Origin of the sequence: Sphingomonas sp. DC4900, from assembly GCF_049896485.1 — a bacterium.
GTDB classification, from domain to species: Bacteria; Pseudomonadota; Alphaproteobacteria; order Sphingomonadales; family Sphingomonadaceae; genus Sphingomonas; species Sphingomonas aquatilis.
Map to the genome: position 1 here is coordinate 280,973 of NZ_JAFCUK010000001.1, position 111,716 is coordinate 392,688.

General features: G+C 68.2%; 111 protein-coding genes and 1 riboswitch (2 of these 112 running past the window's edge). Of the genes, 55 read left to right on the forward strand and 56 right to left on the reverse strand.

Annotated elements, in window-relative coordinates; genetic code table 11:
* Positions 1-1,007, forward strand: the final stretch of a protein-coding gene (locus ACP690_RS01355) for a TonB-dependent receptor domain-containing protein (RefSeq protein ID WP_426259902.1). It extends 2,368 nt beyond the left edge of the window; 1,007 of the gene's 3,375 nt are visible here — the last part of the coding sequence; its start codon lies off the left edge, out of view; the stop codon is at positions 1,005-1,007.
* 56 nt (positions 1,008-1,063) lie between these two features.
* On the opposite strand, the gene clpB is transcribed toward ACP690_RS01355, so the two are convergent.
* Positions 1,064-3,643, reverse strand: coding sequence for an ATP-dependent chaperone ClpB (gene clpB, locus ACP690_RS01360; RefSeq protein ID WP_426259903.1), 2,580 nt, complete (start codon positions 3,641-3,643; stop codon positions 1,064-1,066).
* A gap of 155 nt (positions 3,644-3,798) precedes the next feature.
* Here clpB and ACP690_RS01365 point away from each other — a divergent pair, with 155 nt between their 5' ends.
* Entirely contained in the window at positions 3,799-6,633 is a 2,835-nt protein-coding gene (locus ACP690_RS01365) for a M16 family metallopeptidase (RefSeq protein WP_426259904.1), read from the forward strand.
* A 12-nt stretch (positions 6,634-6,645) separates the two neighbouring features.
* Positions 6,646-6,945, forward strand: a complete 300-nt coding sequence (locus ACP690_RS01370) for a hypothetical protein (protein WP_017980344.1) — start codon at positions 6,646-6,648, stop codon at positions 6,943-6,945.
* A gap of 82 nt (positions 6,946-7,027) precedes the next feature.
* On the opposite strand, the gene ACP690_RS01375 is transcribed toward ACP690_RS01370, so the two are convergent.
* The 6 genes from ACP690_RS01375 to ACP690_RS01400 form a co-directional block, all read right to left on the reverse strand.
* The gene (locus tag ACP690_RS01375) at positions 7,028-7,441 is read right to left on the reverse strand and encodes a GNAT family N-acetyltransferase (protein ID WP_295564064.1); all 414 of its coding nucleotides are present in this window, start codon (positions 7,439-7,441) and stop codon (positions 7,028-7,030) included.
* A gap of 95 nt (positions 7,442-7,536) precedes the next feature.
* Entirely contained in the window at positions 7,537-8,592 is a 1,056-nt protein-coding gene (locus tag ACP690_RS01380; protein WP_426259905.1) for a 5-(carboxyamino)imidazole ribonucleotide synthase, read from the reverse strand.
* Entirely contained in the window at positions 8,592-9,074 is a 483-nt protein-coding gene (purE, locus tag ACP690_RS01385; protein WP_294284890.1) for a 5-(carboxyamino)imidazole ribonucleotide mutase, read from the reverse strand. Before purE ends, ACP690_RS01380 begins: the two co-directional genes overlap by 1 nt.
* 502 nt (positions 9,075-9,576) lie before the next feature.
* Complete coding sequence (gene gpmA / locus ACP690_RS01390; RefSeq protein WP_043060944.1) at positions 9,577-10,263, reverse strand: 2,3-diphosphoglycerate-dependent phosphoglycerate mutase; 687 nt, start codon at positions 10,261-10,263, stop codon at positions 9,577-9,579.
* A 311-nt stretch (positions 10,264-10,574) separates the two neighbouring features.
* The gene (locus ACP690_RS01395; RefSeq protein WP_426259906.1) at positions 10,575-11,684 is read right to left on the reverse strand and encodes a M14 family metallopeptidase; all 1,110 of its coding nucleotides are present in this window, start codon (positions 11,682-11,684) and stop codon (positions 10,575-10,577) included.
* Between the two features lie 140 nt (positions 11,685-11,824).
* Entirely contained in the window at positions 11,825-12,430 is a 606-nt protein-coding gene (locus tag ACP690_RS01400; RefSeq protein ID WP_294282273.1) for a DUF4136 domain-containing protein, read from the reverse strand.
* Between the two features lie 138 nt (positions 12,431-12,568).
* Here ACP690_RS01400 and ykgO point away from each other — a divergent pair, with 138 nt between their 5' ends.
* Together ykgO and ACP690_RS01410 are read left to right on the forward strand one after the other, a co-directional pair.
* Positions 12,569-12,694: a type B 50S ribosomal protein L36 gene (gene ykgO / locus ACP690_RS01405; RefSeq protein ID WP_003046794.1), complete on the forward strand. Its 126-nt coding sequence runs from the start codon at positions 12,569-12,571 to the stop codon at positions 12,692-12,694.
* Positions 12,695-12,699: 5 nt separating this feature from the next.
* Complete coding sequence (locus ACP690_RS01410; protein ID WP_426259907.1) at positions 12,700-13,341, forward strand: HAD family hydrolase; 642 nt, start codon at positions 12,700-12,702, stop codon at positions 13,339-13,341.
* 271 nt (positions 13,342-13,612) lie between these two features.
* Here the strand turns inward: ACP690_RS01410 and ACP690_RS01415 are convergent, their stop codons facing one another.
* On the reverse strand, positions 13,613-15,715 hold the full coding sequence (locus ACP690_RS01415; RefSeq protein ID WP_426259908.1) for a RelA/SpoT family protein: 2,103 nt from the start codon (positions 15,713-15,715) through the stop codon (positions 13,613-13,615).
* A 122-nt stretch (positions 15,716-15,837) separates the two neighbouring features.
* A complete protein-coding gene (locus tag ACP690_RS01420) occupies positions 15,838-16,161 on the reverse strand; it encodes a CC_3452 family protein (RefSeq protein ID WP_426259909.1) in 324 nt (107 codons plus the stop codon).
* A gap of 145 nt (positions 16,162-16,306) precedes the next feature.
* Here ACP690_RS01420 and ACP690_RS01425 point away from each other — a divergent pair, with 145 nt between their 5' ends.
* Together ACP690_RS01425 and ACP690_RS01430 are read left to right on the forward strand one after the other, a co-directional pair.
* A complete protein-coding gene (locus tag ACP690_RS01425; protein ID WP_017980334.1) occupies positions 16,307-16,816 on the forward strand; it encodes a winged helix-turn-helix transcriptional regulator in 510 nt (169 codons plus the stop codon).
* 97 nt (positions 16,817-16,913) lie between these two features.
* The gene (locus ACP690_RS01430; RefSeq protein ID WP_426259910.1) at positions 16,914-17,843 is read left to right on the forward strand and encodes a GGDEF domain-containing protein; all 930 of its coding nucleotides are present in this window, start codon (positions 16,914-16,916) and stop codon (positions 17,841-17,843) included.
* 19 nt (positions 17,844-17,862) lie between these two features.
* Here ACP690_RS01430 and ACP690_RS01435 read toward each other — a convergent pair whose 3' ends face one another.
* The 4 genes from ACP690_RS01435 to ACP690_RS01450 all read right to left on the reverse strand — a co-directional run bounded on the left by ACP690_RS01435 (position 17,863) and on the right by ACP690_RS01450 (position 22,375).
* Positions 17,863-18,639 carry a sulfite exporter TauE/SafE family protein gene (locus tag ACP690_RS01435; protein ID WP_426259911.1) on the reverse strand — a complete coding sequence of 259 codons (777 nt, stop codon included), beginning with the start codon at positions 18,637-18,639 and terminating at the stop codon, positions 17,863-17,865.
* 16 nt (positions 18,640-18,655) lie between these two features.
* On the reverse strand, positions 18,656-19,879 hold the full coding sequence (locus tag ACP690_RS01440; protein WP_017980331.1) for an LL-diaminopimelate aminotransferase: 1,224 nt from the start codon (positions 19,877-19,879) through the stop codon (positions 18,656-18,658).
* Positions 19,880-19,946: 67 nt separating this feature from the next.
* Positions 19,947-21,131 (reverse strand): GGDEF domain-containing protein, encoded by a 1,185-nt coding sequence (locus ACP690_RS01445; RefSeq protein WP_426259912.1) that lies wholly within the window; start codon positions 21,129-21,131, stop codon positions 19,947-19,949.
* Positions 21,131-22,375: an HD-GYP domain-containing protein gene (locus ACP690_RS01450; protein WP_294282265.1), complete on the reverse strand. Its 1,245-nt coding sequence runs from the start codon at positions 22,373-22,375 to the stop codon at positions 21,131-21,133. Before ACP690_RS01450 ends, ACP690_RS01445 begins: the two co-directional genes overlap by 1 nt.
* 219 nt (positions 22,376-22,594) lie before the next feature.
* On the opposite strand from ACP690_RS01450, the gene ACP690_RS01455 reads away from it, so the two are divergent.
* The 3 genes from ACP690_RS01455 (at position 22,595) to clpS (ending at position 25,775) form a co-directional block, all read left to right on the forward strand.
* Positions 22,595-24,367: a PHA/PHB synthase family protein gene (locus ACP690_RS01455; RefSeq protein ID WP_426259913.1), complete on the forward strand. Its 1,773-nt coding sequence runs from the start codon at positions 22,595-22,597 to the stop codon at positions 24,365-24,367.
* 94 nt (positions 24,368-24,461) lie between these two features.
* Positions 24,462-25,274: a TIGR01841 family phasin gene (gene phaP / locus ACP690_RS01460; RefSeq protein WP_426259914.1), complete on the forward strand. Its 813-nt coding sequence runs from the start codon at positions 24,462-24,464 to the stop codon at positions 25,272-25,274.
* A gap of 159 nt (positions 25,275-25,433) precedes the next feature.
* A complete protein-coding gene (gene clpS / locus ACP690_RS01465) occupies positions 25,434-25,775 on the forward strand; it encodes an ATP-dependent Clp protease adapter ClpS (RefSeq protein ID WP_017980326.1) in 342 nt (113 codons plus the stop codon).
* 111 nt (positions 25,776-25,886) lie between these two features.
* Here clpS and ACP690_RS01470 read toward each other — a convergent pair whose 3' ends face one another.
* On the reverse strand, positions 25,887-26,618 hold the full coding sequence (locus tag ACP690_RS01470; RefSeq protein ID WP_426259915.1) for a Crp/Fnr family transcriptional regulator: 732 nt from the start codon (positions 26,616-26,618) through the stop codon (positions 25,887-25,889).
* Positions 26,619-26,751: 133 nt separating this feature from the next.
* Here ACP690_RS01470 and murA point away from each other — a divergent pair, with 133 nt between their 5' ends.
* Positions 26,752-28,035, forward strand: coding sequence for a UDP-N-acetylglucosamine 1-carboxyvinyltransferase (murA, locus tag ACP690_RS01475; RefSeq protein WP_017980324.1), 1,284 nt, complete (start codon positions 26,752-26,754; stop codon positions 28,033-28,035).
* Between the two features lie 401 nt (positions 28,036-28,436).
* Here the strand turns inward: murA and ACP690_RS01480 are convergent, their stop codons facing one another.
* The 3 genes from ACP690_RS01480 to ACP690_RS01490 form a co-directional block, all read right to left on the reverse strand.
* On the reverse strand, positions 28,437-29,369 hold the full coding sequence (locus tag ACP690_RS01480) for an AEC family transporter (protein ID WP_426259916.1): 933 nt from the start codon (positions 29,367-29,369) through the stop codon (positions 28,437-28,439).
* Positions 29,370-29,397: 28 nt separating this feature from the next.
* The gene (locus tag ACP690_RS01485) at positions 29,398-29,916 is read right to left on the reverse strand and encodes a phosphoribosyltransferase (RefSeq protein ID WP_426259917.1); all 519 of its coding nucleotides are present in this window, start codon (positions 29,914-29,916) and stop codon (positions 29,398-29,400) included.
* Positions 29,917-30,141: 225 nt separating this feature from the next.
* Positions 30,142-31,830, reverse strand: coding sequence for a class I adenylate-forming enzyme family protein (locus ACP690_RS01490; RefSeq protein WP_426259918.1), 1,689 nt, complete (start codon positions 31,828-31,830; stop codon positions 30,142-30,144).
* 66 nt (positions 31,831-31,896) lie between these two features.
* On the opposite strand from ACP690_RS01490, the gene lgt reads away from it, so the two are divergent.
* The 8 genes from lgt (at position 31,897) to phbB (ending at position 41,028) form a co-directional block, all read left to right on the forward strand.
* Positions 31,897-32,814, forward strand: coding sequence for a prolipoprotein diacylglyceryl transferase (gene lgt / locus ACP690_RS01495; RefSeq protein WP_063686740.1), 918 nt, complete (start codon positions 31,897-31,899; stop codon positions 32,812-32,814).
* Between the two features lie 259 nt (positions 32,815-33,073).
* Entirely contained in the window at positions 33,074-34,150 is a 1,077-nt protein-coding gene (locus tag ACP690_RS01500) for a class I SAM-dependent methyltransferase (protein ID WP_426259919.1), read from the forward strand.
* Entirely contained in the window at positions 34,147-34,656 is a 510-nt protein-coding gene (locus ACP690_RS01505; protein ID WP_426259920.1) for a GNAT family N-acetyltransferase, read from the forward strand. The genes ACP690_RS01500 and ACP690_RS01505 overlap by 4 nt, the downstream gene beginning before the upstream one ends.
* Entirely contained in the window at positions 34,653-35,420 is a 768-nt protein-coding gene (gene pgeF / locus ACP690_RS01510; protein ID WP_426259921.1) for a peptidoglycan editing factor PgeF, read from the forward strand. Before ACP690_RS01505 ends, pgeF begins: the two co-directional genes overlap by 4 nt.
* Positions 35,421-35,610: 190 nt before the next feature.
* Positions 35,611-36,924 (forward strand): cystathionine gamma-synthase family protein, encoded by a 1,314-nt coding sequence (locus ACP690_RS01515; RefSeq protein WP_426259922.1) that lies wholly within the window; start codon positions 35,611-35,613, stop codon positions 36,922-36,924.
* A gap of 85 nt (positions 36,925-37,009) precedes the next feature.
* On the forward strand, positions 37,010-39,211 hold the full coding sequence (locus tag ACP690_RS01520) for a molybdopterin cofactor-binding domain-containing protein (protein WP_426259923.1): 2,202 nt from the start codon (positions 37,010-37,012) through the stop codon (positions 39,209-39,211).
* On the forward strand, positions 39,208-40,209 hold the full coding sequence (hemH, locus tag ACP690_RS01525; RefSeq protein ID WP_426259924.1) for a ferrochelatase: 1,002 nt from the start codon (positions 39,208-39,210) through the stop codon (positions 40,207-40,209). The genes ACP690_RS01520 and hemH overlap by 4 nt, the downstream gene beginning before the upstream one ends.
* Before the next feature lie 96 nt (positions 40,210-40,305).
* Positions 40,306-41,028 carry an acetoacetyl-CoA reductase gene (phbB, locus tag ACP690_RS01530; protein WP_426259925.1) on the forward strand — a complete coding sequence of 241 codons (723 nt, stop codon included), beginning with the start codon at positions 40,306-40,308 and terminating at the stop codon, positions 41,026-41,028.
* A gap of 360 nt (positions 41,029-41,388) precedes the next feature.
* On the opposite strand, the gene ACP690_RS01535 is transcribed toward phbB, so the two are convergent.
* Entirely contained in the window at positions 41,389-41,757 is a 369-nt protein-coding gene (locus ACP690_RS01535; RefSeq protein WP_017980312.1) for a glycine zipper 2TM domain-containing protein, read from the reverse strand.
* A gap of 176 nt (positions 41,758-41,933) precedes the next feature.
* Here ACP690_RS01535 and ACP690_RS01540 point away from each other — a divergent pair, with 176 nt between their 5' ends.
* On the forward strand, positions 41,934-42,947 hold the full coding sequence (locus ACP690_RS01540) for an esterase-like activity of phytase family protein (protein ID WP_426259926.1): 1,014 nt from the start codon (positions 41,934-41,936) through the stop codon (positions 42,945-42,947).
* A 113-nt stretch (positions 42,948-43,060) separates the two neighbouring features.
* Here ACP690_RS01540 and rpmB read toward each other — a convergent pair whose 3' ends face one another.
* Positions 43,061-43,360, reverse strand: coding sequence for a 50S ribosomal protein L28 (gene rpmB / locus ACP690_RS01545; RefSeq protein ID WP_017980310.1), 300 nt, complete (start codon positions 43,358-43,360; stop codon positions 43,061-43,063).
* Between the two features lie 168 nt (positions 43,361-43,528).
* On the opposite strand from rpmB, the gene ACP690_RS01550 reads away from it, so the two are divergent.
* Together ACP690_RS01550 and ACP690_RS01555 are read left to right on the forward strand one after the other, a co-directional pair.
* Positions 43,529-43,738: a hypothetical protein gene (locus ACP690_RS01550; RefSeq protein WP_017980309.1), complete on the forward strand. Its 210-nt coding sequence runs from the start codon at positions 43,529-43,531 to the stop codon at positions 43,736-43,738.
* A 63-nt stretch (positions 43,739-43,801) separates the two neighbouring features.
* Positions 43,802-44,230 carry a nucleoside deaminase gene (locus ACP690_RS01555; protein WP_426260020.1) on the forward strand — a complete coding sequence of 143 codons (429 nt, stop codon included), beginning with the start codon at positions 43,802-43,804 and terminating at the stop codon, positions 44,228-44,230.
* A 280-nt stretch (positions 44,231-44,510) separates the two neighbouring features.
* Here the strand turns inward: ACP690_RS01555 and ACP690_RS01560 are convergent, their stop codons facing one another.
* On the reverse strand, positions 44,511-45,185 hold the full coding sequence (locus tag ACP690_RS01560; protein ID WP_018250602.1) for an OmpA family protein: 675 nt from the start codon (positions 45,183-45,185) through the stop codon (positions 44,511-44,513).
* A gap of 187 nt (positions 45,186-45,372) precedes the next feature.
* Here ACP690_RS01560 and ACP690_RS01565 point away from each other — a divergent pair, with 187 nt between their 5' ends.
* Entirely contained in the window at positions 45,373-46,674 is a 1,302-nt protein-coding gene (locus ACP690_RS01565; protein ID WP_017980306.1) for a hemolysin family protein, read from the forward strand.
* A gap of 125 nt (positions 46,675-46,799) precedes the next feature.
* Positions 46,800-47,240, forward strand: coding sequence for a DUF983 domain-containing protein (locus ACP690_RS01570; RefSeq protein ID WP_017980305.1), 441 nt, complete (start codon positions 46,800-46,802; stop codon positions 47,238-47,240).
* A gap of 14 nt (positions 47,241-47,254) precedes the next feature.
* Here the strand turns inward: ACP690_RS01570 and ACP690_RS01575 are convergent, their stop codons facing one another.
* From ACP690_RS01575 to ACP690_RS01585, 3 genes are all read right to left on the reverse strand, one after another.
* Entirely contained in the window at positions 47,255-47,947 is a 693-nt protein-coding gene (locus tag ACP690_RS01575) for a hypothetical protein (protein ID WP_426259927.1), read from the reverse strand.
* 45 nt (positions 47,948-47,992) lie between these two features.
* A complete protein-coding gene (locus tag ACP690_RS01580; protein ID WP_426259928.1) occupies positions 47,993-49,810 on the reverse strand; it encodes an AsmA-like C-terminal region-containing protein in 1,818 nt (605 codons plus the stop codon).
* Between the two features lie 97 nt (positions 49,811-49,907).
* The gene (locus ACP690_RS01585) at positions 49,908-50,069 is read right to left on the reverse strand and encodes a DUF1674 domain-containing protein (protein WP_244056988.1); all 162 of its coding nucleotides are present in this window, start codon (positions 50,067-50,069) and stop codon (positions 49,908-49,910) included.
* Between the two features lie 57 nt (positions 50,070-50,126).
* Here ACP690_RS01585 and ACP690_RS01590 point away from each other — a divergent pair, with 57 nt between their 5' ends.
* The 4 genes from ACP690_RS01590 (at position 50,127) to purH (ending at position 56,012) form a co-directional block, all read left to right on the forward strand.
* Complete coding sequence (locus ACP690_RS01590) at positions 50,127-51,455, forward strand: RsmB/NOP family class I SAM-dependent RNA methyltransferase (RefSeq protein ID WP_426259929.1); 1,329 nt, start codon at positions 50,127-50,129, stop codon at positions 51,453-51,455.
* Between the two features lie 269 nt (positions 51,456-51,724).
* Complete coding sequence (gene rpe, locus ACP690_RS01595) at positions 51,725-52,381, forward strand: ribulose-phosphate 3-epimerase (RefSeq protein WP_043060902.1); 657 nt, start codon at positions 51,725-51,727, stop codon at positions 52,379-52,381.
* 7 nt (positions 52,382-52,388) lie between these two features.
* On the forward strand, positions 52,389-54,152 hold the full coding sequence (locus tag ACP690_RS01600) for a heparinase II/III family protein (protein WP_426259930.1): 1,764 nt from the start codon (positions 52,389-52,391) through the stop codon (positions 54,150-54,152).
* 297 nt (positions 54,153-54,449) lie between these two features.
* Positions 54,450-56,012: a bifunctional phosphoribosylaminoimidazolecarboxamide formyltransferase/IMP cyclohydrolase gene (purH, locus tag ACP690_RS01605; RefSeq protein WP_426259931.1), complete on the forward strand. Its 1,563-nt coding sequence runs from the start codon at positions 54,450-54,452 to the stop codon at positions 56,010-56,012.
* Between the two features lie 168 nt (positions 56,013-56,180).
* Here purH and ACP690_RS01610 read toward each other — a convergent pair whose 3' ends face one another.
* From ACP690_RS01610 to nadB, 4 genes are all read right to left on the reverse strand, one after another.
* On the reverse strand, positions 56,181-57,695 hold the full coding sequence (locus ACP690_RS01610; protein ID WP_147037470.1) for a lipopolysaccharide biosynthesis protein: 1,515 nt from the start codon (positions 57,693-57,695) through the stop codon (positions 56,181-56,183).
* Positions 57,696-57,825: 130 nt separating this feature from the next.
* On the reverse strand, positions 57,826-60,594 hold the full coding sequence (polA, locus tag ACP690_RS01615; RefSeq protein ID WP_426259932.1) for a DNA polymerase I: 2,769 nt from the start codon (positions 60,592-60,594) through the stop codon (positions 57,826-57,828).
* 246 nt (positions 60,595-60,840) lie between these two features.
* Complete coding sequence (locus tag ACP690_RS01620) at positions 60,841-61,911, reverse strand: serine hydrolase (protein WP_426259933.1); 1,071 nt, start codon at positions 61,909-61,911, stop codon at positions 60,841-60,843.
* A 156-nt stretch (positions 61,912-62,067) separates the two neighbouring features.
* The gene (gene nadB, locus ACP690_RS01625; RefSeq protein WP_426259934.1) at positions 62,068-63,660 is read right to left on the reverse strand and encodes an L-aspartate oxidase; all 1,593 of its coding nucleotides are present in this window, start codon (positions 63,658-63,660) and stop codon (positions 62,068-62,070) included.
* 300 nt (positions 63,661-63,960) lie between these two features.
* On the opposite strand from nadB, the gene ACP690_RS01630 reads away from it, so the two are divergent.
* Positions 63,961-64,317, forward strand: a complete 357-nt coding sequence (locus ACP690_RS01630; protein WP_017980292.1) for a hypothetical protein — start codon at positions 63,961-63,963, stop codon at positions 64,315-64,317.
* Positions 64,318-64,348: 31 nt separating this feature from the next.
* Here ACP690_RS01630 and ACP690_RS01635 read toward each other — a convergent pair whose 3' ends face one another.
* The 3 genes from ACP690_RS01635 to ACP690_RS01645 all read right to left on the reverse strand — a co-directional run bounded on the left by ACP690_RS01635 (position 64,349) and on the right by ACP690_RS01645 (position 67,520).
* Positions 64,349-65,968 (reverse strand): TadG family pilus assembly protein, encoded by a 1,620-nt coding sequence (locus ACP690_RS01635; protein WP_426259935.1) that lies wholly within the window; start codon positions 65,966-65,968, stop codon positions 64,349-64,351.
* A gap of 8 nt (positions 65,969-65,976) precedes the next feature.
* The gene (locus ACP690_RS01640) at positions 65,977-66,447 is read right to left on the reverse strand and encodes a TadE/TadG family type IV pilus assembly protein (protein WP_426259936.1); all 471 of its coding nucleotides are present in this window, start codon (positions 66,445-66,447) and stop codon (positions 65,977-65,979) included.
* 152 nt (positions 66,448-66,599) lie between these two features.
* Complete coding sequence (locus tag ACP690_RS01645) at positions 66,600-67,520, reverse strand: ABC transporter ATP-binding protein (protein ID WP_017980289.1); 921 nt, start codon at positions 67,518-67,520, stop codon at positions 66,600-66,602.
* Positions 67,521-67,749: 229 nt separating this feature from the next.
* On the opposite strand from ACP690_RS01645, the gene ACP690_RS01650 reads away from it, so the two are divergent.
* Both ACP690_RS01650 and tldD read left to right on the forward strand, forming a co-directional pair.
* On the forward strand, positions 67,750-67,986 hold the full coding sequence (locus tag ACP690_RS01650; protein WP_017980288.1) for a zinc-finger domain-containing protein: 237 nt from the start codon (positions 67,750-67,752) through the stop codon (positions 67,984-67,986).
* A 36-nt stretch (positions 67,987-68,022) separates the two neighbouring features.
* Positions 68,023-69,450, forward strand: a complete 1,428-nt coding sequence (gene tldD / locus ACP690_RS01655) for a metalloprotease TldD (RefSeq protein ID WP_426259937.1) — start codon at positions 68,023-68,025, stop codon at positions 69,448-69,450.
* Positions 69,451-69,454: 4 nt separating this feature from the next.
* Here the strand turns inward: tldD and ACP690_RS01660 are convergent, their stop codons facing one another.
* Positions 69,455-69,751: a CcdB family protein gene (locus tag ACP690_RS01660; protein ID WP_043060891.1), complete on the reverse strand. Its 297-nt coding sequence runs from the start codon at positions 69,749-69,751 to the stop codon at positions 69,455-69,457.
* Positions 69,751-69,996 carry a type II toxin-antitoxin system CcdA family antitoxin gene (locus ACP690_RS01665; protein ID WP_063686712.1) on the reverse strand — a complete coding sequence of 82 codons (246 nt, stop codon included), beginning with the start codon at positions 69,994-69,996 and terminating at the stop codon, positions 69,751-69,753. Before ACP690_RS01665 ends, ACP690_RS01660 begins: the two co-directional genes overlap by 1 nt.
* A 47-nt stretch (positions 69,997-70,043) precedes the next feature.
* Here ACP690_RS01665 and ACP690_RS01670 point away from each other — a divergent pair, with 47 nt between their 5' ends.
* From ACP690_RS01670 to ACP690_RS01680, 3 genes are all read left to right on the forward strand, one after another.
* The gene (locus tag ACP690_RS01670; RefSeq protein WP_426259938.1) at positions 70,044-70,244 is read left to right on the forward strand and encodes a DUF2007 domain-containing protein; all 201 of its coding nucleotides are present in this window, start codon (positions 70,044-70,046) and stop codon (positions 70,242-70,244) included.
* 141 nt (positions 70,245-70,385) lie between these two features.
* The gene (locus tag ACP690_RS01675) at positions 70,386-70,724 is read left to right on the forward strand and encodes a P-II family nitrogen regulator (protein WP_017980283.1); all 339 of its coding nucleotides are present in this window, start codon (positions 70,386-70,388) and stop codon (positions 70,722-70,724) included.
* An 11-nt stretch (positions 70,725-70,735) separates the two neighbouring features.
* Positions 70,736-72,094: an ammonium transporter gene (locus ACP690_RS01680; RefSeq protein WP_426259939.1), complete on the forward strand. Its 1,359-nt coding sequence runs from the start codon at positions 70,736-70,738 to the stop codon at positions 72,092-72,094.
* 583 nt (positions 72,095-72,677) lie between these two features.
* Here ACP690_RS01680 and ribH read toward each other — a convergent pair.
* The 6 genes from ribH to ACP690_RS01710 form a co-directional block, all read right to left on the reverse strand.
* Entirely contained in the window at positions 72,678-73,097 is a 420-nt protein-coding gene (ribH, locus tag ACP690_RS01685) for a 6,7-dimethyl-8-ribityllumazine synthase (protein WP_426259940.1), read from the reverse strand.
* Between the two features lie 3 nt (positions 73,098-73,100).
* Positions 73,101-74,240, reverse strand: coding sequence for a 3,4-dihydroxy-2-butanone-4-phosphate synthase (gene ribB / locus ACP690_RS01690; RefSeq protein WP_147036630.1), 1,140 nt, complete (start codon positions 74,238-74,240; stop codon positions 73,101-73,103).
* Positions 74,230-74,844 (reverse strand): riboflavin synthase, encoded by a 615-nt coding sequence (locus ACP690_RS01695; RefSeq protein WP_426259941.1) that lies wholly within the window; start codon positions 74,842-74,844, stop codon positions 74,230-74,232. The genes ribB and ACP690_RS01695 overlap by 11 nt, the downstream gene beginning before the upstream one ends.
* Positions 74,829-75,875 (reverse strand): bifunctional diaminohydroxyphosphoribosylaminopyrimidine deaminase/5-amino-6-(5-phosphoribosylamino)uracil reductase RibD, encoded by a 1,047-nt coding sequence (gene ribD / locus ACP690_RS01700; RefSeq protein WP_426259942.1) that lies wholly within the window; start codon positions 75,873-75,875, stop codon positions 74,829-74,831. The genes ACP690_RS01695 and ribD overlap by 16 nt, the downstream gene beginning before the upstream one ends.
* A 20-nt stretch (positions 75,876-75,895) precedes the next feature.
* Positions 75,896-76,243 (reverse strand): hypothetical protein, encoded by a 348-nt coding sequence (locus ACP690_RS01705; protein WP_017980277.1) that lies wholly within the window; start codon positions 76,241-76,243, stop codon positions 75,896-75,898.
* 155 nt (positions 76,244-76,398) lie between these two features.
* Positions 76,399-77,472: a DUF3667 domain-containing protein gene (locus ACP690_RS01710; RefSeq protein ID WP_426259943.1), complete on the reverse strand. Its 1,074-nt coding sequence runs from the start codon at positions 77,470-77,472 to the stop codon at positions 76,399-76,401.
* A gap of 79 nt (positions 77,473-77,551) precedes the next feature.
* On the opposite strand from ACP690_RS01710, the gene ACP690_RS01715 reads away from it, so the two are divergent.
* From ACP690_RS01715 to ACP690_RS01780, 14 genes are all read left to right on the forward strand, one after another.
* On the forward strand, positions 77,552-78,814 hold the full coding sequence (locus ACP690_RS01715) for a glutamate-5-semialdehyde dehydrogenase (protein ID WP_426259944.1): 1,263 nt from the start codon (positions 77,552-77,554) through the stop codon (positions 78,812-78,814).
* A gap of 31 nt (positions 78,815-78,845) precedes the next feature.
* On the forward strand, positions 78,846-79,100 hold the full coding sequence (locus ACP690_RS01720) for a hypothetical protein (RefSeq protein ID WP_017980274.1): 255 nt from the start codon (positions 78,846-78,848) through the stop codon (positions 79,098-79,100).
* Positions 79,097-79,384, forward strand: a complete 288-nt coding sequence (locus ACP690_RS01725) for a type II toxin-antitoxin system RelE/ParE family toxin (RefSeq protein WP_426255583.1) — start codon at positions 79,097-79,099, stop codon at positions 79,382-79,384. Before ACP690_RS01720 ends, ACP690_RS01725 begins: the two co-directional genes overlap by 4 nt.
* Complete coding sequence (locus tag ACP690_RS01730) at positions 79,381-79,962, forward strand: nicotinate-nucleotide adenylyltransferase (RefSeq protein ID WP_017980272.1); 582 nt, start codon at positions 79,381-79,383, stop codon at positions 79,960-79,962. Before ACP690_RS01725 ends, ACP690_RS01730 begins: the two co-directional genes overlap by 4 nt.
* Before the next feature lie 27 nt (positions 79,963-79,989).
* Positions 79,990-80,433, forward strand: coding sequence for a ribosome silencing factor (gene rsfS / locus ACP690_RS01735; RefSeq protein WP_244056938.1), 444 nt, complete (start codon positions 79,990-79,992; stop codon positions 80,431-80,433).
* A 1-nt stretch (position 80,434) separates the two neighbouring features.
* Positions 80,435-80,857, forward strand: coding sequence for a 23S rRNA (pseudouridine(1915)-N(3))-methyltransferase RlmH (locus ACP690_RS01740; protein WP_426260021.1), 423 nt, complete (start codon positions 80,435-80,437; stop codon positions 80,855-80,857).
* Entirely contained in the window at positions 80,857-82,116 is a 1,260-nt protein-coding gene (locus tag ACP690_RS01745; RefSeq protein WP_426259945.1) for a murein hydrolase activator EnvC family protein, read from the forward strand. The genes ACP690_RS01740 and ACP690_RS01745 overlap by 1 nt, the downstream gene beginning before the upstream one ends.
* A gap of 215 nt (positions 82,117-82,331) precedes the next feature.
* On the forward strand, positions 82,332-83,684 hold the full coding sequence (locus tag ACP690_RS01750) for a S41 family peptidase (protein ID WP_426259946.1): 1,353 nt from the start codon (positions 82,332-82,334) through the stop codon (positions 83,682-83,684).
* Positions 83,681-84,175: a disulfide bond formation protein B gene (locus ACP690_RS01755; RefSeq protein ID WP_063686688.1), complete on the forward strand. Its 495-nt coding sequence runs from the start codon at positions 83,681-83,683 to the stop codon at positions 84,173-84,175. The genes ACP690_RS01750 and ACP690_RS01755 overlap by 4 nt, the downstream gene beginning before the upstream one ends.
* Positions 84,172-84,735, forward strand: a complete 564-nt coding sequence (locus tag ACP690_RS01760) for a demethoxyubiquinone hydroxylase family protein (protein WP_241890331.1) — start codon at positions 84,172-84,174, stop codon at positions 84,733-84,735. The genes ACP690_RS01755 and ACP690_RS01760 overlap by 4 nt, the downstream gene beginning before the upstream one ends.
* A gap of 11 nt (positions 84,736-84,746) precedes the next feature.
* The gene (locus ACP690_RS01765; RefSeq protein ID WP_426259947.1) at positions 84,747-85,253 is read left to right on the forward strand and encodes a hypothetical protein; all 507 of its coding nucleotides are present in this window, start codon (positions 84,747-84,749) and stop codon (positions 85,251-85,253) included.
* Between the two features lie 220 nt (positions 85,254-85,473).
* On the forward strand, positions 85,474-85,983 hold the full coding sequence (locus ACP690_RS01770; protein ID WP_426259948.1) for a DUF2306 domain-containing protein: 510 nt from the start codon (positions 85,474-85,476) through the stop codon (positions 85,981-85,983).
* Positions 85,984-85,987: 4 nt separating this feature from the next.
* The gene (locus ACP690_RS01775) at positions 85,988-87,388 is read left to right on the forward strand and encodes a hypothetical protein (protein ID WP_426259949.1); all 1,401 of its coding nucleotides are present in this window, start codon (positions 85,988-85,990) and stop codon (positions 87,386-87,388) included.
* Between the two features lie 6 nt (positions 87,389-87,394).
* Positions 87,395-87,472: riboswitch (ZMP/ZTP riboswitch) on the forward strand.
* A gap of 19 nt (positions 87,473-87,491) precedes the next feature.
* A complete protein-coding gene (locus tag ACP690_RS01780; protein WP_426259950.1) occupies positions 87,492-88,190 on the forward strand; it encodes a DJ-1/PfpI family protein in 699 nt (232 codons plus the stop codon).
* Here ACP690_RS01780 and ACP690_RS01785 read toward each other — a convergent pair.
* Positions 88,181-88,819, reverse strand: a complete 639-nt coding sequence (locus ACP690_RS01785) for a DedA family protein (protein ID WP_426259951.1) — start codon at positions 88,817-88,819, stop codon at positions 88,181-88,183. The genes ACP690_RS01780 and ACP690_RS01785 overlap by 10 nt on opposite strands.
* Positions 88,820-88,893: 74 nt before the next feature.
* Here ACP690_RS01785 and ACP690_RS01790 point away from each other — a divergent pair, with 74 nt between their 5' ends.
* A complete protein-coding gene (locus ACP690_RS01790; RefSeq protein WP_426259952.1) occupies positions 88,894-89,688 on the forward strand; it encodes an aldo/keto reductase in 795 nt (264 codons plus the stop codon).
* A 421-nt stretch (positions 89,689-90,109) separates the two neighbouring features.
* On the opposite strand, the gene ACP690_RS01795 is transcribed toward ACP690_RS01790, so the two are convergent.
* From ACP690_RS01795 to ACP690_RS01805, 3 genes are all read right to left on the reverse strand, one after another.
* Positions 90,110-91,504 (reverse strand): UdgX family uracil-DNA binding protein, encoded by a 1,395-nt coding sequence (locus tag ACP690_RS01795; protein ID WP_426259953.1) that lies wholly within the window; start codon positions 91,502-91,504, stop codon positions 90,110-90,112.
* Positions 91,505-91,740: 236 nt separating this feature from the next.
* The gene (locus ACP690_RS01800) at positions 91,741-92,223 is read right to left on the reverse strand and encodes a hemerythrin domain-containing protein (RefSeq protein ID WP_017980259.1); all 483 of its coding nucleotides are present in this window, start codon (positions 92,221-92,223) and stop codon (positions 91,741-91,743) included.
* 64 nt (positions 92,224-92,287) lie between these two features.
* A complete protein-coding gene (locus ACP690_RS01805; RefSeq protein WP_426260022.1) occupies positions 92,288-93,535 on the reverse strand; it encodes a putative DNA modification/repair radical SAM protein in 1,248 nt (415 codons plus the stop codon).
* A gap of 118 nt (positions 93,536-93,653) precedes the next feature.
* On the opposite strand from ACP690_RS01805, the gene ACP690_RS01810 reads away from it, so the two are divergent.
* Positions 93,654-93,860 (forward strand): hypothetical protein, encoded by a 207-nt coding sequence (locus ACP690_RS01810; RefSeq protein ID WP_331362120.1) that lies wholly within the window; start codon positions 93,654-93,656, stop codon positions 93,858-93,860.
* Here ACP690_RS01810 and ACP690_RS01815 read toward each other — a convergent pair.
* The 4 genes from ACP690_RS01815 to ACP690_RS01830 all read right to left on the reverse strand — a co-directional run bounded on the left by ACP690_RS01815 (position 93,802) and on the right by ACP690_RS01830 (position 99,339).
* Positions 93,802-97,191 (reverse strand): chromosome segregation SMC family protein, encoded by a 3,390-nt coding sequence (locus tag ACP690_RS01815; RefSeq protein WP_426259954.1) that lies wholly within the window; start codon positions 97,189-97,191, stop codon positions 93,802-93,804. The two genes, ACP690_RS01810 and ACP690_RS01815, sit on opposite strands and share 59 nt — an antisense overlap.
* 209 nt (positions 97,192-97,400) lie before the next feature.
* A complete protein-coding gene (locus ACP690_RS01820) occupies positions 97,401-98,135 on the reverse strand; it encodes a thioredoxin domain-containing protein (RefSeq protein ID WP_426259955.1) in 735 nt (244 codons plus the stop codon).
* A gap of 14 nt (positions 98,136-98,149) precedes the next feature.
* On the reverse strand, positions 98,150-98,827 hold the full coding sequence (locus ACP690_RS01825) for a DsbA family protein (protein ID WP_426259956.1): 678 nt from the start codon (positions 98,825-98,827) through the stop codon (positions 98,150-98,152).
* Positions 98,827-99,339, reverse strand: coding sequence for a DUF721 domain-containing protein (locus tag ACP690_RS01830; protein WP_226341869.1), 513 nt, complete (start codon positions 99,337-99,339; stop codon positions 98,827-98,829). The genes ACP690_RS01825 and ACP690_RS01830 overlap by 1 nt, the downstream gene beginning before the upstream one ends.
* Before the next feature lie 26 nt (positions 99,340-99,365).
* Here ACP690_RS01830 and mutY point away from each other — a divergent pair, with 26 nt between their 5' ends.
* From mutY to nudC, 3 genes are read left to right on the forward strand one after another with little or no spacing between them, the layout of a single operon-like run.
* Positions 99,366-100,424: an A/G-specific adenine glycosylase gene (gene mutY, locus ACP690_RS01835; protein ID WP_426259957.1), complete on the forward strand. Its 1,059-nt coding sequence runs from the start codon at positions 99,366-99,368 to the stop codon at positions 100,422-100,424.
* A complete protein-coding gene (locus ACP690_RS01840) occupies positions 100,421-101,788 on the forward strand; it encodes a serine hydrolase domain-containing protein (protein WP_426259958.1) in 1,368 nt (455 codons plus the stop codon). The genes mutY and ACP690_RS01840 overlap by 4 nt, the downstream gene beginning before the upstream one ends.
* Positions 101,785-102,678 (forward strand): NAD(+) diphosphatase, encoded by an 894-nt coding sequence (gene nudC / locus ACP690_RS01845; RefSeq protein WP_426259959.1) that lies wholly within the window; start codon positions 101,785-101,787, stop codon positions 102,676-102,678. Before ACP690_RS01840 ends, nudC begins: the two co-directional genes overlap by 4 nt.
* 43 nt (positions 102,679-102,721) lie before the next feature.
* On the opposite strand, the gene ACP690_RS01850 is transcribed toward nudC, so the two are convergent.
* Positions 102,722-104,032, reverse strand: a complete 1,311-nt coding sequence (locus tag ACP690_RS01850) for a glycoside hydrolase family 130 protein (protein WP_331362128.1) — start codon at positions 104,030-104,032, stop codon at positions 102,722-102,724.
* A gap of 180 nt (positions 104,033-104,212) precedes the next feature.
* Between ACP690_RS01850 and ACP690_RS01855 the strand changes: the two genes are divergently transcribed.
* Complete coding sequence (locus tag ACP690_RS01855) at positions 104,213-105,211, forward strand: PfkB family carbohydrate kinase (protein WP_426259960.1); 999 nt, start codon at positions 104,213-104,215, stop codon at positions 105,209-105,211.
* Here ACP690_RS01855 and rarD read toward each other — a convergent pair.
* A complete protein-coding gene (gene rarD, locus ACP690_RS01860) occupies positions 105,178-106,086 on the reverse strand; it encodes an EamA family transporter RarD (protein ID WP_426259961.1) in 909 nt (302 codons plus the stop codon). The genes ACP690_RS01855 and rarD overlap by 34 nt on opposite strands.
* An 82-nt stretch (positions 106,087-106,168) precedes the next feature.
* Between rarD and ACP690_RS01865 the strand changes: the two genes are divergently transcribed.
* On the forward strand, positions 106,169-106,399 hold the full coding sequence (locus ACP690_RS01865; RefSeq protein ID WP_017980247.1) for a hypothetical protein: 231 nt from the start codon (positions 106,169-106,171) through the stop codon (positions 106,397-106,399).
* 288 nt (positions 106,400-106,687) lie between these two features.
* Here the strand turns inward: ACP690_RS01865 and ACP690_RS01870 are convergent, their stop codons facing one another.
* The 8 genes from ACP690_RS01870 to ACP690_RS01905 form a co-directional block, all read right to left on the reverse strand.
* Positions 106,688-107,110 carry a MarR family transcriptional regulator gene (locus ACP690_RS01870; RefSeq protein ID WP_017980246.1) on the reverse strand — a complete coding sequence of 141 codons (423 nt, stop codon included), beginning with the start codon at positions 107,108-107,110 and terminating at the stop codon, positions 106,688-106,690.
* A 101-nt stretch (positions 107,111-107,211) separates the two neighbouring features.
* Positions 107,212-107,559 (reverse strand): hypothetical protein, encoded by a 348-nt coding sequence (locus ACP690_RS01875; protein WP_017980245.1) that lies wholly within the window; start codon positions 107,557-107,559, stop codon positions 107,212-107,214.
* A complete protein-coding gene (locus tag ACP690_RS01880) occupies positions 107,556-108,569 on the reverse strand; it encodes a chemotaxis protein CheB (protein ID WP_063686656.1) in 1,014 nt (337 codons plus the stop codon). Before ACP690_RS01880 ends, ACP690_RS01875 begins: the two co-directional genes overlap by 4 nt.
* Before the next feature lie 41 nt (positions 108,570-108,610).
* On the reverse strand, positions 108,611-109,054 hold the full coding sequence (locus ACP690_RS01885; RefSeq protein WP_017980243.1) for a chemotaxis protein CheW: 444 nt from the start codon (positions 109,052-109,054) through the stop codon (positions 108,611-108,613).
* A 20-nt stretch (positions 109,055-109,074) separates the two neighbouring features.
* Positions 109,075-109,455, reverse strand: coding sequence for a response regulator (locus ACP690_RS01890; protein WP_017980242.1), 381 nt, complete (start codon positions 109,453-109,455; stop codon positions 109,075-109,077).
* Between the two features lie 29 nt (positions 109,456-109,484).
* On the reverse strand, positions 109,485-110,054 hold the full coding sequence (locus ACP690_RS01895; protein WP_017980241.1) for a chemotaxis protein CheD: 570 nt from the start codon (positions 110,052-110,054) through the stop codon (positions 109,485-109,487).
* The gene (locus tag ACP690_RS01900) at positions 110,051-111,073 is read right to left on the reverse strand and encodes a protein-glutamate methylesterase/protein-glutamine glutaminase (protein ID WP_024310334.1); all 1,023 of its coding nucleotides are present in this window, start codon (positions 111,071-111,073) and stop codon (positions 110,051-110,053) included. The genes ACP690_RS01895 and ACP690_RS01900 overlap by 4 nt, the downstream gene beginning before the upstream one ends.
* Positions 111,070-111,716: the 3' portion of a CheR family methyltransferase gene (locus ACP690_RS01905; protein ID WP_241890318.1), read on the reverse strand. The gene runs 220 nt beyond the window's last position; the window shows 647 of its 867 coding nt (coding positions 221-867); its start codon lies off the right edge, out of view; it ends in the stop codon at positions 111,070-111,072. The genes ACP690_RS01900 and ACP690_RS01905 overlap by 4 nt, the downstream gene beginning before the upstream one ends.

A 111,716-nucleotide genomic window follows, 5' to 3' on the forward strand; every position in this document is an offset into this window, starting at 1 on the left:
AATCGTTTGCGCTGCCGACCACCGGCTACGTTAATGCGACGATCAACTGCGCCTCGGCGACCTATGCCGCATTCTGCGCGGCGCATAAGAGCAACCCGTCCTATTATCAGGGCGGTTACTCCTATGGCCTGACGTCGAGCGGCAACCCGAACTTGAAGCCTGAAACTACGGAAGGCTTCACTGGCGGTGTCGTGCTGACGCCGGTTCGCAACGTCACCTTCACGGTCGATTATTATCAGACCAAGATCAACAACGTGATCATCGCGGCGCAGGTCAGCGCTGACCAGATCGCACAATATTACACCAACAATGGCCAGGTAACGGCGCCGGGTATCGTCCTGACGCCGGGCGTTGCGGACCAGCAAAACCCGAACGCTTTGCCTTTGCTGGGATTTGCTAGCGGGTCTTATAAGAATGCCGATACCTACCTCGTGCGCGGTATCGACTTCTCCGCAAGCGTGAACTTCCCGATCACAGCCGACGTGAAGTGGATCTCCACCGCGAACGCATCGCACCTTCTGCGCCTGCAGCAGACGCTCGAGGACGGAACGGTGCAGCGCTATGACGGTACGCTCGGTCCCTGCAACATCTCGTCTTGCTCCGGTGCGCCGAAATGGCGTGCGTCGTGGCAGAACACGTTGGACTTCAATGGCCGCGGCAACGTCAGCCTGACGTCCTATTACACCAGCAGCTACTCATCTGTCGCAACCGACTCTCTCGGTATCTATGGCGATTGCGCAGGGAGCGCCGCGACGGGTCAGCTGGTCAGCTATAACAACGGCGATCCGGTGCAGTGCCGGTCGAAGTCGGTGTTCTACATGGACGGCCACGCCGAGATTAAGGTGCAGGACAAGTTCACCTTCTATCTCGACGTGAAGAACCTGCTCGACAAGAAGCCGTCGTACGATCCGAACGCGGCATACGGCTTGTATCAGTTCAATCCGGCATGGGGCGACAGCCTGTTCATCGGCCGCTACTTCCGCTTCGGCGCGAAGGTCGATTTCTAAACAGACCGTGAGGCGAAAAAAAGGGGCGGCTTCCGCGAGGAGGCCGCCCCTTTTGTTTACGCTACGTCCAGCACCAGCTTTCCATCCCCCTCATCCACCTTCACCGTCGAGCCGTCCTTCACCTCGCCCCGCAGGATCGCTTCGGCGAGGGGGTCCTGGAGGTGGCGCTGTACCGCGCGGCGGAGGGGTCTTGCGCCGTACACGGGATCGTAGCCGACTCGGCCCAGCCATTCGCGGGCCGCATCGGTCAGCTCCAGCGCGATCTTGCGATCGCTGAGCAGCTTCGCGACGCGGGCGACCTGGATGTCGACGATCGGCCCCATGTGGCTCTGGCCCAAGCGGTGGAAGAGGATGATCTCATCCAGCCGGTTGAGGAATTCCGGGCGGAAGTGGGCGCGGACGATCTCCATGACCTGCGGTTCGACGCTGTCGACCGACTGGCCGTCCTCGAGGTTCGCCAGATACTGGCTGCCGAGGTTGGACGTCAGGATGATGATCGTGTTGCTGAAATCGACGGTGCGACCCTGGCCGTCGGTCAGGCGGCCGTCGTCGAGCACCTGCAGCAGCACGTTGAAGACGTCGCCGTGCGCCTTTTCTACCTCGTCGAACAGCACGACCTGGTACGGCCGGCGCCGCACCGCCTCGGTCAGCACGCCGCCTTCCTCATAGCCGACATAGCCGGGAGGGGCGCCGATCAGGCGGGCGACGGCGTGCTTCTCCATGAATTCGCTCATGTCGATGCGCACCATCGCGGACGGATCGTCGAACAGGAATTCGGCGAGCGCCTTGGTCAGCTCGGTCTTGCCGACGCCCGTCGGCCCGAGGAACAGGAAGCTGCCCAGCGGCCGATTCGGGTCCTGTAGCCCGGCGCGGGCGCGGCGGACGGCGGTGGAGACGGCGCGCACCGCATCGGACTGGCCGATGACGCGGGCGCCCAGCACCTCCTCCATCTTGAGCAGCTTTTCGCGCTCGCCTTCCAGCATGCGGTCGACGGGCACGCCGGTCCAGCGGCTGACGACGCCCGCGATGTCGTCGGCGGTCACCTCCTCGCGCAGCATCGCGCCCTGCGTTGCGCCCTGGGCTTCGGCGAGCTGCTTTTCGAGCGCGGGGATGCGGCCGTAGGACAGCTCACCCGCCTTGGCGAGGTCGCCGCCGCGCTGCGCCTGCTCCAGTTCGAGCCGGGCGGCGTCGAGCTGTTCCTTGAGCTTGGCTTCGCCGGCGATCTTGTCCTTTTCCGCCTGCCAGCGCGTGGTCAGCTCGGCCGATTGCTGCTCGAGGTTGGCGAGTTCGCCCTCCAGCGTTTCGAGGCGATCGACGCTGGCCGCATCGGTTTCGCGGCGCAGGCCCTCGCGCTCGATCTTCAGGCGCAGGATGCGGCGGTCGAGGCTTTCGATCTCCTCGGGCTTCGATTCCACCTCCATGCGGATGCGGCTGGCGGCCTCGTCCATCAGGTCGATCGCCTTGTCGGGCAGGAAGCGATCGGTGATGTAGCGGTTGGACAAAGTCGCCGCGGACACGAGCGCGCCGTCGGTGATCCGCACCCCGTGGTGCATCTCATATTTGTCCTTCAGGCCGCGCAGGATGCTGATCGTATCCTCGACCGTCGGTTCGCCGACGAACACGGGCTGGAAGCGGCGCTGGAGCGCGGGGTCCTTCTCGACGTACTTGCGATATTCGTCGAGCGTGGTCGCGCCAACGCAATGCAGTTCGCCGCGGGCGAGCGCGGGCTTGAGCAGATTGCCCGCATCCATCGCACCGTCGGATTTGCCGGCGCCGATCAGCTGGTGCATCTCGTCGATGAACAGGATGATGTCGCCCTCGGCGCCCTTCACCTCGTCGATGACGCCCTTCAGCCGCTCCTCGAACTCGCCGCGATATTTCGCGCCCGCGATCAGTGCGCCCATGTCGAGCGCCATCAGCGTCTTGTCCTTCAGGCCGTCGGGCACGTCGCCATTGGCGATGCGCAGCGCGAGGCCCTCGACGATCGCGGTCTTGCCGACGCCGGGTTCGCCGATGAGGACGGGATTGTTCTTGGTGCGGCGCGCGAGCACCTGGATCGTGCGGCGGATTTCCTCGTCACGGCCGATCACGGGGTCGAGCTTGCCGTCGCGCGCCGCCTGCGTCAGGTCGCGCGCGAATTTCTTGAGCGCGTCGTAGCGATCCTCTGCCGAGGCGGTGTCGGCGGTGCGGCCGCCGCGCAGGTCGTTGATCGCGGCGTTCAGCCCCTCGGCGGTGACGCCGGCCGTCTTGAGCGCCTTGCCCGCGGCGGTGGTCTGCGCGAGCGCGAGGGCGAGCAGCAGCCGTTCGACGGTGACGTAGCTGTCACCGGCTTTCTGCGCGACCTGTTCGGCCGAATCGAGGACGCGGACGGTGTCGTTGTCGAGACCGGGCGTCTGTTGCGCGCCCGAGCCGCTGACCGCAGGGATCTTCGCGAGCGCGGCGTCGGTGTCCGCGGTGGCGCGGCGCGCATCGCCGCCAGCCGCCTGGATCAGTCCAGCGGCCATGCCCTGCTCGTCCTCGAGCAGCGCCTTCAACAGGTGTTCGGGCGCAATTCGCTGATGATTCATGCGGATCGCGACGGTTTGCGCCGATTGCAGAAAGCCCTTGGCACGGTCGGTAAACTTTTCGAGGTTCATCACTTACCCCTTCCTAACTGGGCAGGAATGTAGTGTTGCCTTTGTGCAACACAATAGTCGTCGATGGTTTCATCCGACACCGCTTGCCAGTTGTCGGGGCGGGGCTATGCTCACCGCCATTCACGTCCATTACGGGACGCTCTCGGGGGGATTGCATGACGACGATCAAATTTGCCGCGCTGGCCGGGGCCGCGACGCTTGCGCTTGCGCTGCCCGCCGGCGCGCAGACCTCGCCCGCGACGGTGAAGGCCGCGCCGGTGTCGGCGTTGGTGAAGGAAGTGAACATCCCGTATCAGGAGTTCACGCTGAAGAACGGGCTGCGCGTGATCGTCCACACCGATCGCAAGGCGCCGGTCGTCGCGGTGAGCGTCTGGTATGACGTCGGGTCGAAGCACGAGCCGCAGGGTTCGACCGGCTTCGCGCATCTGTTCGAGCATCTGATGTTCAACGGATCGGAAAATGCCCCGGGCGACTTCTTCGCGCCGCTGAAGCAGATCGGCGCGACCGACCTCAACGGCACGACCTATTTCGATCGCACCAATTATTTCGAGACGGTGCCGACCGGCGCGCTCGACCGTGCGCTGTTCCTGGAGAGCGATCGCATGGGCTATCTGCTCGGTGCGATCACGCAAGGCGTGCTCGACGAGCAGCGCGGCGTCGTCCAGAACGAAAAGCGCCAGGGCGACAACCGCCCCTATGGCCTGCTCGATTATGCGGTGACCGAGGGGCTGTTCCCGACGACGCATCCGTATGGCCATGACACGATCGGTTCGATGGCGGACCTCGACGCCGCCAGCCTGGAGACGGTGAAGAACTGGTTCCGCAGCCATTACGGCCCGAACAATGCGGTGCTGGTGCTGTCGGGCGATATTGATGCCGCGACCGCCAAGCCGCTGGTCGAGAAGTATTTCGGTGCCATCAAGCCGGGCCCCAAGAGCCAATTGCCGGTCGCGCCGGTGGTCACACTGCCCGCGGCGAAGACGGTGACGCTGAAGGACCGCGTCGCGGCGGTGATGCTGTCGCGCAACTGGGCGGTGCCGGGCCTGAACGACAAGGACAGCGCGGGGCTGGATGTCGCGGCGGGCGTGCTGGGCGGCATGGCGTCGTCCCGCTTCGCCAACGAGCTGGTGCGCAAGGAAAAGCTGTTCACGCAGCTGAGCGCCGACAACAGCGACTTCGCGCAAATCGGCGTATTCTCGATCAACGGGCTGGTGCGGCCCGGCGTCGATCCGGCGGTTGCGGCGCAGCGGCTGGACGCGGTGATCGCGGACTTCCTGCGCACCGGGCCGACCGCGGACGAGGTGTCGCGCTATGTCACGGCGACGATCTCGGCCCGCCTGCGCAGCCTGGAATCGGTGAACGGTAAGGCATCGGTGCTGGCGGAGGGCGCGCTCTATTCGAACGATCCGGGCTTCTACAAGAAGGAGCTGGCCGAACTCGCCGCGCAAACGCCGGCGAGCGTCAAGGCCGCGGCGGACAAGTGGCTGAGCCGTCCGGTGCTGGCGGTGAACGTCATCCCCGGCGCGCGCGACGCCTACGCCGAAGCCAAGGTGCCGCCGAAGGTGGATGTCGTCGCAGCCCCGGAGCAGCCCGCCAAGGGCACGCGCGGCGCGATGCCCGGCGTGGGCGCGATCACCGGCCTCACCTTCCCGAAGATCGAGCGGGCGCAGCTGAAGAACGGCATCGAAATCGTCTATGCGCAGCGCAGCGCGCTGCCGGTGACGCAGGCGGTGCTGAGCTTCGATGCGGGCTATGCGTCGGACGTGCCCGACAAGCTGGGCACGCAGCTCGTCGCGCTGATGATGATGGACGAGGGCACCGACCGGTATGACGCCAACGCGCTCGCCGAGGCGCGCGAGCGGCTGGGCATGCAGCTGAGCGCCTCTGCCAGCAACGATCGCAGCACGCTGTTCATGGGCGTGCCGAGTGCGAACCTGAACGGTGCGCTCGACCTGTTTGCGGAAGTCGCGCGGCACCCGACCTATGCCGATGCCGAGGTTGCGCGCTTCAAGGCGCAGCAGGTGGCGGGCATCCAGCAGGAGCTGACCAATCCCGGCGCGTTGGCGCAGCGGATGACGACGCGGCTGCTCGCGGCGGGTACGCCCTATGCAAAGGCGCAGGGCTCCGGCGATCCGGTCGCGGTGGCATCGCTGACCCCCGCCGACCTGCGCCGCTTCGAACAGGCGTGGCTGCGTCCCGACAAGGCGAAGATCTTCGTCGTCTCCGACCGGCCGCTGGGCGAGGTGAAGGCGGCGCTCGACGCGCGCTTCGGCGACTGGCAGGGCACGGGCACGCCCGGCACCAAGACGTTCGGGGGGGCGCAATCGCCGCTAACCCCGCGCATCGTGCTGGTCGATCGTCCGGACAGCCCGCAGTCGATCGTCGTCGGTGCACAGCGCACCGGGCTGAAGGGCACGGATGATCTGCTGGCGCTCAACACCGTTAACGACGCGCTCGGCGGCAGCTTCCTCAGCCGCTTCAACATGGACCTGCGCGAAGAGAAGCACTGGTCCTACGGCGCGGGCGGGCGGTTCCAGGTGTCCGAATATGCCGCGCCCTATGTGATGCAGGCGGGCGTGCAGGCGGACAAGACGGGGCCGTCGGTCGCGTCGGCGCGCGAGGACGTGACGCAGTTCGTCACGACCAAGCCGATGACCGAAACCGAATATGGCCTGGCGATCAACGGCGCGATTCTGCAGCTGCCCGGCCAGTTCCAGACGTCGCAGGCGGTGCTCGGCGCGATGCAGACCAACGACCTGCTGAAGCGCCCCGACGATTATTACGCGACGCTGCCGACGCGGCTGCGCGCGCTGACGCTGCCGGAATTGCGCAGCGCGGCGGCTCAGACGATCAAGCCGGGCCAGTTCAGCTGGATCGTGGTGGGCGACGCGGCCAAGGTGAAGCCGCAGCTTGACACGCTGGGCCTGCCGGTCGAGGTCATCCCGGCAAGCGCGGTGGCCAATGTAACTCCCTCCACCACCGCGAAATAAGGAGAGACGCGCATGGCCGATGTCGATGGCAGCTGGGATTGCACCGTTAAGTCGCCGCTGGGCGACCAGAACCTGACGCTGACCGTCCAGAGCGACGGCGGCAGCTTCACCGGCACTGCATCGGGCGCGATGGGTTCGAGCGACGTGTCGGGCGAGGTATCGGGCAACACCATCCGCTGGAAGCAGCAGATGACCGTGCCGATGCCGATGACGCTCGACTGCGAAGCGACCGCCGAAGGCGACACGCTGACCGGCACCGTCGGCGCGGGCGCATTCGGCAGCTTCCCGCTGAACGGCAAGCGCACCGGCTGATCGGTCGGTTCGTTAGGGTAACGGGCGGCCCGTCTTCCGAGAGGGAGGCGGGCCGTTTCGGTTTTGGGCGGATCGACCGCGGTCAGGCCGCCGTCAGGCGTTTCCGCAAGAAGATGCGGACATTGTCTCGCGGCGAGTTATCGAGCGTTCCGAAGACCTCATAGCCGAGCTTTTCGTAGAAGCCGCGCGCCTGAAATGTGAAGGTCGTCAGCCACGATCCAACGCAGCCGCGCTCCGCTGCCAGCCGCTCGGCGGTCGCCATTAACTGCGATCCCAGGTCTTGACCCCTCACTGAAGAGGGGACGACGAGATAGTCGATGAACAGCCAATCGTAGACGGTCTTGCCCCATAAGCCTCCGACGATTTCGCCTTCGCTTTCGAGGGTGATCGCAACGGGCCGCGGATCCGCGGGATAGCCGTTTTCGGCATTGAACGTGATCAGCGGGCCAAGGATCGCATCGCGGATCGCGTCCGTTGGTTCTTCGGCGATCTTCATGACAGCATTCATATCGTTGCCCTCCAATCAGCAGGATACCCGTTCACTGAGGGCGAAAGCACGAATCGAATGCCAAACCCGTCAATCGATGGGCGTCACCGTTTCACCCGCGTCACATGACCCATCTTGCGGCCCGGTCGGGCGGAGCCTTTGCCGTAGAGGTGGAGGTGGGCGCCAGCTTCGGTCAGGGCGGGTTGCCACGCATCGTCGCCGATCAGGTTTTCGAGGGTCACCTCGCGCCCCGTCAGCGTCGTGGCGCCCAGGGGGAGGCCGCAGATGGCGCGGATGTGGTTTTCGAATTGCGAGGTGTCGGCGCCTTCGATCGTCCAATGGCCCGAATTGTGGACGCGGGGGGCCATTTCGTTGAACACCGGGCCGTCGCTACCCACGAAGAATTCGCACGCGAGGACGCCGACGTAGCCCAGTTCGTCGGCGATGCGGCAGGCGAGCGCGGTGGCTTCGTCGGCCTGCGCGACGATCTCGGCCGGCGCGGGGACGGTGGAGGTGCGCAGGATCGCGTCGCGGTGGACGTTGTGCGGCGGATCGTAGCGGACGCTGACGCCATCCTGGCCGCGCGCGATCAGGATCGAAAATTCGTGGGTGAAGGCGATGAAGCCTTCGAGCACCGCCGGGCCGCCGATCGTCGCCCAGGCTTCGGCCGCGTCGGCGGCGTCGCGGATCACCGCCTGGCCCTTGCCGTCATAGCCGAAGCGCGTCGTCTTGAGGATCGCGGGATAGCCGATGCGGTCGAGCGCCGCCATCAGGTCGGTCTCGCTGTTCACCGGCGCCCAGGGGGCGGGGCGGCCGCCGACGGTCTCGACGAAGCGCTTTTCGGCGATGCGGTCCTGCGCGACGCGCAGCGCGGCGGGGTTGGGGTGGACGGGGACGCGCTGGCTGAGCCATTCGACGGGCGTGACGTCGATATTCTCGAACTCGTAGGTCACGACGTCGCAGGCGGCGGCGAAGTCGGCGAGGACGATGCGGTTGTGGTAATCGGCGCGGGTCAGGCTGGAGGCGGTTTGCGCGGCGACGCTTTCGCGGTCGGGGGCGAGGACGTGGGTGCGATAGCCCAGTTGCGCGGCGGCGACGGCGAGCATGCGACCCAATTGGCCGCCACCGAGGATGCCGATCGTCGAACCGGGGGGCAGCATCAGGCGGGCTCGTCCGCGACGGCGTCGGTCTGGCGCTGGCGCCAGGCCTGCAACCGCTGCGACAGCGCGGGGTCGTTGATGCCAAGGATCGCGGCGGCGAGCAGGCCGGCGTTGGTCGCCCCCGCTTTGCCGATGGCGAGCGTGCCGACGGGGATGCCGGCGGGCATCTGGACGATCGAGAGCAGGCTGTCCTGGCCCGACAGCGCCTTGCTCTGGACGGGGACGCCGAGGACGGGAAGGTGCGTCATCGCCGCGGCCATGCCGGGCAGGTGCGCCGCGCCGCCCGCACCGGCGATCACGACCTTCAGGCCGCGATCCGCCGCCGACTTGGCGTAATCGTACAGGCGATCGGGGGTGCGGTGCGCGGAGACGACCTTGGTCTCATGCGGCACGCCCAGTTCGGCGAGCACGTCGGCGGCGCCGCGCATCGTGTCCCAGTCGGACGTCGAACCCATGATGATGCCGACCAGCGGAGTGTCCATGGCCGTCGTCTATCGGGGGCGGGCGGCGAGGGCAACGCCCTGGCGCGCGCTTCCGTAGGGGAAGAAGGACGACGTGGACACCTGAAGAGAAACGTTCGGGGGGTATCGTTTCCGCTTTGGTGGTGATCGGGCATGGGGCTGGGTTGTGGCGGATGATGGGGGTGCAGGACAGGGGGGCGGGATTTGGGTTTTGGTGCAGGGGGTTGGAGCGGAATGGGTCCAACACGCATGTCGCCGGGTGCGTTGTTGGCGCCTCCGATCCCCACGACCGTCATTCCCGCGGAGGCGAGAATCCAGAACCTCTGACGTTTCGGCTGGAGGCGCGACGGTAGCGCGTCTGGATTCCCGCCTTCGCGGGAATGACGAAGAGGAGGAGGCGCTGCTCCCCCTCCGTTCGTCATCCCGGCGGAGGCCGGGATCCATGGATGTGGTGCCGTTGCTGGTGCGCACGCCATCGGCGTTGCGTGTCCATGGATCCCGGCGTGCGCCGGGATGACGAATGTCAGCGCTCGTTGAGGTAGTAGCGGTCCGTGGCGTTCAAATCCGCGTCGAGGTCGTAGACGATCGGCTGGCCGGTGGGGATTTCGAGGCTGGTGATGTCGTCGTCCGAGATGCCCGACAGGTGCTTCACCAGCGCGCGCAAGCTGTTGCCGTGGGCGGAGATCAGCACGCGCTGGCCGTCCTTCAGCGCGGGGGCGATGCGCTGTTCCCAATAGGGGAGGACGCGGGCGATCGTGTCCTTCAGGCTTTCGGTCTGCGGAATCGCGATGCCGGCGTAGCGGCGGTCCTGGCTGAGGTCGTAGGCGCTGCCGGCCTCGAGCGGGGGCGGGGGAATGTCGAAGCTGCGGCGCCAGATGTGAACCTGCTCGTCACCGTGCTTCGCCGCCGTCTCCGCCTTGTCGAGCCCGGTGAGGCCGCCATAATGGCGTTCGTTGAGGCGCCAGTCCTTTTCGACCGGCAGCCACAGCCGGCCCATCGCCTCCAGCGCGAGGTTGAGCGTCTTGATCGCCCGCGTCTGGAGCGAGGTGAAGGTCATGTCGAAATCAAGGCCCTTGGCCGCCATCAGCTCGCCCGCGGCACGCGCTTCGGCCGCGCCCTTTTCGGTGACGTCGACGTCCCACCAGCCGGTGAAGCGGTTTTCGAGGTTCCAGGCGGACTGGCCGTGGCGGATCAGGACTAGGCGAGGCATGCGGGCTCCCGTGGGTCGAGGGGTCTGTGGTTCGGGGCGGGGATAGAGCGTGGGGGCGCGCGTGTCGATTGATCGGCTTTTCGGGGCGGTGTCCGGATCGTGATTCATGCGCAGGCGGGAAGAGCGAAAAAGGTGTGTTCGCGCAGAGGCGCAGAGAGCGCAGAGGAGGTGCGCGTGTCAGCGCCTTATCCTTTCTCGCGCTCTACAGAAGAAAGCCGCTGTCGCGGCGGGCGGTTCCCCTCTGCGTCCTCCGCGCCTCTGCGCGAACCCATCCTCCTTCGCGTGAATCAGTCTTCGCGCGAAGCCGCGCGTCAGATCGTGTCGATCATGTCCGTCAACACCTCGAGGCACGAGACGGCGAGCGCCTTGGATCGTTCGCCCGACCAGCCGTATTCGGCGTCGGGATTGGGATCGTGGTCCTTGAACGGCATTTCCAGCGTCACCGACACCGCGCCGAAGCGCTGCGCCAATTGGTTGGTCGACATCGACAGATTGGCGTTGCCGGCACTCGATTTCTCATAGCCCTTTTCGACCTGGAAATCGGGCGTGTGTGCGGCGAGGCGGCGGCCGAAGTCGTAGAATTTCGCGCCGTGCTCCTCGGTCCAGTTGGGGATGCCTTCGAAACCGGCGATGAAGTTCGCCGGAATCGCCTCGTCGCCATGGACATCGATCGCGAAGGCGACGCCGGTTTCGTCCATCGCATTGCGGACGCACAGCACTTCGGGGCTGCGTTCGGGCGAGGGCGCGTGCCATTCGCGGTTGAGGTTCACGCCCGCGGCATTGGTGCGTAAGTGGCCGCGGCGGGTGCCGTCGGGATTCATGTTGGGGACGACGTGGACGGTCGCCTTGTCCAGCAAGGGCTTGGCGGCATCGCTGGTCAGCCAGTCGAGCGCGCCGTCCATCCACCATTCGGCCATCGATTCGCCGGGATGCTGGCGCGCGTAGAGCCAGACGGGCTTGGGGCCGTTGCCGATCCTGAAATAGTCGATCGCCTGTCCGTCGAGCGTGGTGCCGAGCTGGCGGTGCTCGACGCCCGGCTTCGCCGCGGTGCGCGCGACGAGATCGTGGTGCATTTCCATCGTGTACGGCGCGAAATAAGCGAACCAGGCGAGCTGGCCCTCGACCGTATAGTCGAACGAGAGGACGCCATTCTCATAGGCCGTGTCGATCATCCGCCAATGGACGCGATCGGTGCTGGCGCGCGTCTTGTAGCTGGGCCAGCCGAACGGATAGGCCGATTCGCCGGCATTGAGGATGCGGAAGGTGAGCCGACGGCCGTGCGCGCCCGCGACGCGGAACGAGAACCACTGGAAGAAGTCCGACTGGTGATCCTTCACGATCTCCAGGTCGATGCGGTCGCCGTCGATCGAAACGAGGCGGATGTTGCCGCCGTCGAAGCCGGCGTCGATGGTGATGGTCATGGGCTGGGCCGATCGGTTTTTGGGGGGCTGGGGAGGGATGGTCGCTGCCCTCACCCTTCCGCGGCTTTGCCGCTCCCTCCCTCTCCCGCCGGGAGAGGGAAGAGCCGCCGCCGGCGGCGAAGGGTGAGGGCGTTAGCCGCTTATTTCACGCTGATCGTGCGGCCGGACTGGCCGGGGAAACCGGTGAAGAGCGCGTGGGCGAGGCGGGCGGCCTGCTGGTCGGCGCGCTTGATGTCGCTGACGCCCTGCGCCTTGCCTTCCCAGATCGGTGACAGATCGGTGCGGCGCTTGATCGTGACGCTCAGCTCGGCGACGAGCAGCTCGGTCGGGCGGCTCTTGCCGATCGGGAAGCTGAGGCCCCCGCCGAGGCCGACGCCGCCCCCGCTGCGACCGCCGCTGAAGCCGCCCCCGCCCAGGCCGATGCTGACCGGCGACTGGCGCGGCGGGCCTTCGCGGCTGGTGCGGGTGAAGCCGACGGTCGCGACATAATCGGGCATCGCGCCCTGCGGCGGCACGGTATAGCCGGCCTTGAGCAGTTCGGTCTGTACCGCGGCGGCATAGGTCTTGAATTCCAGGCTGGCCGGCGCGCCACCCGACAGCGGTTCGACCGCGATCGTACCGCGCGGGATCGGTTCGCCGAGATGGTAGCGGATCACGTCCGTCGGCGGCAGCGGACCGGCCGTGGTGGCGCAGCCGGCGAGCAGCGCGGCGGAGATGCCGAGGGCCAGGAACGGGCGGAGTGTCATGGAGGGGCAGCCTTTGCGATACGTTGCGCTTGGGAAACGCTCTAACGCCTGCGCCGTTGCTTGACTATTGGGCCCTTGCTCTCTAGGCGCTCGCGCTTTCACCGACACCTTATAAACACGAAAAGAAGCGAATCGATCATGAAGATCCGCAACAGCCTGAAGTCGCTCAAGGACCGTCATCGCGACAACCGCGTGATCCGTCGCCGCGGCCGCACCTACGTCATCAACAAGACCAACCGTCGCTTCAAGGCGCGTCAGGGCTAAGCCACTTGAGCTTGGCTCCAGCCGATGTCGAGGCTGCCGTCACGCCGACGGCGGTCATCTTCGATATCGGCCGGGTCTTGTACGACTGGGATCCCCGGATCCTCTACCGGCGCCTGATCGACGACGATCGGGCGCTCGATGCGTTCCTGCGCGACGTCGTCACGCACGAATGGCATTTCCAGCATGACGCTGGGCGCGACTTCGCCGATACCTCGGCGGAGCTTTCCGCGCTGTATCCGCAGCATGCCGATCTGATCGCCGCCTGGGGGCCGCGGTTTCTGGAGAGCATCGGCGATCCGATGCCAGGTATGCCCGCGCTGGTCGACGAACTGGAGGCAGCGGGCGTGCCGCTGTTCGGCATCACCAATTTCAGCCACGAATTTTGGCCGCCGTTCCGCGCGCGCGAATCGGCGATGTTCGATCGCTTCCGCGACATCGTGGTGTCGGGCGCGGAGAAATTGGTGAAGCCGGATCCGGCGATCTACCGGTTGGCGCTGGCGCGGTTCGGGCTGGAGGCGGGCCGCACGGTGTTCATCGACGACAATGCGGCGAACGTCGCGGGCGCGAAGAGTGTCGGGCTGATCGCGCTGCATTTCGAGGGTGAGCCGAAGCTGCGGCGGGAGCTGCAGGCGTTGGGGTTGCTGTAAGCCCAGCCGCTCGTTCGTCATCCCGGCGAAGGCCGGAATCCATGGTTTCGGTGGTGCTGATGGGGTGGACGCCATAAGCGTTGCGCGTCCATGGATCCCGGCGTGCGCCGGGATGACGGAGGTTGGGTAAGCCCTTTCCCCACCCGCCCGTCATTCCCGCGTAGGCGGGAATCCATAACCTCTGACGTCTCCTGCTTGCCGTAAGGGTAGCGCGTCTGGATTCCCGCCTTCGCGGGAATGACGGGTGTAGGGGGCGGGGGCGCCCGCTCCCTTACACCCGCTCCACCGCGTTTACCGCATCGGCGGCGCGCAGGGCGGCGATCAGGCGCATCAGTTGGTGGATGTCGTGGACTTCGACGTCGATGACGTTGGTGTGGAAGATCGTGTCGCGTGTGTCGAGGCGCAACGCGATGATGTTCGCGCGGTGGGCGCCGATGATCGTCGAGACGATGCCGAGCGCGCCGGGTTCGTTCTTCACCTGCACCGAAATGCGCGCGACCGCGCCTTCGCTCTGGTCGCCCCAGTCGACATCGACCCAGTCGGTTTCGTCCGCACCGCGTTCGGCGAGTTCGGCGAGGACGCGGCAGTCGATCGCATGCACCTCGATCCCCGCATCCGGGCGGCGCAGGCCGACGATGCGGTCGCCGGGCACTGGGTGGCAGCATTCGGCAAGGTCGAAGGCGACGCCGGGCGTCAGCCCCTTGATCGAGATGGCGGTCGATTGCGGCGCGATCAGCGCGAGGTCGGCGCCGGCCGAGCCGGGCATCAGCGCCTCCATCACCGTCGCGTCGGACAGCGTGCGCCGCGCGATCCCCGCCATCAGCGTCGCCTCGTCGCCCATCTTCAGCCGCGACAGCGCATGGGTGAGCGCATCGGGGCCGAGCGGCGCGGGCAGGCGACGGACGATGTCGTCGTAGAGCTTGCGGCCGAGCGCGATCAGCTCGGCGCGTTCGGTCTGGCGCAAATGGCGGCGGATCGCGGCGAGCGCCTTGCCGGTGATCGCGAAGTTGAGCCAGCCGGGCTGCGGCACCTGCCCCTTCGAGCGCAGCACCTGCACCTGGTCGCCATTCTCGATGACGGTCGACAAAGGCACGACGCGGCCGTTGATCTTGGCGCCCACCGCCTGGTCGCCGAGGTCGGTGTGGACGGCATAGGCGAAGTCGATCGGCGTCGCGCCCTTGGGCAGCTGGATCAGCTCGCCCTTCGGCGTGAAGGCGAAGATGCGATCCTGGTACATCGCCATGCGCGTGTGTTCGAGCAGCTCTTCGGGGCTGCCCGCAGTTTCCAGAATCTCGACGAGGTCGGCGATCCAGCTGTGCTGGCTGTCGGCGCGGACCTTCTTTTCCTTATAGGCCCAATGCGCGGCGAGGCCGAATTCGGCCTCCGCATGCATCTCGGGCGTGCGGATCTGGATCTCGATACGCGCATTGTCGGCGTGGATCACGCTGGTGTGCAGCGAGCGATAGCCGTTGCGCTTGGGCGTCGAGATGTAATCCTTGAACCGTCCCGGCACCATCGGCCAGCGGCGGTGGATGATGCCGAGCGCGGTGTAGCAATCCTCGACCGTGGGCACGAGCGCGCGGAACGCCATGATGTCCGAGAGTTGCTCGAAGCTGATGTGGCGTTCGCTCATTTTGCGCCAGATCGAATAGGGATGCTTCTCGCGCCCCGTCACCTCGGCATCGACGCCAGCGCGCCCCAACAGCAGCTTCAGGCCCGATCCGATCTTGGCGATGCGATCGCCGCCGCCGGTCTTGAGCAGGTCCAGCCGTTTGGTGATCGATTCATACGCCTCGGGTTCGAGCTGCGCGAAGGCGAGCGTCTGCATCTCCTTCATGAATTCGTACATGCCGATCCGCTCGGCGAGCGGGGCGTAGATATCCATCGTCTCCTTCGCGATCCGCCGCCGCTTTTCGGGCTTGGGGATGTGATGGAGCGTGCGCATGTTGTGCAGGCGGTCGGCGAGCTTGACCAGCAGGACGCGGATGTCGTCCGACATGGCGAGCAGGAATTTGCGCAGGTTTTCGGCGGCGCGCTCGTTCTCGGTCTGCGCCTCGATCTTCGACAGCTTGGTGACGCCATCGACCAGCCGCGCGACGTTGCCGCCGAACAGGCGTGTGATCTCTTCCGGCGTGGCGACCGTATCCTCGATCGTGTCGTGGAGGATCGCGGTGGCGATCGTCTCGTCGTCCAGCCTCAGGTCGGTGAGGATGCCCGCCACCTCGATCGGGTGGCTGAAATAGGGGTCGCCGCTGGCGCGCTTCTGGGAGCCATGCGCCTGCATCGAGAAGACATAGGCGCGGTTGAGCAGCGCTTCGTCCGCGTCGGGGTCGTAATCGAGGACCCGATCGACCAGTTCATATTGCCGTAGCACGGCCTACACATGGGCGAGGGGCATGCCGCTTTGCAACACAATGTTGCAGAGCGGCAGGCGATTTTGCGGGATACATCAACGATGAGCCCAGAACGCGCGGATCGGCGCGTCCTCGCAACACCTTACGCCTTCTTGGCCTTGGCATTGCACTTGGCGAGCTGTTCGGCGTCATAGGCGGTGCCGCCGACGGTGAAGCTGGACAGCGTGCCGACTTCGCGCGCGACCAGTTCGCACAGCACCGCGGGACGCTCGGGCGCCTGGCCGGCGACGAAACCGCCCTGGCGGGCGCGCCAAACGGTCGAGCGAGTGATGAAGCTCGCCTTGGCGGAGGGCGCCGAGGGGACGGCGACATAGGCGTCCGCGGCGGCGGCGCCGGCGGCGGTCGCACCGAACAGCGTGGTGATGGCGAGCGCCAGCGTGGGGGCGAGCGTGGACAGCAGCTTCATGACGAGGGGTCCTCCCGAACCGATTCGCAGGTGATGACGATGCGCGCCCGCTATCGATTTCGGTTTCAGGTTGCAACGGAAAACGTATAAAGGCTGTCTTATCGGCCGGTTTGTGCGATATGCTGCCGACGATCAGACGAGGATCATGATGCCGACACCGGCCGATGGGCCCGATTCCGCGTGTACTGCGCCGATCCGGGAGACTCTGCGCGAAACGTTGCGGGAATGCAGCCTGCCCGCGGCGCTGGAGGCGATGGGCGAGCGCTGGGCGTTCCTGATCCTGCGCGCGGCGTTCAATGGCCTGCACCATTTCGAGGAATTCCAGGCCGAGCTGGGCATTGCCCGCAATATCCTGGCGAACCGGCTGGGGCGGCTGGTCGACCATGGTATCCTGCAGCGCGAGGCGATGCCCGCTGACCGGCGCAAGATCCGCTATACGCTGACCGAAAAAGGCCACGCGTTGCTGCCGACGATGATCGCGCTGCGGCAATGGGGCGAGCGCTGGGAATTGTGTGCGCCGGCCTTTCCGATCCTGGTCGATGCGCGCGACCGTCGCCCGATCGCGCCGGTCGCGGTGCAGGCGCATGACGGACGCATATTGGGCAAGGGCGACCTGATCTGGGCGCTGCCGGAGGATGTCGACGACCCGACGTAAGCGGTGCCGACAATACTACCCCACAGCATGGTACTAATGCTGTTAACCCATTCAACTTCATTGATAGTTTTTGCGATCCGCGTCACAACGGCGCCCTATGCAGGTGATGTTTGAACGCGCGCGCGACGCGCTTGCCTTCCTCGAACATCAGCGGTTGGAGCCGACCGTCCCGCATTACGGCCTGGCGCTGATTCATGTCACCGGTGGCAATGCCGCCTTGTCACGCGAGATCGCCGGGTTGATCGGCGATGGCTTCCGTTTGACCGCGACCGATGCCGCGCGGATGATCGCCCGGTACGTACCGTTGCCGGTTCCGACGGGGATCGCGGACCATGCCGAGCGGCTGGGATCGCTGGCGGACGAAGCGCGCGCCGTCACGCGGACGGCGGGGGCGAATGTCGGTGACCTGGTGCGGGAAGCGCAGGGGGCGCTGCCGTCGGGCGACGAGACGGTGCAGCGTCTGGCCGCGGCCGAAACCGAGCTGGCCATGCTGCGGCAGCAGTTCGAAACGCTGAAGAAGGCGATGGTCGCCGACGTGCGGCGTGCGATCGATCCCGAACACGATCCGCTGACCAGCGCACTCAAGCCCGCCTTTGCCGGCCATGTCCTCGACCAGATCGACAAGCACGACCGGCGTCATGTGATCGTGATGCTCAGCATCGACGGACTGGTCGAGATCAATCGCGAATTCGGCACGAGCGTGGGCGACAATGTGCTCAACGGCTTTGCCGCCAAGATCCAGAAGCAATTCCCCGAGCAGGAAGTGATCCGCTGGGCCGGCAACGAGTTCATCGTCGTCGTGCCCGACCGGACGATCACCGCCGTGCGCAGCCAGGCCGAGGATGTGCTGTCACTGCTCGAATCGCGCAAGTTCAAGCTGGCGGAAACCGGCGAGTGGATCGGGACGGTGACCGCATCCGGGGCGGTGGTGATGGACCAGGGCGACGATTTCCCCGCGATGCTCGGCCGGGCGCGCGAGACGCTGGCCGGCGCGGTCGCCGCCGGGGGGAATCGGGTCGCGGTGTGATCGAACGGGGCGCCGCCGCTTACAGCAGCAGCTTGACCCCGACGATGGCGAGGACGGTCGCCAGCACCGGACGAAGCGCCGCCTCGCGCATCACGCCCGCCAGCAGGCTGCCGACGACGATGCCCGGGATCGATCCGATCAGCAGCGACCCGAGCAGGCCGAGATCGACCGAACCGAGCAGCCAATGGCCCGTGCCCGCCAGCAGGGTCAGCGGCACGGCATGCGCGATGTCGGCGCCGACGAGGCTTTTGAGCGGATGGCGCGGGTAGAGGACGAGCAGCGCGGTCATGCCGAGCGCGCCCGCGCCGACCGAGGTCAGCGATACCAGCACGCCGAGGATCGCGCCGAGCAGCACGGTGAGCGCCACCGGTTCGCGCCCGTCGGTCTCCCCCAGCCGGGGGGTGAGGGCGGCAACGATGCGGTGGCGCAGCAGCGTCGCGACGGCCGACACGACCAGCACGACGCCGAGCAGCGTGGCGAGCAGATGCTGCGTGGCGGACGAATGCTCGCTCGCCTGGCCCAGCAGCAGCAGGGTGACGATCGTCGTCGGCACGCTGCCCATCGCCAGCCGGCGCACGATGGTCCAGTCGAGCGTGCCGCGCCAGCCGTGGACGGTGGTGCCGACCGTCTTGGTCGCCGCGGCATAGAGCAGGTCGGTGCCGACCGCGGTCGCGGGATGGAAACCGAAGGCGAGCACCAGGATCGGCGTCATCAGCGATCCGCCACCCACCCCAGTCAGGCCAACGAGGACGCCGACGAGCACGCCGGCGAGCGAATAGAGCGGTTCGATGGTCATGCGCGGCGGTCGCCGCTCAACCGGTTTTCTGGCCTGCGGACTGGCTGGGGGTGTTGACCCCCATGGATTGCAGGTAGCGCTTCACGTTGCGCGCCGCCTGGCGCAGTCGCTGTTCGTTTTCGACCAGGGCAATGCGCACGAAGCCTTCTCCATTTTCGCCGTAGCCCACCCCTGGCGCAACCGCGACATGGGCGTGAGTCAGCAATTGTTTGGAGAACTCAAGGCTGCCTAAGTGCGCGACCGCGGGCGGCAGCGGTGCCCAGGCGAACATGCTGGCGCGGGGGGACGGAATGTCCCAGCCGGCGCGGCCGAAGCTTTCGACCAGCACGTCGCGGCGCTTGTGGTAGAGTTGGCGGTTCTTCTCGACGATGTCCTGCGGGCCGTTGAGCGCGGCGCAGGCGGCGGCCTGGATGGGCGTGAAGGCGCCATAGTCGAGGTACGACTTCACGCGTGTCATCGCCGCGATCAGCTTGGCGTTGCCGACCGCGAAGCCGATGCGCCAGCCGGCCATGCTGTAGGTTTTGCTGAGCGAGGTAAATTCGATCGCGACGTCCTTGGCGCCCTTCACCTGCAGGATCGAAGGCGTCGGATTGCCGTCGTAATACAGCTCCGAATAGGCGAGGTCGCTGATGATCCAGACCTTGTTCTCGCGCGCCCAGGCGACGAGGCGTTCGTAGAAGGCAAGGTCGACCGCTTCGGCCGTCGGGTTGGACGGATAATTGACCACCAGCACCGACGGGCGCGGCACGGTGAAGGCCATCGCGCGCTCGAGACTTTCGAAATAGGCCTCGTCGGGTGTCGTCGGCACCGCGCGGATCGTCGCGCCGGCGATGATGAAACCGAAGGTGTGGATCGGATAGGACGGGTTGGGCGCGAGGATGACGTCGCCCGGCGCGGTGATCGCGGTCGCGAGGCTGGCGAGCCCCTCCTTCGACCCCATCGTCACGACGACCTCGGTCTCGGGATCGAGGTCGACGCCGAAGCGGCGGCCGTAGTAATTCGCCTGCGCGCGGCGCAGGCCGGGAATGCCCTTCGACTGCGAATAGCCGTGTGCGTCGGGCTTCTTCGTCACCTCGATCAGCTTGTCGAGGACGTGCGGCGGCGGCGGCAGATCGGGGTTGCCCATGCCGAGATCGATGATGTCCTCGCCCGCCGCGCGCGCTGCGGCCCGCATGCCGTTGACTTCGGCGATGACATAGGGCGGCAGACGCTTGATGCGGTAGAATTCGTCGTCGGACATGGCTCACCTGATCGTGGACGCCACGACCCTAACGCGCAGGCGCGGGTTTCACCACTTCAATCGGGCGTCATCCATCGGGTTCGCCCGGTTGCGCTACGATGACGCGGTTCTTGCCTGCGCGCTTGGCGGCGTAAAGCGCGGCGTCGGCGGCGCGCATCGCGGCGCGCGGATCGCTTTCCAGCGGCGCGAGGCCGATCGAAACGGTGATGCAGCCGATCGACGTGCCCGTTTCCGAATTGACGAAGCTGCGCATCTCCAGCCCCTCGCGCATCCCTTCGAGCAAGGGCCGCGCGCCGTCGATCGCCATGCCGGGGAACAGGCAGGCGAATTCCTCGCCGCCGTGGCGTGCCACCACCGCCTTGTCACCGAGCGCGGTCTTGAGGTGGCGCGCGACGACCTTCAGCACGCGGTCGCCCGCCTCATGGCCGTGGATATCGTTGATCCGCTTGAAATCGTCGATGTCGCAAAGTGCCACGCAGCGCGGCTCCGCCCCGGTCTCGCGCGCGAGCCGGGCATCGAAGCTGCGGCGGTTGGGCAGGCGGGTCAGATGGTCCTGCTCGGCGGTGCGGCGCGCGGCGTTGAGCCGGCTGCGCAGCCGCGTCGTCTCACGCTCCATCGTGTCGAGCTGATGTGCGAGGTCGCGCGTCGCGTCGACGGCGGCGGTGGTGAGCATCACCAGCCGCCCGAGCGACGCTTCGGGATTAGCCGCCATTTCCTGCATCGTGCCGCCCAGCGCGGCTCCATAGGCGCGCGCCGAATCGCTCGACCGGCCGAGGAGCCGGCTGTTTTCGAGCATCGCCGCCTGCAGCGTATCGCCCAGATCGGCGAGCGTCGCGGCATGGTTGCGCTCGGCGAGCGCCTGCGTCGGCAGTCGGTCGAGAAAGGCGGGCGAGACGGGCTCGCCGGTGCGGACGCGTGTGTCGATCGCCTCGGCTAGCGCGGGATCGTCGCCGATCGCATAGCTGCGCGCGATCAGCAGATGGTCGGGACTGGGATCGAGGTCGTGCGTGTGGAGGAAGGCGACGATCCGGTCGATCAGTTCGTGATTGGCGGTTCTGCGCATCATCGCGACCGCGCCGTCGCGGTCACCGGCTGCGCCGCCTGGCGCGTTGCTGCGCGGGGGCAGCGCCGCGGAGGCGGGGGCGGAGGGAGCGGCAGCGGCCGGTGCGGATGCGCGTGCGGGGTGCGTGTCCAGCCCCTTCCACCACGAGGCGAGGCGCGGCAGCCGCGCCGCATTGCTACTGTGCGGCATCAGCGACCCCCCGCCGCGCGCAGCAGGGGCACCTCATGCGGCTGGATGCCGGCCTGGACGTCGGCGAGCAGCGCGGGCCAGCGATCCGGGAACCAATAGTCGCCGCGCTCGCGGCGCAGCACCGGATCCTGCGTCGTGTCGACGTCCTCGATCCCCAGGAAGCGTGAATCGGGCACGTGGTAGAAGGTGCGGACCAGCGGCGCATAGGGGTCGGCGCTGCCGTCGAGCACGATGCCGAGCCGGTTGGAATTGAGCCGCACCAGTGCGTGCAGCGGCTGGATGCCGAGGTTGACGATGAAGGCGTCGAGCAAATCGGGGTCGAAATGCCCCTCCCATTCCAGCATGCGCGCCAGCGCCTCGTGCGGTGACCAGGGACGCTTGTAGGGTCGGACCGAGGTGACCGCGTCATAGACGTCGCAGATCGCGGCAATGCGCGCGTGCAGGCTGATCTGGTCGCCCTTCAGCCGTTCGGGATAGCCGCTGCCGTCGAGCCGTTCGTGGTGGTGCAGGCAGACATCGAGCGCGATGCGGGACGCGGTGGCGTCCTTGCGCAGCATCGCATGCCCCTCCGACGGGTGGCGGCGCATCACCAGCCATTCGTCCTGACCGAGCTGCCCCGCCTTGTCGAGGATCGTCGTGGGGGTCGCCACCTTGCCGATATCGTGCAGCAGACCCGCGGCGCCGATCTCGCGCACCTCGGCCTCCGGCAGGCCGAGATGGAGCGCGAGGTCGACCATCAGCGCACAGACCGCGATCGAGTGCAGATAGGTGTATTCGTTGTTCATCTTGAGGCGCGTGACCTTGACGAACGCCGCGCGGTCGCGCTGCAACGCGACCGAAATGTCGTCGACCACCGGAGTCACGGCTTCCAGATCGATCGCGCGGCCCAGGCGCGCTTCCTGGAACATGGCGATGACATGTTCCTTCGACCGGTCGATCGTCTGCGTCAGGTCGTCGGGCTGCGGCCCGCTGCGCCGTTTGCGCCGCTCGACCGGCAAGGGCGCGACCACGGCGGGCGCTTCCACCTGGCGGCGGCGTTCGGCCTCGGGGATCACGGTGACGCCGCGCCCCTTGGTGGTGTCGATCGTGACATGCTGGATCGCCGACGAGCGCAGTCGATCCAGCTCGGCCTCGGTCTTGATCAGGAAGCTGCGGCGCCAGAACGGATTGTCGATCCATGCCCCTTCCATGGCATCGACATACATGCCCACCTGGACCTCGCGCGTGGCAACGCGGATCAGCATGACGGCGTCTCTCTATGCGGGGTGATGTGAATGCTGTTCATGAACCCGCAAATGCGCCCCGGTGCTTTACGATTGGTTGTAAACCGACCCATTCTGGCGGTCGGGGCGCCAGTTTGAGTGATTTGCCTCGGAACCGAAACCGATGGACGGCATCCCGACGATCGCGGTTCCCACCATCGGCCGCCGCCGCTACGGTCACCGCGATAAGAAGAGGATGCCATGGCCGATCCCAAGACCGATTCGTCCGACGCGCCGCGCAGCGCTTATGGCACCGGAGCGGCGCCGGACCTTGCCGATCTGCAGCATTGGACCTGGGTGATGGGCCGCGCGCAGCAGATGATGATGGAACAGGGCATCGGCGTGTTCGCGGCGGGCGCGGCCGGGCCGGGCAGCCCCGTATCGGCCGAGGGCCAGAGCCGGCTGGCGCAGCAGGTGCAGGATTATTGGGCGGACAATCTGGCGCTGTGGCAGCGCTTCGTCGATCCCGCCGCCGCGCCGCCGCCCCCGCCGGAATCGGAAGGCGATGCCCGCGACAGACGCTTCAAGGCGGCGGCATGGCGCGAGGACCCGTGGTTCGACTGGATCCGCCGCAGCTACAATCTGATCGCCGACCATCTGTTGCGCGGGGTCGAGGCGCTGGAGGGCGTGCCCGACAAGCAGCGCGAGCAGTTGCGCTTCGCCGCGCGCGGGCTGGTCGATGCGATGAGCCCGTCGAACTTCGCGCTGACCAACCCCGAGGTGGTCGCCAAGACGATCGAGACCAAGGGCCAGAACCTGCTCGACGGCATGAAACACATGCTCGCCGACATCGGCAAGGGTCAGCTGACCCACACCAGCGACGGCGCGTTCGAGGTGGGGCGCAACCTGGCGATGACGCCGGGCAAGGTGGTGAAGCGCACCGCCTTGTACGAGCTGATCCAGTATACGCCGACGACGCCGGACGTGCTGGCGACGCCGTTGGTGATCTTTCCGCCCTGGATCAACCGCTATTACATCCTCGATCTGACGCCCGAGAAAAGCTTCATCCGCTGGGCGGTGGAGCAGGGCATCACCGTTTTCATGGTGTCCTGGAAGTCGGCGGATGCGTCGATGAAGGACGTGATCTGGGACGATTACGTCACCGCGCAGGTTGATGCGATCGACACGATCCGGGCGCTGCTCGACGTGCCGGCGGTGCATACGATCGGCTATTGCGTCGCGGGTACGACGCTGGCGGCGACGCTGGCGCTGCTCGCCGCGCGTGGGCAAGCGGACACGGTGGCGAGCGCCACCTTCTTCACCGCGCAGGTCGATTTCTCCGCGGCGGGCGAATTGCAGAATTTCGTGACCGACGACCAGCTGGCGGTGATCGGCACGCTGTCGCCGCAGGGGTTCCTGGACGGGCGCTATCTGGCGGCGACGTTCAACCTGCTGCGCGGACGCGACCTGATCTGGAATTACGTTACCAACAATTATCTGCTCGGCGCGGATTACATGCCGTTCGATCTGCTCCACTGGAACGGCGACACGACCAACCTGCCGGCGAAATGGCATTTGTCGTACCTGACCGATCTGTACCGCGACAATCTACTGGTGCAGCCGGGCGCGATGTCGGTGGCGGGCGAGGCGCTGGACCTCACCCGCGTGACGACGCCCGCCTATGTGCAGGCGGGACGCGAGGACCATATCGCGCCGGCGGAGAGCGTGTGGAAGATCACGCATCTGTTCCAGGGGCCGCTGCGCTTCGTGCTGGCGGGATCGGGCCATATCGCGGGCGTGGTCAATCCGCCGGCCGCGGGCAAATACCAATATTGGACGAACGACGCCGCTGCGGACTCGCTCGCCGACTTCGTCGCGGGCGCGACCGAGACGAAAGGTAGCTGGTGGCCGGACTGGCTCGCGTGGCTGCGTAATTTGTCGTCCGACATGGTGCCGGCAGAGGGCGCGCGGCAACCCGGAGGCGGCGCGCTGGCGGCGCTCTGCGAGGCGCCTGGCGAGTATGTCAAAGCCTGAGAACATTCTCATGTTGCAGCGCACAAAAATGCGCTTGACGTAGCGTCGCCGCTCCCTATTTGTGCGTTGCAGCATAATAGCTGGAGTAGGAGCCGTGGACGATACCGCCCCCAAGCCGCCGGTAAAGCCTGCCAAGGTCGCCCGTCGTCCGGAGCGTCCCGTCGCCACGCCGCCGCAATCGGCGGTCAAGCCGTCGCTGCCCAAGGCCAAGGTCGCCAAGAAGAGCGTGCCGGCCGTGCCGCTCGCGACAAAGCCGACGGCCGCCGACATCGTTCCGCCGCTCGCGTCGATCGTGCCCGCTTCGGTCGTGCCCGACGTGGCTGTCGAGGCGGCGCCGGTGACGCGCGAGCCTGCTCCCGATCTGCCGGTCGCGCCGACTGCGGCCGCGCGACCACCCGTCGTCCCCACCACCGACCCGATCGCTGCGGCAACGACCGCGCCGATCGCCCCCTACGCAGCGAAGGAAGTCATCATGGAAACGATCGAAACCGTCACCGCCAAGACCCAGACCGCGTTCGCCGACGCCACCGAGCGCGCCAAGGGTGCGGTCGAAAAGAGCCAGAAGATGTTCGAAGACGCGAACGAATTCGGCAAGGGCAACATCGAGGCGATGGTCGAATCGTCGAAGATCGCGGTGCGCGGTCTCGAAGCGCTCGGCCAGGACGCCGCCGCCTTCGCCAAGAAGTCGTTCGAAGAGGCGACCGCCGCCGCCAAGACGATGACCAGCGTCAAGTCGCCGACCGACTTCTTCAAGCTCCAGTCGGACTATGCCCGTTCGGCGTTCGACGCGATGGTGCAGCAGACCTCGCGCAACACCGAAGCCATGCTGAAGCTGGCCGGTGAAGTGGCGCAGCCGCTGTCGAACCGCGTGGCGCTCGCCGCCGAGAAGATGAAGGTCGTCGCGTAACCTGACGCAATGGACCGAAGAGGGGGCGGCCGCAGCGATGCGGTCGCCCCTTTTCGTTGAATGGCGGGCCGGGCGCCGTCAACTTTTGCGCGACCCCCTTGCCCCGGGCATGCCCGATGCCATATTTTCGCGATCCACATGATAGTTGAACCGATCACCATGGCCGAACGCCGCGACGACGGAACGGATGACGGCAACGACGGCGGCGCCGGCACGGGCCTCGCCACCAAGACGCGCACGCGCACCAAGCAGCCGACGCCCTATCGCGTCCTGATGCTCAACGACGATTACACGCCGATGGAATTCGTCGTGCTGTGCCTGCAACGCTTCTTCCGCATGAACATGGAAGAGGCGACGCGGGTGATGCTGCACGTCCACCAGAAGGGCGTCGGGGTGTGCGGGGTCTTCTCCTATGAGGTGGCGGAGACCAAGGTCGGGCAGGTCATCGATTTTGCCCGGCAGAACCAGCACCCGCTGCAATGCACGCTGGAGAAGGCGTGATCGCAGGTTTGCGCTCGCGCTAAGGCGCGACGACGGTTTGCGCGCAAACCGATATTCGCCATCGTCGTCATCCCGGTGGAGGCTGAAATGTCGCAGCCGCGCCGACGCGACTTACCGCGCCGGTGGCAGCCAGCCGAGATCGATATGCTGCGTGCGATCGATATGATGCGCGGTGCGGGCGAGCGCCTGTTCGTTGAGGAAGGTGATCCGGCCGCCGTCGCGGGCCAGCAGGCCTTCGTCCTCCAGCTGGCGCAGCATGCGGTTGACGTGAACCGCGGTGAGGCCGGTCGCGTCGCCGATCTGTTCCTGCGTCAGGCAGGGCGAAAAGCTGTCCTGCACGCTGGCATCCAGGCGTCGGTGGCGGTTGCGCAGGCCGATCAGCAGCGCGCAGATGCGGGCCTTGGCCGATCCGCGCCCCAGGTTCGCCATCCGGTCGGTCAGCGCGACGCGTTCGATCTGGTCGCGGACGAGCAACAGGCCGGCGATGCGCGGATGGTCGACGATCAGCGCGGCGATCTGCGCGCGATCGATGATCGCGACGGTGCTTTCCGTCAGCGCCATCAGCGTTTCGGGCGCGCTGCGATAGACGAGCGCGGGCGTGGCGATCAGGTCGCCGGGGAACAGGAAGCGCAGGATCTGGCGGCTGCCGTCGGGCAGGATGATGTAGCTCATCAGCGATCCGTGGCGGATGACGAACAGCTCCGTCGCGCGGTCATGCTCGCGCAGCAGCACCGCGCCACGCCGCACCGTCCGCTCGCGCGTTTCGAGTCCGTCGAGCGCGCGCCGTTCGCTGGCGGATAGCTCTATCAGTTCGCCGAGCCGGTCGGCGAGGCCACTCCCCACGCTGTATCATCCCCCTGAACCCCTGAGGCGCGGGGGTTAGCGAAAGGGCAGAAACGCTTGCATTAAAGTCGATCAAGCGCGCGGCATTCATTGGCAACTTGCACCCGTCGACCGGCGCGCTAGACGCTATGCCATGGACCGTATCCTTATCCGTGGCGGCAACCGCCTGTCGGGGCGCCTGCCGATTTCGGGCGCGAAGAATGCCGCGCTGACGCTGATGCCGTGTGCGCTGCTGACCGACGAGCCGCTGACGCTGCGCAACCTGCCGCGGCTCGCCGACGTCGACGGGTTCGGCCACCTGCTCAACCAGCTGGGCGCGTCGACCGCGATCCAGGGCACGCGGCCCGAGGATTTCGGGCGGGTGATGACGATCCGGGCAGGGCAGCTGACCTCGACCGAGGCGCCGTACGATATCGTGCGCAAGATGCGCGCGTCGATCCTGGTGCTGGGCCCGGTGCTGGCGCGCGCGGGCGAGGCGCGGGTGTCGCTGCCCGGTGGCTGCGCGATCGGCAACCGCCCGATCGACCTGCATTTGAAGGCACTGGAGGCGATCGGCGCCGAGCTGGAGATGGCGGCAGGCTATGTGAAGGCGACTGCGCCGGGCGGGCGCCTGTCGGGCGGGCGCTATCGCTTCCCCGTCGTGTCGGTCGGTGCGACCGAGAATGTCGTGATGGCGGCGGTGCTCGCGAAGGGCACCAGCGTGATCGAGAATGCGGCGCGCGAGCCCGAGATCGTCGACCTGTGCAACTGCCTCACCGCAATGGGCGCGCGGATCGACGGCATCGGCACCGATACGCTGGAGATCGAGGGCGTCGACCGGCTGCATGGTGCGACCTATGCCGTCATGCCCGACCGGATCGAGGCGGGCAGCTATGCCTGCGCCGCGGCGATCACCGGTGGCAGCCTGGAGCTGGTCGGCGCGAATGCCGGCGATATGCAGGCGACGATCGACGGCCTGCGCGAGGCGGGCGTGACGGTGACCGAGACGCGCGATGGCGTGAAGGTGGAAGCATCGGGTCCGCTCGGCCCGGTGACGCTGTCGACCGCGCCCTATCCCGGCTTTGCGACCGACATGCAGGCGCAGTTCATGGCGATGCTGTGCAAGGCAGACGGCGCCAGCGTGCTGACCGAGACGATCTTCGAAAACCGCTACATGCACGTGCCCGAGCTGGCGCGCATGGGCGCGGACATCCAGGTCCATGGCCGTACCGCAGTGGTGAAGGGCGTCGACCGGCTGGTCGGCGCGCCCGTGATGGCGACCGACCTGCGCGCCTCGATGAGCCTGATCCTCGCTGGGTTGGCGGCGGAGGGCGAGACCGCGGTTGCGCGCGTCTATCACCTCGACCGTGGCTATGAGCGGCTGGAGGAAAAGCTGTCGGCGGTGGGCGCGGATATCGAGCGGGCGAGCGACGGGTAAGGTCGTTCCTTCCTTGCTAGGACCGATCGACATTCAATCACCCCAAGATTCGACGAGGTGAAGATAAGACGGTTCGCGCGGAGGCGCGGAGGACGCAGAGGTGTCGCGTTTGCCGCGTGAGCGGCCTGTCTATCCCGGTCGAGGTCAAGGCGAAGCGCTGCCACGCGCGTGACATCTCTGCGTCCTCCGCGCCTCCGCGCGAACCAAACTCTTTTGCTTCGGGTCTCTCTGCTCGTCGAAAAATCTATCACGACGGTGAATGTCGATCGGCCCTACAGCGGGAGGGGGCTTCGGCATATACGACGCGCGCCGTATCCTCCCCCTCCGTCAGCGCTGGCGCGCTGCCACCTCCCCCTGGCGGGGGAGGATTGATGCCAAGGGTCTGCGGCGCGATTGGCGGCCTACAGCACCCACCAGGCCACGGCCGTCACCGTGACCAGCGACAGGATCGTCGACATCAGGATCGCGCGGGCGGCCAGCGTCACCTCCTGCGCGTAGAGTTCGGCGACCATGAATGGGCCGGTGCCGGTCGGCAACGCGGCGACGATCAGCGCGGCGGCGGCGTAGGGCTTGGGGAGGGGCAGCAGCCATAGCGCGGCCAGCGTGACGAGCGGTTGGACCACCAGCTTGGCGACGACCGCGAAGCCCAGTTCGGCGGGCTCGCCCTTTCCCTGCCGCTGGGCGAGGAACATGCCGATCGTCACCAGCGCGACCGGGGTCGCCGATCCGCCCAGCATCTTTAGGACGGTCGCGGCCGGGGTTGGCAGGCCGAGGCCGGTCAGGGCGTACAGCGCGCCCGCGACCGGCGCGGCGACGATCGGGTTGCGCAATACCGATCCGAAGACCCGCGCGATCGTCGCGATCCGCAGCCCCTTGCCGTCGAGATCGACCTCGACCAGCATGAGCGAAAAGGCGAATAACGCACAGCTGGTCAGTAGCGCGGCGATGACCGCGGCGGCGAGGCCCTCCGGCCCTAACAGGCCGTGCGCGATCGGGATGCCCATATAGGCGCAATTGGAAAAGCTGGCGGTCAGCGCATCGAGCGAGCGGCGTGCCATGCTGCGGGGCATGCCGGCGACGCGCGGGGTGGCCCAATAGGACAGCGCGAAGGTCGCGACCATGCCGATCGCGAACACCAGGGTGAAGCGCGGCTGCGCGAGCGTCGCCCAATCCGCCTCCGCCACGAAATCGAACAGCAAGGCGGGCAGCGCCAGCCAGACGACATAGGTGTTGAGGATGCTGACCGCGCCCGCGTCCAGACCGCGCAGCCGGGCGAAGGCGAAGCCCGCCAGGATCAGCACGAAGATCGGCAGGATGGTGGCGAGGATCGTCATCGCGGGCGTTGCGGGATGCGCGGGCGGATCAGGCGATCCGGTCCGGCACTTCCGCCGCATCCGCGGCGATCGATTCGCTGGACGCGACGGCTTCCCAAGGGAAGACGAACCAGTCCTTCACGACGTCGCGATCGATGGTGCGCGCCGCAAGCTCGACGCGTTCGGCCGAGCGGCTGTTGTCGATCAGCGTCGCGAAGCGGACATTGGCGGCATCGCCCTCCGCCGCGGCGAGCGCGGCGCGGACGAAGGCGATGGTGCGGCCCGAATCGTTGATGTCGTCGAGGAACAGCAGGCGCTCGCCGGCGCGGGACCGGGCGGCAAGAGCGGTGAGGCCCACCTGCGTCACCGCGTCGCTGTCGCGGGCGGACAGGTCGATCGAGCGCATCGGCACGTCGATCGCATGGCTGAGGTAGACCGCCGGCACCAGGCCGCCGCGGCCGATGCCGACGATCGTGTCGGGGCGCCAGTCCCCGGCGGCGATCGCATCGCGCAGGGTCAGGACGGCGGCGACGACGGCGTCGTGCGGGATGGGAGTGAACACGGGCATCCGCCCTTTTTGCCGCAATGCGGCACAGGGGCAAGCGTGGGGTGGTGTGACCCTCTGCCTTCGTCATCCCGGCGGACGCCGGGATCCATGGATGCGGGACAGCCGTTGGGTGCAAGCTGCGGGTCGCGCCGCGGCCATGGATTCCGGCGTGCGCCGGAATGACGAGGGAAGTGTGTCCGCGTTCATCCCACGGACATCGCCCATCAATGACGATGGTTGATGCCCTCAGCCTGCCGCCGCGAGCGCGCGATAGGTGTTGCGGAGCGATACCTTGTCGATCTTCTCCGTGCCCAGCCGTGGCAGGGCGAGCGTGGAGACCCAGATGCGCGCGGGCACCTTGAACGCGGCGATATGGTCGGCGAGGAAGGCCTGTAGCGCCGCCTGATCCAGCGAAGTGTCGCCGCGCAGATGCACCACCGCGCCCGGCACCTCGCCGAAGCGGTCGTCGGGCAGGCCGAACACCGCCGCTTCCGCGACGTCGGGATGGGCGTACAGCGCGGCTTCGACCTCCTGGCAGGCGATGTTTTCGCCGCCGCGGATCACGATGTCCTTGGCGCGATCGACGATGAAGAGATAGCCGTCCGCATCGAGATAGCCGATGTCGCCGGTGCGGAAATATCCGTCCGCGGTCATGCACGCCGCGGTCGCCTCCGGCCGGTTCCAATAGCCGAGGAAGTTGGCGATCGAGCGGATCGCGATCTCTCCTCGTTCGCCCTGAGGCACAGGCGCGCTGTCGTCATCGAGGATCGCGAGATCGACCAGCGGGGCGGAGGCGCGCCCGGCGCTGTCGGGCTTGGCGAGATAGTTGCTACGCCAATTGCCGGTGCCGATGCCGTTCGTCTCGGTCAGGCCATAGCCGATCAGCGGCGCCGATCCGCCCATCTCCGCATCGATGCGGCGGACATGCTCGACCGGGCGCGGCGCGCCGCCCGCGGCGAAATCGGTGACGGTGGAGAGGTCGTAGGAGGCGCGATCGGGATGCGTCAGGATTTCGAAGCTCATCAGCGGCACGCCGACGAAATAGCTGATCCGCTCCGCCTGGATCAGGCGCATCGCCTCGACGGCATCCCATTTGCGCATCAGGACGAGCTTGCGGCCCATCGCGAAGCTCTGCAGCATCACCGGCACCTCGGCGGTGACGTGGAACAGTGGCAACGTCAGCAGCGTGGAGGGCTGTTCGGTCGGCGGATTGCCGTCCTGCGTCGCGAGGCCGAGCATCATCAGCGCCTGCGCCAGATAGTTGAACGTGCCCTGCACCACGCCGCGGTGATCGGCGATCGCGCCCTTCGACCGGCCGGTCGATCCGGAGGTGAACAGGATCGTCGCATGGTCGGTGCCCGCGACATCGGGCAACGCGGCCTCCTCGCCACCCGCCGCGGTGATCGCGCCCAAGGCCTCGGCGAGCGGCAGCGTATCGTCGATCGCCACCACCTGCGCCGACGATCCGGCCAGCCGCTGCGCGCGCGGGCCGTCGGCGAAGACGAGGCGCGCCTCCACCTCGTCGATTGCCGCGGCCAGTTCCTCCGCCTGCCACCAGCCGTTGAGCAGGGTAGCGACGCCGCCCGCCATCAATATGCCCATGTAGAGGACGATCCACGACGGCGAATTGCGCATGGCGACGCCGACGCGATCGCCCTTGGCTACACGGTGCGTGGCGACCAGCGCGCCAGCGACCGCGCGGGCGGCGGCATAGACATCAGCGAAGGTCAGCCGTTCGTCGCCGGCGACGAGGAAGGTCTTGTCGGCATGCTCATGGCAATAATGCGCGAAATAGTGCGGCAAGGCGGGCGGTGCGGCGGCGATGATCGGATAGCGGCGCCCGCCGCGCTCCGCCTCGCCCAGCGCCAGCATGCCCCCCGGCCCGGTCAGTGCCGCCATCGTGGCGTCCATCCGCTCGTCGAGGGTCGTCCGCATGCATGCTCTCCGCTTGGTCTTGTGCCTTTGCCTCACTATGCAGGGGCGAAACCCAGGGGGAAAGCCTTGATCCTGCCGTTGCTCGCCGCCGCCGCCCCACTCGCCGATCCGCTGGTGGGTTCCGGGGGCGGCCATATCCGCTTCGCCGATTTGGGGCTGCACCCCGACGTCTTCTCGATCGGCGCCTTCACGCTGCGCTGGTACAGCCTCGCCTATATCGGCGGTATCCTGATCGGCTGGTGGTATCTGCTGAAGCTGCTGGCGCAGCCGGGGGCGCCGATGGCGCGGCGCCATGCCGACGACCTCGTCTTCTACGCGACGCTGGGGATCATCCTGGGCGGGCGGATCGGCTATGTGCTGTTCTACGCGCCCGAGATGCTGCTGCATCCGGTGCGCATCCTGCGGCTGTGGGACGGCGGCATGAGCTTCCACGGCGGCGTCATCGGGACGTCGCTGGGGATCATCCTGTTCGCGCGCAAGCACAAGCTCGACTGGCTGCGCGTCCACGACTACCTCGCCTGCTGCGTGCCCTTCGGCTTGTTCTTCGGCCGGCTCGCCAATTTCGTAAACGGCGAATTGTGGGGCAAGCCCGCCGATGTACCCTGGGCGATCGTGTTCGAACGCACCGTGCCCTTCGGCATCCCCGAGCCGGCGCGCCATCCCAGCCAGCTGTACGAAGCGGGGATGGAGGGGATCATCCTGTTCGCCGTCCTGTGGTTCGCCTTCTGGCGCACCAAGGCGCGCTACCAGCCGGGCAAGCTCGTCGGGCTGTTCGTGCTGGGCTATGGCATCGCGCGGTTCATCGTGGAATTCTTCCGCGAACCCGATCCGCAGTTCCACGGCACCTTCATCGAGGCGACGGGCATCCACATGGGCCAGTGGCTGTGCGTGCCGATGATCGCGGGCGGGCTGTATCTGGTGCTGACCGCCAAGGGCCGCCGCACGCGGGTGGAACCGATCGCGGGGACGGAGAGCGTGGCCTGACGAAAGTCCTCCCCCGCCAGGGCGCATCGGGATGAACGGCCCCAGCCGTTCACGATCATGCCGGGGGCATGATTGATCCGATGCGGAGGACCGTTCGGCGCTAGCCGAATGGTGGAGGGGGAGGTAGGCGACGCAGTTTATAACGGCGTGCGCCGCTTACCTCCCCCTCCGTCAGCGCTGTCGCGCTGCCACCTCCCCCTGGCGGGGGAGGACTGGAAGGAGCCTTGCGCCCACCGCCCGGCCACGGCATCTGCCGCGTGTGACCGACGTGACCGATACTCCCGACGCTCCGCTGCCCGACCGGCTCGCCCGTGCGATCACGCTGGCGGGGCCGATGCCGGTGTCGCAGTTCATGGCCGCCGCCAATGCGCAGTATTATGCGACGCACGAGGCGATCGGCGCGGGCGGCGATTTCGTGACCGCGCCCGAGATCAGCCAGATGTTTGGCGAGCTGATCGGCCTGTGGTGCGCCGACCTGTGGGACCGCGCCGGCCGGCCCGAGGTCGCCTGGGTCGAGCTGGGGCCGGGCCGGGGCACGCTCGCCGCCGATGCGCGGCGCGCGATGGCGAAGGCGGGGTTCGAACCGCCCGTGCACTTCGTCGAGACCAGCCCGCGGCTGCGCGATCTGCAGGCCGCCGCGGTTCCGGGTGCGACCTTCCACGATTCGGTCGACAGCCTGCCGACGACCGAAGCGCTGATCGTCGTCGCCAACGAATTCTTCGATGCGCTGCCGATCCGCCAGCTGGTTCGCCGCGGCGCCAAAGACCAAGGGGGTGGCTGGCACGAGCGACTGGTCGCCTGCCAGGACACGCTGTTCCTGCCCATCGCGGGCAAGCCCGTGCCGCTGGAGGTGCTGCCCGAACCGCTGCGCGATGCCCCCGCCGGGTCGGTACTGGAGATTTCGCCCGCCAGCGTCACGGTGATGACCACGGTTGCCCGTCGGATCGCTGCGCAGGGCGGCGCGATGTTGGCGATCGATTATGGGTATGAAGGCCCGGCGCTCGGCGACACGTTGCAGGCGGTGCGCGGCCATGGCTTCGCCAATCCGTTCGACACGCCGGGCACGGTCGACCTGAGCGCGCATGTCGATTTCACCACGCTCGCCGCCGCGGCGCAGGGGGCGGGCGCGGTCGCCTGGGGGCCGATCTCGCAGCGCGACCTGCTGGGGGGCCTCGGCATCGACACGCGCGCCACGGCGCTGGCGCGGGCGACGCCGGACAAGGCGGAGGCGATCTTGGCCGATCGCGCGCGGCTGATGAGCGATATGGGGACGCTGTTCCGGGCGCTGGCGGTGACGCGCGCAGACTGGCCGGTGCCGGCGGCGTTCGGTGCATGACCGCGACGCTACGCACCCCCACGGTGGCCGATGCCGAGGCGATCGCCGCGCTGTTCGCCGAAAGCTTCACCGCGACCTTCGGGCATCTGTATGATCCGGCTGATCTTGCCGCCTTTCTCGACGGCATGACGGTTCCCGCGTGGCGGCGCGAGCTGGCCGATCCCGCCTTCGCCTTCCTCCTCGCCGAGGAGGAGGGCCGCGCGGTCGGCTTCGCGAAGCTGGGGCCGCATGGGCTGCCGGTGACGCCGACCGGCCCGATGATCGAACTGCGCCAGCTGTACCTCGTCGCGGATCAGCAGGGCAGCGGGCTCGCCGCGCGGATGATGGACTGGGTGATCGCCACAGCGCGGGACCGCGGCGCGCGCGAGCTGTTCCTGTCGGTGTACGTCGACAATCATCGCGCCCGTCGCTTCTACGAACGCTATGGCTTCGCGGACGTCGGCCGCTACACCTTCATGGTCGGCAATCACGCCGACGAGGATTATCTGATGCGGCTGGGCCTGTGAGCGACGTCAAGGTGATCCGCGCGCGCGGGCTGGGCGATGTGCCGCACGGTTTTCTCGGGCGGCGCGGCGGCGTGTCGCAGGGGGTGGTCGCGGGCCTGAACGTCGGCCTTGGATCGCAGGACGATCCCACAGCGGTGGCGGAAAACCGGCGTCGGGCGGCGGCGGCAATATTGCCCGGTGCGCCGCTTGCATCGCTGTATCAGGTCCATTCGGCTGACGTGGTGCGTGTCAACGCCGCCTATCCCGATGCCGAGAGGCCGCATGCCGACGCGCTCGTCACCGAACGGCCGGGATTGCTGCTCGGCATCCTGACCGCGGATTGCGCGCCGGTGCTGTTCGCGGACGCGCATGCGGGCGTAATCGGCGCGGCGCATGCCGGGTGGAAGGGGGCGCTGGCCGGCGTCACCGATGCGACGATCGCCGCGATGGAGAAGATCGGGGCGCGGCGCGATCGGATCGCCGCCGCGATCGGGCCGTGCATCGCGCGAGCCTCGTACGAGGTGGATGAGGGGTTCCTCGCGCGTTTCACGGCGGTCGATCCGGAGAATGAGCGCTTCTTCGCGAGCGGTCGGGACGGGCGCTACCAGTTCGACCTCGAGGCCTATGTGACGCACCGGCTCGCTGCTGCGGGGCTGGCGCGGATCGAGGCGCTGGGGCTGGATACCTATGCCCAATCCGACCGATTCTACAGTTACCGCCGGGCGACGCACAAGGGCGAGCCGGATTATGGGCGGCAGATCAGTGTGATCGGATTGCCTGCCTGAGCCACCCCGTCATCCCGGCGAACGCCGGGATCCATGGACCCGGTGCAAGGGTGGGACACGAGCCGTGAGCCTCCCACGTCCATGGATTCCGGCGTGCGCCGGAATGACGAAGACGAGGGGCCGGGCGTGCCTGTATACTAGTATCCAACGTTACCAGTCGGCGCTATGCTCCTCGGCAAAGGAGAGTACCATGCCCGATGAAGCACAGATCACCGGCGTCGGGGGCAATCTGCCCGCCAACACGCCGCAGACGATCGGTGACCGCAAGCTGAAGCCGTCGACGATGATGATGGGCCACGGCTTCGACCCAGCCTTGTCCGAAGGCGCGCTGAAGCCGCCGATCTTCCTGACCTCAACCTTCGTCTTCCCCAATGCCGCGGCGGGCAAGCGCCATTTCGAGGGCGTGACCGGCAAGCGTCCGGGCGGCGCCGACGGCCTCGTCTATTCGCGCTTCAACGGGCCGAACCAGGAAATCCTGGAGGATCGCCTGGCGATCTGGGACGAGGCGGAGGACGCGCTTGCCTTTTCGAGCGGCATGTCGGCGATCGCCACGCTGTTCCTCGCGATGACCAAGCCCGGCGACACGATCGTCCATTCGGGGCCGCTGTATGCGGCGACGGAGACGCTGATCGGCCGTATCCTCGGCAAGTTCGGGGTGAAATGGCTCGACTTCCCGGCGGGCGCGACGCGCGAGGAGATCGACGCGGTGCTGACCGAGGCGGCGACCGGCAACGTCGCGCTGATCTACCTCGAAAGCCCGGCGAACCCGACCAACGCGCTGGTCGATATCGAGGCGGTGGCGGCGAGTCGCGACGCGATCTTCGCCGATGCCGCCAAAAAGCCGCCGATCGCGATCGACAACACCTTCCTGGGGCCGCTCTGGCAGCAGCCGCTGCGGCATGGGGCGGATATCGTCGTCTACAGCCTCACCAAATACGCCGGCGGGCATAGCGATCTGGTCGCGGGCGGTGTGCTGGGGTCGAAGGCGCACATCAACACGATCCGCTCGATGCGCAACACGATTGGCACGATCTGCGATCCCAATACCGCGTGGATGCTGCTGCGCAGCCTCGAGACGCTCGAACTGCGCATGAGCCGCGCCGGGGAAAACGCCGCCAAGGTCTGCGCCTATCTGCGCACGCATCCGAAGGTGGAGCGCGTCGGCTATCTCGGCTTCTTCGGCGACGAGCCGGGGCAGGAGCGGCAGGCGGATATCTATCGCCGCCATTGCTCGGGCGCTGGCTCCACCTTCTCGCTGATCCTGAAGGGCGGCGAGGCGGAGGCGTTCCGCTTCCTCGACGCGCTGCGCATCGCCAAGCTCGCCGTGTCGCTGGGCGGCACCGAAACGCTGGCAAGCCACCCCGCCGCAATGACGCATCTGTCGGTGCCGCAGGAGCGCAAGGACGCGCTGGGGATCACCGACAGCCTGGTGCGCATCTCGATCGGCGTCGAGGATGCCGACGATCTGATCGCCGACTTCGCGCAGGCGCTGGACGCGATCTAAGCGACGGGCGCCCCTCCCGATTTCAGGAGGGGCGCCCGCCATCAACCCGCTTCCGCCCGCCGCCCGGCCCCGGTAGAGCCGCTGCATGGCAGGGATCAGCAGGCGCAAGGTGATCGTCGCGGGGGGCGCGGGCGTCGGGCTGGTCGTCGCCTGGGGGCTGTGGCCGCGCGCCTATGCCCCGAATCTCGCGACCGCACCCGGCGAGACCGCGTTCGGCGCATGGCTGAAGATCGGCGACGACGGCCATGTCACCGTCGCGGTGCCGCAGCTGGAGCACGGGCAGGGCGTCTATACCGCGCTGGGGCAGGTGGTGGCGGACGAGCTGGGTGCCGACTGGCGGACGGTCGGCGTCGAGGCGGCGCCGGTCAACGCGCTTTATGCGAACCCGCTGGCGCTCGAATCGCTGTTCGAAGGCACGCTCGCGCGGCTGCCGCAGCATCTCTACGACACCTATGCGCAGCGCAGTGATGCCATGCTGACCGGCGGATCGACCAGTCTTCGCATGTTCGAAGACGATGCGCGCACCGCGGGCGCGACCGCGCGCGCGTTGCTGTGCAAGGCGGCGGCGCGGCGCTGGGGCGTCACCTGGACCGATTGCAGCGCGGAGGCGGGCTTCATCGTCCACGGTCGCGACCGGCTGCGCTTTGCGGCGCTGGCGGCGGAGGCGGTGCGCGAACGCGTGCCCAGCCCGTTGCCGATCGGTGTGGCGGGGGCGGGCAAGTTGGCGGGACAGGCGGTGCCGCGGATCGACGTACCCGCCAAGGTCGATGGTTCGGCCAGCTTTGCAGGCGACATTCGCTTGCCCGACATGGTGCATGCCGCGATCCGGCAGGGGCCGATCGGCGAGGCAAGGCTGGTCGCCGTCGATCGCGCCGCAGCGGATCGCATCCGCGGCGTGCTGGCGGTCGTCGAGAACCCCACGTGGGTGGCGGCGGTGGCGACGACATGGTGGGCGGCGAATCGCGCGCTGGAGGCGCTCGCGCCGCGCTTCGCCAGCGACATGCCGCTCGCCGACGATGCCGGGATCGACCGCGCGCTGACCGAGGCACTGGCGGCGACGGGGCAGACCATGGCCGCGACCGGCGACCCGGTGCGCTTGCTGGAGGGCGGCGGCGTCGTGTCGGCGGATTATTGCGTCGGGCTGGGCGTGCATGCCGCGCTGGAGACCGCGAGCGCAGCGGCGGCGTATCGCGACGGGCGGCTGGAGCTGTGGTTGCCCACCGCGGCCCCCGCGGCGGCGCGGGCGGCGGCGGCGCGCGTGGCGGGTCTGTCGCCGGGGGCGGTGGTGATCCACCGCACGCTGTCGGGCGGCGACTTCGGTGCGCGGCTGGACACGGTGATCGCCGAACAGGCGGCGTTACTGACGATGCAGCTGAAGCGTCCGGTCAATCTCGTCTGGTCGCGCGGCGAGGAGACGCTGCACGATCGCTTCCGCCCGCCCGCCCGCGCGACGTTGCGCGCGCGCCTGTCGAGCAACGGCGCGATTGCCGCCTGGGACGCAGCGATCGCGGCGCCTGCGACGGGCCATGCGCTCGCCCGGCGGCTGCTCCCCGGCGCGGGCGCGCTGCTGGGGCGCGGCGATCCCTATGCGGTGGCGGGGGCGACGCCGGTCTATCGCATTCCGGCCTATGCCATTGCGCATCATCCCGCCGACATCGGCATCGAAACCGGGCATCTGCGCGGCGGCGCGCACGGCCACACCGCCTTCTTCACCGAATGTTTCATCGACGAGCTCGCGCATGTCGCGGGCACCGAGCCGTTATCCTACCGGATCGGCATGCTGGGCGGTGAGCCGCGGCTGGCACGCTGCCTGACGACGGTTGCGGCGCTGGGCGGCTGGGATGGTGGCGCCGACGGATCGGGGCAGGGCATCGCCGCGCATGCCTTTCGCGGCAGCCGCATCGCGGTGCTGGCGGAGGTGTCGGCGGAGGATGGCGGGCGGATCCGCGTCGACCGGCTCGTCGCGGCGGTGGATTGCGGGCGGATCGTCAATCCCGACCTCGTTCGCCAGCAAATCGAGGGCGGCCTGATCTTCGGCATGGCGCAGGCACTGGGCGCCTCGACCGGTGTTGCGAAGGGGCGGACGCGCGCGCATGGGTTTGCGGGGCTCAACCTGCCGCGCCTCGCGGACAGTCCCGATATCGTCGTCGAACTCATCGCATCGGGCGAGGCGCCCGGCGGGGTGGGCGAACTGGGCGTGCCCGCGGTCGCGCCCGCGATCGCCAATGCCGTCTTCTCCGCGACCGGTAGGCGGCTGCGCACACTGCCGCTACAGCCGACGTCATGACGATTCCCGCCGGCCATCCCGCGATTCCGCCCCGCAAGATCGGGGTATTGCTCACCAATCTCGGCACGCCCGACGCGCCCGATCCGAAATCGGTGAAACGCTATCTGGGCGAATTCCTGTCCGATCGGCGCGTCGTCGAAATCCCGGCGATCGCGTGGCAGCCGATCCTGCGCGGCATCATCCTCAACACCCGCCCGAAAAAGTCCGCGCATGCCTATGGCCTGGTGTGGAGCGACGAAGGGTCGCCGCTCGCCGCGATCACGCGCCGGCAGGCACAGGCGCTGACGGACGCGTTCGGCGAAGGCGTGATCGTCGATTATGCGATGCGCTACGGCAATCCGGCGATCGCCGACCGGCTGGCCGCACTGAAGGATGCCGGGTGCGAGCGCATCCTGATCGCGCCGTTATATCCGCAATATTGTGCGGCGACGACCGCGACCGCCAACGACAAGGCCTTCGCCGCGCTGGCCGGCATGCGCTGGCAGCCGGCAATCCGCACGCTGCCGCCGTATCATGACGATCCCGCCTATATCGCGGCGCTGAAGGACAGCATCGAATCGCAGCTCGCGGGCCTCGATTTCGTGCCCGAGCGGATCGTCGCCAGCTTCCACGGCATGCCGAAGCGGACGCTGGAGCTGGGCGACCCCTATCACTGCCACTGCCAGAAGACCGCGCGGTTGCTGTCCGAGGCCATGAATCGCGAGCTTACCATCGCCTTCCAGTCGCGCTTCGGTCCGGCGAAATGGCTGGGGCCGGCGACCGACGAGACTTTGGAGGCGCTGCCCGCGCAAGGGGTGCGCAAGGTCGCGGTGGTGGCGCCGGGCTTTTCCGCCGATTGCCTCGAAACGCTAGAGGAACTGGCGATCCGCGGGCGCGAGAGCTTCGTTGCGGCGGGTGGCACCGACTTCGCCTATCTGCCCTGTTTGAACGATGGCGCGCCGGGCATGGCGATGCTGCGGACGTTGCTGCATCGCGAGCTGCAAGGCTGGATTCCGTAACGAAATATGGAAATACCGGTCCGGCCCCGGTTCGCCATTGCCACCGTCCGGGCGCCCGCCTAGCGTTCCCCTGAACGTCTAACGGGAGAGGTTGGAATGGCCAGAGTAGCGATCGTCACCGGTGGTACGCGTGGCATCGGCGAGGCGATCAGCCTTGCCCTGAAAGAGGCCGGCATCACCGTCGCCGCCAATTACGCCGGCAATGACGAACGGGCGCGCGAATTCACCGAACGCACGGGGATCGCCGCCTACAAATGGGACGTCGCGGATCACGACGCCTGCCAGGATGGCTGCGCGAAGGTCGCCGCGGATCTGGGGCCGATCGACATCGTCGTCAACAATGCGGGCATCACGCGCGACGGCACGATCCTGAAGATGACCTACCAGATGTGGAAAGAGGTCATGGACACCAACCTGGGTGGTTGCTTCAATATGGCCAAGGCGACCTTCCCCGGGATGCGCGAGCGCAAATGGGGGCGGATCGTCAACATCGGTTCGATTAACGGTCAGGCGGGTCAGTACGGCCAGGTGAACTATGCCGCGGCGAAGAGCGGTATCCACGGCTTCACCAAGGCATTGGCGCAGGAAGGCGCACGCGCCGGCGTAACGGTGAACGCGATCGCGCCGGGCTATATCGACACCGACATGGTGGCGGCGGTGCCGAGCGACGTGCTGGAGAAGATCGTCGCCAAAATTCCCGTCGGTCGCCTGGGCCAGGCAAGCGAAATCGCGCGCGGCGTCGCCTTCCTGTGTTCGGAAGATGCGGGCTTCGTGACGGGATCGACGCTGAGCCTGAACGGCGGTCAACATATGTACTGACGATGCGAGGGGCGTAGCCCAGGCTACGCCCCGATGCGCGCGCCAGGCGCGCACGCATCGGCACGGCCGGCGGGTCGCCAAGGGCGAACCCGTCCGACGACGGCTTTGCCGGGGTCCTGATTGGTGGTGCCGTTTCCCGAATACGCCCCGTCACCCCGGACGTGTTCCGGAGTCCACCGGTAGGCGGCGGAGCGCCCGAGCCCCTTGCCTTCCCCCTCGCCGCGGAGTGGTCCCCGGACCAAGTCCGGGGTGACGGCGTGGGCGGGACAGGCGTCTAAAGTCCCACACACAACACAAGGCCCGGCCTTCCCGAAGGAAGACCGGGCCTCGCACCCCGTTACGCTACGCGGGGCTTAACGCTTACCGGCAATAGCCGGGGCGATCCGAGCGCTCGACGGCGCGGCCGGCGAGGGCACCCGCACCGGCGCCGAGGACGGTGCCGAGCGTGCGGTCGCCGCGAGTGTCGATCGTGCGGCCGAGCAGGCCACCGGCGATCGCACCGAGCACCGTACCGGTGGTGCCGTCGTTGCAGCGGCGGGCGTAGCCGCGGTCGCGGTAATAGCCACGGTCGCCGCGATAGACGCGATCGTCACGATAGCCGCGGTCATAGGCGTAGCCGCGATCGTAACCGCCGTAATAGCCGCGCTGCGCCGAGGCGGCGCTAACCGGCACGAGGGCCGAGGCGGTCATGGCGAGCGCGGCACCGGCGAGGCTCAGAGTCTTCAGCATGGGTTTTCTCCCGTCCGTAATCTGTCCGTTTCGACGGCGATGCGGGGGGCACCTGCCCGTCGTCGATGGATGCCTTTTGCCCGAGTCGCGTTGACCCGACCCTGAATGCGCCCGTTATCGTCCGTTCAGGCAGAGCAGGGGTGCCGCCTGCCGCTCCGCACCCTATGAGGCGCGGCATGCGTGTGCTGTTCGTCATCCTGGCGGTGTTGCTGATCGTCCCCGGCTGGGCGGGGGAAGAACGCCTGCCGCTGTTGGGGCGACACCCCGAACTGACCGTGCAGCGTGTCGATCTCGATCCCGCCGATCCGTCGCGCCGGCGGCTGGGATCGCTGACCTATCTTGGCGGTGCCGAGCTGCGCAGCCGCGATCCGGCGTTCGGCGGCTATTCGTCGCTGCGGGTGGAGCGGCGGCCGAACGGTGACCGGTTCACGCTGCTCAGCGATGGCGGCAATATCGTCGCCTTCACGATGGGCACGGACTGGCGGCCGCATGGCGTGCAGTTCCAGAACCTGCCGCAGGGACCGGGCACCGGTTGGGAGAAGCGCGACCGCGACACCGAATCGATGACGGCCGATCCGGCGACGGGACAGATCTGGGTGGGATATGAGCGGTATAACGCCATCTGGCGCTACGCTCCCGGTTTCGCGCGCGCCGAGGCGCAGCGCACGCCGCCTGAGATGGCGCGCTGGCCGATCAATGGCGGCCCCGAGTCGCTCGCGCGCCTGCCGGATGGGCGATTCGTGACGATCAGCGAGGATGCGCATGTCCCGCCGGCGCATTGGACGGGCGCGGAGGCGGAGCGGCTGCACAGCCGCACTGCGTTACTCTTCCCCGGTGATCCGATCCGCACGCGGCCCGTCTATTTCGCCTATATGCCCTATGGGCGCTACGACCCCGCCGATGCGACCGCCTTGCCCAACGGCGACCTACTGGTGCTCGATCGGGCGTTCCGGCTGCCCTTTCGGTTCAGCAATCGCCTGTCGCTGGTGCCGGCGTCGGCGATTCGCGCGGGCAGCGTGGCGCGCGGGCAGTTGCTCGCGACGCTCGATTCGCCGCTGATTCACGACAATTTCGAAGGCGTGGCGACGACGATCGAACATGGCGCGACGATCGTCTGGCTGGTGTCCGACGACAACCAATTGCCCCTGCAGCGGACTCTGCTGCTCAAATTCCGGATCGATTCGCGCTGACGGATCTCGCCCGGCCCGGGCTGTTCGCGCCGCCATCACCAACGCCAAAAGCCCGCCGCTCCGGGGGAGCAGCGGGCCTTGGCAAGCCGGAAACGGACGTCGCTGTCGGCCGCTTACGCGGCGGCGGCGGTCGCCGACAGCTTCTTGACGATTTCGCGCTTCAGGCGGCGGCAGCGCAGCGACAGCTTGTCGTCGCCGGTCTTCACCAGCCAGTTGTCGAGACCGCCGTTGTGCTCGACCGAGCGCAGGCCGTGGGTCGACACGCGCAGACGCACGCTCTTCTCGAGCGAATCGGACATCAGCGTGACGTTCTGCAGGTTCGGCAGGAACGTGCGCTTGGTCTTGTTGTTGGCGTGGGAAACGTTGTGACCCACCTGCCGGCCCTTGCCGGTCAGCTCGCAAATGCGCGACATGGCTTTAAATCCTGAATTCGGTTGCCCGGAAAGCCGGCGCCACTAGCGGCTTCACGGCGATCCGTCAACCATGGGGCGATCCGCGCACCGTCGCATGCCGGGTGCAACGGACTCGGACACGCGGCGTTGTTACGCCATCGTAAAGGTCACGAACAGGGGACGGTTCACATGCGCACGTTGCTGGCATTGCTCGGGGTCATCGCGCTTATCGTCGTGGCGCTGATGTATTTCGGCTTCATCAACATCGATCAGACGCGCCCGGCCTTGGTCCAGGCGCCGCAGTTCAAGGCCGACGTCGCACGCGTCAGCGTCGGCACCGAGAAGAAGACGGTTGAGGTGCCGACCGTCAACGTCGAGCGGCCGGGCAACGCCCAATAAGGGGCGCTTTCGCGAATCGCGGATCGGGGGCAGGAGGGGCAGATGTTTCCCCTGCCGCCCCCCATGCGACGCGCCCTCGACGCTGCCGCCGCCGCCGCCGCGGCTGGCGAGGTGCCGGTGGGGGCGGTGCTGCTGTGGCGCGGCGAGGTGATCGCCGAGGCGGCCAATGCACCGCGCGCGCTGTGCGATCCCACCGCCCATGCCGAGATGCGCGTGATCCGCGAGGCCGCGGCGCGGCTGGGTCGCGAGCGGCTGGAGGAGGCGGATCTGTGGGTGACGCTGGAGCCCTGCGCGATGTGCGCGGGGGCGATCGCGCATGCCCGGATCGGGCGGCTCTATTATGGTGCGAGCGACCCCAAGGGCGGTGCGATCGAACACGGGCCCCGATTGTTCTCGCAGCCCACCGTGCATCACCGGCCAGAGGTGTACGGCGGGATCGGCGAGGCTGAGGCGGCGGCACTGCTGCGGGCCTTCTTTCGTGAACGGCGGTAAATGGGTTCGCGCGAAGACGCTAAGACGCGAAGGGGTCCCGCTGTGGCGCTGCGTCCGTCTGTTTCATGGATTGTGCGCGCAGAGGCGCTGAGGGCGCAGAGAGAGCGTGCGTTAGGTCGGCACAGCCTGTCTCTCATGTCATGAGGGGCACCTGACGGTGCCGTAGGCGAACACCTCTTGGCGTCTTCGCGTCTTCGCGCGAACCAAAACGGTGCCGCAGCGCGCGCGCCGTCGCGCAAAACACCCGCCGGCACCGATGGCACCGACGGGCCAAGGCGTCTTACTGACGCAGGTCGTTCTGCGAGATCGGCACGATCTTGATCTCGACACGACGGTTGGCGGCGCGGCCGGCTTCGGTGTCGTTCGAGGCGACCGGGTTGCTCTCGCCGAAGCCGCGGGTGCCGATGCGGGCGGCCTGCACGCCATGCGCGGCCAGATAGTCGGCGACCGACACGGCGCGGCGTTCCGACAGCTGCTGGTTGTACGATTCCGAGCCGGTCGAATCGGTAAAGCCGTACACGTCGACGAACGTCTGGTTGTACTGCGACAGCGTGTCGGCGACCTGATCGAGCGTGCGCTGGAACTGCGGCTGCACCGCGGCGCTGTTATAGCCGAAGGTGATGCCCGACGGGATGTTGAGGATCAGATTGTCGCCTTCGCGCGTCACCTGCACGTCGGTGCCGGCGGTGCGGGCGCGCAGGTCGCGCTCCTGCTTGTCCATGTACGCGCCGATGCCGGCCCCCGCGAGGCCGCCGATGCCGGCGCCCAGGATCTTGGCGGTACGATCGTTGCGGCCGCCGACGAGGTCGCCGAGCAGATAGCCGCCGAGCGCGCCGCCGATGCCGCCGATCGCGGTCGACGAGATGCGGCGCTGGCCGGTTTCCGGATCGGTGGTGCAGGCGCTGGTCGTAACGAGCGCCGTGAGCGCGGCGGCAGCGAGGAATTTGGAGCGCATGATGTCCCTTTGCTTACAATTGGCCTTCGTCTGGGGGAATAACTCAGGTCCGAAGCGGCTTGTTCCGCCTGCGATCTGAACGGTGGATGAGCCGGGGGGCGATGCGCGTGCCACGCACTTTCCGCGGCCACCGTGCAATCAGGCGGTTGTCGCGGCCGGACTTGTACGGCAAAGACACGTCACGCCGATGGCACCGCTTCCGCCCTTTCCCTGGATCGACGTCCTCATCATCCTCGCGCTTGTCGCGTTGAACGGCGTATTCGCGATGAGCGAACTCGCGATCGTCTCGTCGCGCAAGGCGCGGCTGGAGGCGATGGCGCGCTCGGGGCGCAAAGGGCCCGCCGCCGCGCTGAAGCTCGCCGCCGATCCCGGCAAGTTCCTGTCCTCCGTGCAGATCGGCATCACGCTGATCGGCATTCTGGCGGGTGCTTATTCGGGATCGAGCCTGGGCAGCCCCACCGCCGCGCGGCTGCAACTGCTGGGCCTGTCCGCTCACACGGCGGAAACGCTGGGCTTCGCGCTGGTGATCGGCCTCACCACCTATGCCTCGCTGATCATCGGTGAGCTCGTTCCCAAGCAGTTCGCGCTGCGTAAGCCCGAAACGGTCGCCAGCCTGGTGGCGCTGCCGATGCGCTATATCGCGCTAGTCTGCGCGCCCCTCGTCTGGGTACTCGATTCGTCGAGCGCGCTCGTCTTTCGCATCCTCGGCCTCAATCGCGAATCGGAAGATCAGGTAACAGCGGAAGAGCTGCACCTGATCGTCGCCGAAGCGAGCAAGTCGGGCGTGATCGAGGAGCATGAGCGCACGATCATCTCGGGCGTCGTCCGCCTCGCGGACCGGCCGGTGCGCGAGGTGATGACGCCGCGCACCGAAGTCGACTGGCTCGATTGCAACCTCGACGCGGACCGGATCCGCGACATCCTGCTCGCCACGCCGCACACCCGGCTGCCCGTGGCGGAGGGGTCGGTCGATGCGGTCGTCGGCGTCGTCCAGTCGCGCGACATCGCGTCTGCGCTGTTCCGGGGCGAGCCGCTCGACCTCAAGACGTTGATGCGCAAGGCGCCGGTCGTGATCGATCGGATCGACGCGATGGACGCGCTGATCGCGCTGCGCCAGGCGGAAGTGCCGATGGCGCTGATCCACGACGAATACGGTCATTTCGAAGGGATCGTGACGCCGGCCGACCTGCTCGCCGCGATCGCCGGCGAGTTCGCGAGCGATGCCGATCCCGACGAGGCCCCCTCCGTGGTGGTGCGCGACGACGGATCGTTGCTGGTCGCCGGCACGATGGCGGCCGACGCGCTCGCCGAACGGCTGGGGATCGACCTGCCCGAGGATCGCGATTACGCGACCGTCGCTGGTCTAGCCTTAGCCGCTTTCCGCCATTTGCCGGGCGAGGGCGAGCATTTCGAGGAACAGGGCTGGCGGTTCGAGGTCGTCGACCTCGATGGCCGCCGCATCGACAAATTGCTCGTCAGCGAAATGTGATGGGGCCGGCCGGTATGCCGGTGGCATCCGTTTCGATGCGATCTCGCTAACATAAGGCAAGGTCCGCCTGGCGTAGGACAATTCGTCCCATCGACGGCGGGGCCGGGCGTGCCCACCTATTGCAGATGGAACAGCCCGACACGCCCGCCAAGCCCTCCACATTCCGCTGGATCCTGCACTGCGGCTGGAAGGGACTGTGTCCGCGCTGCGGCGAGGGGCGGATGTTCCGATCGTGGCTGAAGATCGTCGATCGCTGCGAGCATTGCGGGCTCGACTATCGCTTCGCCGCGCCGGACGATGGCCCCGCTTTCTTCTCGCTGTGTATCATCGCGCTGCCGCTGATCTTCTTCGTCGTGTGGTTGCAGGTGGCGTTCGAGCCGCCCGTCTGGGTGCATCTGATCACGTCGGTGCCGGTGATGGTCGCGGGGACGCTATTGCCGCTGCGGCCGATCAAGGGTTGGCTGGTCGCATCGCAATTCGTCAACCGCGCGCAGGAAGCAGGCACGCAAGGTCTGTGGCGCCGCCTGCACGGCACCGACGACGTGACCAACGATTTCGACCAGTAAGGTGAGCCGGCGCGTTACAGCCGGCCGAAGACGCGTTCGAACCCGGCCGTGTCGCCCGCGGCGAGGAAGCGGGCCTGTTCGATCCAGCGGTCGCGCTCCATCCGGCCGGCGAACGGCCCCAGCTGCGCATCGAGTGCCGCAGCCTGTTCGGGGCTGAGCGCGGCGACCTGACCCACGGTGCTGATGCCGAGTTCGCCCAGACGCGCGGCGAGCTTGGGGCCGAGGCCCTTCAGCGTCGACACGGGGGCTCCGGCGGGATCGGCGCTGACGGGCGCAGGCGCTGCCGGTGCGGACGCGGCTTCCTGCGCCGGTGCCGCGTCCAGCGGTGCGCTGGCGGCGATCGGTTCGTCGGCGATTGGGTCGGCCGCCGCGGGCACGTCGGGCGCGGAATCGGTTGCCTGCGGTGCCGGAGGGGTGACGGGCGGCGTCGGGGCGGGCGCGGGGGCCGCTACCGGAGGCGGTGGCGGGGCTATTGGTGTCGGTGCGGGCGTGTCGTCCGCGGTCCGCGCCACTTCGGCATTATGTTCGGCGATATCGCGCTCCGCCGTGCGGCGCTGCCGCTTCAGGCGGATGCCCCAGATGATCGCGACGATCGTCAGCAGCGCGAAGATGGCGATGATCGCCAGATGCGCGGCGGTGAAGGCATCGGTGGTGCTGGGGATCAGACTGGCGCCCGAGGCGCCGCCGGCGGAGGCGGTGTCGTTCATGCGTATGATCCTAGCGATGGCGTGCCGAGGGGGCGAGGGGGATTGTCATGAGCCCAGCACGCGTGCCGAAAACGCCGCGCAATCGGCATCGCCCGCGCGCGGTTCCTGCTTGCCGGTGATCGCGCGGCCCAGCGCCTTCAACACGTTACCGACCGATTTGACCTGCGCCGGCACGACGATCTCTGGCGCGCTGAGCGTGCCGGTGAGGAAGGCGGCGCCGGGCAGGCGGAGCAGGCCGTCGCCCTTGGGCGCACCGGTCAGCCGCATATCGAGCCGTTCGGCGGGAAAGCGCAACGTGCCGGTCCCGCGCAGCTGGCTGGCGCTGGTGTCGACGATCATCGGCGCGGCGTGGCCCAGGCCGTCCGTCACCTTCAGCCCGACGACGACGCAACGCAGACGGGCGCGTTCGCTCTCCCCCGCCAGCAGCGCGCGTCCGGCATCGAAGCCCAGCGCCGCGGCGTAGCGCTGCGGCAGCGTGCCGTCACGCACCACGAAACCGATGCGGCCGTCGGACCGCCCCACGGCGGCACGGATCGTATCCCCCCGCCCGGCCAGGCGCGCGCGCGCTGCGATCCGCCCGGTGAAGTCGCCGCCGGTGCCGGGCAGCGCCGCAACGCGCGTGCCGCTCAGCCGCATATCGACCGTCAGCAGCGGGCTGGGCGCGCCGTCGCGCTGGTCGACGCGCAGGCTGCCCTTGGCGGTGCCATCGGCGAGCACCAGCGTCAGCGGCGCCACGTCGAGCCGCTTATGGTCGAGCGCCAATACCGTTGACAGCGCGCGCACCGGCGTCGGTCCGCTGCGGCTGACGACGCGCGCGACGCGGAGCGATATGCGGCCGTCGGTCTCGCCGATCTTGCTGAGGTCGATCCGCGTATCGGGCACGACATGCGGCCCGATCGCGCGTTCGCGCGCGGCCGCTTCCGCGCGGCCTTCGTCGGAGGCGAGATCGCCGAAATCGAAGCGGTTGGCGGTGACGGCGCCGTCCAGCTTCGTGCGGCCGTCCTGCTTGTCGACCGTGACATGGCCGGCGATGTCCGACTGGCCGATCGTGCCCTTCAGGTCGTTGACGATCCACTTGGGCGCGTCGTGGCGCACATGCGCGGTCAGCGCGACGGGTTGCGTGCCGAACAGCCCCGCCTCGATCACCGCGTCGATCAGGCGGAGGTCCGCGGCACGCGCGGTGACGTCCAGCGTCATCGCGTCGGTATCGAGCGGCACGTCGGTGCTGCCCTTAGCGCGCATCGACAGCCGGTCGCCGTCGATCGTCGCGGTGAAGGGCCAGGGGCCAGGGGATGGCTGTGCGACGGACGCGCCATCGAGCGCGATGCGGACGGGCACACCGCGGATCGTGCCATTGCCCTTGGCACGCAGCCCTTGTGCGTCGGACGAGACCTGCACCACGGCGCCGCGGCGGCGCTTGTCGTCGCGATAGCGGATGGTGGCGTCGCGGATCGTCAGCCCCTTGAGGTCGCTCGACGCGCCGCCGCTTTCCGCCTCGCCGGGGCGCGACCAGTTGGTGCGGCCGTTGGCATCGCGCACCAGCGCCAGTTGCAATCCTTCCGCGACGATATCGCGCGGGCGGAAGGTGCCGGTCAGCAGCGGCCAGACGGGGAAGGTGACCCGCGCTTCGCGCAAGGTCAGGAAGTTGCCGGTGCCGGCCCAGCCGGCCTGCGGGATCGTGACGTCGCGGACGCGGATTGTCGGCGTGAAGCCGATCGTATCCACCCGGTCCATCGCCCCGATCACCACCGGTCGCCCGAAACGCTTGGCCAGCCGATCGGCGACCACGCCCTTCAACACGCCATAGGGAAAGGCCGCGATGACGAGCAGCAACACCAGCGGCACCGCGACGAGGACAGGCACGTAACGCCTGCCGGCGCGGAGACGGGGGGTCATGCCAGCGGGACGCGCCGGAACGCCATTGGTTCCGGCACGGTCCTTCGCTCCGGTCGATGCCGGATCAGAAATCGATCGCGATGCCCTTCAATTCCCAGTCCCCGTAGCGCGTGGGATCGAGCCCCAACGGGTCTTCCGCCTTCGGCTCGACCGGCTCCGGGGTGGGCACGGGCGGGTTCTTGCTGAGATAGGCGGGCGGCTTCAGATGTTCGGGACGTTGGCCCATCGCGTCTCTCCGGTCTAAGGGACCCGTATATCGTTCCGAACCGAAGGTTTCTCAAGTTTGCCCGATCCCCGCCGTCCCCGAGCCGGTCACCGTTTCAATCGTGAGCCCGCCGCCGCTGCCGAGCCGCTCGGCACGCCGTCGCGCCGCGCCGCCATCCGCCTGCTCGACGCGGTGCTGCGCCGGGGCGAGCCCCTGGAGCAGGCGCTGGTCGCGGCGACGCGCCACGTCTACGGGCCCGACCGGGGGCTGGCGCATGCGATCGCGGCGGAGGTGCTGCGGCGTCTGCCCGATCTCGACGCGCTCATCGATTCGGTGACGGAGCGCCCGCTGCCCGAGGATGCCAAGGCGCGCATGGCGCTGCGCATCGCGCTGGTGCAGGCGCTGGTGCTGGGCACGCCGCATCACGCCGCGATCGCGACCGTGCTGCCGCTGGTCGACGGCGGGCCACGCAAGCTGGTGCATGGCGTGTTCGGCGCGATCGTCCGGTCGGGCGTGCTGCTGCCCGAAATTCCCGCCCTGCCGCCGAAGGTCGAGGCGCGGTGGGACGCCGCCTGGGGGCCTGAGACGGTCGAGGGCGCGGCACAGGCAATCGCCGCGCCGCCGCCGCTCGACCTCAGCCTCGCCGACCCCGCCGAGACCGAACACTGGGCGCGCGAGCTTGGCGGCACCAGCCTGATGCCGGGGCACGTCCGCCTGACCGACGCTGCCGCGGTGACCGAACTGCCCGGCTTTGCCGAGGGGCGCTGGTGGGTGCAGGATATCGCCGCCTCCATCCCCGCGCGGTTGCTGGCCGACGGGATCGCCGACGGCGCGCAGGCGATCGATCTGTGCGCGGCGCCCGGCGGCAAGACGCTGCAACTCGCCGCTGCCGGCTATCGCGTGGCCGCGGTCGATGTGTCCAACGCCCGGATCAAGCGGCTGCGCGAGAACCTGTTCCGTACGCGGCTGAAGGCGGAGGTGATCGCCGCCGACGTGCTGAAATGGGCGCCGGATGCGCCGGCCGATGCATTGCTGATCGACGCGCCGTGCAGCGCCACCGGCATCTTCCGCCGCCATCCGGACGTGCTCCACCGCGTCCACCCGGCGATCATCGAGGAGATGGCGGGCCTGCAGACGCGTTTGCTCGCCCGCGCCGCCGATTGGGTGAAGCCGGGCGGTCGCCTGGTCTTCGCGACGTGCAGTCTGGAGCCGGCGGAGGGCGAGGCGCAGCTGGAACGCTTCCTGGCCGATCGCCCGGACTATGCCATCGATGCGCCCGATGCGGCGCTGCTGCCACCGGGCGTCCCGGTGCAGCCGGGCGGTTACGTCCGCACGCTGCCGGGGATGCTGGCGGCCGAGGGCGGCTGCGACGGCTTCTTCGTCGCACGATTGCGGCGCAAGGACTGACGCCAGTCCTCCCCCGCCAGGGGGAGGTGGCGCGGCGGAGCCGCGACGGAGGGGGAGGGCGACGGCGTCTTCCGTCTTCAGACCCCGCCCTGTCCTCCCCCTCCACCACTCGGCTGGCGCCGAGCGGTCCCCCTCCCCCTGGCGGGGGAGGACTTGTGTGATCAGCCCCATCCGCTCCGTCACCCCGGCGTGACGAAGAGTGTGTGGCAAAGGATCAAACTCCACCCCAACCGCATTGCCATCGCCCGACAGGGGCTTAGAGAGGCGCCATGCAGCCGGTCCGCATCGCCCCGTCCATCCTGTCCGCCGATTTCGCCAAATTGGGCGAAGAGGTCCGCGCCATCGATGCCGCGGGCGCCGACTGGATCCACATCGACGTCATGGACGGCCATTTCGTCCCCAACATCACGATCGGCCCGGCGGTGGTGAAGGCGCTGCGCCCGCACACGACCAAGCCGTTCGACGTCCATCTGATGATTTCGCCGGTCGATCTGTACCTCGACGCCTTCGCCGAGGCGGGCGCCGACACGATCACCGTCCATCCGGAGGCGGGGCCGCACGTCCACCGCACGATCCAGCATATCAAGGGTTTGGGCAAGCGCGCGGGCGTTGTGCTCAATCCGGCGACGCCGGCCAAGATGCTCGATTATCTGATCGACATGGTCGACCTCGTCCTCGTGATGAGCGTTAACCCCGGCTTCGGCGGGCAGAGCTTCATCGACAGCCAGCTGAAGAAGATCGCCGCGATCCGCAAGATGATCGATCACAGCGGCCGTGCCATCGACCTGGAGGTCGATGGCGGCGTCGATGCGACGCATGCCCGCCGCTGTGTCGAGGCGGGGGCCGATGCGCTGGTCGCCGGCACCGCGGCCTTCCGTGGCGGGCCGGCCTGCTACGCCGCCAATATCGCCGCGCTGCGGGGCTGATGCGCGCATGAGCGACCTGTCGCCCCATCGTCATCCCGTGACCCCGCTCGACGGGCCGGATGCCCCCGACGGGATCGAGGAGGGCAAGCGCCTGATGCGCGTCGGCGGCGACAAGGGGCTTAGCCTCGCCGAGCGGCTTGCCGAACGCTTTCACAAGCTGACGTGGCGCACGCCGATCCACACGATGCGACTGAAGGGTCGCTATCCGCTGAAGCTGGTTGCGGTGCCCGACGATCCCGTGATGGGCGACGTGCGGCGCGGCCATGCGTTGCTGCGTGGCGAGCTGGCGTTCCAGGGCGAGACGCACCCGATCGACACGCTCGCGTTCAAGCGTGGCGATTGGGGCCGGCCGTTTGCCGATTACGTCCACAGCTTCGCGTGGCTGCGCGATCTGTCGACCGTCGCGACGCGCGCGCAGGGTGCGCCGATCGCCGAGGCGCTGATGGCGCGCTGGCTCGACGATTATGCCGAGCGGATCGATCCGCTGGCGTGGCGCCCCGATCTGTGGGGCCGGCGGCTGCTGTTCTGGACGTGCCACGCACCGCTGATCCTGTCGTCGACCGACCTCGTCTATCGATCGAGCGTTCTCAACACGCTGGCGCGCGGCGCCCGCCATCTGGATCGCGGTGCGGACAAGGCACCGCCGGGCGCGCCGCGGATCGCCGCCTGGTGCGGGGTCATCACCGCCGGCCTGCTGATCCCCGGCGGCGATCCGCGCCGTGCGTTCGGCGAGGCGGGTCTCGCGCGTGCGCTGGCGAGTGGTTTGAGCGATGACGGCGGTTCGGTGTCGCGCAGCCCGGCGATGCTCGCCGACACGATTCAGCTGCTCAGCACCTTGCGCGAGGTCTACACGGCGCGGCGCGAAGAGATGCCCGAGGTGGCGCAGACCGCGCTCGCCCGTGCGGTGCCGGCGCTGCTCGGCGTCATGCACGGCGATCGCATGCTAGCGAGCTGGCAGGGTGCCGGCCCGGCGACCGCCGACGATCTCGCCGCGCTGATCGAGGCGAGCGGCATCCGCACCCGCCCGCTGCGTCAGGCACGCGACTGGGGTTATCAGCGGCTCGCCGCGGGGGGCGCGGTGCTGATCGTCGATGCCGCCCCGCCGCCGATCGCCAAGGTGGTGGAGGGCGGCTGCGCCTCGACGCTGGCCTTCGAATTTTCCGACGGCGAGCAGCGGTTGATCGTCAATTGCGGCGGCGCGCGTGCGGCCGTCGCGCAACTGCCCGCCGCCTTTGCCGAAGGGCTGCGCACCACCGCGGCGCATTCGACGCTGACCGTGGGCGATTCCAACTCCACCGCGATCCACGCCGACGGCACGCTGGGCCGCGGCGTCGTGCAGGTCGAGCTGTCGCGGCAGGAATCGGATGTCGCCAGCCGGATCGAGGCGAGCCACGACGGCTATGTCCGGCGCTGGGGCCTTATCCACCGCCGCCAGTTGATGCTGACCGGCGACGGCAAGGAGCTGCGCGGCGAGGACGCGCTGCTGCCGCAGGGGCGCCGCCGCAAGGCGGGCATGGCGCCCTTCTGCATCCGCTTCCACCTCGGCGCGGGCGTGCAGGCCTCGCCGACCGCCGACGGCCTCGCCGCGCTGCTGCGCCTGCCCGGCGGTGCGCTGTGGCAGTTCCGCTGCCGCGGGGGGATGCTGACGATCGAGGATTCGCTGTGGATCGACGGCGAAGGCCGCCCGGTCGCGACGCAGCAACTGGTCGTGTCGGGCGAGGCGCCGGCCGGTGGCGCCAACGTCAGCTGGGCGCTGAAGCGGGCGATCTGACCCCGTGGATCACTGACGCTCCATTCCTCCCCCGCCAGGGGGAGGGGGACCGTTCGGCGCAGCCGAATGGTGGAGGGGGAGGGCAGCGGCGCGTTTCCTCACTGGCGTCTTCCTTTCCTCCCCCTCCGCCACCGCTGGCGCGGTGCCACCTCCCCCTGGCAGGGGAGGAATGTGTCATGGTGCCCGATTGCTCTGGCGGGGCCGTATTCGAGGCAGTCGAGCACAACTCCCACCTGTTCCCCGGCGCCATCCGTCGCTAGGGAACGCGCGCGAGACTCCTCCCCCGCTAGGACCATCATGACCACGATCCCCATCCGCCGCGCCCTGCTGTCCGTGTCCGACAAGACGGGGGTCGTCGACCTCGCCAGCGCGCTGGCCGACAAGGGCGTCGAGCTCGTCTCGACCGGCGGCACCGCCAAGGCGCTGCGCGACGCCGGCCTAACCGTGAAGGACGTCAGCGACCTCACCGGCTTCCCCGAGATGATGGACGGCCGCGTCAAGACGCTGCACCCGATGGTCCATGGCGGCCTGCTCGCGGTGCGCGACGACGCCGAGCATGCCAAGGCGATGACCGACCACGGTATCGGTGCGATCGACCTCGTCGTCGTGAACCTCTACCCGTTCGAGGCGACCGTCGCTCGCGGCGCGGACCGTGACACGGTGATCGAGAATATCGACATCGGCGGGCCCAGCATGGTGCGCTCCGCCGCCAAGAACCACGCTTATGTCGCGATCGTCACCGACCCCGCCGACTACGCCATCGTCGCGAGCGGCGAAACGACGCTCGATCAGCGCCGCCTGTTCGCCGCCAAGGCCTTCGCCGCCACCGCCTCCTATGACGGCGCGATCGCGCGCTGGTTCGGCACGGTCGATCAGGCCGAGGCCTTCCCGCCCGTCCTGCCCGTCACGATGCGCCGCGCGGCAACGCTGCGCTATGGCGAGAACCCGCACCAGTCCGCCGCCTTCTACGCCAGCAATGACGGCGTGCGTGGCATCGGCCAGGCGCGGCAGGTGCAGGGCAAGGAACTGAGCTACAATAACCTGAACGACGCCGACGCGGCGCTGGAGCTGGTCGCCGAATTCCGCGACGCCCAGCCCACCTGCGTCATCGTCAAGCATGCCAACCCGTGTGGTGTCGCGACGGGCAAGACGCTGGAAGACGCCTATGCCGAGGCGTTCGCCTGCGACACCGTGTCGGCGTTCGGCGGCATCATCGCCGTCAATCGCCCGCTCGATGCGGCGACGGCGAAGGCGATCACCGGCATCTTCACCGAAGTCGTCGTCGCGCCGGATGCCGACGAAGAGGCGCTGGCGCTGTTCGCCGCCAAGAAGAACTTGCGTCTGCTGCTGACCGGCGAACTCCCCGATCCGGCGCGTGCCGGCCTGTTCGCCAAGACGATCGCCGGCGGCTGGCTGGTGCAGGATCGCGACGCGGGCGTGCCCGGTGACCTGCAAGTCGTCACCAAGCGTGCGCCGACCGAGCAGGAGCTTGCCGACTGCCGCTTCGCCTGGACGATCGCCAAGCACGTCAAGTCGAACGCGATCGTCTACGCCAAGGACGGCGCGACCGCCGGGGTCGGCGCAGGCCAGATGAACCGCCTCGAATCCGCACGCATCGCGGCGTGGAAGGCGAAGGACGCGGCGGAGAAGGCCGGCTGGGCGCAGCCGCGGACGATCGGGTCTGCGGTGGCGTCGGATGCCTTCTTCCCCTTCGCCGACGGCCTGATGGCGGCGGTGGAAGCCGGCGCGACCGCGGTGATCCAGCCCGGCGGTTCGATCCGCGACGACGAGGTGATCGCGGCGGCCGATGCGGCGGGGCTGGCGATGGTCTTCACCGGCATGCGTCACTTCCGCCACTGACCGGGACGGTCTGAGTCCTCCCCCGCCAGGGGGAGGGGGACCGTTCGGCGTCAGCCGAATGGTGGAGGGGGAGGTAAGCAGCGCGCGTCGTTTTTGAGGACGTCGCTTTCCGCCCCCTCCGTCACCGCTTCGCGGCGCCACCTCCCCCTGGCGGGGGAGGACTTCGGTTCACCGCACCGGCGATCCGACGTTGGGCAGCGTCGCTTCCTCCGCGGTCGGCATCTTGCCGAACAAGGCCCGGTCCGCCGGGCCGAACGCCCATTTCCACAGCACGAACAGATAAGTCGCGGCGATCGCGGGTTCGCCGCCGGCGAGCTCCAGCCATTCGAAGTCGTGCGGCAGCATCGTGAACGCCGCGCCGACGACGATCGCGGCCAGCGCCGCCCCCGCCAGCGACCAGCGCCACGGGGATACCGGTGCGGACAGGATCCGCCCGAGCAGCCGGGCTTTGATGATCGAGGTAAGGCCGACGCCGATCATCAGCGCCACTGCCGGCCCCGCCGCCTGCCACGTCTGCGGCAGGCCCAGCCGTCGCATGCCGAGGATCAGCGCGAAGCTCAGTGCGATCTGCACGCCCAGCATCGCGATGGAGATCATCAGGTTACGGTGGCGCGCGGTATAGACCAGCGCCGATTCGCACACCGCGCCGGTCGAGGCGAGCACTTCGGCGAACAGCAGGAAGCCGAGCGCCGCGCTGCCCGACACGAATTGCGGCCCGACGACGCCCATCACCGCTTCGGCGGGAATCGAACCCATCAGCGCAAGGCCGGTCTGCGCCGCCATGATCCAGAAGGCGACCTGCCGCACCTGATTGGCGATGGCGACGCGATCGTTCACCGCCAGGCTCTGCGTGATGACGGGGCCGAGGATGGGATCGAAGCTGGTTTTCAGCTTCTGCGGCAGCGATGCGACCTGCTGCGCCATGTAATAGATGCCGACGACCTTGGGTTCGAACATCACGCCCAGGATGAAGCGATCGACGTTGCGCGTGCCCCATTCCAGCGCGTCCGCCCCGGCCAAGGGCGCATTGGCGCGAGCGAGGCGGAACAGCTGCCCCAGATGCGGCGACCAGCCATGCGGCACGCCGTAGCTGCGGATGAAGGGCACGAAGCTGGCGATCAGCGCCGCGATCATCGACGCGACATAGGAGAGGACGAGGCCATCCTTGATCGTGACGAACGAGAACACCCAGGCGGCGATCGAGATCGTCCATGGCTCGACCACCGCGCGTGCGGTGACGGTCGCCTTCACATTGTGGCGATAGGCGAGGGCGGCGAGGCTGACGTCGGACCAGGCGACCGCGACGATGATGCAGGGCAGGAAGCGGTCCAGCCCCGTCACATGCGTGTTGGCGTACATCACCTCCGGAAAGGCGATCAGCACCGCACTCGCCGCCATCGACAGGACGAAGGCGAGCGCGAGCGCGTCCCACACCACGCAGACGTGCGGCTGGTCGGAGGAGGACAGGGCTTGCGCAAGGCCACGCTTCAGGCCGAGCGTTGCGACGAGCGCGGCGAGTTCGACCACCACCACGGCAAGCGCGAAGCGGCCGACGAGGTCCGGGCCGTATAGCCGGCCCGCGATGAACAGGAACGGGATGCGCGCGGCGAGGCGCAGGACGAAGCCCGCGATATTGGTGCGGCCGCCTTTGGCGAGCGCATCGATGTCCTTGGTTTCGGTCACGACAGAATGGGCAAGCCGCCCTCACCCTTCCGCGCCTTCGGCGCTCCCTCCCTCTCCCATTGGGAGAGGGAAGGGGCCCGCCCGGCGGAGCCGGGTGGGAAGGGTGAGGGCGGGCGCGGGACGGCCACGATCAATGCGCCGCTCCCCAGCTCGCACCGACGCCGATCTCAATTCCCAGCGGCACCGACAGAGAAACAGCCGGTGCGGCAGCCTCTGCCATGACGCGCTCGATCACCGGCTTGGCCGCCTCGACGTCGCCTTCGGGCAATTCGAATACCAGTTCGTCGTGGACCTGCAGCAGCATCTGCACGTTCGGCAGCCCCGCGGCGAGCAGCGCGGGCTCCATCCGCACCATCGCGCGCTTGATGATGTCGGCACTGGTGCCCTGGATCGGCGCGTTGATCGCGGCGCGTTCGGCGCCCTGGCGTTCGTGTTGCACCTTGCTGCGGATGCGCGGGAAGTGCGTCTTCCGCCCGAATAGCGTCGTCGTATAGCCGCGCTCGCGCACGCTCTGCGTCGTCTCGGCGATGTAAGTGTTGATGCCGGGGAAGCGATCGAAATAGCGGTCGATCATCGCCTGCGCCTCGTCGGCGGTGACGTCGAGCCGCCCCGCCAGCCCCCAGCGGCTGATGCCGTAGAGAATCGCGAAGTTGATCGTCTTCGCCCGTCCGCGCGTGTCGCGGTTGACCTCACCGAACAGCTCCATCGCGGTGAGCGAGTGGATGTCATCGCCATTGGCGAAGGCGGCCTTCAGCGCCGGGACGTCGGCCATATGCGCCGCCAGCCGCAGCTCGATCTGCGAATAGTCGGCCGCCAGGATGACGTTGCCCGGTTCCGCGACGAAGGCGTCGCGAATCTGCCGCCCCACCTCGGTGCGGATCGGGATGTTCTGCAGGTTCGGCTCGGTCGAGGACAGGCGGCCGGTCTGCGCACCCGTCAGGCTGTAGCTGGTGTGGACGCGGCCGGTGCGCGGGTTGATCTCGTTCTGCAGCGCGTCGGTATAGGTGTTCTTGAGCTTGGTCAGCTGGCGCCAGTCGAGCACACGCGCGGCGATCTCGGCACCGGGCGAATCCTTGTCGGCGGCGATCCGCTCCAGCTCGGTGACGTCCGTCGAATAGACGCCGGACTTGCCCTTGCGGCCGCCCTTGATGCCCATCCGTTCGAACAAGACGTCGCCCAGCTGCTTGGGGCTACCGATCGTGAACGGCGCCCCGGCGAGGCCGTGGATCACGGTTTCGAGCGCGGCGATCTGCTCGCTGAACCCGGCCGACAGCGCCGACAATTTCTCGCGATCGACCTTGATCCCGCGCGTTTCCATGCGCGCGATCACCGGCACCAGCGGCCGGTCGACCATCTCGTAGACGCGCGTCGCCTCTTCGGCGGGCAGCCGCGCCTTGAAGCGTTTCCACAGGCGATAGGTGACGTCGGCGTCCTCGGCGGCGTAGCGTGTCGCCGATTTGAGGTCGATCTCGTGGAAACCGCGCTGCGATTTCCCCGTGCCGACCACGTCCTTATAGGCGATGCAGCTGTGCGACAGATGCGTCGCGGCGAGCTCGTCCATGCCATGGCCGTGCAGCCCGGCGTCAAGGTCGAAGCTCATGACGATCGTATCGTCGTGCGGCGCCACCGCGATGCCGGCGAGACCGAGTACGATCATGTCGAATTTCAGATTGTGCCCGATCTTGAGGACGGATGCGTCCTCGCACAGCGTCTTCAGCCGCGCGAGTGCGTCGGTTCGGTCGATCTGCACCGGCGATTCGGCGAGCAGATCGGTGGTGCCGTGGCCCAACGGGATGTAGCACGCCTTGTTGGCGCCCAAGGCGAGCGACACGCCGACCAGATCGCAGCGCGTCGCGTCGGTCCCGGTCGTCTCGGTATCGATCGCAACCCAGCCTTGGTGTTGCGCCTCGGCGACCCAGCGGTCGAGCGTCGTGGTATCGACCACCGTCTCGTATCCATCGTGGTCGCACGGCGGATCGGCCTCGAACGGCACGTCCGCCGGCGCCGCGACGGGGGCGTCGGCGACCTGACCCAACCGGTTCATCAGCGTCTTGAAGCCGTGATGCTCCAGGAAGGCGCGCAACGGGGCATCGGGAATGCCGCTCGCGGGCAGTTCCAGTTCTTCGAGCGGATGGACGAGCGGGACGTCGCAGGCCAATTCGACCAGCTTGCGGCTGAGGCGTGCGGCCTCGGCATGCTCGATCAGGTTCTCCTTGAGCTTGCCCTTCTTGAACGTGTCGGACGCCGCGGCGGCGAGCACGCCCTCGACATCGCCATGCTCCAGGATCAGCTTGGCGGCGGTCTTCGGGCCGACGCCGGGGACACCGGGCACGTTGTCGACGCTGTCGCCCATCAGTGCGAGCACGTCGCCGAGCTTTTCCGGGCCGACGCCGAACTTCTCCACCACCGCATCGGGACCGAGGCGGCGGTTGTTCATCGTGTCGAGCATGTCGACCGACGGATCGGTCATCAGCTGCATCAGATCTTTGTCGGAACTGACGATCGTCACCTGCCAGCCCTGCGCCAGCGCGGCCTTGGTGTAGCTGGCGATCAGATCGTCCGCCTCCCAGCCTTCCTCCTCGATGCAGGGCAGTGAGAAGGCGCGGGTGGCGTCGCGGATCATCGGGAATTGCGGGACCAGATCTTCCGGCGGCGGCGGGCGGTGCGCCTTGTACTGATCGTACATCGCGTTGCGGAAGGTCTGCGACGATTTGTCGAGGATGACCGCCATGTGCGTCGGGCCATCCGCCTTGTGCAGCTCGTCGGCGAGCTTCCACAGCATGGCGGTATAGCCATAGACGGCGCCGACCGGCTCGCCGTGCCGGTTGGTGAGCGGCGGCAGGCGGTGGTAGGCGCGGAAGATATAGCCCGAGCCGTCGACGAGATAGAGATGGGGCATCGTGGGTCCGTTTAGCGGATCGGCGGGGGCGCACCAACCTCTGGCGAGCAGGGCTGCAAGCTTTGGCGGAGTGTGGCTTTTGGGGCACAAACGGGGCCAGCTCCTCCCCCGCCAGGGGGAGGTGGCAGCGCGACAGCGCTGACGGAGGGGGAGGATACGGCGAAGCCGGCGTTTGGGGCGATGCCCCCTCCACCACTCGGCTAAAGCCGAGCGGTCCCCCTCCCCCGGCTGCGCCGAGGGAGGACTTTAGGAGGTGGCGTCGGTCGCGACGGCGGCTGCCACCGCCTGGATCAGTTGCTGGCGTTCGCGGATCGGGCGGCGGCTGTCGCCGATCATCACGGCGATCGCGTAGCGGCGACCGTCGGGGGCGGTGAGCAGGCCGACGTCGTTGAAGCCGGCGTTGCGCGAGCCCAGGTCCTGGCCCGTGCCCGTCTTGTGCGCGATCTTCCAGCCCGCCGGGATCGCGGCGCGCAGGCGGGCGCGGCCGGTGACCGAGGCGCCCATCGTGTCGAGCAGGATGCGCGTCGAGGTTTCGCTGAACAATTCGCCGCGCGCGAGGCGCGCGAGCGCATCGGCGATGGCTAGCGGCGCGGCGCCGTCGGGCGGATCGTTGACATAGGCGTCGAGCGCCGCAGCGCGCACCTCGGGCGACAGACGCGAGCGGGCGAGTTCGAAGCCATTGCCCTTCGACATCGTCGCTTGGTTCCAGACGAGGCCGGCGGTCTTCGACTGGAGCAGGCGTTCGCCGGGACCGAAGCGGATGTCACCCAATTGCTTGCGCTCGATCATCGCGCGCACCGCCTGCGGGCCACCGACATAGGTCAGCAGGCGGTCGTTGGCGGTATTGTCGCTGTGCGTGAGGGCACGGGTGAGCAGTTCGCCGACGGTGGTGTGATAGCCATCGCCCTTCACCAGCATCGCGATCGGCTGGTGGAACAGCGTCAAATCCTGGTCGCGGACGACGACGGGATCGTCGAGCCGCGCCTTGCCCTGGTCGCGCAGGTCCATCAGCGTCATCGCGACCCACAATTTGCTGACCGACTGTTGCGGCATGCGGGTGCGCGCGCCGGGCGAGGTGACAGTCCAGCCGTCGTCGACCGCGCGGATCGCGATGCCGAACTTGCCGTCGAAATTGCGGGCGAGGCTGTCGATCGCCGCGGTGAGGCGGGCGGGCGCGACCCGGCGCGGTGGCGGCGCGGCGGCGGGGATGGGGATCGACACCGCGGCAGAGGGCGTGGTCACCGCCGGCACCGGACCATTGCCGCCCGGCCGCGCATTCGAACCGCAGGCGGCGAGTGCGGCGCACGCGCCGGTCATCAGGATGGATCGGGCCGACCGGCCGTACGCTATCATAATCGTGAACTGGCCCCCGCTAGGCGTAGCATCCTCCATATCCGCCATTTCGGGTGCGGATACCGGCGAAACAAGCCGCTGCGGTGAAGCGCGGCGCACGCGCGGCGAATCGCGTCGGCATCAGGGCACCAACACCGTGTCGACGGCCTCCGCCGCCGTCTGCGGATAGTCGAGCGTGTAATGCAGCCCGCGGCTTTCGTGGCGGTGGAGCGCCGACCGCACGATCAGCTCGGCGGTCTGGAGCAGGTTCCGTAGCTCGATCAGGTCGGGCGTCACGCGGAAATGGCCGTAGTAATCGGCGACCTCGCCGGTCAGCATCTGGATGCGATGCTGCGCGCGCTCCAGCCGCTTTGTGGTGCGGACGATGCCGACGTAATTCCACATGAAGCGGCGGATTTCGGTCCAGTTCTGCTTGATGACCACCTCTTCGTCCGAATCGGTGACGCGGCTTTCGTCCCAGGGCCGGATGACGGGGACGGGGGGCAGGCTGTCCCAATGCGCGGCGATATGGTCGGCGCACGCCTCGCCGAAGACGAAGCATTCGAGCAGGCTGTTGGACGCGAGGCGGTTGGCGCCGTGCAGCCCGCTTTCGGTGCATTCGCCCGCCGCATAGAGGCCGGGCAGGTCGGTGCGGCCGTCGCGGTCGATGACGATGCCGCCGCAAGTGTAATGCTGCGCGGGCACCACCGGGATTGGCTGCGTCGTCATGTCGATGCCGAGCCCGATCAGCTTTTCGTAGATGTTGGGGAAGTGGCCCTTCACGAACTCTGGCGGCTGATGGCTGATGTCGAGATGGACGTAATCGAGGCCGTAGCGCTTGATCTCGGCATCGATCGCGCGCGCCACCACGTCGCGCGGCGCCAGCTCCATCCGCTCGGCGTCATAGTAGGACATGAAGCGCTTGCCGGTGGTCGGGTTGATCAGCCGCCCGCCCTCGCCACGCACCGCTTCGGTGATGAGGAAGTTCTTGACCTCGAGATTGTAGAGGCAGGTCGGGTGGAACTGCATCATCTCCATGTTGGAGACGCGGCAGCCCGCGCGCCACGCCATGGCGATGCCGTCGCCGGTCGCGCCGCGCGGCGCGGTGGAGAAGAGGTAGGTGCGGCCTGCGCCACCGGTGGCGAGGATCGTCGCGCGCGCGGTGTAGAGGGTGACGCGGCCCGTGCCCCGATCGACCGCATAGACGCCCCAGACGTTGCCCGCGCCCGAATAGCGCTGTTCGTGCCGGCTGGTCGCCAGGTCGATCGCGACCTGATCGGGGACGAGCGTGATGTTAGGATGCGCCTCGGCGGCGCGTTGCAGCGCCTCCTGCACCGCCCAGCCGGTCGCGTCGGCGACATGGACGATGCGGCGATGCGAATGGCCGCCTTCGCGGGTGAGGTGGAGCGCGTTCCCTTCCGTGGCGAAGGGGACGCCGAGCTGCGTCAGGCGTTGAATCGCAGCGGGGGCGTTCTCGACGACGAATTCGACGATATCGCGGTCGTTGAGGCCGGCGCCGGCGACCATCGTATCCTCGACATGGTTGTCGAACGTATCGCCGGGTTCGAGCACCGCGGCGATTCCGCCTTGCGCCCAAGCGGTCGATCCTTCGTTGAGCGCGCCCTTGGCGAGGACCGTGACCTTGAACCGATCCGCGAGATTGAGCGCCGCGGTGAGCCCGGCGGCGCCCGAGCCGACGATCAGCACGTCGGTGGCGGGGGGTGATTCGCTCATCGTGTGACCCCTTCGGGCCCGCGGAAGTGGACGAAGTGGACGATACGTATCATCCGGAAACGCCCCCCGTACGTCCCACCGCAAGGATGGCGGCCGGCGGGCAGGGCGGGGCAGGGATCGGGCATCGGACCGCTGTGGCACGAATCGGGGCGTGTAGGACAGCCGGTTTCGCATAGGGGCCGGCCGATCCCGCAATTGGTACGACGGCGGGAAACCGATTGCTGCGCTCTGCGTCTTGTGACTCACGTGTGACAAGTTCGACGCGGCCTCGGGACAAGCCGCTTCAGGGAGGCGGTGCCCATGACCGTTCTGATCGGACAGACGCAATATTCCGTCGCCGCGCGCGCGGCGTTGCAGCGCCATCGATCGATCCGCGACCATTTCGCGGCCGAGCTGTTCGCCGAGCCGGCGCTGGAGGCGTTGCTGCAATTGTTCATCGCGCAGGAGGAGGGCGTACGGCTCAGCATGCTGACGCTCAGCCGGCAGTGCAGCGTGTCCGAATCGACCGGCCTGCGCTGGATCGCGCGGCTGGAGGCGCTGGGCTATTGCGAGCGGATCGCCGATCATCAGGACCATCGGCGTTCGTGGATCGTGATGAGTGACGATGGGTGCCGGCGGATGCGGCGGTGGCTGGATACGCAGCCGCGCGAGGCGTGAGGGCGGTGGCCTTCTCACGGGGTGGGGCGGGTTAGCCTACGAGTGCCGGTGCGCCGCAGCGTGCGCCGACGACGCGCAGGTCGGCCTGTCCGATGCGGACGCCGGCAAGCTGTTGCACTTGTTCGAGGATGCCGTCGAGCGCGGGCGCGACGCCGGACAGGGCGCTGAGCAGGGGAGCGGTGACCGGCGACGTGCTGACCGTGAGCCCGAGCACGCTGATCCGGAGATCGAGCCGCTGGAGCAGCGAGGCGATGAGGCCACCGAAGGCCTGGGTGGTGTTGATCGTCTTGACCGCACGGTCGGCGATATCGCCCGGGGTGAAGGTCGCCCGCGTCCAGTCGCTGCCGCCGACCTGCACGTCGGCGAGGCCGGTCACGGCGGTCACCAGTACCGACAGCAAGGTGGCGGGCTGGGGCTGGAGCGGCGCATTGAGGTTGCGCAGTGCGGTGTCGGACACCTGGCCGATGATGGCACGCATCGGCGTGACCCGCCCGTCGACGCCGACGGTCGCGCCGCCGGTGCCGCAGGCGACCGAGGCGAGCCGTGCCTCGCCGCCGGCGCCCTCCAGGATCACCGGCAGATTGGCGGTGGCGAGGCCGAGGCCGGCGACGTCGATCCGCGCGTTGAGCGCGATGCGGATCTGCGAGGTGCTGACCGTTACCGACGAATCGCGGCCGACGCGCACCCAGGGCGAGGTGGCGACGCGGCTGCCGATGATGACCGTCGCCTTGGTCGATCCGACGCCCATCACCTGTCCGCCGAGGTCGAGCGTCAGCTGGCGGTCGCCGCCTGTGCCGATCAGCGCTTCGCGCAGCAGCTCGTCCGCGCCGACGTTGAGCGATTTCAGGATGGTGCCGTCGCCCAGCTTCACGATGCGGGCGAGATCGACCTTGGTCGGGGGCAGTTTGACCGCGATGCTGCGCAGCACGGAGGCGCCGGTCCCCGGGGTCGCCGCATCGGCCATCGCGGTGACGAGCGTCGGCAGGTCTACCACCGCCGAGGCGGTGCTGTCGAACGTGCCCAGGCCGACCCCGGCGCGCGTCTTGAGCAGGCCGGACAAAGCGTAGAGATCGACGTTGGCGCCGACCAAAGCGTTGTAATCGGCGACGTTGAGGTTCAGATCGACGCCCGCCAGCTGCGACAGCAGCATGCCCGGAACGCCGCCCTGGACGTGGACCAGGCGGCTGCCGACGCTGATCGCCGCCTCCCCCGTCCGCGCGGCGATCGCCGCGGCGCGCAGGTCGACGTAGCGTCGACCGGTGAGGATACCGGAAAAGAACAGGGGGATGCGCTGGCTCGCCAGCACCTGCACCGCGGCGACGCCATTGGCGGCCGGCTGGAAGCGCGCCGCCACCGCGACCGCCGGATCGGGGTTGTAGGCGCCCGATTGCGCCGTGACGATCGTGACGCTGGGCGCGCTGTCGGCGGCGACGGCGCTTTGCGCCGCGGTGCGCGGGTCGCCGCCCTGAAGCACGGCGGCCATTGCGGCGCGATCGGTGATGCCCTGCAGCTGGCGCTTGCGCACGACCATCCAGCCGTAATCGACGGCGAGCGAGGCGGCGCTGAGGAAGATGATGATCAGGAAGACCGACATGACCGCGACGCTGCCGCGCCGGTCGCGCGCTAGTCGTCCGAACGGGGGGACCGCCAATCGAACCCTCACAGGCCCCCCAGCAGGATGGTGGCGCGCTGGACGATGCGGCTGGGCGGCGCGGGCACGAAGGGCAGGCGCAAATTGCCATCGCGGCTGGCATCGTAGCTGACGGTGATGGTCAGCTGGCCCGTCCCCTCGCTGACCGCGATCGTGGCGCGCTGCATATCGTAGCGGCCGAGATTCTTGAGATGCTCGGTCGCCTTGCCCGTGGCGAGATTGCGCCGTTCGGTCGCATCGAGGCCGGCGATGGCGGCGCGCGCGCCGTCGTTCGCGGCCTGCTGGATGCCGTTCGCGACCAGGAACCACCAGGCGTAGGAAATGATGCCGAAGGTCAGCATCAGCATCACCGGCAGCAGAACGGCGAATTCGATCAGCATCGATCCGCCCGTATGGGACAGAATTGCCGCAATCCTCCTGCGGCCGCGGCCCGCGGTGCGGGCGCTGACGGCGTCGGTGCGAACATCAACTCCGGTCATTCTCTTTCCTCCATGACGGGGCATGGAGGATGTTGCCTCAAGTCGATCTAAACATTTCTGTCAGAACGACTTTGAGGTGATTTTCGGACCGGATTCGTTTGTTTGACGTACTATTGCCGACGTACGGTTTTGTTTCGTTATCGTAAGATTGCTCAGGCGTCGGTGCGGGTGAGGCTGAGGAACACGTCTTCCAGATCGGGTTCTTTGGTCGTCACGTCGACGATGCCGAAGCCGTCGTTCTGCACCGCGGCGAGGACTTCGCCGGCATTCACCCGATCCTTGGCATAGGTGATTTCGAGCGTCCGGCTGCCTTTCAGGACGATCTTGGCGAAACAGGCGTTCTGCGGCGGCGTCGCGACGTCGCGGTCGACGGTGACCGCCACCACCTTTTCCTGCGCCTTGCCGACGAGGTCGCGGGTCGGTTCGTTGGCGATCAGGCGGCCGTGGTTGATGATCGCGATGCGATCGCACAATTCCTCGGCCTCTTCGAGGTAATGGGTGGTGAGGACGACGGTGACGCCGGCGGCGTTCAATTCGCGGACATAGGCCCACAATTGCTGGCGCAGCTGGATGTCGACGCCCGCGGTCGGTTCGTCGAGGACGAGGACGGGGGGCGAATGGACCATCGCCTTGGCGACCATCAGCCGCCGCTTCATGCCGCCCGACAGCGTGCGGGCATAGGCGTTCGCCTTGTCCTCCAGATGCACCGCGCGCAGCAGGTCGAGGCTGCGGCGCTGCGATTTGGGAACGCCGTAGAGGCCTGCCTGGATTTCCAGCGTCTCGATCGGCGTGAAGAAGGGGTCGAACAGGATTTCCTGGTTGACGATGCCGATCGACGCCTTGGCGTTGCGCGGATGCGCGTCGATGTCGAAGCCCCAGATCTCGGCGCTGCCCTCGGTCTTGTTCACCAAGCCGGCGAGGATGTTGATGAGCGTCGATTTTCCGGCGCCATTGGGGCCGAGCAGGCCGAAGATCTGGCCGCGCGGCACGTCGAAGCTGACGCCATCGAGCGCGCGCTTGCCGCCCTGATAGGTCTTGCAGAGGTTCTGGATGCGGATCGCGGCCTCGGTCATGGAGCGGGGCATACGCTTGTGGCGGCGGGGTGCAACCCATTCCGGTGGGCAACGTGTCGTCCTTCGCCGTCATTCCCGCGAAGGCGGGAATCCATAACCTCGAACCTCGACGATGGAACCGCACCGTTCGCCCGTCTGGATTCCCGCCTTCGCGGGAATGACGAAGGGGGGAGGGCGAAGACGTAGCGGAGGATTGATGGGACGAGCGTGCCTTGCTATCCGCTGGCGCATGATCGCGCCGCCCGAAATCGTCCGTGTCTCCCAACGCCGCGTCGCCTGCGACGGCGCCACCGACATTCCCGGCGGTGCGGCGCTCGGCCATCCGCGCGTGTTCCTGCAGATCGACGAGCATGGCTATATCGACTGCGGCTATTGCGATCGGCGCTTCGTGCTGATCGGCGGGCCGGCGGATGGCGTCGATCAGGCGACGTTGCGCGACATTTCGGAAGGCGCGAGCCCGCGCTAACTAGTCGGGCCGCATCGCGCGCCTATATTGGCGGGTATGACCGTATCCGCCGATCCCCGCTCGTTCCTGTATCGCGACGCGCTGTCGCCCGACGCCGCGCTGCGGCTGACCGCCGAAACGCTGGGGGCCGCCGACGATGGCGAACTCTATCTGCAATATCGCAAGGCCGAGGCATTCGGCTTCGATGACGGGCGGCTGAAGACCGCGAGCTACGACACCAATGCGGGCTTCGGCCTGCGCGCCGTGTCGGGCGAGATGACCGCCTTCGCTCATGCCAACGAGCTGTCCGAAGCGGCGATCCGCCGCGCGGGCGAGACGATGGCGCTGATCGACCCGTCGAAAGGGGCGAAGGTGCCGCCGCCGCAGGGCAACAATCGCCACCTCTACACCGACGCCGATCCGCTCGACCTGGTGCCGTTCGCCGACAAGGTGAATTTGTGCCAGACGATCGATGCCGCGGCGCGGGCGCGCGATCCGCGCGTGGCGCAGGTGTCGGTCGGCCTCAGCGGCACGTGGAGCGTGGTCGAGATCGTGCGGCCCGACGGCTTTGTCGCGACCGACGTGCGGCCGCTAGTGCGGCTCAACATCCAGATCGTCGTCGAACAGAATGGCCGGCGCGAGACGGGCAGCTTCGGCATCGGTGGGCGCTATCTGTACGAGCGGCTGATGGAGCCGGCGGTGTGGAATCGCGGGATCGACGAGGCGCTGGCGCAGGCTTTGGTCAACCTCGAATCGGTCGCGGCGCCGGCGGGCGAGATGACCGTGCTGCTCGGGCCGGGCTGGCCCGGCGTGCTGCTGCACGAGGCGATCGGCCACGGGCTGGAGGGCGACTTCAACCGCAAGGGGACGAGCGCGTTCTCGGGTCGGATCGGCGAACGGGTCGCGGCGCCGGGCGTGACGGTGGTCGACGACGGGTCACTGGCTGACCGGCGCGGTTCGCTGTCGATCGACGACGAGGGCACGCCGACGCGCGAGACGGTGCTGATCGAGGACGGTATCCTGAAGGGCTATATGCAGGACCGGCTCAATGCGCGGCTGATGGGCGTGGCCGCGACGGGCAATGGGCGGCGCGAGAGCTTTGCGCATGCGCCGATGCCGCGGATGACCAACACCTTCATGAAGGACGGCACGGACGATCCCGCCGAGCTGCTGTCGCGCGTGAAGATGGGCATCTTCGCCAAGAGCTTCGGCGGCGGGCAGGTGGATATCGTTTCGGGCAAGTTCGTCTTTTCCTGCACCGAGGCGTACCGGATCGAGAACGGCAAGCTGGGCGCGCCGATCAAGGGCGCGACGCTGATCGGCGACGGGCCGACGGTGCTGACCAAAGTGCTGGGCATCGGCAACGACTTCGCGCTGGACGAAGGGATTGGCGTGTGCGGCAAGGGCGGACAGAGCGTGCCCGCGGGCGTGGGGCAACCGACGCTGCTGGTCGATGGGCTGACGGTGGGGGGGACGGCGGCCTGAGGGTTCAGAAGCCGTTGATGAGGAAGTCGAGCGCGGCCTTGATCGTCCATTCCTGATCCGCGAGCGATCCGATGCGTCCACGGAGCAGTTTGGCGTCCAGCGTGACGGCGAAGTGCGTGGCGAGCAGCCATGGTTCGCCGTCCAACGTCACCTGAGGGTTCAGCCGGCCGACGACGTTTGTATCATCGGAAGGGTCGATCAGCGGGATCACCAGCCGCGTACGGTGGACACTCGCCAGTGGAGACTGGACGTCGACGACATGTGCGCCGTCGGGTAGAATGTAGACGTCGAATTGGGCCATCACCAGGCGCGGTACTTTTCGAGTGGATGACCGTTTTTCTCGTACCAGCGGTTCCAGCCTTCGATGGCGTGAGCATTATCCTCGCGCCATCGCGCCTCCTGCGCAGCTTTGATCGCCACGCGTAGCGCGTCTTCACTCACTCGGGACATATTGACCCCGGCTTCCCTGGCAGCCGCGACGATGCCGGTGTCGATCGAGACGTTGACGGCCCTGCGCTTGCCGGTGCGGATCGGATCGTGCTTCATGCGGTGAAAGTATGCGCATCATCCATGCGCGTCAACGGAGTGCAACCATGTCCCTCGTCGAACTCGGTCGCTATGATCGCAACCTGGCCAATATCCTCGTCGGGCGGCTGGCGGCGGAAGGGATTGCGGCGATCGCCTTCGATGGCGGCGCGAGCATCGCCGATGGCAGCTATCTGCTGATCCCGGTCCGCGTGATGGTGGACGAGGACGATCTGACGGCGGCGCAGGACATCGTCGGCACTGCCTGATTTTTGGGCAGAGAAAGCGCACTGCACAATAATCTGACGTTGCTGACGGGACTAGCGCACGAAATGCCCTGAAATCCTGCCAAATCGTAAATGGCACGGTCGTTGCGATGCAGCATACCGTCTGATGCGAAGGGGGCAGGGATGAAGCTGGTCATTGCGATCATCAAGCCGTTCAAGCTCGACGAGGTGAGGGAAGCGCTCACCACGTTGGGGGTGGCAGGGATGACGGTTACCGAGGTCAAGGGGTTCGGCCGCCAGAAGGGCCAGACCGAAATCTACCGCGGCGCCGAATACAGCACCAACATGGTGCCCAAGATCAAGATCGAGGTGGTGTGCGCCGCTGACCTGGCCGACCGGGTCGTCGAGGCGATCCAGGCATCGGCGAACACCGGCGCGATCGGCGACGGCAAGATCTTCGTGCTCGACGTCGGGCAGGCGGTGCGCATCCGCACCGGCGAAACCGACGATTCGGCGCTCTGAGGGGGGGTAAGATGAAGCTGACACACACAATCGCCGGTGTCGGGGCGGCCTGCGTTGCCGCCGCCTTCACCGCACTGCCGGCCTTCGCCCAGGCGGCGCCCGCGGCGGCACCCGTCGTCGCGACGGTCAACAAGGGCGACACCGCCTGGATGATGACCAGCACCGTGCTGGTGATGATGATGATCCTGCCGGGCCTCGCGCTGTTCTACGGCGGTCTCACCCGCGCCAAGAACATGCTGTCGGTGATGACGCAGATCGGCGCGGTCGCGTGCCTCGCGATGCTGGTCTGGGTGATGTACGGCTATTCCCTCGCCTTCGGACCGGACGTGGCCGGCGGCGGGTTCCTGACCAACTTCATCGCCAGCTTCGACAAGGCGTTCCTGAAGGGCGTGACCGCGGCGTCGCAGTCGGCGACCTTCACTGCGGGCGTCGAAATCCCCGAATATGTCTTCATCTGCTTCCAGATGACCTTTGCCGCGATCACCGTCGCGCTGGTGCTGGGATCGGTGGTCGAGCGGATGAAGTTCAGCGCGGTGATGGCGTTCGGCGCCGTCTGGCTGACGATCGTCTACTTCCCGATCGCGCACATGGTGTGGGCATCGTCTGGCCTGTTCTTCAAGGCGGGCGCGCTCGATTTCGCGGGCGGCACCGTGGTGCATATCAACGCGGGCGTCTCGGCGCTGGTCGCATCGCTGATGCTCGGCAAGCGCATGGGCTATCCCAATACGCCGATGCCGCCGCATTCGCTGACCCTGACGGGCGTCGGCACCGGCCTGCTGTGGGTCGGCTGGTTCGGGTTCAATGCGGGTAGCGCGCTGGAAGCCAATGGCTCGGCGGGTCTTGCGATGATCAACACCTTCGTCGCGACCGCGAGCGGCGGCCTGTTCTGGATGCTGATCGAGCGGGTGCGCGGTCACAAGGGGTCGGCGCTGGGCTTCTGTTCGGGCATCGTCGCCGGCCTGGTTGCGGTGACGCCGGCTGCCGGTAACTCCGGCCCGTTCGGTGCGATCGTGCTGGGTGCGGTTGCTTCGGTGGTCTGCTTCTTCGCGGTGTCGGTGCTGAAGCCCAAGCTCGGCTATGACGACGCGCTCGACGCCTTCGGTGTGCATGGCATCGGCGGCATGATCGGCGCGATCGGCACGGGCATCGTCTATGCGCCCTCGCTCGGCGGACCGGGTGCGGCGGATTACGCCATGGGCGCCAAGCTGCTGGTGCAGATCGAGGCGGTCGCGACGACGATCGTCTGGGCCTCGATCGGCACGGTGATCGCGATCACCATCGCCAAGCTGCTCACCGGCCTGCGCGTCAGCCCCGAAGTCGAGCAGGAAGGCCTCGACCTCGGCGAGCATGGCGAGCGCGCCTACAATTGATCGGGAGCGGGACGGCAGGTCCCGCACCCCACCGACGTTCCTCCTGCGGACGACCCTGGCCCGGTACGGTGACGTACCGGGTCTTTTTTGTGTTCGCGCGAAGACGCGAAGACGCGAAGGGGGCATTGCCGGTGGCAGGCGTCCGCCTGTCTTTCTCGTGATGGGGAGGGCAGGTGGCTGGCGGCCGGTGCCTACCTCTTTGCGGCTTCTCGGCTTCGCGTGAACGTTTTTTGCGCGCGGAGGCGCAGAGGCGCGGAGGACGCCAAGGGCGCAGAACGGTCGGATCAGTCCCGTTCGTGCTGAGCTTGTCGAAGCACGTCGTGCCACAGGGGCGGGGGTGCGAGGGGCGACCCGCCCTTCGACAGGCTCAGGGCGAACGGGGTGTGTGGGAGCACCGCGCGCTCCCTTCCCGCGTGCACGCACGATCTTCGTCGCCGCGCTCTGCCCCTCCCTCGTCATCCCGGCGAAGGCCGGGATCCATGGAAACGCGACGCAGCGGTTGCGCGCCTACGTCAGTCGCACTCCCGTCCATGGATCCCGGCGTGCGCCGGGATGACGAAGGTAGGGTGAGGGGGCGCGGGCCTCAGCCCAGTTGCGCGCGCAGGTCCATCATGGCGATCGCCGCCAGCGCCGCGCCGCCGCCCTTGTCGAGCTGGGCGGGGTCGGCGCGGACGATGGCTTGCGCTTCGTTTTCGGTCGTCAGGATGCCGTTGCCGATGGCGAGGCCGTCCATGGTCAGCGCCATGATGCCGCGCGCGCTTTCGTTCGAGACGATCTCGAAATGATAGGTCTCGCCGCGGATCACCACGCCCAGCGCGACGAAGGCGTCGTAGCGGCTGGTGTCGGATGCCAGCGCGATCGCGCCGGGCACCTCGAGCGCGCCCGGCACCGTAACCGTCTCATGCGTGTGGCCTGCCGCCTCGATCGCGGCGCGGGCACCGGCGAGCAGCATGTCGTTGAGATGGTCGTAGAAGCGGGCTTCGACGATGAGGATATTGGCCATGGGTCAGCCTTCGCCTTCGATGCGGCGCTCGGCGACGATCGACAGGCCATAGCCGTCGAGCCCCACGAGCGTGTGGTGGGTGTTGGTCAGCAGGATCATGTCGTGGACGCCGAGTTCGGCGAGGATCATCGCGCCGACGCCATAGTCGCGCAATTCCTCCATCGGCACTTCGACCTGCTCGCCGGCATGGCGGCGGACGGCGGTGGTGAAGCCGTCGGCGCGCTGGCGGTTGATGATGACGATGACGCCCGAGCCTTCCTTGGCGATCATCTCCATCGAGCGCTGGAGCATGCGGCTGCGGTCGCCGTCCTCGCCGAACACGTCGGCGAAGGGGGAGAGCGCGTGCATGCGCACCAGCACGGGCTGCGTCACGTCGAGCCGGCCCTTGACCAGCGCGATCTGCTCGGTGCCCGTCGCGGTGTTGCGATAGGCGCGTACCGCCCATTCGCCGCCCCAGCGGCTGGTGAAGCGCGTTTCCGATACCAGAGAGACGAGGTGGTCGTAGCGGCGGCGATAGGCGATCAGATCGCGGATCGTGCCGATCTTGAGGTTGTGGAACTGCGCGAAGGTGACGAGGTCGTCCATCCGCGCCATCGTGCCATCCTCGTTCATGATCTCGCAGATCACGCCCGAGGGGTTGAGGCCGGCGAGGCGCGAGACGTCAACGGCCGCCTCGGTGTGCCCTGCGCGCACCAGCACGCCGCCGTCGCGTGCGACGAGGGGGAAGACGTGGCCCGGGGTCACGATGTCGGCGCGACCCTTGCCGCTGTCGGTCGCCACCGCGATCGTGCGGGCGCGGTCGGCGGCGGAGATGCCGGTCGTCACGCCCTCGCGCGCCTCGATCGAGACGGTGAAGGCGGTTTCGTGGCGGGTGCCGTTGTTGCGGCTCATCAGGTCGAGGCCGAGTTCCTCGACGCGGGTGCGCGTCATCGCGAGGCAGATCAGGCCACGGCCGTGGCGGGCCATGAAGTTGATCTTTTCAGGGGTAGCCATTTGCGCGGGGATGACGAGGTCGCCCTCGTTCTCGCGATCCTCGTCATCGACGAGGATGAACATGCGGCCGTTGCGCGCCTCGTCGATGATCTCTTCGGGCGACGACAGGAAGGCGTGGCGGAGCTGGGCGATCTCAGGGTTAGCGGCCACGGTAATGCTCCATGCGTTGCAGATAGCGGGCGAGGACGTCGATCTCGATATTGACCATCTGGCCCTGGGCGAGCGCGCCGAGTGTCGTCACCGCCTGGGTGTGGGGGATGAGGTTGACCGAAAAGTGCGTGACGTCCCCATGATCCTCGACCGTGTTGACGGTGAGCGAGACGCCATCGATCGTGATCGACCCCTTTGGCGCGATGAACGGCGCGAGGGCGGCGGGGACGGCGAAGCCGATGCGGTGCGACTCGCCCTCCGGACAGATGCCGATCACCTCGGCGATGCCGTCGACATGGCCGGTGACGATATGGCCGCCGAGTTCGTCGCCCAGCTTCATCGCGCGTTCGAGATTGAGGCGGCGTCCTTCGACCCATTGGTCGCGTGCGGTGCGGGCGATGGTCTCGCCGGAGACCTGGACGTCGAACCAATGGGTGCTGGCCGTGCCCTTGTCGATGACGGTCAGGCAGACGCCCGAACAGGCGATCGAGGCGCCGAGGTCGATCGTGTCGGGGTCGTACGACGTGGCGATGCGCACGCGCGTGTCGCCCTCGCTCTGAACCCGTTCGATCGTGCCGATATCGCTGACTATGCCGGTGAACATGGGGTGCGCTCGTAGACCTCGAGCCGGTCGCTGCCAAGCTGGCGCGCATCGTGGAGCTGCCAGCGGCCGTGTGCCGACCCGAGATCGGTCAGGCCGATCGCGCCGATCGCGGGCAGGCCGCCGCCGATGACGATGGGCGCGCGGTAGAGGAGCAGGCGGTCGACGAGGTCGTCTCGCAAGAAGGCGGCGGCGGTGCCCGCGCCGCCCTCGACGAGCAGGTGGTCGCCGGGGAGGGTGGTGATGGCGGCGGGGGTGGGGATTACCAATACTTCGTCATCCCGGCGCAGGCCGGGATCCATGGATGGGGGGACGCTCGATCCTTGGGCCGCGCCGTGTCCATGGATCCCGACGTTCGTCGGGATGACGAAGGAGGGGGAGGACGACAGGACCACCCGCTGCGGGCTGCGTCCCTCCAGTCCCGGCAGGCGTACGTCGAGGGTCGGGCGGTCCGCCTCCCATGTGCCCCGGCCGACGAGGATCGCTTCGTGGCGGGCGCGTTCGACGTGGGCGTGGGCGCGTGCCTCTGCGCCGGTGATCCAGCGGCTGGTGCCATCGGCGAGCGCAATGCAGCCGTCGAGCGAGGTGGCGAGCTTCAGCGTCACGAACGGGCGGCCGAGCCGGCGGCGGGTGAGGAAGCCGGCCATGCTGCGCGCCGCATCGGTGGCGAGGAGACCGACCGCCACCGCGACACCGGCGGCGCGGAGTCGGGCGATGCCCTGGCCATTGGTGCGCGGGTCGGGATCGCCGAGCGCGATCGCGACGCGCGCGATGCCGGCCGCGATCAGCAGATCGGTGCAGGCGGGGCCGCGCGCCGAGAGATGGGCGCAGGGTTCGAGCGTGACATAGGCGGTGGCGCCGCATGCGGCGTCGCCCGCCTGTGCGAGCGCCATCGCCTCGGCATGCGGGCGACCGCCGGGCTGGGTCCAGCCGCGGCCGACCACTTGATCGTCGTGGACGATGAGGCAGCCGACATTGGGATTGGGGGCGGTGCGGCCGCGCGTGCGCCCGGCGAGCGCGAGCGCGGCGGCCATCCAGCGCGAATCGTCCGTTATCACAGCCCCATTTTGTTCATCGCGTCATCGACCTTCTTGAACTGGCTGCGCAATTTCTCCTCGCGCGCCTTTTGCGCGGCGATGCGCTTGTCCTGTTCGACCTTGTCGATCGCCTGCTGCGCCTTGATCTCTGCATCGGTGCGGTTGGCGGCGTAATTCTTGAAGTAGATGATGTTGGGTTGATAGGGTTCGGGCGGAATGTCGTTGCGCATGAAGGCGTAGACGAAGAACCCCGTGATCGCGATCGCCAGCGCAAGGAAGCCCAGGTCGCGCGGCTCGCGCTGCGACAGGAAGAAGCGCAGGTCGCGAATGGCCCGCACCGGCGAGAAGCGGCTGAAGAACTGCATGGGGGAAAGATAGGCGCAGGCTCGCGGCTCGACCAGCCCCTCCCTTGCAAACGGCCGTTCGTGCTGAGCCTGTCGAAGCACGACTGTACGGGGGCGTTACGCTCGTGGCACCTGCCCTTCGACAGGCTCGGGGCGAACGGCGCGAAGGTTGGGGGTCAGTCGGTCAGCCCGTGGACCAGCAGCAGCGACACGAAGGTGAGCAGCGCCGCCCAGGCGAAGACGAGCAGCACCGCGGTACGCCACAAGGCGGAGAAGGTGCGCAGCGAATAGGCGCCGCGCAGCTGGCGGAACATGTGGATCGGCGGCAGCGCGAAGACGGCGAGCACGATCCAGCCGCTGCCGATGCCGATGACGCCGGCGATCATCAGCGTGATCACCATCAGCATCATGAAGGCGAGGCTGTACGTGACGAAGATCGCGTGATCGTACAGGCCGAAGCGGCGGCGCCACAGGAAGAGCAACGCGACGAAGGGCGTCGAGATCGGGATCAGCAGCCAGCTGTATTTGTACGCGCTCGATTGCAGCTTGTAGAGCGCGAGGCCGGGATTCTTGTTGGCCTTTTCCAAGCCATGGTCGAGGCTGGCCCAGCCGGTCTTGGCGTTGGTGAACGAGGTTTCCACACTGTCGCCCCCGGTCCCGCCCACCTGGGTCCGCTTCAGCGCGGCGATCGCGGTTTGCAGGCCGGCGATGTCCTGATCGATCTTTTCGGTCGGTTTGCCCGCAGCGATCAGCTTGGCGCGTGTCTTCTGGGCGAGGTCGAGCTGCTTTTCCACCTTCTCGACGCCGCCGGCGATGCCCACGATGTGGCGGCTGACGCCTTCGGGTGTCGCGAGTTCGGCGATGTCGCCGCCCAGCGCGCTGATCGTCGCGAACATCAGGAAGACGGTGAACAGGAACACCGCGAGCGGCGAAACGAAGCGCGCGCGCTCGCCGGCGACGTAGCGGCGGGTGAGGTCGCCCGGTCGCCACACCAGCATCGGCAGCGTGCGCCAGATCTTGCCTTCGAAATGGAAGACGCCGTGCGCGATCTCATGCCCGATCGCGCCGATCGTGCGGTGGACGTGGCCGCTCTGTCCGCAGGCGTGGCAATGCGCCCCAATCAACCGCGTGCCGCAGTTGAGGCACAGGCCGTGGCCGTGCTCGCGTGATTCCCCGGCGTGCGGCTCCACCGTGCGGGCGGCGAGCGCGCCCGTGATGAAGTCCCCTGCTACTGCGATATCCCCCGACATGGCAGCAGCTTAGCAAGCTGTATCGGCCGGGCAAGATCGTCTTCGTGGCATAAAGCGGAGTGGCGTGGTAACGAATGGCATGGCCGACGCAGACAATACGCACGAAATGATCGCAGAGATGGGCGCGCGTGCGCGCCGCGCCGCCAGGATGCTCGCGGCTCTGCCGACGGCGGCGAAGGCGGCCGGGCTGCGCGCTGCTGCGGCGGCGGTGCGTGCGGCGGCGCCGGCGATCCTCGATGCGAATGCGCGCGACATGGCGGCAGGCGAGGCACGCGGCCTGAGTGGCGCGCTGCTCGACCGGCTGCGGCTCGATGCCGGGCGGATCGAGGGGATCGCGGCGGGGATCGAGGCGGTGGCGGGGCTGGACGACCCGGTCGGGCAGGTGATCGATCGTCGCGAGCGGCCCAATGGCTTGCAGCTGACCCGCGTGCGCGTGCCGATCGGCGTGATCGGCATCATCTACGAATCGCGGCCCAACGTGACCGCGGACGCGGCGGCGCTGTGCGTGATGGCGGGCAATGCGGTGATCCTGCGCGGCGGCAGCGAGGCGATCCACAGCAATTGCGCGATCCATGCCGCGCTCATCGCGGGGCTGGTACAGGCGGCGCTGCCGGCGGAGGCGGTGCAGCTGGTGCCGACCACCGATCGCGCCGCGGTGGGGGCGATGCTGACCGCCGATGGCCTGATCGACCTGATCGTCCCGCGCGGCGGCAAGAGCCTGGTCGCGCGCGTGCAGGCGGAGGCGCGGGTGCCGGTGCTGGCGCATCTCGATGGGATCAACCACGTCTATGTCGATGGCTCGGCCGATCCGGCGATGGCGGAGCGGGTGGTGCTGGACGCCAAGATGCGGCGGACCGGTATCTGCGGCGCGATGGAGACGCTGCTGATCGATCGCGACTTTGCTGGGCCGGCGGAGTTGGTGACAGCGCTGCAACAAGCCGGATGCGAAGTGCGTGGCGATCCCGCCGAGGCGGCGTTCGGCGAGATCGTTGTCCCGGTGAGTGCCGAGGATTGGGACACCGAATATCTCGATGCGATCGCCTCCGTCGCGCTGGTCGATGGGGTCGAAGGGGCGATGGCGCATATCGCGCGGCACGGATCGCACCATACCGACGCGATCGTCGCCGAGGATGCGGGGGTTGCGGAGCGATTCCTGAACGGCGTCGACAGTGCGATCGTGCTGTGGAACGCCTCCACGCAATTCGCCGATGGCGGCGAATTCGGGCTGGGCGCGGAGATCGGCATCGCGACGGGGCGGCTGCACGCGCGCGGGCCGGTCGCGCTGGAGGGGCTGACGACGTACAAATGGATCGGCCGCGGCACGGGGCAGGTGCGCGGTTGAAGACTCCCGACGCAAGGGATAGCATCCGCTAATGAACGCTCCGGTATCGATCAATGCACCGCTCGATCCTGCCACGCTGGCGATCGTCGAGGAACTGGCCCGTTCACGTGGCATCACCGGCGAAGAATTTGCGGCGGACGCTATCCGCAAAGTTGCCGAACACGACATCGAACTACGAGCCTTTATTCAGGAAGGTATCGATTCGATCGAACGCGATGGCGGCATAAGCCAAGAGGATATGGAAGCGTGGTTCGAGGAGCGCGTGGCCGCCCGTAAACGGGGATGAGGCCCGTCACCTGGGCTCCCCGCGCGAAGGCCGACCTTGCGCGGATCGACGTGTTTTATGCCGAACGCGATCCCGATTTTGCCGACGAGATAGGGCGGGCGGCCATTGCTGCTAGCCGCTTCCTCGGTGAGTTTCCCGCTGCCGGCCCAATCGTTGACCGGGACGCGCGCAAGTGGCGGATCGCGGAAACTGACTTTCTTCTGCTGTATCGGATCACCTTCACCGGCGTTGAGATTCTTCGCGTCCGTCATGGGCGTGAAGACTGGCAGCGAGCCGCGCCATGAAAACCGGCCTGCTCGGCGGATCGTTCAACCCGGCGCATCGCGGGCATCGGGCGATCACGCTAGCCGCGATCCGGGCGCTGGAGCTCGACGAGGCGTGGTGGCTGGTGTCGCCGGGCAATCCGCTCAAGAGCGGCGCGCGCGACATGGCGCCGCTGGCGGCGCGGCTCGCGTCGGCCAAGCGGATGGCGCGGCGGGCACCGATCCGGGCGAGCGATATCGAGGCGCGGCTCAATACGCGCTACACGCTCGACACGCTGCGCCAATTGCAGCGGCGTTACCCGCGGCGGCAGTTTATCTGGTTGATGGGGGCGGACAATCTGGCGCAGTTTCATCGCTGGCGCGGGTGGCGCGAGATCGCGCGCACGATGCCGATTGCGGTGATCGCGCGTCCGGGGTATGACGACAAGGCCCTCGCGGGTGTCGCGATGGGTTGGCTGCGGCGCTTCCAACGGCCCGCACGCCAGGCGAAGCATTGGACCTCGTGGAGTTTGCCGGCACTCGTGCTGTTGCGCTTCCGCCCCGACCCGACCTCCGCCACCGCGGTCCGTGCGGCCGATCCCGACTGGCACCGGCACTGATGCCGGCCCAGCAACCCAGGAGTCCCCTTGGCGAGTACCCCCCAGGCCGTGCGTCCGGCCGACCCGGCCGAAGTCGAAGCGCTGCTGCGACTGATCCTGACGTCGCTGGACGACGATCAGGCCGAAGAGGTCATTTCGATCCCGCTCGCGGGCAAATCGACGATCGCCGACCATATGGTGATCGCCAGCGGCCGCTCGACGCGGCAGGTCGCATCGATGGCCAACAAGATCGCCGAAAAGGTGAAGGCCGAGTTCGGCCGTCCGGTGCGGATCGAAGGGCTGCAGACCGCCGACTGGGTGCTGATCGACGCCAATGACGTCATCGTCCACCTGTTCCGGCCGGAGGTGCGCACCTTCTACAATCTGGAACGCATGTGGCAGTTCGGCGATACCGTGTCGTCGTCGCTGAAGCCGTTGCCGCCGGAAGTCCTCAACCCGCCGAAGACCCCCACCGCGACGGAAGAGGCCTGACATCCTTTTCCACATCGTGGCGCGCGGCAAGATCGGGCGATCGCCCGAGGCGGAGCTGGTCGATCGCTATCTGAAGCGGATCGTCTGGCCGACGCGCGTCACCGAACTGCCCGATACCGGCGGCAAGGTGCCTGCGATGGAGCCGCAGACGGTGCGGGTGATGCTGGACGAGAAGGGCGAGGTGCTCGGCTCGCTGGACTTCGCGCGGCGGATCGAGCGGTGGCGCGATAGCGGCACGCGCGAGTTGCGCTTCCTGATCGGCGCCGCCGACGGTTTCGACGATGCCGAGCGGGCGGGCGCGGACCTGTTGCTGTCGTTCGGGCGCGCGACCTGGCCGCACATGCTGGCGCGGGCGATGCTGGCCGAGCAGCTGTTCCGCGCGACCGCGATTTTGGCGGGGCATCCCTATCATCGGGAGGGGTGATGGCTGCCATTCCGTACCCGCCCTCACCCTTCCGCGGCTACGCCGCTCCCTCCCTCTCCCGCTGGGAGAGGGAAAAGCCGCCGAAGGCGGCGAAGGGTGAGGGTAGGCGCGTCGTATTCTGTTGTCTCGCTTTCCTCACACTCGCGGTGCCTGCCGAAAGCCAGCCCGTCACCGACCAGCGCCAACGCCTCGTCGCGGCCAAGCGCGACGCGGTGATCGCCACGCGTCGCGCCGAAGCGTTGGCGCGCGACGCGGCGGCCGAACGCAATGCCGCGGACAAGGCGCGGGCCGAAGAGGCGGCGCTGGCGGCGCGGGTGCGGGCGGCGGAGGCCAATCTGGCGGCGGCGCGGGCGCGGCAGGCAATCGTCACGCGATTGCTGGCGGATCAGCAGACGACCCTTGCCACGCAGCAGGCGCCGGTCGCGCGATTGCTCGCGGCGCTGACCGCCTTGGCGCGCCGGCCGGCGGTAGTCGCGATCGCGCAGCCTGGATCGATCGACGACCTCGTCCACGTCCGCGCGGTGCTGGGCGGGGCGCTGCCGCTGGTGCAGCAGCGGACCGATGGCGTGCGGCGGCAGATCGCACGGACGCGGGGGCTGGAGCGGGATGCGGCGGTCGCCGCGGCGGCGCTGCGCCGCGGGCGAGCGCAGCTGGAGACGGACCGGGTCGCGCTCGCGACGCTGGAGGCGGCGCATCGGCGTCGCGCCAGCGCGCTCGGGCGCCATGCGATGAGCGAGGAGGATCGGGCGCTGGCGCTGGGCGAACGCGCGCGGGACCTGGTCGAATCGCTCGGTGACGATGCGGTGGCACAGGCGACCGCGGCGGATCTGGCGGCACTGCCCGGCCCCTTGCCGCGCCCACTGGCGCCCGGCACGCGCGTACCGGTGCCGGCCGCGGGGGCGTATCGCCTGCCGGTGCGCGGGCGGCTCGTCACCGGGACGGGCGAGATTTCCGACGCGGGCGTGCGGTCGCGCGGGCTGACCTTTGCGGTCGCGGCGGGCGCGCCGGTGGTGGCGCCGGCGGGGGGCGTAGTGCGCTATGCCAAGGCGTATCGCGGCTATGGCACGATCGTGATCCTCGACCATGGCGACGGCTGGACCAGCCTCGTCACCGGGCTTGCCGCGGCGGGCGTTCGGCCGGGCGAGCGGATCGCGGCGGGAGCGCCTCTAGGCAGGGCGGCGGGCGGCGAAGAGCCGCGGATCACCGTCGAATTACGCCGCCGTGGGCGGCCGGTGGATATCGCCGCGCTGCTGGGCTGAGGGTGCCCGACGGTTCGCGTCGACCAAGCGTGTCCGGTCTTCCGGTTCGTTATTGCCTCGCCCCGCTCGCAATGACGGCAGGTGCCGTGCGGCGGCGATAGCCGGATCGGCAGCAGGCGCGCTGCGCCGTCAGCGACGGTTCAGCCTCGCCGTGCTTTGCTCCGGCTCGCAAAAGGGATAGACGTGCGGGGTTTTCCCGCCTTGCAGGACTTTCGATGCCCCGTCCGCTGCTGACCGCGACTGCTATCATCGGTTCCCTGTCCCTGATCCCGCTCGCCACGCAGGCGATGGCGGCGGTGGACACGGATACCTATCGCGAATTCGACCAGTTTCTCGACGTCTTCAACCGGATCAAGGCCGATTACGTCGACAAGGTCGACGACAAGAAGCTGATCAAGGGCGCGATCGAGGGCATGCTCGCGAGCCTCGATCCGCATTCGAGCTATGTCGATGCGCTCGACTACGACAATCTCAAGATCCAGACCGAGGGCAATTACGGCGGCCTCGGCCTCACTGTCCAGATGGAGGACGGCGCGGTGAAGGTCGTCGCGCCGCAGGAGGATACGCCTGCCTATCGCGCCGGTGTGAAGTCGGGCGATTACATCACCCATATCGACGGCAAGCTGATCTATGGCGAGACGCTGGACGAGGCGGTGGCGCTGATGCGCGGCAAGCCGGGCAGCAAGATCAGTATGACGATCGTCCGCCCCGGACAGGACAAGCCGCTCGACATCACGATGACGCGCGAGGTGATCGTGCAGCGCCCGGTGAAGTGGGAGGTGCGCGGCGACGTCGGCTACATCAACATCAACACCTTCTCCGAAAGCACCGGCGCGGATACGCGTGCGGCGATCCTGGCGATCGACAAAAGCCTGGGTCATCGGCCGCTGGGCTATGTGGTCGACCTGCGCGACAATGGCGGCGGTTTGCTGACGCAGGCGATCGCGGTGAGCGACGCCTTCCTGGATCATGGCGAGATCGTGTCGCAGCGCGGGCGCGAGAAGAGCGATATCGAACGCTATTTCGCCAAGCCGGGTGACGATGCGCATGGGCTGCCGGTGGTGGTGCTGACCAACCCCGGTACGGCCTCGGCGTCCGAAATCGTCGCGGGCGCGCTGCAGGATCATCACCGCGCGCTGATCATGGGTGAGCGCAGCTTCGGCAAGGGATCGGTGCAGACGCTGCTGCCGCTGGGCCCGCAGACCGCGCTGCGCCTGACCACGGCGCGCTATTACACGCCGTCGGGCCGCAGCGTGCAGGAAGGCGGCATCGAGCCCGATATCCGCGTGCCGCAGATCAGCGATCCCGACATCAAGACGCGCCCCGTCTTCCGCGAGGCCGACCTGCGCCGCCACCTGATCAACGAGGTGAAGGCGGACAACAAGATCCTCGAGGAAGATACCAAGGACGATCCGCGCTTTGCGATGACCGCGGAGCAGTTGAAGAAGCAGGGGATCGACGATTTCCAGCTCTATTATGCGCTGAAGACGGTCGCGCGGCTGGGCGGCGCGGCGCAGGTCGCCGCGGCGACGAAGCCGGTACCCTCCAGCCGGCCGGGCGGCAAGTGAGCCGCGCGTTCACGCCCGCCGAGCGGCGCGCGCGGGCGCTCGCGCTGCTGCTGCCCGCGGCGCTGCTGGCGGGGGCGTGGTTCTCTCAGCTCGTTGGGCACCTGTATCCGTGCGAGATGTGCCACTGGCAGCGCTGGCCGCATTATGCGGCGCTGCCGTTCGCGCTGCTGGCGTTCGTCGTGCCGCAGCGGAGCATCGCCAAGGGACTGGTGATCATCGCTGCGCTGCTGATCGCGGTATCGGGTGCGATCGGCGTGGCGCATGCCGGCGTCGAATATCATTGGTGGGAAGGCTTTACCGCCTGCACGCAGACGGTCGACTTGCGCGGGCTGGGCCCGGATGCGCGGCTGGAGGCGCTGATGCACGCGCCCATGGTGCGCTGTGACACGCCGCAGTGGACGCTGTTCGGCATCTCACTCGCCGGGTTCAACGCGATCTTTTCGCTGGGTGGCGCGTTGCTGATCCTATGGTGGATGAGGAAGGCACGATGACCGCGACGATCGCGAACGCGCGCAGGCCGCACTGGCGCCCCGGCGACCGGCGCGAGGCGACGAAGGCGATGATCCGCGTCGATCAGGCGGGCGAATATGGCGCGACGCGTATCTATGCGGGCCAACTGGCGGTGCTGGGCGATCGGCATCCGGCGTCGCGCGCGATCCATCATATGGCCGCCCAAGAGGAGCGGCACCGCGCGTTCTTCGATGCGATGATGGCGCGCCGCGGCGTGCGGCCGACGCTGTTCCAGCCGTTCTGGGACAAGGCGGGCTTCGCATTGGGTGCGATCACCGCGGCGATCGGGCCGAATGCGGCGATGGCCTGCACCGCGGCGGTCGAGACCGAGATCGACAAACACTATCAGCAGCAGCGTGACGAACTGGGCGACAGCGATCCCGAATTGTCGGACGCGATCGCCGATTTCCAGGCCGAGGAGTTGGAGCACCGCGACCATGCGCTGGCCGCGGGCGCGGAACAGGCGGTCGGCTATCCGATCCTGTCGGGCCTGATCCGGCTGGGCTGCAAGGTCGCGATCGCCACCGCCAAGAGGATTTGAGAGGACGACGCATGCGAGCCTTCATCGCCACCGCCTTGATGCTGACCGCCAGCCCCGCGTTCGCGCAGGAGTTTACGCAGGGCGCGCAGCCGACGGCCCAGCCCCCGGCGCAGACGGTCAGCACGAAGCCGGCGCTGCCCGGCGCGCCCAAGCCGGTCGTGATCCAGGCACCGGGCGAGGTCGCCAAGCGGGCGCCGATCAACGGCGTGCTCGTCCTCTATGGCAACGAACGATGCCCGACGAACAGCGACGGGCAGGAAATCGTGGTGTGCGAACGCCGCAGCGCGCGCGAGCAATATCGCGTGCCCAAGGAATTGCGCGAATTCCAGGTGACGCCGCAGAACGAAAGCTGGGCGGCCCGCGCGCAGGGCACGCTGGACGCCGGTGTCGGTGCGAACAGCACGGGGAGTTGCTCGACGGTGGGGGCCGGCGGACAGACCGGCTGCTTCCTCCAGAGCGCGCGGGCGGCGCGTAAGGAGAATCAGGCGCGCAAGGCGGAAGAGGCGCGGGTTCCGTAAGGGGGCGGTTGCCTCACACTCTCTCGTCACCCCGGACGTGGTCCGGGGTCCGCTCTGCGTCGAGGGGGGCGGCTGGAGGCACAGGCGCCACCCCCGCGGCCCGGTGGACCCCGGACCAAGTCCGGGGTGACGGGGGGTGTGAGGCGGAGGACGTGGCTCCTACCAACGACTTGGCGGCTCGTGCCGCGTCGGCTACCCTCGTGGTCAGGGGGATGCGCACATGGCGACGGCGATCGGACGGGGCGGAACACAGGTAAAGCCTTGGGCCGCCGACACCTATGAAAAGGCGCTGGCGGTCGGCGCGCTGCTGCTGCTCGCCGCCGTACTGACCGCGATCCTTCGCGGGCAGGCGCAATGGGCGTTGGTGCCGGGGATCGTCTGGGCGCATATCCTCACCATCCTGGTCGCCCTCGTCCTGACGCCGGTCATCCTGCTGTCACCGCGCGGGGACAGGCGGCATCGCGTATTGGGCTGGATCTGGGCGGCGGCGATGCTGCTGACCGCATTGCTGTCGTTCGGCATCCGCGAGACGAACGGCGGCTTCAGCTTCATCCATATCCTGTCGGCCTGGGTCGTCATCCAGGTGCCGCTGCTGTGGTATGCGGCGCGCACCCACAAGGTTGCGCTGCACCGGGGCAGCGTGCGCGGCATGGTGACGGGGGCGCTGCTGATCGCGGGCTTTTTCACCTTCCCGTTCGGCCGGCTGCTCGGGCGCTGGCTGTTCGGCTGAGCCCATGCGCGGCGTCCGCATCGTCCTGTTCGCACTCGTCTGGCTGAGCTGTGTCTGGTTCGGATCGTGGGAGCGCAACGACAATCAGGCGACGCGGATGTACGCGGCGATCGGGCTGGTCGAGCGCGGGGATGCCTCGATCGATCCCTATGCCACGCTGACGATCGACAAGGCGATGTTCGGCGGGCGCACCTATCTGGACAAGCCACCGGGCATGACGCTGATGGCACTACCCGCCGTGTGGATCGCCGATCGTGTCACCGGGGACCGGGCGAGCCATTATGAGAGTGCGATCGGGGGCTATGACTTCGACCGCTATCTGCGGCTCCGCGTGCGGCTGGCGGTGGCGATGGGGCCGGCGCTGCTGACTGCGCTCGCCGGGGTGCTGCTGTTCGATCTGGGCGTGGGGCTGAGCGGCAGCGCGGGCGCGGGGCTGTTCGCTGCGCTGGGCTATGCGCTGGGTACGCCGGTGTGGGGCTGGTCGACGACGCTGTTGGGGCATGCGGTGGTCGCGGACCTGTATGTCGTGGCGATCTGGGCTGTGTGGCGCGGACTGTCCCTGCCGCGGGGGGTGAGCGGCCATGCGCTGCTGGCCGGCGTGGCGCTCGGCTGGGCGGTGGTGGTCGAGCATCAGGCGGTGCTGGCCGGCGCGGTGCTGGCCCTATGGGCGGCGTGGGCGGCACGCGAGCGGGCGGATCGCGGCTGGCTGATCGGCGCGGCGCTGATCGGCGGGGCGATCGCGCTGGTGCCGTTCGCGACTTACAATCTCGTCGCCTTCGGGACGCCGTTCCGGATCGGCTATGCCGGCGTCGTCGGCTGGGAGGGCATGCACCAGGGGCTGTTCGGGCTGGGCGTGCCGCGGCTGTCGGTGCTGCGCGAGGTGACGATCGGCGCGCGCTATGGGTTGGTCTGGGTCGCGCCGGTGCTGGTGCTGGCGCCCTACGGCCTGTGGATGTGGGGGCAGCGACCGCGGACGCGCAGCCTGGCGGTTGCCGCAGCGCTGGCGGCGATCGTCGTGCTGCTGGTCAATGCGGCCTATGTCTATTGGCAGGGTGGCAACACCACTGGGCCACGGTTCGCGATCCCCGCGGTGGCACCGCTGGCGCTGGGCCTCGCCGCGGCCTGGGCGCATGCCGGCGACCGCAGCATCCGGATCGGCATGGCCGCGCTGCTGGCGTTATCGATCGCGATCAATGCGGCGATCGCCTCGGCAGAGATCTTCGCTCCGCCGGGCAGCGCCTTTCCGGTATGGCAGGCGGTGATCGCCGGGCCGTTCGCCAACGGTGTCCTGCGCACGCTGCCGAGCGAGTGGTTCGGCTGGAGCCCCTGGGTGGGCTTCCGCTGGTGGTGCGCGCTCGCGCTGCCGATGCTGGGATGGCTTGTCTGGCGGGTGCGGCGGGTCTAGCATCATCCCCGTTCGCGTGACTGGCGCCAGTGGATCACCACAAGGGAGCGCGGACCGCGATCGCCGCGCGCCTGGGCATCCGTGTGACCACAGGAGCCTTGTCATGACGACGTCCAGCCCCATCCGTATCGCCTTCCTGTTATTCCCCAATGTGACACAGCTCGACCTCACGGGACCGGTGCAGGTGCTGTCGCGGCTGGGTAATGCGCGACTGGATCTCGTGTGGAAGACGCTGGAGCCCGTGCAGACCGACGCGGGGTTTGCGATCCTGCCGACGGCGACGCTGGCGGACGTCGATCGCGCCGACATCCTGTGCGTGCCCGGCGGACTCGGGGTCAATGGCGTGATCGCCGATGATGCCGCGATGGGATGGGTGACGCGGATCGGGCGCGAGGCGCAGTGGGTGACGAGCGTATGTAGCGGGTCACTGATCCTGGGGGCTGCGGGGCTGCTCGATGGCTATCGCGCGGGGTGCCACTGGGGCCAGCGGCATATGCTGCCGCTGTTCGGCGCCACGCCGGTGGCGGAGCGGGTGGTGATCGATCGCAACCGGGTGACGGGCGGCGGCGTCACCGCGGGGATCGACTTTGCGCTGACGCTGACCGCGCTGTTACGCGGCGAGGCGCATGCGAAAGCGGTGCAGTTGAGCCTCGAATATGATCCGCGCCCGCCGTTCGACAGCGGCACGCCCGAACGGGCGGGGCCAGAGATCGTCGCGGCGGTCGAGCGGCGCATCCAGGCGCTGGTCCCCTCGCGCGACGACGACCTGCGTGCGCTTGCCAAGCGGCGGGTTCAGGCCTGAGGCGTGCGCTTCAGGCCGCGGACGCGGTGCCAGATGTAGAAGGCGACGAGGGCGATCAGGACGATGCCGATCGCGAGGTCGGCGCGGTGGAAGGCGGCCTTGACGCGGGGGTCGCTGTCCCACTTGCTGCCCAGCTTCATGCCGACCCAGGCGAGGCCGAAGCACCACGGCCAGCTGCCGAGGAAGGTGTAGACGTGGAAGGGCACCAGCCGCATCCGCGCGACGCCCGCCGGGAAGGCGATGAAGCTGCGGATGACGGGGAGCAGGCGGCCGATCAGTACCGCGATCGAGCCCCAGCGCGCGAAGAAGCGATCGGCGGCGTCGAGCTCACCCGGGCCGATCAGCAGATAGCGGCCCCAGCGTTCCGCCACCGGGCGGCCGCCGCGCTTGCCGATCTCATAGGCGACGATCGAGCCGAGGTTGCAGCCGATCGCGCCCGCGGTCGCCGCCAGATACAGGTCGAAGCGGCCGGTCGAGACGAGATAGCCGGCGAACGGCATGATGATCTCGGACGGCAGGGGAATGCAGGCGCTTTCGATCGCCATCAGGATCGCGATGCCGAAGTAGCCGCCACTGGAGATGACCCAGATCGTGAAGGTGGCGAGGACGCCCAGGATTTTCTCGAACATGGGCGTGGGGCTTGGCGGATCGCACGGGTTTAGGGAAGGGGGAACCGGATACGCTGCTGGGACGCTGTGCGACGATGACCGATCTGACGCTGAACGATGGCCGGACCATGCCCCAATTGGGCTTCGGCACCTGGAAACTGCCCGATGCACAGGCACCTTTGGTGGTGCGCGGCGCGCTCGATGCCGGATATCGGCTGATCGACACCGCGGCGATCTATCGCAACGAACGCGGCGTCGGCGAAGGGCTGGCGGGCAGCGAGGCCTTCGTCACGACCAAGCTGTGGAACGACCGGCAGGGCGATCCCGAGGCGGCGCTGGACGAAAGCCTGGCGCTGCTGGGGATGGACGCGGTCGACCTGTACCTGATCCACTGGCCCGCGCCGGGGCAGGGGCAATATGTCGAGGCGTGGAAGGCGCTGGTGCGCCTGCGTGACGCGGGCAAGACGCGATCGATCGGCGTGTCGAACTTTCTCCCTGAGCATCTCGACGCGATCATCGATGCGACGGGCGTGACGCCGGTGCTCAACCAGATCGAGCTGCACCCGCGGCACCAGCGGCTGGAAGAGCGTGCGTATCACGAGGCGCATGGCATCGTAACGCAGAGTTGGAGCCCGCTGGGGCAGGGCGGCGACCTGTTGCAGGACGCGGCGATCGTACGCATCGCGGACAAGCATGCGCGGTCGGCGGCACAGGTGGTGCTGGCCTGGCATCTGGCGCATGGCTTTTCGGTGATCCCGAAGGCCGCCGATCCGGAACATATGCGCGACAATTTCGCAGCGGCGGACCTGACGCTGGACGACGAGGATATGGCGGCGATCGATGCGCTCGACCGGCAGGAGCGGATGGGCGAGGACGCGCGGGCAATGTGATGCGTCTGCGACAAGGGCAATATGAACACCTTGGCGGAAACGGTTTGGCCTTATCGGTTCCGCACGCGACGTGATGATGAGAACGAGCGATCCTAGAGATTCGATCTATCCGAATGGGTCGATGTAAGACAGCGACTGGGAATTCCCCTGCCGTGCCAACGCCTTGTTGCAGAGGGCGTCCAACAGATTCGTTGCACCGAGACGATGTGGTCGGGGTCGGAGCGGTTGTCGGCATCGCGTATGTCGCGAGGGTGTCGCGTACCTCCCCCTCCGTCACCGCTTTGCGGTGCCACCTCCCCCTGGCGGGGGAGGACTTGGGTTGTGTCAGTCCTCCCTCGCTTTAGCGGGGGAGGGGGACCGCCGGACGCAGTCCGGTGGTGGAGGGGGAGTTTCCGCATAGGGTCCCGGGGAGGGTTCAACGTCAGCCTAGCACCGCCTTCGCCTGTTTCAGGTCCTCGACGAAGCGGGCGTATTCCTCGGCCTTTTGCGTTTCGTCGGGCAGGCGCAGCAAGTAGCTCGGGTGGACGGTGATCCAGGCCTCGCCGCCGTCGGGGAGGGTGATGGCTTTGCCGCGTTCGCGGCCGATCGTGACCGTTCGGCCGAGCAGCGAGCGCGCGGCGGTGGCGCCGAGGGCGACCGTGACGCGCGGGCGGATAAGCATCTGTTCCTGTTCGATCCACCAGCGGCAGGCCTGGATTTCGCCGGTGTCGGGCTTGGCGTGGATACGGCGCTTGCCGCGCTGTTCGAATTTGAAGTGCTTCACCGCGTTGGTGACGTAGACGCGGGCGCGGTCGATCTCGGCTTCGGCGATGGCGCGGTTGAACACCTGCCCGGCGGGGCCCACGAACGGCGTGCCGGCGAGGTCCTCCTGGTCGCCGGGCTGTTCGCCGACGAACATCAGCGGCGCATCGACCGGGCCTTCGCCGAAGACGGTCTGCGTCGCATGTTTGTAGAGGTGGCAGCGGGTGCAGGCCGCCGCTTCCTCGCGCAGCGCCGCCCAGGCGGCGGTGGCATTGTCGCCGATGGCCGGCGCCTCGCGTGACTGGGTGATCATGCCGCTTTCCCGTGCCTGTGCGCCGGCGATCAGCTGCCCGACCAGCGCGGTTTCGGGCATGTTCTTCCAATACCTCCGCGGCATCTCTTTCAGCATCGCGCCGATCTTGACGCGCGCGGGATTGAAGATGCTGGCGTAATAGGTCTTCCACACCTCTTCGGTGGGATCGCCGTCGGGGGCGTCCGCCTTTTGCGCGCCGGGTCCTTCGGCCAGCGCCTTGCCGTCCCAGTGGAGCGAGACCTCCGGCGTCAGGATCGACCAGCGCATGGATGCGAAGCGGTTGACGAAGAAGGCGGCGTTGGCGCGGACGATATGATGGTCGGGTTCGAACCAAGCGACGTAGCGCGTGCCCTCATCGTCCTGTTCCTCGCGGAAGCGGAGGAAGGCGCGCATCTTGTGGATGTCGCGGCGAACCGATTTGGCGAGGCCTTCGAGACGGCGGACCAGCGGGTCGGCCTGATCCTCGATCAGTTTCGGTTCGCGGCGCAGTCGGGCGAGCGCGGTGTAGAGGAGCGCGAACCGTTCGGGATCGCTCGACAGGACGACGCTGCGGGCGAGATCGATGAAGGCGCGGGGGACGGAAAGGGTGCCGCTGGCGGGCGGCGGGGGCGTGTTGTCGGCGGCGGTGGCGAACAGGCCGGCGGGGGTGTCGCCGACCTGCCAGACGATGTCATCCGGGGGGACGCCGGCTGCGGCGAGCGGGCGGGCGGCGTCGCGCCACGCGTCGAAGTCGTCGGGGGTGGGGAGGGTGATTATGCGCATCACACTCTTTCGTCACTCCGGACTTGTTCCGGAGTCCACCGGGCCGCGAGGGAACAGCAAGAGGCCCCAGCCATCCCCCTCGCCGCAGAGTGGACCCCGGAACGAGTCCAGGGTGACGAGGTGTTTGGGGCAGGCGATGTAGAAAGTAGCGCAAGCCGTCCCCCCGCGGGCCGGTGGACCCTGGACCAAGTCCGGGGTGACGGGGTAAGTGGGGCAGGCGTACCGAGCCTCACTGGTCAGTCGCGGTCGTCGCCGCCGGCGGGCTTTTCCTTGGCGAGCTTCAGTTCCTCGGGCTTGCGCTCTTCATAGATTGCGGCGAGTTCCTTCTCGGTCTTGCTGTCCAGCTCGTCGGCCGCGGCGGGGAACATCTCTTCCTCTTCCTCGGTGATGTGGTGTTCGTAGCGACGGCGCATGTGGAAGAACTTCTCGTTCCACTCGTCCGACGACACCTCCAGTTCGGTCATCTCGGCGAGCAGGTCATCGACCTCCTTGTGCTCGGACACCGAATGGCGCGCGTCGTCGCGCAGTTCGGGGTCGCGTAGCATCGTGGCGTAGAGCGATTCCTCCTCGGCGGCGGCATGTGCCTGCACTTCGAGGCGGAAGGTTTCGAACAGCTTTCCGCGCTTGGCCGTATCGGTCAGCTCGGCGAGGTCCTTCAGCATCTTGCGCTGCTTGTCGTGGTCGCGCTTCAGGTCTGCGTAGATGTCGGCGAGGGCCATGGGTGTGTCTCCTTCGCATCGCCAAACCGGCGAACGCGCGCCGCGTTTCACCCGCGAGTCATTCTCACGCGGCGAAGAGTTCGAGCTGCTGCTTTTTGGGCGCGACGAGCGGGGTCAGGTCGGCGCGGTCGCTGAGCAGAACCGGGCGCCAATCCTCTGCGACGATGAAGGGGCGCACCTTGGCGACGCTGACCGTCAGGCGCGCGACATCGTCCAAACGCAGGCGGCGCCAGCGACGGGTGGCGACGATGCGGTCGACCGCCTTTACGCCCAGGCCCGGAACGCGGAGCAGCATCTCGCGGGGCGCGCGGTTGACGTCGACCGGGAAGCGGTCGCGGAATTTGAGCGCCCAGGCGAGCTTCGGGTCGATGTCGAGCGGCAGCATGCCGGTGGCGTCGTCGGCGGCGGCGACGACCTCGGCCGGGCTGTAATCGTAGAAGCGCATCAGCCAGTCGGACTGGTAGAGGCGATGTTCGCGCATCAGCGGCGGGCGTTGTAGCGGCAGCACGGTGCTGGCGTCGGGGATCGGGCTGAACGCGCTGTAATAGACGCGGCGCAGGCCGAAGCGATCGTACAGCGTCGAGGCACGCGCGACGATCTCGCCATCGGTCGCGGCGTCGGCGCCGACGATCATCTGCGTCGACTGGCCGGCGGGGGCGAAGCGGGGGGCGGATTTGTACTTCTTGCGCGCGTCGCCATTGTCGGCGATCGCGCCCTTCACGTCGCGCATCGCGCCTTCGATGCGGGTGCCGTCCTTCTCGGGGGCAAGCCGCTTCAAGCCGCTGACCGTCGGCAGTTCGACGTTGATCGAGACGCGGTCGGCGTAGAGGCCGGCCTGATGGACCAGCTCCGGATCGGCGTCGGGAATCGTCTTGAGATGGATATAGCCGCGGAAGTGATGGTCTTCGCGTAACGACCGCGCGACCTCGACCATCTGCTCCATCGTGTAGTTCGACGATTTGATGATGCCGGACGAAAGGAACAGCCCCTCGATATAGTTGCGCTTGTAGAAGGCGATCGTCAGGTCGACGACCTCCTTGGCGGTGAAGCGCGCGCGGCGGACGTTGCTGCTCTTGCGGTTGATGCAATAATGGCAATCGAAGATGCAGCTGTTGGTCAGCAGGATCTTGAACAGGCTGATACAGCGACCATCGGGGGCGTAGGCGTGGCAAATGCCCATGCCCTCGGTCGAGCCCAGGCCCTTGCCGTCCCGGCTGTTGCGCTTGGCGGTGCCCGACGAGGCGCAGGACGCATCGTATTTCGCCGCATCGGCAAGGATTTCCAGCTTCTGGCGGGTGTCGAGCTGGGCCATGCGTTCGATATACGTTCCGCGGTCGTCGCGGGCAAGGGGCGGAGGCAACACGATTTTTAGCCTCAGTCATCGCCCCGCAATGATGATGCGCGATAAGGTCCGGCAAGGAGAGTCGGAGATGACGACAGAGGACATGCCCTATCTGTCCGCGCGCTCGTTCGCCGAAGCAGTGCGATCGATCCAGGCGGACCATCCCGCCGCGGCGGCGGCACATCAGGCGATGTGCCTGGCCTATACCGGCCGCGTACTCGCCGGCCTGCGCGCCGCTATTCCGCCGCGAGCAGGCTGGTCGCGCCGCCCAGATCGACCGATACCAGCCGGCTGACGCCGCGTTCGACCATGGTGACGCCGAACAGGCGGTGCATGCGGCTCATCGTCACCGCATTGTGCGTGACGATCAGATAACGGGTCTGCGTTTCGCGCGTCATCCGGTCGAGCAGGTCGCAGAAGCGTTCGATATTGGCGTCGTCCAGCGGCGCGTCGACCTCGTCGAGGACGCAGATCGGCGCGGGGTTGGTGAGGAACAAGGCGAAGATCAGCGCGACCGCGGTCAGCGCCTGTTCGCCGCCTGAGAGCAATGTGAGTGATTGCAGGCGTTTGCCGGGTGGCTGCGCCATGATCTCCAGCCCCGCCTCGAGCGGATCGTCCGAATCGACCAGTGCAAGGTGCGCGGCGCCCCCGTCGAACAGCGTGGTGAACAGGCGGCGGAAATGGCCGTCGACCGCTTCGAACGCGGCGGTGAGGCGCTGGCGGCCTTCGCGGTTGAGCGTGCCGATCGAGCCGCGCAGGCGGTGGACGGCCTCGACCAATTCGTCGCGTTCGGCGGCGTTGCTTTTGCCGGTGGCTTCCAGCTCGGCGAGTTCGCGTTCCGCGACGAGGTTGACCGGGCCGATGCGCTCGCGATCGGCGGTGAGGCGTTCGTGCGCGCTGCTTTCCGCGGCGGGTGTGCCGACGTCGGCGCCGGCGAAGCCGAGGCGTTCGGGCAGCACGGGCGCGGGGCATTCGAAACGTTCGCCCGACAGGCGGCCCATCTCGACGCGGCGCAATTCCTGCGATTCGAGGCGGGCGGCGGCGCCGGCGCGGGCTTCGCGGGCCTGCGACAGCGCCTCGATCGCGCGGCGTTGCGCGTCGTCGGCGCGACGGGCGGCGGCATCGGCGTCGCGCTCGGCGGCGGCGTGCGTATCCGCGTCGCGGCGGGCGGCGTCATGTTCGGCATGGGCGGTGGCGATGGCGCCGTCGAGCGCGGCGGGGCGATCGGCGGCATCGGCAGCCTCTTTGGCGAGCGCGACCTCTCGGACGTCCATGTCGGCGATGCGCTTGGCGGCCTCGCCCGCGCGGGCGCGCCAGCTGCGGGTGTCGGCTTGCGCGGCGGCTAGCCTCTCACGGTTGGACTGGACCGCGCGGTCGAGCGCGGCGCGCTCGCCACGCGCCTGCGCGACGGCGGTGCGGCAGCGCTCGGCGACGGCGGAGAGGGCGGCGACCGCGGCGGCGCTGTCGCGGCCGTCGGGCAGAGCGGCGCGCGCGGTTTCGGCGGCGGCGCGGTCTGCCTCGGCCTCGTCGTGTTCGGTGGCGACGCGCAACGCGCGGGCGTCGAGATCGGCGCGCTGCCCGGCGAGGCGTTCGAGCGCGGTGGTGGCGCGGTCTTCGGCGCGTTCGGCATCGCGGATGGCGGTGTCGGCCTGAGTGAGGGCGGATCGGGCGGCTTGCGCGGCCGTCCGGGCGGCGGCGATGCGGCGGTCGATGTCGGCGCGGGCGGTGTCGGCGGCCTCCGCGATGGCGGCGGCGGCGGGGCGTGCCGCCTGCAGGGTTTTCAGGCGGTTGAGGCGTTCGAGCCGCTCCGCCGCGGCGGCACCGCTGCCGCTCGCGACATGGCCGTCCCAGCGGCGCGTGTGCCCGGCCGGGGTGACGAGGCGCTGGCCGACCGCGAGCGGCTGGCCGTCGTCGGTATCGGCGACGAAGGACTGGGCGAGGCGGCGGGCAAGCGCGGCGGGGGCGGTGACGTGGTCGGCAAGCGACGTCGTGCCGGGCGGCGGGGCGGGATCGCCCGGCTGCGGCGTGGCACCGGTCCAGGCGGCGGGGTCGCCCTCCAGCTCGTCGCCAAGCGCGGCGGCGAGCGCGCGTTCGTAGCCGGCGGCGGGGGCGAGGCGATCGAGCAGCTTTTGCTTGCCCGTCCGCTGGGTGGCGCGGGTAAGCGCGGCGATCTCGGCATCGATCTGGGCGAGGTCGGCGCGGGCGGCGGCGCGGGTGGTTTCGGCGGCGTCGCGGCCGGCGATGGCGGCGCGCTCCTCCGCTTCTGCCTGGCCAAGGGCGGCACGGGCGTCTTCGGCGCGGGCGAGGGCCTGTTGCCGGCGTGTGGCGGCCTCGTCGCGGGCGGCGGCGAGCGGGGCGGCGTCGCCCAGCGCGGCGAGCGCCTGGGCGACCTGTGCGACGTCGCGGCGGGCGCGGTCGGCACGGGTGCGGGCAGCGGCCAGCGCGGCATCGGCGACGCGGGTTTCGGCGGCCTCGCTCGCCTGACGCGCGAGGCCCTGGGCGAGGGCGACTTCGGCATCGCGGGCGTGGCGTTCGGCGTCGGCGAGCGTCGCGTCGAGGCGGGGGGCCTCGTCGGCGGCGGAGAGGATCGCGCGGTCGAGCGCCTTCACCTCGTCGGCCAGCCGGGCGAGCGCCTGCGCGGCGTCGGCGGCGAGCGTGCCTTCGCGCGCGCGGTCGTCGGCGATGCGGCGGCGCGCCTCGTCCAATTCGCTCACCCGGCGCGCGGCGGCGGCGCGTTGCGCGCGGAGCGTGGTGAGGCGGTGGCCGAGGTCGTTGGCGGCGTCGCGTGCGGCGAGCGCGGCGGCGCGGGTGGTGGCGACGGCGGCCATGGCGTCGGCCTTTGCGGCGGCGGCGATGCGTTCGGCGTCGGTCGTCTCGGTGACGCGGGTGTCGGCGGCGGTCGCTTCGGCGCGTGCGGCATCGGCGGCGGCAGCAGCGTCGCGCCAGCGGGCAAAGATCATGCGCGCTTCGGCGAGGCGGATCTTCGCCGACAGCTCGCGATAGCGTTCGGCGGCGCGGGCCTGGCGGCGTAACGAGGCGGCGCGCGCGTCCTGATCGGCGATCAGTTCGCCGAGGCGCTCGAGGTTCGCCTCGGTCGCGCGCAGTTTCTGTTCGGCGTCCTTGCGGCGGACGTGGAGGCCGGCAATGCCCGCCGCTTCCTCCAGCATCGCGCGGCGTTCGGCGGGTTTGGCGGCGATGACCGCACTGATCCGGTTCTGGCTGACGAGCGCGGGGCTGTGCGCGCCGGTGGCAGCGTCGGCGAACAGGAGCGCGACGTCCTTGGCGCGGACGTCGCGGCCGTCGATGCGATAGGCGCTGCCGGCGCCGCGTTCGATGCGGCGGACGACTTCGCGCTCGTCACCGTCAGCGGCGTCGAGCAGGATCGAGACTTCGGCGAACGCGCGCGGCGGGCGCGTCGCGGTGCCAGCGAAGATGACGTCCTCCATCCCCGCGCCGCGCAGCGACTTCGCGCTCGATTCGCCCATCGTCCAGCGGAGCGCTTCGAGCAGGTTGGACTTGCCGCAGCCATTGGGGCCGACGACGCCGGTTAGCCCCGGCTCGATATGGAGGTCGGCGGGGTCGACGAAGCTTTTGAACCCGGCAATGCGGAGCCGCTTGATCTGCACGAGGGTGGGGTGGCTGTTCTATTGTGCGGTGGCAAGCGGGGCGGTGTATTTTGATTCACGCGAAGACGCGAAGACGCGAAGAGGTCGCCCATGCGGCGCAGCCGCCCCTTTTCAGCACCCATCGCCTATGCGGCTCGGGTGCGAGAGGGGAATGCCTGCGGCGCCAAGCCTGACCTCTTTGCGTCTTCGCGTCTTCGCGCGAAAACCCTTTACGCGCCCGCGGCCTTGAGCAGCGGTTCGAACTGGCCCCAGCTGCTGACGTCGGTCTTTCTGCCGTTGATGAGGAGCGTCGGCGTGCCGGTGACGGTGCCGTCGGCGCCCTTGTCCTGCGTTTGCTTGGTCCAGCGGTCGATCTGGCTCATGTCGCCCAGGCACTGCATCGCCTTGGCTTCGGGGATGCCGCGCTGCTTGGCGAAGTCGATCAGGCCCATCTGCTGCGCCATCATCTTGATCGCGTCGACGGGTTTGGCGGTCTGCAACTGCTGCTGCTGCGCGGGCGTCATCGCCTGGAGCTTGTTGAGGAAGCCCTCCTGCTGCTGATACATCTGTTCGAGGATCGGGAAGAAGGCGGCCTTGTCCGCGCAATTGCCGAGCAGTGCCGGCGGCACGTCAGGCGCGCCATGGACCAGGAACTCCCTGTATTCGAAGCTGACCTTGCCGCTCTTCACATAGTTCATCAGCGATTCGAAGCCGTCGCGCGCGAAGGCGCCGCAGACCGGGCACAGGCGCGAGCCATATTCGACGACCTTGATCGGCGCGTTCGGGTTGCCGACGATCGTGCCCTCCGCGGTGCGCGAGACGACGTCGGTCCAGTTCTGGCCTGACGGCGCGGCGACGGCGGCGACGGGGCTGGCGGGCGCGGCGGGGGTGCCGGTGCCGTCCTTCGAACAGGCGTTGAGCGCCAGCGGCAGGACGAGCAAGGCGGCGGTGAGGCGAGTCTTCATGGCGTTACGCTCCATCACGAAAATGACTTGAGGCCCTTGGCACGCAGCACGGGGGCGAGGGTGTTCCAGTCGCCCGGCGGTTGCAGCGTGCCGTCGACGTAGAAGCTGGGGGTGCTGTTCACCTCGATCGGCGCGTCGCCGGTCATTGCGGTGATCCGCGCGACCTCTGCCTTGTCGGCGAAACAGGCGTTGATCCGGGCCGGTGTCAGGCCACGCGCGCGCATCGCGGCGGTAAGACCGCCGGCATCGGCATAGGTGCGCGCCTGGACGATCGGCGGCTTGGTATCGATATCGGGATGCGCCGCCTGATACTCGCCGACCTTCTTCAGCCACACCGGTTGCGTCGCGAAGATCATCGCATGCGCGCCCGCGAAACCGCGGGGCCCTGCGCAGCGGGCGAGGATCGCGGCGCCGAGATCGGCGGGATCGCGGATCAGGTGGCGGTATTCGAGGCTGAGCCCGCCCGAGCGGATCATCTTGCCCTTCAGCTCCGCCTCGCTCTCCTTGGCGAAGACGGCGCAGTGCGGGCAGGTGTAGCTGCCATATTCGATCAGCTTCACGCGCGCGGCGGGATTGCCGAAGACATAGGCGCCCTTGGCGGTCTGGCGCGCGGGCGCGGCCGACCAGTCGGTGACGGGCGCGGTGGCGGCGACCGTGAGAAGCGCGATCGGAAGCAAACGGGAAAGCGTCATCAGCTGATCCTGGGCAGGGTGCGCGGCGCGTGGACGCCGGCGGCGAGAGCTTCGAGCACGGCGCGCAATTCGGGGTCGGCGATCGTCTTCAACCCTTCGCCGATCTCGGCGGGCGCCTCACGCGGGGCGGCGGGGGCGCTGCGCGGCATACGCTTGGCGACGTCGCCCTGGCGGATCGTCAGCTTCGCGACCGCGGCATAGCCGAAGAAGCGGTTGACCCGCTCGACGATCTCGGGCGCGATATGCTGCATCATCGGGGCATGCGCGCCGCGCACGACGATGGTGAGCACGCCGTCCGCCTTCTGCCCCGGCGGGAAGCGCAGCGATTCGGGTGCCGATGCCGCCGCCCAGCGTTCGCCGACGATCTCCGGCCAGCGCGTGACGAGCGCGCTCTGCACGAAGCCAAATCGCTTGAACGCGGCGCCATGGATCGCGGGCAGCAGTTCGCTGACCGCGCGGGCGCGATTCTGGCGGGGGGCTTCGGTATCGGTGGCGCGGGCGCGCTTGCTCATCCGCGGCTCCATGCCATAGCGGATGCGTGGACGCTACACGCTCTTATCCCGAACCTGCGGCGATCGCGCCGCTTCTACTCGCCTGGTACGACGTTCACCGCCGCGCGCTGCCGTGGCGGGCGCTGCCCGGCGAGACGGCGGACCCGTATCGCGTGTGGCTGTCGGAGGTAATGCTCCAGCAGACGACCGTGGCGGCGGTGCGGCCGCGGTTCGAGGCGTGGGTGGCGCGCTGGCCCGACTTCGATGCTCTTGCGGCAGCGGACGAGGCGGAGGTGATGGCCGCCTGGGCGGGGCTGGGCTATTACGCCCGGGCGCGCAATCTGGTGGCCGCGGCGAAGGTCGTGGTGGCGGAGCATAATGGCGCGTTCCCCCCAGATGAGGCGACGCTCAGGACGCTGCCGGGCCTGGGCGCCTATACCGCGGCGGCGGTGGCGGCGATCGCTTTCGGGCAGCGCGCCGTGGTGGTCGATGCCAACGTCGAGCGCGTCGTCGCGCGGCTGTTCGCGATTCGCGAGGCGCTGCCGGGTGTGCGCGTGGCGATCCGCGCCGCGGCCGATCGGGTGACGCCGGAGGCGCGCGCGGGCGACTTTGCACAGGCGATGATGGATCTGGGGTCCGGCATCTGCACGCCCAAGAAGCCATCGTGCCTACTCTGCCCGTTGCAGGGCGAGTGCCGGGCGTTCCGCGAGGGCGATCCCGAGCGGCTGCCGGTGAAGGCGGCGAAGAAAGCCAAGCCGCGGCGCCACGGCACGATCTTCTGGCTGGAGCGCGACGGCGCGGTGTGGCTGGTGCGGCGGCCGGGCAAGGGGTTGCTCGGCGGGATGCGCGCGCTGCCGACCGGGCCGTGGGACGATGCGCCGCCGGGCCTCGCCGATGCGCCGGTCGCGGCGGCGTGGGAGTTGCGCAACGCAACTGTCGCGCACGGTTTTACCCATTTCGATCTGCAACTGGCGCTTGCCGTGGCGCAAGGCGAGGGCCATCACCCGCTTCACGGCGAATGGTGGCCGATCGACGATCTGGATCGCGCCGGCCTGCCGACGCTGTTCGCAAAAGCCGCCGCGGCGGTGCTGAGGAGGGATGGATGAGGCGCGTTCACGGGATCGTCGGTGTTGGTCTGGTGGCGCTGGTCGCGAGCGCGGGGTTTGCGGGGCAGGCACGCCAGGCCGCGCCCGCGGCTGCGCCCGCGCCAGCGGTCGCGCAGCGCGGGTCGGTCGATACGCTGGCTCGTGCGGTGCTGCCGGGGACGCAGGCGCTGTTCGACGGCTATGTCCGCGACGACAAGATGCCGGGCATCGTCGGCGCTTTCGGTGTTGGCGATCGGCCGACCTGGTTCGTCTCGGCCGGGCGGATCGCCACCGACGCCAATGCGCCCGCCGCGACGCCCGATACGCTATGGCGCGTCTATTCGATGACCAAGCCGGTGACGGCGATGGCGGCGATGATCCTGATCGAAGAGGGCAAGATCGGCCTCGACGACCCGCTGTCCAAATATATCCCCGCCTTCAAGCAGATGCGCGTCTTCACCAATCCGGATGTGACGCTCGATTCGGTGCCGGCGAAAAGCGAGATCACGATCCGCGAGTTGCTGACCCATACGTCGGGCCTGGGCTATAATATCAACGCCAAGGGCCCCCTGCTCAAGCTGCTGGAAGCGAAGGGTATCCTGCCGGCGGCGGTGAACACGCGGATCGAGGCGGCGGCGCGGCGCACCCGGCCCGCGACGCTTGCCGACTTCGCCGATCGCGTCGCGAGCATCCCGCTGGTCTACCAGCCGGGCACGCGCTGGCATTATTCGATCGGCCTCGACGTGATGGGCCGCGTGATCGAGGTGGCATCGGGCATGCCGTTCGACCGCTTCGTCCAGCAGCGCCTGTTCGACCCCTTGAAGATGACGTCGAGCTTCTGGACCGTGCCGGCGCGCGACGCATCGCGCCTCGCGACCAATTACGCGATCGTCGGCGATCAACTGTCGCCGCTCGATCCCGGTGCGACGTCGGTGTGGTTGAAGCCGCCGAGCTTTCCCTATGGCGGCGCCGGCCTGGTCATGTCAGCGCGCGACTATGACCGGTTCCTGCATATGCTGGCCGATGAGGGCACGCTGGACGGTGTGCGGGTCATGAAGCCTGAGACGGTGCGGCTCGCCATGTCGAACCTGCTGCCGGCGGGCGTCACCTTCGGCGGGGTGGATGGCAATACCGGGGGCACGCAGGCCGCGACGCCGATGGGCTTCGGCGCGGGCGGTTCGGTGTATCTCGCCGATGGGCCGGGGGGCATGCCCTCCAAGGGCACCTATGGCTGGGGCGGTGCGGCGGGCACGGTGGCGTTCGTCGATCCGGTGAAGAAGGTGCGCGGTACGATCATGGTCAATTACTTCCCCGCCGATCGCTGGCCGGTGCGGCAGGAGACGGTGCGCGCGCTGGCCGCCGATCTGTCGCGGTTCAAGCGATGAGCGTCGCGCCTGGTTTGACGGCCATCGGGTTTACGGGCGGCACGCTCGATCGCGCCGATGCGCTGCGCCACGATCCGGAGGCGCTGGCGGCGAAGCTCGACTGGCGTGCGCGATTGCTGCGGCTCGACGGGTTGATGCCGGCGGCGGACGACGACGGGCGACTGGTGTGGGACAGCCTTGCCGAGCTGCCGGAGGACGCCGAGGTCATTCTGCTGGGGCTGGATGAGGCCCGCCGCGCGCATGTCGCCGCGCTGTTGCCGCAGAGTGGCGGTGGCACGGTGCCGGCGATGCGCAGCCCGGCGCTGATGGGCCTGCTCGCCGGCCTTCAACCGGGCGAGGCGGCGACCTATGCCGCGGCGCGCAGCCTGATCGACTGGCACAGCCGCCATCGCTTCTGCGCCCGCTGCGGCGGCACGACGCACCTGTTCCGCGGCGGATGGGGGCGGCAGTGCGAAGTCTGTGCGACCGAGCATTTCCCGCGCGTCGACCCGGTCGTCATCATGATCGCCGAACATGACGGCCGCGCGCTGCTGGGGCGCGGCAAGGGCTGGCCCGAGGGGCGCTATTCGGCGCTCGCCGGCTTCGTCGAGCCTGCCGAATCGGTGGAGGAAGCGGTGGCGCGCGAGATCGTCGAGGAGGCGGGCGTGCGCGTCACCGACGTGCGCTATGTCGCGAGCCAGCCCTGGCCGTTCCCGTCGTCGCTGATGATCGCCTGTATTGGCCGGGCGGAGGACGATACGATCACGCTCGACACTAACGAGCTGGAGGATGCGATCTGGGTGGAGCGCGACGTGGTGCGTGCGGTGCTGGCGGGCGAACCGGGTCCGTTCCTGCCGCCGCCGCCCTATGCGATCGCGCATACGCTGCTGACGGTGTGGGCTGAGGGGTAAAGCGGGTCGAAGTCCTCCCCCGCAAGGGGGAGGACTTATTTGGTCAGCGCATCGCGGCGATGAGGTCGTCCAGCGGCGCGATGGCGAAGCTCGTCATGTCGTCGGCGAGGGCATAGGGGAGCAGCAGCGTGCGGCCGCGGACCATAGCGCCGCAGGAATAGACGACGTTCGGGACATAGCCGTCCCAGGTTTCGCCATCGGGTGCGATCAGCGGTTCGGGCAGGCGGCCGAGCACCTTCGTCGGATCGTCGCGGTCGAGCAAAGCCGCGCCGATGCAATAGCTTCTGACCATGCCGACGCCATGGGTGAGGACCAGCCAGCCCTCGTCGATTTCGATCGGAGAGCCGCAATTGCCGATCTGCACGAATTCCCAGGGGTATGCCGGCTCCATGATCCGGACCGGGTGGTCCCAGGCGAGCGGGGTGTCGCTGGTGGCGTACCACAGGTTTTCATTGTCGTGGCGGAACAGCGCGGCGAATTGGCCGCCAATCTTCCGCGGGAAGAGCGCCATGCCCTTGCCGCTCGCCACCGGCCCTTCGACCGGGTGCATGTGGAACAGGCGGAAATCGTCGGTCTGAAGCAGTTCCTGCCGCGCGCTTTCGGCGCAGACGGCGGTATAGCTGCCCATATAGGTGGTGCGGCCGTCGTCCTCGCGGAACTGGACGAGGCGCAGGTCCTCGATCCCGCGGCTCTGGCTGGGGACGACGGGGAACAGCACGGTTTCGGACGGCTCGCGCGCGTCGCGACAGTTGAGCTGCACCAGGGCCTTGGCGCCGATCTGGCGGACGAGTTCGGGATCGGGTTCCTCCACCACCGGCGGCACGCCCTGCGGTCCGGGCGGATGGAGGACGAGGTCGTCGTCGTCCGGCCCCCAGGTGCCTGTGCGGAAGGTGACGGAGGACAAATGCCCCTCGCCGATCCCGCGCAGCGACAGGACGAAGCGGATCGCGCCGTCCGCGCATTCGCTCTGGTCGGGATGGGGGACGATGCTGGGGTTGAACAGCGCGGCGGCTTCGAACGAATATTCGGCGCTGCAATAGCCGCCGATCAGCATGCGGCGCGCTTCCGACAAATCGGGCGGCAGATCGAGTTGCGCCGCGACCTCGTCGAACCGGCGGAGCAGCAGTGCGGGCACTTCGCGATGGCGGGCGCCGAGGCCCTCGACGATCGCCTCGACGAGGTCGGCGGTGCGCGCATCGTCGAGTGCGAGCAGGCGATCGACGATCCGGTCGCCGCGCGGCGCGCCCTCGACCGCGAACGGGGCGGGGTCTTCGGGCAGGAAGGGGCGGATCACGGTACGCTTGGGATCGGGAAGCAGCGTCGGCTTCAGATGGCGGACGAACGTTGCGGCCAAGGCACCCTCCAGAGGTTGTCGCGATAGACGCGCGAACCGGCGCGGCGGGTCCGTCGCCTATCGGTCCATCCTGTCAGGAAATGTTGCCGATCCTGTCCTTCTCACATGATGGACGCATATTTCATCTGGTCGGGTGCGCGGTGACGTGGCAGGCGGGCGGAACGGATCGGGAGGGGGTTCATGGGGACGTTGCTGGCATTCGGCGAGATCATGCTGCGCCTGTCGCCGCCGGGGCGCGAGCTGCTGTTGCAGACGCCGAAGCTGGACGTCTGGGTCGCGGGGGCCGAGGCGAATGTCGCGACGGCGCTCGCGCGGCTGGGCCATGACGTGCGCTTTGCCAGCCAGGTGCCGGACAACGACCTCGGCCGATCCGCGATCGCGACGTTGCGCGGCCATGGCGTCGATACGCGCGGCATCGCGCTGGGCGGCGCGCGGATGGGGCTGTATTTCGTCACCTCCGGTGCCGGGATGCGCGCGACCGAGGTGATCTACGACCGGGCGCATTCCGCCTTTGCCGAGGCGCCGACATCGGCGTGGGACTGGGATGCGCTACTCGACGGCGTCGATGGCCTGCATCTGTCGGGGATCACCCCGGCGTTGGGCGCGGTGGCGGCACAGAGCGCGATCGCCGCGGTCGAGGCGGCGGCGGCGCGCAACATCCCGATCTCGTTCGACGGCAACTACCGCGCGAAACTGTGGGAGCGGTGGGACGGCGATCCGCGTGGTCTGCTGACGCAATTGGTCGCGCGCGCCAGCCTGTTCTTCGGCAACCATCGCGATATCGCGCTGCTGCTCGGCACGCCGTTCGAAGCGGGTGATGCGCGCGCCGCGGCAGAGGCGGCGTTCGCGGCGTTTCCGACGCTCCAGACGATCGCCTCGACCGCGCGGACGGTCGAGAATGTCGACCTCCATTATCTGTCGGCGCGGATCGACGCGCGCGAGACCTGGGTGGAGACGCCGCAGGTGACGCTGGCAAGGATCGTCGACCGGATCGGCGGCGGCGATGCCTTTGCGGCGGGCGTGCTGCACGCGCTGCGCCGGGGACAGGGAATCGCGGCGGCGGCGGAGGCGGGCGTGGCGCTAACCGCGCTCAAACATTCGCTGCCCGGCGATGCTGCGCTGTTTCGGCAGGCGGACCTCGATGCTTATCTGGCCGGCGGGCTGGACGTGCGTCGCTGAGCCGCGGCGGCCGCGACGCTGCTCCACGCATACAGGCCGCACCCGGCCCAGATCAGTGCGAAGGTGGCGAGCTGCGCCGGGCGTACGGGCTCGTGATAGAGCAACACCGCTTCGAGGAACTGGAGGGTCGGCGCGATGAACTGGAGCAGGCCGATCGTCGTGTAGCGCAGCGTGCGCGCGGCGGCGGCGAACAGCAGCAGCGGCGCGGCGGTGACGGGGCCGGCGAGGACGAGCAGCAGGTCCATCCCCGTCCCGCTGCCGAAGGCGGACGTGCCGTTGCGCCCGGCGGCGATCAGGATGGCGAGCGCGACGGGTGCGATCAGCGCGGTTTCGACGGTCAGCCCGCCGAGCGAATCGATCGCGCAAATCTTCCGCAGGAAGCCGTAGAAGGCGAAGCTGAGCGCCAGCGTGAGCGAGATCCAGATCGCGCCGCCGCCGTTCAGCGCGAAGATGAGCACGCCGCACGCGGCGAGGCCGATCGCGATGGCCTGCACCCGGCCCAGCCGCTCGTGCAGCAACAGCGTCCCGAGCGCGACATTGACCAGCGGGTTGATGAAATAGCCGAGGCTCGCTTCGACCAGATGCGCGTTATCGACCGCCCAGATATAGACGAACCAGTTGATCGCGATCAGCGTCGCGCTGCCCGCCAGCATCAGCAAGGTACGGCCGCGTGCAACGGCGAGCAGCGGGCGTAATCGCCCGGTGGCGACGACGATCACCGCCAGCAGGACCAGCGACCAGAGTACGCGGTGTGCGATCACCTGGAGCGGCGGGACGCCCGACAGCAGGTGCAGGTAAAGCGGCAGCGCCCCCCACAAGGTATAAGCGCCGATGCCTTGGAGCAGACCGGTGCGGGTGGAGGAGGCGGCGGACATGGTGCGCGCTGTGCCGGGTCGATCGGGGTGAGGCAAGCGTGCGGCGCTTTTCCTTGGCCCCCCAGCCGGCTAGGGGCAGGCGATGACCAGCGGCGCGCTCCATGACCTGTTTCTGTCGACGCTGATTCGTCGGGCCGGCGGCAACCGGCGGCGCTGGCGATTGGTGACGGGGGACCTGCGCGTCTACCCCATCGCCACCCATCCGCATTGCAACTGGTCGGTGACGCCGTCCGGCACCGCCGCCGAGAATGATATCGTCGAACGGATCGCCGACGATCTGCGCGCCGCTCATCCCATCCTTGTTGAAGACTAGACGCCTATCCTCGCAAAAAGGATTGTCTCCGGAACGGTTGCTTTCAAAACCAGCCCAGCATAAACGTCGATTGCCGACATGACAGACATGTCATGTCATGTCATGTCGATAGGTTCTTATTGGGAAAGAACGGGATGGCGCCCGAGACGCACGAGCGGATATGCACCCAATTGTCCGAGGTGCTCGTGCTGTTAGATCAGCAACACTGTCCGGTCGCGGCCCTTTACGTCGCCCATGCGCTCGACGCGCTGTGCTATGCGCCCAGCGACCGCGGAGACCCGGGATCGTCTACGGTACTACAGTGATGTCGGTCAGCCAGGTGCGGATGATCTGACGGGCGCGGTCGCTCAGCGCCAGCATCGTCACGCGCCGATCGGTGATATCGTCGCTGCCGTCGATCAACCCCCGTTCCTGCAACAGCTTCACCCAGCGCAGGGCCGTGGTGCGCGGCACGCCGGCCGCGGCGCAACAGGCGTTCGTGGTGACCGCGCGGCCACCCTGGCCCTCGGCGAACAGGAACAGCATGATGTCGAGGCCCGGATTGGCGAACAGCGACGCATCGAGATGCGTGGTCAGCCGCCGGCGCGATGCCGTGAAGGCCCGTGCGAGCGCGTAGAGATGTTCGTCCGGCGTCGCGCTCACCGCGATGGGTGAGAGCAGACCGTTATTGGCATTCTGATCGCTAAACAGAGCGGCGTCCTGTCCTCGCATTGCGCTTCCCATCGTGCCCCGCTTTTGGTTTCACTGTCAGCGCATAAACTTAGCCGGTCCGAAATCAAGTGGTGTCGTGCGAGACTATATCGGTCAAACGATCAATCGATTGGGTCGATCGGCACCCCTTCGGCCCGATAGCGATCGACCGCGCGGCGGATGTTGCCGCCCATTTCCTCCAGCGTGACCGCGGCGATCCGCTGTTCGACCGGGGCGCAGGAACGCAGCAGGTCGGCGACCGCGAGCTGCGCCTGCGTGATCCGGTCGATCCCCTGCAGGCTGTGCATATGGTGGCGCAACGTGTCGGGATTGCCGGCGAGATCGAAGGCGAGGTCGGCGAGCAGGCCGGTGATGCCGACCAGCTCGTCCGCCAGCGCATGGGCGAGGGCCGGTTCGCAGCCCGGCGTGATCGGGGTGGCGGATCCCATGTCGACGGGCAGCCCGATCACTTGTTGCACAGTTTCAGAAGGGTGCGGGCGAGCTGGTCCGCGGGGACCGGCTGGTTCGCCATACGCCGCGCCATCGTATAGCCCTGGCTCCGATCCTCGGCCGGGGTGATGTAGAAGCCGTTGCCCGCCGACAGAGCGCGCACGCCGGCATCGCCGTCCTCGCCATCCGCGCCGAGCAGCAGACCGACCGATTCGGCGCCCGCCGCCTTCGCGACCGAGGCGAACAGGATCGAGATCGACGGCCGCTCGCCCGCGACCGGATCGCGCGGCAGCATCCGCAGCTTGCCGTTCGGCCAGGAATCGACGACGACATGCGTCTCGCCCGGGGGTGCGAGATAGATCGTGCCCTGTTCGACCGGCATGCCGTCTTCGGCCAGCACGATCTTGGGCGCGATTTCCGCGGCCAGCTTGTCGATCATCGTACCGGCGAGGCCCGCGCCCAGATGCTGGACGACGACGGTCGGCGGGCAGTTCGCCGGGAAGGCGCCGAACAGTTCGAACAAGGTCTGCGTCGCCGCCGCCTCGCCGCCGATCGCGAGCAGGCGGCCGTTCCAGTCGAGCGGCGGCGCGGCCACCACCTTGGTCGCGCCGGCGGCCTTCACCGCGGCGCCCTTGGCGGCCTTGATCCGCTTGCCGAGCTTGGCGAGGATCTTGTCGAACTCCGCCGCGACCGCGACCTTGGGCTTGGGGAAACAGTCGATCGCGCCCAGCCGCAGCGCCTCGATCGATGCTTCCGCGCCCGCTTCGGTCCGCGTCGAGAACATGATGACCGGCATCGGCCGCTGTTCCATAAGCTCGGCGAGATATTCGAGGCCGCTCATCCCCGGCATTTCGACGTCCAGCGTCATGACGTCGGGAACCAGCTTGTCGCGCATGACGCGGGCTTCCTCGGCGCCATCGGCCGAACCGACGACGGTGACGCCCGGAATGCGCTCGAGCGCGCCCGACAACAGCGCGCGCATGGTGAGCGAATCATCGACGACGAGAACTTTAACCGGGGCGGCGGCCATGCCTGTTATCCTTGGGTAACGAGAAGACGGAAGGTAATCGTTCAGGCAGCGTCGGAGAGCGAAGCCGAGCTATCGACCAGCCGCTCCAGCGCGAGCACGAGGATCAGCCGCTGATCGATCGTCGCCAGTCCTTCAAGGAATTGGGCGGCGGGCGTTTCGCCGATATCGGGCAGCGGCTGCATACCATCGTCAGGAATGCTGACGATATCGTTGACGGCGTCGACGATAAGTCCCTGCAACTGTTCGCCGATCCGCACGACGATGATGACGTGGCGCGACGACGGGTCGGTCGAGCCCCAGCCCAGGCGATGGCTGAGATCGAGCACGGGCAGCACGACGCCGCGCAGGTTGACGACACCGCGCACATGGGCGGGCACGTTGGGCAGCGGCGTGGCCGGCGACCAGGCGCGGATTTCGCGAATCGCCATGATGTCGACGCCGAGAACCTGTTCGCCGATCTGGAAGGTGATGAGCTGACGGGACATGATGTTATTCCTGTTGCAAATCAGTGCAGGACGCGGCGGATCGCCGCAGCGAGCTTGTCGGGATGGAACGGCTTGACGATCCAACCTGTAGCGCCCGCCGAGCGCGCGCGCTGCTTCTTTTCATCCGAGCTTTCCGTGGTGAGCACCAGGATCGGCAGGTTGCGATGCCGGTCCTGTTCGCGCACCTTCTCGATCAGGCCGAAGCCATCGAGACGCGGCATGTTGATGTCGGTGATGAGCAGGTCGGGACCGTTGCCCGACGAACAGGCGCCACCGAGCCGTTCGAGCGCATCGACGCCGTCTTCGGCCTCGAGGACGTTGTAGCCCATGTCGGTCAGCGCTGCCTTCAGCAGCATCCGCATACTGGGCGAATCGTCCACGGTCATGATCATGCTGGACACGGCAGTTCCTTTTTGGGGGAGGGGGTTCATCAGAAGAATTCCACATCGCCGACGGCATCGGCGATGACGGGAGCGGGAGCGGCGACGCGCGGTTTTTCGACCGGGCGATCGGTGGCGATGCGGCAGCGGGCAAGGCCCAGCGTCGGACGGAATTCGATCCGGCGGGCGCCATGGCCGCCGACGTCCTCACCGACCAGCGCGATGCGTTCGTCGCGCAGGAAGCGGCGGGCGAACAGCGCGTTGGTCGCGCCGATATCGCGGAACCCGTCGCGCAGGCTGGCGCCGCCGTAGATGCGCGCCTTCAGGTTCGATCGCGTCGCGCCCATCGACATCATCGCGTTGATCAGCACTTCCATCGCATAGACGCCGTAGCGTTGCAGCGAGCGCACGTCGGTCTCACCGCTGCCCGGCTCGGCGAGCAGGAAGTGGTTGAGGCCGCCGACCTTGGCGATCGGATCGTAGAGGCAGGCCGAGATGCAGCTGCCGAGCACGGTCGTCAGCACGACGCCGGCGTCGTCGGACACCTTGGTTTCGCCCTGCAGGATGTTGATCCGGCGCAGGCCGTCGGAGGCGCGGGGAAGGTTCGACAATGGGGTCATGCACGGCACTCCGCCATCAGTCGCGCCGCGATCTTCGACAGCGGCAGCTGCGCGGTCACCGCGCCCATCTGAAACGCCGCCGCGGGCATGCCGTAGACGACGCAGCTGTCGGCATCCTGGCCGATGGTCATCGCGCCCTTGTCACGCATCGCCTTCAGCCCCTGCGCGCCGTCGGCGCCCATACCGGTCAGGATCGCGCCGACGGCGGATGCACCGGCCCAGCGCGCGACCGAATGGAACAGCCGGTCGACCGAGGGGCGGTGGCCGCTCATCTTCTCGTCCTCGACCAGACGGCACCGGCGCAACGTCCCGCCGGTGATCTCGGTGTGATAGGCGCCGCCGGGTGCGACATAGACATGCCCCACCTCCAGCGGCGCGCCGGGGCGCGCGACGCTGACGTGCGGCGCCGACAGCCGGTCGAGCCGCGCGGCGAAGGTCGGCACGTAGCTTTCGGGCATATGCTGGACGATGACCGTCGGCGGACAATTGACCGGGAAGCCGCCGAGCAGCTCGATCAGCGTCTCGACGCCGCCGGTCGACGATCCAATCGCGATCATCGCGTCCTGGCGCGGCACGTAATCGGCGGCGGGGGCGCGCTGGACCGGTGCCGCCTGGAAGCGGGGGCGAACCCTGCTCTTCGCCGCCGCCTTGACCAGCCGCGTCAAATCGTTGCCGAGACCGCCGCCGAACGCCTGCTTGGGCTTTTCGTAACAATCGAACGCCCCCAGTTCGAGCGCGCGGATCGTCGCTTCCGCACCCTTGCCGGTCAGCGTCGACAGCATGACGACGGGCATGGGGCGCAGGCGCATGATCTTTTCGAGGAAGTCGAGGCCGTTCATCCCCGGCATCTCGATGTCGAGCGTGATGACGTCGGGGTTGAGCGACTTGATCATCTCGCGCGCGGTCATCGGCCCGTCGGCGGTGCCGACGACCTCGATATCCGGATCCTGCGACAGGCTATGCGACACCATCGCGCGCATCGTCGGCGAATCATCGACCACTAGAGCGCGGACCGTCATGCGGTCACTTTCTGAAAGGTGGTGCGGCCGACGCAGGCGAAGCGTGGCGCGACCGAGTTGGAGAGCCGCTCGGAATGCCCGATGTACAGGAATCCGCCGGGAACGAGGTGGTCGGCAAGCCGGGTCTGCAAGCGTTCCTTGGTCGGTTCGTCGAAGTAGATCATGACGTTGCGGCAAAAGATCGCGTCGAACTGCCCCTTCATCGGCCAGTTTTCGAGCAGGTTGAGCTTGCGGAAGGCGACGCGCTCGCGGATCAGCGGATGAACCTCCGCCTGATTGCCGTCGCGCGTCATCCAGATCGAGCGCAGCGACTGCGGCACGCCCGATGCGGTATCCAAGGTGTAGCGACCGGCCTTGGCCGCGGCGAGGATCTCGGTCGACAAGTCGGTCGCTAGCACGCGCAGGTCGGTGCGTGCGAGGCGCTGGCCGTTGCCGCGTTCCTGGCCGAAGATCGCCATCAGCAGCGAATAGGGTTCCTCGCCACTGGAGCAGGCCGCCGACCACAGGCGCACCTTGCCGCGCGTCGTCAGCCGCGCGTCGAGCGCGGGCCAGCAATGCTCCATGAAGTGATCGAAGTGATGCGATTCGCGGAAGAAGCTGGTGTGGTTGGTGGTCAATGCATCCAGCGCCTGCGTGCGTTCGA

Bases quoted from the DNA above. Each gene is read 5' to 3' on its own strand.
- ACP690_RS01445 (WP_426259912.1), bottom strand. From the start codon at position 21,131: ATGCCGCACAGTAGCAATGCGGCGCGGCTGCCGCGCCTCGCCTCGTGG.
- ykgO (WP_003046794.1), top strand. From the start codon at position 12,569: ATGAAGATCCGCAACAGCCTGAAGTCGCTCAAGGACCGTCATCGCGAC.
- ACP690_RS01820 (WP_426259955.1), bottom strand. From the start codon at position 98,135: ATGAAGACTCGCCTCACCGCCGCCTTGCTCGTCCTGCCGCTGGCGCTC.
- ACP690_RS01555 (WP_426260020.1), top strand. From the start codon at position 43,802: ATGCGACGCGCCCTCGACGCTGCCGCCGCCGCCGCCGCGGCTGGCGAG.
- ACP690_RS01785 (WP_426259951.1), bottom strand. From the start codon at position 88,819: ATGTTCGAGAAAATCCTGGGCGTCCTCGCCACCTTCACGATCTGGGTC.
- ACP690_RS01375 (WP_295564064.1), bottom strand. From the start codon at position 7,441: ATGAAGATCGCCGAAGAACCAACGGACGCGATCCGCGATGCGATCCTT.
- ACP690_RS01770 (WP_426259948.1), top strand. From the start codon at position 85,474: ATGGCGACGGCGATCGGACGGGGCGGAACACAGGTAAAGCCTTGGGCC.
- ACP690_RS01620 (WP_426259933.1), bottom strand. From the start codon at position 61,911: ATGACCGGCGCGTGCGCCGCACTCGCCGCCTGCGGTTCGAATGCGCGG.
- ACP690_RS01395 (WP_426259906.1), bottom strand. From the start codon at position 11,684: ATGACCATCACCATCGACGCCGGCTTCGACGGCGGCAACATCCGCCTC.
- ACP690_RS01760 (WP_241890331.1), top strand. From the start codon at position 84,172: ATGACCGCGACGATCGCGAACGCGCGCAGGCCGCACTGGCGCCCCGGC.
- ACP690_RS01855 (WP_426259960.1), top strand. From the start codon at position 104,213: ATGGGGACGTTGCTGGCATTCGGCGAGATCATGCTGCGCCTGTCGCCG.
- nudC (WP_426259959.1), top strand. From the start codon at position 101,785: ATGAGCGTCGCGCCTGGTTTGACGGCCATCGGGTTTACGGGCGGCACG.
- ACP690_RS01840 (WP_426259958.1), top strand. From the start codon at position 100,421: ATGAGGCGCGTTCACGGGATCGTCGGTGTTGGTCTGGTGGCGCTGGTC.
- ACP690_RS01570 (WP_017980305.1), top strand. From the start codon at position 46,800: ATGGAACAGCCCGACACGCCCGCCAAGCCCTCCACATTCCGCTGGATC.
- ACP690_RS01630 (WP_017980292.1), top strand. From the start codon at position 63,961: ATGACCGTTCTGATCGGACAGACGCAATATTCCGTCGCCGCGCGCGCG.
- ACP690_RS01710 (WP_426259943.1), bottom strand. From the start codon at position 77,472: ATGTCGGGGGATATCGCAGTAGCAGGGGACTTCATCACGGGCGCGCTC.
- ACP690_RS01515 (WP_426259922.1), top strand. From the start codon at position 35,611: ATGCCCGATGAAGCACAGATCACCGGCGTCGGGGGCAATCTGCCCGCC.
- murA (WP_017980324.1), top strand. From the start codon at position 26,752: ATGGACCGTATCCTTATCCGTGGCGGCAACCGCCTGTCGGGGCGCCTG.
- ACP690_RS01485 (WP_426259917.1), bottom strand. From the start codon at position 29,916: ATGCCCGTGTTCACTCCCATCCCGCACGACGCCGTCGTCGCCGCCGTC.
- ACP690_RS01520 (WP_426259923.1), top strand. From the start codon at position 37,010: ATGGCAGGGATCAGCAGGCGCAAGGTGATCGTCGCGGGGGGCGCGGGC.
- rpe (WP_043060902.1), top strand. From the start codon at position 51,725: ATGCAGCCGGTCCGCATCGCCCCGTCCATCCTGTCCGCCGATTTCGCC.
- hemH (WP_426259924.1), top strand. From the start codon at position 39,208: ATGACGATTCCCGCCGGCCATCCCGCGATTCCGCCCCGCAAGATCGGG.
- ACP690_RS01725 (WP_426255583.1), top strand. From the start codon at position 79,097: ATGAGGCCCGTCACCTGGGCTCCCCGCGCGAAGGCCGACCTTGCGCGG.
- ACP690_RS01675 (WP_017980283.1), top strand. From the start codon at position 70,386: ATGAAGCTGGTCATTGCGATCATCAAGCCGTTCAAGCTCGACGAGGTG.
- phbB (WP_426259925.1), top strand. From the start codon at position 40,306: ATGGCCAGAGTAGCGATCGTCACCGGTGGTACGCGTGGCATCGGCGAG.
- purE (WP_294284890.1), bottom strand. From the start codon at position 9,074: ATGGACACTCCGCTGGTCGGCATCATCATGGGTTCGACGTCCGACTGG.
- ACP690_RS01400 (WP_294282273.1), bottom strand. From the start codon at position 12,430: ATGACACTCCGCCCGTTCCTGGCCCTCGGCATCTCCGCCGCGCTGCTC.
- ACP690_RS01865 (WP_017980247.1), top strand. From the start codon at position 106,169: ATGACCAGCGGCGCGCTCCATGACCTGTTTCTGTCGACGCTGATTCGT.
- ACP690_RS01830 (WP_226341869.1), bottom strand. From the start codon at position 99,339: ATGAGCAAGCGCGCCCGCGCCACCGATACCGAAGCCCCCCGCCAGAAT.
- ACP690_RS01790 (WP_426259952.1), top strand. From the start codon at position 88,894: ATGACCGATCTGACGCTGAACGATGGCCGGACCATGCCCCAATTGGGC.
- ACP690_RS01600 (WP_426259930.1), top strand. From the start codon at position 52,389: ATGAGCGACCTGTCGCCCCATCGTCATCCCGTGACCCCGCTCGACGGG.
- ACP690_RS01670 (WP_426259938.1), top strand. From the start codon at position 70,044: ATGTCCCTCGTCGAACTCGGTCGCTATGATCGCAACCTGGCCAATATC.
- ACP690_RS01550 (WP_017980309.1), top strand. From the start codon at position 43,529: ATGCGCACGTTGCTGGCATTGCTCGGGGTCATCGCGCTTATCGTCGTG.
- ACP690_RS01490 (WP_426259918.1), bottom strand. From the start codon at position 31,830: ATGCGGACGACCCTCGACGAGCGGATGGACGCCACGATGGCGGCACTG.
- ACP690_RS01650 (WP_017980288.1), top strand. From the start codon at position 67,750: ATGATCGCGCCGCCCGAAATCGTCCGTGTCTCCCAACGCCGCGTCGCC.
- ACP690_RS01895 (WP_017980241.1), bottom strand. From the start codon at position 110,054: ATGACCCCATTGTCGAACCTTCCCCGCGCCTCCGACGGCCTGCGCCGG.
- ACP690_RS01640 (WP_426259936.1), bottom strand. From the start codon at position 66,447: ATGACCGGAGTTGATGTTCGCACCGACGCCGTCAGCGCCCGCACCGCG.
- ACP690_RS01750 (WP_426259946.1), top strand. From the start codon at position 82,332: ATGCCCCGTCCGCTGCTGACCGCGACTGCTATCATCGGTTCCCTGTCC.
- ACP690_RS01450 (WP_294282265.1), bottom strand. From the start codon at position 22,375: ATGCTGATCCGCGTTGCCACGCGCGAGGTCCAGGTGGGCATGTATGTC.
- ACP690_RS01645 (WP_017980289.1), bottom strand. From the start codon at position 67,520: ATGACCGAGGCCGCGATCCGCATCCAGAACCTCTGCAAGACCTATCAG.
- ACP690_RS01730 (WP_017980272.1), top strand. From the start codon at position 79,381: ATGAAAACCGGCCTGCTCGGCGGATCGTTCAACCCGGCGCATCGCGGG.
- ACP690_RS01765 (WP_426259947.1), top strand. From the start codon at position 84,747: ATGCGAGCCTTCATCGCCACCGCCTTGATGCTGACCGCCAGCCCCGCG.
- ACP690_RS01380 (WP_426259905.1), bottom strand. From the start codon at position 8,592: ATGCTGCCCCCCGGTTCGACGATCGGCATCCTCGGTGGCGGCCAATTG.
- ACP690_RS01425 (WP_017980334.1), top strand. From the start codon at position 16,307: ATGATGCCGACACCGGCCGATGGGCCCGATTCCGCGTGTACTGCGCCG.
- ACP690_RS01665 (WP_063686712.1), bottom strand. From the start codon at position 69,996: ATGAAGCACGATCCGATCCGCACCGGCAAGCGCAGGGCCGTCAACGTC.
- ACP690_RS01805 (WP_426260022.1), bottom strand. From the start codon at position 93,535: ATGGCCCAGCTCGACACCCGCCAGAAGCTGGAAATCCTTGCCGATGCG.
- gpmA (WP_043060944.1), bottom strand. From the start codon at position 10,263: ATGCCTCGCCTAGTCCTGATCCGCCACGGCCAGTCCGCCTGGAACCTC.
- ACP690_RS01365 (WP_426259904.1), top strand. From the start codon at position 3,799: ATGACGACGATCAAATTTGCCGCGCTGGCCGGGGCCGCGACGCTTGCG.
- ACP690_RS01455 (WP_426259913.1), top strand. From the start codon at position 22,595: ATGGCCGATCCCAAGACCGATTCGTCCGACGCGCCGCGCAGCGCTTAT.
- ACP690_RS01900 (WP_024310334.1), bottom strand. From the start codon at position 111,073: ATGACGGTCCGCGCTCTAGTGGTCGATGATTCGCCGACGATGCGCGCG.
- ACP690_RS01880 (WP_063686656.1), bottom strand. From the start codon at position 108,569: ATGGCCGCCGCCCCGGTTAAAGTTCTCGTCGTCGATGATTCGCTCACC.
- rarD (WP_426259961.1), bottom strand. From the start codon at position 106,086: ATGTCCGCCGCCTCCTCCACCCGCACCGGTCTGCTCCAAGGCATCGGC.
- clpB (WP_426259903.1), bottom strand. From the start codon at position 3,643: ATGAACCTCGAAAAGTTTACCGACCGTGCCAAGGGCTTTCTGCAATCG.
- ACP690_RS01705 (WP_017980277.1), bottom strand. From the start codon at position 76,243: ATGCAGTTCTTCAGCCGCTTCTCGCCGGTGCGGGCCATTCGCGACCTG.
- ACP690_RS01435 (WP_426259911.1), bottom strand. From the start codon at position 18,639: ATGACCATCGAACCGCTCTATTCGCTCGCCGGCGTGCTCGTCGGCGTC.
- ACP690_RS01745 (WP_426259945.1), top strand. From the start codon at position 80,857: ATGGCTGCCATTCCGTACCCGCCCTCACCCTTCCGCGGCTACGCCGCT.
- ACP690_RS01810 (WP_331362120.1), top strand. From the start codon at position 93,654: ATGACGACAGAGGACATGCCCTATCTGTCCGCGCGCTCGTTCGCCGAA.
- ACP690_RS01560 (WP_018250602.1), bottom strand. From the start codon at position 45,185: ATGCGCTCCAAATTCCTCGCTGCCGCCGCGCTCACGGCGCTCGTTACG.
- ribD (WP_426259942.1), bottom strand. From the start codon at position 75,875: ATGGCCGCCGCGCTCGCGCTCGCCGGGCGCACGCGCGGCCGCACCGCC.
- ACP690_RS01565 (WP_017980306.1), top strand. From the start codon at position 45,373: ATGGCACCGCTTCCGCCCTTTCCCTGGATCGACGTCCTCATCATCCTC.
- ACP690_RS01695 (WP_426259941.1), bottom strand. From the start codon at position 74,844: ATGTTCACCGGCATAGTCAGCGATATCGGCACGATCGAACGGGTTCAG.
- ACP690_RS01825 (WP_426259956.1), bottom strand. From the start codon at position 98,827: ATGACGCTTTCCCGTTTGCTTCCGATCGCGCTTCTCACGGTCGCCGCC.
- ACP690_RS01440 (WP_017980331.1), bottom strand. From the start codon at position 19,879: ATGTCCGACGACGAATTCTACCGCATCAAGCGTCTGCCGCCCTATGTC.
- ACP690_RS01715 (WP_426259944.1), top strand. From the start codon at position 77,552: ATGGCCGACGCAGACAATACGCACGAAATGATCGCAGAGATGGGCGCG.
- ACP690_RS01430 (WP_426259910.1), top strand. From the start codon at position 16,914: ATGCAGGTGATGTTTGAACGCGCGCGCGACGCGCTTGCCTTCCTCGAA.
- ACP690_RS01800 (WP_017980259.1), bottom strand. From the start codon at position 92,223: ATGGCCCTCGCCGACATCTACGCAGACCTGAAGCGCGACCACGACAAG.
- ACP690_RS01575 (WP_426259927.1), bottom strand. From the start codon at position 47,947: ATGAACGACACCGCCTCCGCCGGCGGCGCCTCGGGCGCCAGTCTGATC.
- ACP690_RS01870 (WP_017980246.1), bottom strand. From the start codon at position 107,110: ATGCGAGGACAGGACGCCGCTCTGTTTAGCGATCAGAATGCCAATAAC.
- ACP690_RS01505 (WP_426259920.1), top strand. From the start codon at position 34,147: ATGACCGCGACGCTACGCACCCCCACGGTGGCCGATGCCGAGGCGATC.
- ACP690_RS01420 (WP_426259909.1), bottom strand. From the start codon at position 16,161: ATGAAGCTGCTGTCCACGCTCGCCCCCACGCTGGCGCTCGCCATCACC.
- ACP690_RS01480 (WP_426259916.1), bottom strand. From the start codon at position 29,369: ATGACGATCCTCGCCACCATCCTGCCGATCTTCGTGCTGATCCTGGCG.
- ACP690_RS01540 (WP_426259926.1), top strand. From the start codon at position 41,934: ATGCGTGTGCTGTTCGTCATCCTGGCGGTGTTGCTGATCGTCCCCGGC.
- ACP690_RS01370 (WP_017980344.1), top strand. From the start codon at position 6,646: ATGGCCGATGTCGATGGCAGCTGGGATTGCACCGTTAAGTCGCCGCTG.
- ribH (WP_426259940.1), bottom strand. From the start codon at position 73,097: ATGGCCAATATCCTCATCGTCGAAGCCCGCTTCTACGACCATCTCAAC.
- ACP690_RS01535 (WP_017980312.1), bottom strand. From the start codon at position 41,757: ATGCTGAAGACTCTGAGCCTCGCCGGTGCCGCGCTCGCCATGACCGCC.
- ACP690_RS01660 (WP_043060891.1), bottom strand. From the start codon at position 69,751: ATGGCCCAATTCGACGTCTACATTCTACCCGACGGCGCACATGTCGTC.
- ACP690_RS01680 (WP_426259939.1), top strand. From the start codon at position 70,736: ATGAAGCTGACACACACAATCGCCGGTGTCGGGGCGGCCTGCGTTGCC.
- ACP690_RS01775 (WP_426259949.1), top strand. From the start codon at position 85,988: ATGCGCGGCGTCCGCATCGTCCTGTTCGCACTCGTCTGGCTGAGCTGT.
- clpS (WP_017980326.1), top strand. From the start codon at position 25,434: ATGGCCGAACGCCGCGACGACGGAACGGATGACGGCAACGACGGCGGC.
- purH (WP_426259931.1), top strand. From the start codon at position 54,450: ATGACCACGATCCCCATCCGCCGCGCCCTGCTGTCCGTGTCCGACAAG.
- nadB (WP_426259934.1), bottom strand. From the start codon at position 63,660: ATGAGCGAATCACCCCCCGCCACCGACGTGCTGATCGTCGGCTCGGGC.
- ACP690_RS01720 (WP_017980274.1), top strand. From the start codon at position 78,846: ATGAACGCTCCGGTATCGATCAATGCACCGCTCGATCCTGCCACGCTG.
- ACP690_RS01795 (WP_426259953.1), bottom strand. From the start codon at position 91,504: ATGCGCATAATCACCCTCCCCACCCCCGACGACTTCGACGCGTGGCGC.
- rpmB (WP_017980310.1), bottom strand. From the start codon at position 43,360: ATGTCGCGCATTTGCGAGCTGACCGGCAAGGGCCGGCAGGTGGGTCAC.
- ACP690_RS01885 (WP_017980243.1), bottom strand. From the start codon at position 109,054: ATGTCCCGTCAGCTCATCACCTTCCAGATCGGCGAACAGGTTCTCGGC.
- ACP690_RS01780 (WP_426259950.1), top strand. From the start codon at position 87,492: ATGACGACGTCCAGCCCCATCCGTATCGCCTTCCTGTTATTCCCCAAT.
- polA (WP_426259932.1), bottom strand. From the start codon at position 60,594: ATGCCCCATCTCTATCTCGTCGACGGCTCGGGCTATATCTTCCGCGCC.
- ACP690_RS01585 (WP_244056988.1), bottom strand. From the start codon at position 50,069: ATGGGCCAACGTCCCGAACATCTGAAGCCGCCCGCCTATCTCAGCAAG.
- tldD (WP_426259937.1), top strand. From the start codon at position 68,023: ATGACCGTATCCGCCGATCCCCGCTCGTTCCTGTATCGCGACGCGCTG.